The organism is Janibacter sp. CoH_79_TC_3, from assembly GCF_058197955.1.
Window position 1 is genome coordinate 115344 of record NZ_JBXWIV010000004.1, and the last position, 115343, is coordinate 230686.

103 protein-coding genes, 2 tRNA genes and 1 riboswitch (1 of these 106 only partly in view) are annotated in these 115343 nt (G+C 42.9%); of the genes, 48 read left to right on the top strand and 57 right to left on the bottom strand.

All coding sequences use genetic code 11. From position 1 onward, the window contains the following. The 3 genes from AC2FA3_RS05655 to AC2FA3_RS05665 form a co-directional block, all read right to left on the bottom strand. A protein-coding gene (locus AC2FA3_RS05655; protein ID WP_490508708.1) for an FGGY-family carbohydrate kinase crosses the window boundary here: on the bottom strand, positions 1 to 913 show its 5' portion. 656 nt of this gene lie to the left of the window's left edge; 913 of the gene's 1569 nt are visible here — the first part of the coding sequence; the start codon lies at positions 911 to 913; the stop codon falls past the left edge of the window. A gap of 163 nt (positions 914 to 1076) precedes the next feature. Further along, positions 1077 to 2732 (bottom strand): glycerol-3-phosphate dehydrogenase/oxidase, encoded by a 1656-nt coding sequence (locus AC2FA3_RS05660; protein WP_490508709.1) that lies wholly within the window; start codon positions 2730 to 2732, stop codon positions 1077 to 1079. An 80-nt stretch (positions 2733 to 2812) separates the two neighbouring features. Next, positions 2813 to 4561, bottom strand: coding sequence for an FAD-binding oxidoreductase (locus tag AC2FA3_RS05665; RefSeq protein ID WP_490508710.1), 1749 nt, complete (start codon positions 4559 to 4561; stop codon positions 2813 to 2815). A 632-nt stretch (positions 4562 to 5193) separates the two neighbouring features. On the opposite strand from AC2FA3_RS05665, the gene guaA reads away from it, so the two are divergent. Next, positions 5194 to 6807, top strand: coding sequence for a glutamine-hydrolyzing GMP synthase (gene guaA / locus AC2FA3_RS05670; RefSeq protein WP_490508711.1), 1614 nt, complete (start codon positions 5194 to 5196; stop codon positions 6805 to 6807). 150 nt (positions 6808 to 6957) lie between these two features. After that, positions 6958 to 8004 (top strand): RES family NAD+ phosphorylase, encoded by a 1047-nt coding sequence (locus tag AC2FA3_RS05675; protein WP_490508712.1) that lies wholly within the window; start codon positions 6958 to 6960, stop codon positions 8002 to 8004. Positions 8005 to 8234: 230 nt separating this feature from the next. Here AC2FA3_RS05675 and AC2FA3_RS05680 read toward each other — a convergent pair whose 3' ends face one another. From AC2FA3_RS05680 to AC2FA3_RS05705, 6 genes are all read right to left on the bottom strand, one after another. Then, entirely contained in the window at positions 8235 to 9239 is a 1005-nt protein-coding gene (locus AC2FA3_RS05680; protein WP_490508713.1) for a YhdH/YhfP family quinone oxidoreductase, read from the bottom strand. Between the two features lie 66 nt (positions 9240 to 9305). Continuing rightward, complete coding sequence (locus AC2FA3_RS05685) at positions 9306 to 10283, bottom strand: zinc-binding dehydrogenase (protein WP_490508714.1); 978 nt, start codon at positions 10281 to 10283, stop codon at positions 9306 to 9308. Between the two features lie 148 nt (positions 10284 to 10431). Beyond that, complete coding sequence (locus tag AC2FA3_RS05690; RefSeq protein ID WP_490508715.1) at positions 10432 to 11043, bottom strand: GDYXXLXY domain-containing protein; 612 nt, start codon at positions 11041 to 11043, stop codon at positions 10432 to 10434. Further along, entirely contained in the window at positions 11040 to 12227 is a 1188-nt protein-coding gene (locus tag AC2FA3_RS05695) for a DUF4401 domain-containing protein (protein ID WP_490508716.1), read from the bottom strand. The genes AC2FA3_RS05690 and AC2FA3_RS05695 overlap by 4 nt, the downstream gene beginning before the upstream one ends. Beyond that, the gene (locus AC2FA3_RS05700; RefSeq protein WP_490508717.1) at positions 12220 to 13320 is read right to left on the bottom strand and encodes a DUF2157 domain-containing protein; all 1101 of its coding nucleotides are present in this window, start codon (positions 13318 to 13320) and stop codon (positions 12220 to 12222) included. The genes AC2FA3_RS05695 and AC2FA3_RS05700 overlap by 8 nt, the downstream gene beginning before the upstream one ends. Before the next feature lie 119 nt (positions 13321 to 13439). Beyond that, positions 13440 to 13781 carry a DUF2798 domain-containing protein gene (locus AC2FA3_RS05705; RefSeq protein ID WP_490508718.1) on the bottom strand — a complete coding sequence of 114 codons (342 nt, stop codon included), beginning with the start codon at positions 13779 to 13781 and terminating at the stop codon, positions 13440 to 13442. A 206-nt stretch (positions 13782 to 13987) separates the two neighbouring features. On the opposite strand from AC2FA3_RS05705, the gene AC2FA3_RS05710 reads away from it, so the two are divergent. Then, positions 13988 to 14749, top strand: a complete 762-nt coding sequence (locus AC2FA3_RS05710) for an aspartate/glutamate racemase family protein (protein ID WP_490508719.1) — start codon at positions 13988 to 13990, stop codon at positions 14747 to 14749. Between the two features lie 24 nt (positions 14750 to 14773). Here the strand turns inward: AC2FA3_RS05710 and AC2FA3_RS05715 are convergent, their stop codons facing one another. Beyond that, entirely contained in the window at positions 14774 to 16354 is a 1581-nt protein-coding gene (locus AC2FA3_RS05715) for an MATE family efflux transporter (protein ID WP_490508720.1), read from the bottom strand. A gap of 339 nt (positions 16355 to 16693) precedes the next feature. On the opposite strand from AC2FA3_RS05715, the gene nadR reads away from it, so the two are divergent. Both nadR and AC2FA3_RS05725 read left to right on the top strand, forming a co-directional pair. Continuing rightward, positions 16694 to 17782 (top strand): multifunctional transcriptional regulator/nicotinamide-nucleotide adenylyltransferase/ribosylnicotinamide kinase NadR, encoded by a 1089-nt coding sequence (gene nadR / locus AC2FA3_RS05720; protein ID WP_490508721.1) that lies wholly within the window; start codon positions 16694 to 16696, stop codon positions 17780 to 17782. A gap of 99 nt (positions 17783 to 17881) precedes the next feature. Next, positions 17882 to 18835 (top strand): alpha/beta hydrolase, encoded by a 954-nt coding sequence (locus AC2FA3_RS05725; protein ID WP_490508722.1) that lies wholly within the window; start codon positions 17882 to 17884, stop codon positions 18833 to 18835. Between the two features lie 99 nt (positions 18836 to 18934). Here the strand turns inward: AC2FA3_RS05725 and AC2FA3_RS05730 are convergent, their stop codons facing one another. Beyond that, on the bottom strand, positions 18935 to 19978 hold the full coding sequence (locus AC2FA3_RS05730; RefSeq protein WP_490508723.1) for an NAD(P)H-dependent flavin oxidoreductase: 1044 nt from the start codon (positions 19976 to 19978) through the stop codon (positions 18935 to 18937). A gap of 202 nt (positions 19979 to 20180) precedes the next feature. Between AC2FA3_RS05730 and AC2FA3_RS05735 the strand changes: the two genes are divergently transcribed. After that, positions 20181 to 20936, top strand: coding sequence for an HNH endonuclease (locus tag AC2FA3_RS05735; RefSeq protein ID WP_490508724.1), 756 nt, complete (start codon positions 20181 to 20183; stop codon positions 20934 to 20936). A gap of 130 nt (positions 20937 to 21066) precedes the next feature. Here the strand turns inward: AC2FA3_RS05735 and AC2FA3_RS05740 are convergent, their stop codons facing one another. From AC2FA3_RS05740 to AC2FA3_RS05755, 4 genes are all read right to left on the bottom strand, one after another. Then, on the bottom strand, positions 21067 to 21444 hold the full coding sequence (locus AC2FA3_RS05740) for a DsrE family protein (RefSeq protein WP_490508725.1): 378 nt from the start codon (positions 21442 to 21444) through the stop codon (positions 21067 to 21069). Between the two features lie 210 nt (positions 21445 to 21654). Then, positions 21655 to 22197, bottom strand: coding sequence for an acyl-CoA thioesterase (locus tag AC2FA3_RS05745; RefSeq protein ID WP_490508726.1), 543 nt, complete (start codon positions 22195 to 22197; stop codon positions 21655 to 21657). Between the two features lie 75 nt (positions 22198 to 22272). Beyond that, entirely contained in the window at positions 22273 to 23319 is a 1047-nt protein-coding gene (locus tag AC2FA3_RS05750; protein WP_490508727.1) for a YheT family hydrolase, read from the bottom strand. A gap of 205 nt (positions 23320 to 23524) precedes the next feature. Beyond that, entirely contained in the window at positions 23525 to 24121 is a 597-nt protein-coding gene (locus AC2FA3_RS05755; protein ID WP_490508728.1) for a YigZ family protein, read from the bottom strand. Positions 24122 to 24318: 197 nt separating this feature from the next. Between AC2FA3_RS05755 and AC2FA3_RS05760 the strand changes: the two genes are divergently transcribed. Both AC2FA3_RS05760 and AC2FA3_RS05765 read left to right on the top strand, forming a co-directional pair. Continuing rightward, on the top strand, positions 24319 to 25023 hold the full coding sequence (locus tag AC2FA3_RS05760) for a pseudouridine synthase (RefSeq protein WP_201611482.1): 705 nt from the start codon (positions 24319 to 24321) through the stop codon (positions 25021 to 25023). 369 nt (positions 25024 to 25392) lie between these two features. Beyond that, positions 25393 to 26475 (top strand): disulfide isomerase DsbC N-terminal domain-containing protein, encoded by a 1083-nt coding sequence (locus tag AC2FA3_RS05765; RefSeq protein ID WP_490508729.1) that lies wholly within the window; start codon positions 25393 to 25395, stop codon positions 26473 to 26475. Between the two features lie 148 nt (positions 26476 to 26623). Here the strand turns inward: AC2FA3_RS05765 and AC2FA3_RS05770 are convergent, their stop codons facing one another. Then, positions 26624 to 27277 (bottom strand): DUF2939 domain-containing protein, encoded by a 654-nt coding sequence (locus AC2FA3_RS05770; protein WP_490508730.1) that lies wholly within the window; start codon positions 27275 to 27277, stop codon positions 26624 to 26626. Between the two features lie 428 nt (positions 27278 to 27705). Here AC2FA3_RS05770 and dnaJ point away from each other — a divergent pair, with 428 nt between their 5' ends. The 3 genes from dnaJ to AC2FA3_RS05785 all read left to right on the top strand — a co-directional run bounded on the left by dnaJ (position 27706) and on the right by AC2FA3_RS05785 (position 30920). After that, positions 27706 to 28836 (top strand): molecular chaperone DnaJ, encoded by a 1131-nt coding sequence (gene dnaJ, locus AC2FA3_RS05775; protein ID WP_490508731.1) that lies wholly within the window; start codon positions 27706 to 27708, stop codon positions 28834 to 28836. A gap of 184 nt (positions 28837 to 29020) precedes the next feature. After that, complete coding sequence (gene dapB / locus AC2FA3_RS05780) at positions 29021 to 29851, top strand: 4-hydroxy-tetrahydrodipicolinate reductase (RefSeq protein WP_490508732.1); 831 nt, start codon at positions 29021 to 29023, stop codon at positions 29849 to 29851. Between the two features lie 133 nt (positions 29852 to 29984). Next, positions 29985 to 30920: a hypothetical protein gene (locus tag AC2FA3_RS05785; RefSeq protein WP_490508733.1), complete on the top strand. Its 936-nt coding sequence runs from the start codon at positions 29985 to 29987 to the stop codon at positions 30918 to 30920. Positions 30921 to 31029: 109 nt separating this feature from the next. Here the strand turns inward: AC2FA3_RS05785 and AC2FA3_RS05790 are convergent, their stop codons facing one another. The 10 genes from AC2FA3_RS05790 to AC2FA3_RS05835 form a co-directional block, all read right to left on the bottom strand. Continuing rightward, positions 31030 to 32211 carry a type III PLP-dependent enzyme gene (locus AC2FA3_RS05790; protein WP_490508734.1) on the bottom strand — a complete coding sequence of 394 codons (1182 nt, stop codon included), beginning with the start codon at positions 32209 to 32211 and terminating at the stop codon, positions 31030 to 31032. Positions 32212 to 32444: 233 nt separating this feature from the next. Then, entirely contained in the window at positions 32445 to 32999 is a 555-nt protein-coding gene (def, locus tag AC2FA3_RS05795) for a peptide deformylase (protein WP_490508735.1), read from the bottom strand. 231 nt (positions 33000 to 33230) lie between these two features. After that, positions 33231 to 33485 carry a GlsB/YeaQ/YmgE family stress response membrane protein gene (locus AC2FA3_RS05800; protein WP_490508736.1) on the bottom strand — a complete coding sequence of 85 codons (255 nt, stop codon included), beginning with the start codon at positions 33483 to 33485 and terminating at the stop codon, positions 33231 to 33233. A gap of 449 nt (positions 33486 to 33934) precedes the next feature. Next, positions 33935 to 35434: a UDP-N-acetylmuramate:L-alanyl-gamma-D-glutamyl-meso-diaminopimelate ligase gene (gene mpl / locus AC2FA3_RS05805; RefSeq protein WP_490508737.1), complete on the bottom strand. Its 1500-nt coding sequence runs from the start codon at positions 35432 to 35434 to the stop codon at positions 33935 to 33937. 224 nt (positions 35435 to 35658) lie between these two features. Further along, positions 35659 to 36279 (bottom strand): copper resistance protein NlpE, encoded by a 621-nt coding sequence (locus AC2FA3_RS05810; RefSeq protein WP_490508738.1) that lies wholly within the window; start codon positions 36277 to 36279, stop codon positions 35659 to 35661. A gap of 485 nt (positions 36280 to 36764) precedes the next feature. Beyond that, positions 36765 to 37277 carry a disulfide bond formation protein B gene (locus tag AC2FA3_RS05815; RefSeq protein ID WP_490508739.1) on the bottom strand — a complete coding sequence of 171 codons (513 nt, stop codon included), beginning with the start codon at positions 37275 to 37277 and terminating at the stop codon, positions 36765 to 36767. Between the two features lie 70 nt (positions 37278 to 37347). After that, the gene (gene gshA / locus AC2FA3_RS05820; protein WP_490508740.1) at positions 37348 to 38922 is read right to left on the bottom strand and encodes a glutamate--cysteine ligase; all 1575 of its coding nucleotides are present in this window, start codon (positions 38920 to 38922) and stop codon (positions 37348 to 37350) included. A gap of 293 nt (positions 38923 to 39215) precedes the next feature. Beyond that, positions 39216 to 39572 carry a roadblock/LC7 domain-containing protein gene (locus AC2FA3_RS05825; RefSeq protein ID WP_201545135.1) on the bottom strand — a complete coding sequence of 119 codons (357 nt, stop codon included), beginning with the start codon at positions 39570 to 39572 and terminating at the stop codon, positions 39216 to 39218. A gap of 372 nt (positions 39573 to 39944) precedes the next feature. After that, on the bottom strand, positions 39945 to 40325 hold the full coding sequence (erpA, locus tag AC2FA3_RS05830) for an iron-sulfur cluster insertion protein ErpA (protein ID WP_490508742.1): 381 nt from the start codon (positions 40323 to 40325) through the stop codon (positions 39945 to 39947). Positions 40326 to 40383: 58 nt separating this feature from the next. Continuing rightward, the gene (locus AC2FA3_RS05835; protein ID WP_490508743.1) at positions 40384 to 40566 is read right to left on the bottom strand and encodes a hypothetical protein; all 183 of its coding nucleotides are present in this window, start codon (positions 40564 to 40566) and stop codon (positions 40384 to 40386) included. A 300-nt stretch (positions 40567 to 40866) separates the two neighbouring features. Here AC2FA3_RS05835 and AC2FA3_RS05840 point away from each other — a divergent pair, with 300 nt between their 5' ends. Next, the gene (locus AC2FA3_RS05840; protein WP_490508745.1) at positions 40867 to 42873 is read left to right on the top strand and encodes an ATP-binding cassette domain-containing protein; all 2007 of its coding nucleotides are present in this window, start codon (positions 40867 to 40869) and stop codon (positions 42871 to 42873) included. Between the two features lie 103 nt (positions 42874 to 42976). Here the strand turns inward: AC2FA3_RS05840 and AC2FA3_RS05845 are convergent, their stop codons facing one another. Beyond that, a complete protein-coding gene (locus AC2FA3_RS05845; RefSeq protein ID WP_490508746.1) occupies positions 42977 to 43339 on the bottom strand; it encodes a septal ring lytic transglycosylase RlpA family protein in 363 nt (120 codons plus the stop codon). Between the two features lie 458 nt (positions 43340 to 43797). Here AC2FA3_RS05845 and AC2FA3_RS05850 point away from each other — a divergent pair, with 458 nt between their 5' ends. Both AC2FA3_RS05850 and AC2FA3_RS05855 read left to right on the top strand, forming a co-directional pair. Continuing rightward, entirely contained in the window at positions 43798 to 44784 is a 987-nt protein-coding gene (locus AC2FA3_RS05850; protein ID WP_490508747.1) for a DnaJ C-terminal domain-containing protein, read from the top strand. A 112-nt stretch (positions 44785 to 44896) separates the two neighbouring features. Continuing rightward, entirely contained in the window at positions 44897 to 45223 is a 327-nt protein-coding gene (locus tag AC2FA3_RS05855) for a chaperone modulator CbpM (protein ID WP_490508748.1), read from the top strand. A gap of 200 nt (positions 45224 to 45423) precedes the next feature. Here AC2FA3_RS05855 and sstT read toward each other — a convergent pair whose 3' ends face one another. The 4 genes from sstT to AC2FA3_RS05875 all read right to left on the bottom strand — a co-directional run bounded on the left by sstT (position 45424) and on the right by AC2FA3_RS05875 (position 49912). Then, positions 45424 to 46626: a serine/threonine transporter SstT gene (gene sstT / locus AC2FA3_RS05860; RefSeq protein WP_490508749.1), complete on the bottom strand. Its 1203-nt coding sequence runs from the start codon at positions 46624 to 46626 to the stop codon at positions 45424 to 45426. A gap of 194 nt (positions 46627 to 46820) precedes the next feature. Next, positions 46821 to 47315, bottom strand: coding sequence for a DNA polymerase III subunit chi (locus tag AC2FA3_RS05865; protein ID WP_490508750.1), 495 nt, complete (start codon positions 47313 to 47315; stop codon positions 46821 to 46823). A gap of 64 nt (positions 47316 to 47379) precedes the next feature. Then, positions 47380 to 49044: a leucyl aminopeptidase gene (locus AC2FA3_RS05870; RefSeq protein WP_490508751.1), complete on the bottom strand. Its 1665-nt coding sequence runs from the start codon at positions 49042 to 49044 to the stop codon at positions 47380 to 47382. Positions 49045 to 49282: 238 nt separating this feature from the next. Next, positions 49283 to 49912 (bottom strand): cysteine hydrolase family protein, encoded by a 630-nt coding sequence (locus AC2FA3_RS05875; protein WP_490508752.1) that lies wholly within the window; start codon positions 49910 to 49912, stop codon positions 49283 to 49285. 436 nt (positions 49913 to 50348) lie between these two features. Here AC2FA3_RS05875 and AC2FA3_RS05880 point away from each other — a divergent pair, with 436 nt between their 5' ends. After that, positions 50349 to 51653 carry an LPS export ABC transporter permease LptF gene (locus tag AC2FA3_RS05880; RefSeq protein ID WP_490508753.1) on the top strand — a complete coding sequence of 435 codons (1305 nt, stop codon included), beginning with the start codon at positions 50349 to 50351 and terminating at the stop codon, positions 51651 to 51653. Next, the gene (gene lptG / locus AC2FA3_RS05885) at positions 51653 to 52873 is read left to right on the top strand and encodes an LPS export ABC transporter permease LptG (RefSeq protein WP_490508754.1); all 1221 of its coding nucleotides are present in this window, start codon (positions 51653 to 51655) and stop codon (positions 52871 to 52873) included. Before AC2FA3_RS05880 ends, lptG begins: the two co-directional genes overlap by 1 nt. A gap of 114 nt (positions 52874 to 52987) precedes the next feature. Here the strand turns inward: lptG and AC2FA3_RS05890 are convergent, their stop codons facing one another. Further along, entirely contained in the window at positions 52988 to 53596 is a 609-nt protein-coding gene (locus AC2FA3_RS05890) for a class I SAM-dependent methyltransferase (protein ID WP_490508755.1), read from the bottom strand. 435 nt (positions 53597 to 54031) lie between these two features. On the opposite strand from AC2FA3_RS05890, the gene AC2FA3_RS05895 reads away from it, so the two are divergent. Beyond that, entirely contained in the window at positions 54032 to 54589 is a 558-nt protein-coding gene (locus tag AC2FA3_RS05895) for a hypothetical protein (RefSeq protein ID WP_490508756.1), read from the top strand. Positions 54590 to 54940: 351 nt separating this feature from the next. On the opposite strand, the gene AC2FA3_RS05900 is transcribed toward AC2FA3_RS05895, so the two are convergent. The 8 genes from AC2FA3_RS05900 to recN form a co-directional block, all read right to left on the bottom strand. Then, positions 54941 to 55279 carry a DUF3817 domain-containing protein gene (locus tag AC2FA3_RS05900; protein WP_490508757.1) on the bottom strand — a complete coding sequence of 113 codons (339 nt, stop codon included), beginning with the start codon at positions 55277 to 55279 and terminating at the stop codon, positions 54941 to 54943. 44 nt (positions 55280 to 55323) lie between these two features. After that, the gene (xerD, locus tag AC2FA3_RS05905) at positions 55324 to 56262 is read right to left on the bottom strand and encodes a site-specific tyrosine recombinase XerD (RefSeq protein ID WP_490508758.1); all 939 of its coding nucleotides are present in this window, start codon (positions 56260 to 56262) and stop codon (positions 55324 to 55326) included. 24 nt (positions 56263 to 56286) lie between these two features. Then, positions 56287 to 57495 carry a methyltransferase gene (locus AC2FA3_RS05910; RefSeq protein ID WP_490508759.1) on the bottom strand — a complete coding sequence of 403 codons (1209 nt, stop codon included), beginning with the start codon at positions 57493 to 57495 and terminating at the stop codon, positions 56287 to 56289. 167 nt (positions 57496 to 57662) lie between these two features. After that, positions 57663 to 57989, bottom strand: coding sequence for a sulfurtransferase TusA (gene tusA / locus AC2FA3_RS05915; RefSeq protein WP_490508760.1), 327 nt, complete (start codon positions 57987 to 57989; stop codon positions 57663 to 57665). Between the two features lie 92 nt (positions 57990 to 58081). Further along, positions 58082 to 58561 (bottom strand): hypothetical protein, encoded by a 480-nt coding sequence (locus AC2FA3_RS05920; protein WP_490508761.1) that lies wholly within the window; start codon positions 58559 to 58561, stop codon positions 58082 to 58084. A 74-nt stretch (positions 58562 to 58635) separates the two neighbouring features. Further along, the gene (ruvX, locus tag AC2FA3_RS05925; RefSeq protein ID WP_490508762.1) at positions 58636 to 59148 is read right to left on the bottom strand and encodes a Holliday junction resolvase RuvX; all 513 of its coding nucleotides are present in this window, start codon (positions 59146 to 59148) and stop codon (positions 58636 to 58638) included. A 72-nt stretch (positions 59149 to 59220) separates the two neighbouring features. Further along, entirely contained in the window at positions 59221 to 59784 is a 564-nt protein-coding gene (locus tag AC2FA3_RS05930; RefSeq protein WP_490508763.1) for a YqgE/AlgH family protein, read from the bottom strand. Positions 59785 to 59902: 118 nt separating this feature from the next. Next, positions 59903 to 61582: a DNA repair protein RecN gene (gene recN, locus AC2FA3_RS05935; protein WP_490508765.1), complete on the bottom strand. Its 1680-nt coding sequence runs from the start codon at positions 61580 to 61582 to the stop codon at positions 59903 to 59905. A gap of 455 nt (positions 61583 to 62037) precedes the next feature. Here recN and ppnP point away from each other — a divergent pair, with 455 nt between their 5' ends. After that, positions 62038 to 62373 (top strand): pyrimidine/purine nucleoside phosphorylase, encoded by a 336-nt coding sequence (gene ppnP, locus AC2FA3_RS05940; protein ID WP_068407914.1) that lies wholly within the window; start codon positions 62038 to 62040, stop codon positions 62371 to 62373. Between the two features lie 217 nt (positions 62374 to 62590). Next, on the top strand, positions 62591 to 63361 hold the full coding sequence (rlmB, locus tag AC2FA3_RS05945) for a 23S rRNA (guanosine(2251)-2'-O)-methyltransferase RlmB (protein ID WP_490508766.1): 771 nt from the start codon (positions 62591 to 62593) through the stop codon (positions 63359 to 63361). Here rlmB and coaE read toward each other — a convergent pair. The 4 genes from coaE to pilB form a co-directional block, all read right to left on the bottom strand. After that, the gene (gene coaE, locus AC2FA3_RS05950) at positions 63324 to 64013 is read right to left on the bottom strand and encodes a dephospho-CoA kinase (RefSeq protein ID WP_490508767.1); all 690 of its coding nucleotides are present in this window, start codon (positions 64011 to 64013) and stop codon (positions 63324 to 63326) included. The two genes, rlmB and coaE, sit on opposite strands and share 38 nt — an antisense overlap. Before the next feature lie 117 nt (positions 64014 to 64130). Further along, positions 64131 to 65030, bottom strand: a complete 900-nt coding sequence (locus AC2FA3_RS05955) for a prepilin peptidase (RefSeq protein WP_490508768.1) — start codon at positions 65028 to 65030, stop codon at positions 64131 to 64133. Positions 65031 to 65055: 25 nt separating this feature from the next. Further along, positions 65056 to 66279: a type II secretion system F family protein gene (locus AC2FA3_RS05960; protein WP_490508770.1), complete on the bottom strand. Its 1224-nt coding sequence runs from the start codon at positions 66277 to 66279 to the stop codon at positions 65056 to 65058. Positions 66280 to 66489: 210 nt separating this feature from the next. Next, complete coding sequence (pilB, locus tag AC2FA3_RS05965; RefSeq protein WP_490508771.1) at positions 66490 to 68196, bottom strand: type IV-A pilus assembly ATPase PilB; 1707 nt, start codon at positions 68194 to 68196, stop codon at positions 66490 to 66492. A gap of 442 nt (positions 68197 to 68638) precedes the next feature. On the opposite strand from pilB, the gene tpiA reads away from it, so the two are divergent. The 14 genes from tpiA (at position 68639) to pnp (ending at position 82680) form a co-directional block, all read left to right on the top strand. Next, complete coding sequence (gene tpiA, locus AC2FA3_RS05970) at positions 68639 to 69439, top strand: triose-phosphate isomerase (RefSeq protein WP_490508772.1); 801 nt, start codon at positions 68639 to 68641, stop codon at positions 69437 to 69439. A 266-nt stretch (positions 69440 to 69705) separates the two neighbouring features. Next, positions 69706 to 70014: a preprotein translocase subunit SecG gene (gene secG / locus AC2FA3_RS05975; RefSeq protein ID WP_025652589.1), complete on the top strand. Its 309-nt coding sequence runs from the start codon at positions 69706 to 69708 to the stop codon at positions 70012 to 70014. Positions 70015 to 70257: 243 nt separating this feature from the next. Beyond that, positions 70258 to 70342, top strand: a tRNA-Leu gene (locus AC2FA3_RS05980). Between the two features lie 134 nt (positions 70343 to 70476). Beyond that, positions 70477 to 70553 (top strand) — tRNA-Met (locus AC2FA3_RS05985). A 507-nt stretch (positions 70554 to 71060) separates the two neighbouring features. Next, positions 71061 to 71561 (top strand): ribosome maturation factor RimP, encoded by a 501-nt coding sequence (gene rimP, locus AC2FA3_RS05990; protein ID WP_490508773.1) that lies wholly within the window; start codon positions 71061 to 71063, stop codon positions 71559 to 71561. 174 nt (positions 71562 to 71735) lie between these two features. Further along, positions 71736 to 73220 carry a transcription termination factor NusA gene (nusA, locus tag AC2FA3_RS05995; protein ID WP_201611336.1) on the top strand — a complete coding sequence of 495 codons (1485 nt, stop codon included), beginning with the start codon at positions 71736 to 71738 and terminating at the stop codon, positions 73218 to 73220. 164 nt (positions 73221 to 73384) lie between these two features. Next, positions 73385 to 76111: a translation initiation factor IF-2 gene (infB, locus tag AC2FA3_RS06000; protein ID WP_490508774.1), complete on the top strand. Its 2727-nt coding sequence runs from the start codon at positions 73385 to 73387 to the stop codon at positions 76109 to 76111. A 152-nt stretch (positions 76112 to 76263) separates the two neighbouring features. Next, positions 76264 to 76668: a ribosome-binding factor A gene (locus AC2FA3_RS06005; protein WP_422305586.1), complete on the top strand. Its 405-nt coding sequence runs from the start codon at positions 76264 to 76266 to the stop codon at positions 76666 to 76668. Between the two features lie 8 nt (positions 76669 to 76676). Beyond that, positions 76677 to 77765, top strand: coding sequence for a tRNA pseudouridine(55) synthase TruB (truB, locus tag AC2FA3_RS06010; RefSeq protein WP_490508775.1), 1089 nt, complete (start codon positions 76677 to 76679; stop codon positions 77763 to 77765). A 367-nt stretch (positions 77766 to 78132) separates the two neighbouring features. After that, positions 78133 to 78663: a type 1 glutamine amidotransferase domain-containing protein gene (locus tag AC2FA3_RS06015; RefSeq protein ID WP_490508777.1), complete on the top strand. Its 531-nt coding sequence runs from the start codon at positions 78133 to 78135 to the stop codon at positions 78661 to 78663. Positions 78664 to 78741: 78 nt separating this feature from the next. Further along, complete coding sequence (locus AC2FA3_RS06020) at positions 78742 to 78903, top strand: hypothetical protein (RefSeq protein ID WP_490508778.1); 162 nt, start codon at positions 78742 to 78744, stop codon at positions 78901 to 78903. Between the two features lie 95 nt (positions 78904 to 78998). Continuing rightward, positions 78999 to 79172: a hypothetical protein gene (locus AC2FA3_RS06025; RefSeq protein ID WP_490508779.1), complete on the top strand. Its 174-nt coding sequence runs from the start codon at positions 78999 to 79001 to the stop codon at positions 79170 to 79172. 381 nt (positions 79173 to 79553) lie between these two features. Then, the gene (gene rpsO, locus AC2FA3_RS06030; RefSeq protein ID WP_045443035.1) at positions 79554 to 79820 is read left to right on the top strand and encodes a 30S ribosomal protein S15; all 267 of its coding nucleotides are present in this window, start codon (positions 79554 to 79556) and stop codon (positions 79818 to 79820) included. Positions 79821 to 80577: 757 nt separating this feature from the next. Then, complete coding sequence (pnp, locus tag AC2FA3_RS06035) at positions 80578 to 82680, top strand: polyribonucleotide nucleotidyltransferase (RefSeq protein ID WP_490508780.1); 2103 nt, start codon at positions 80578 to 80580, stop codon at positions 82678 to 82680. Positions 82681 to 82801: 121 nt separating this feature from the next. On the opposite strand, the gene AC2FA3_RS06040 is transcribed toward pnp, so the two are convergent. From AC2FA3_RS06040 to AC2FA3_RS06055, 4 genes are all read right to left on the bottom strand, one after another. Beyond that, complete coding sequence (locus AC2FA3_RS06040) at positions 82802 to 83380, bottom strand: hypothetical protein (RefSeq protein WP_490508782.1); 579 nt, start codon at positions 83378 to 83380, stop codon at positions 82802 to 82804. 26 nt (positions 83381 to 83406) lie between these two features. After that, a complete protein-coding gene (locus AC2FA3_RS06045) occupies positions 83407 to 83937 on the bottom strand; it encodes a hypothetical protein (protein WP_490508783.1) in 531 nt (176 codons plus the stop codon). Positions 83938 to 84070: 133 nt separating this feature from the next. Continuing rightward, positions 84071 to 84328 carry a YheV family putative zinc ribbon protein gene (locus AC2FA3_RS06050; RefSeq protein WP_490508784.1) on the bottom strand — a complete coding sequence of 86 codons (258 nt, stop codon included), beginning with the start codon at positions 84326 to 84328 and terminating at the stop codon, positions 84071 to 84073. Next, positions 84329 to 86524 (bottom strand): M3 family metallopeptidase, encoded by a 2196-nt coding sequence (locus AC2FA3_RS06055; RefSeq protein WP_490508785.1) that lies wholly within the window; start codon positions 86522 to 86524, stop codon positions 84329 to 84331. A 491-nt stretch (positions 86525 to 87015) separates the two neighbouring features. On the opposite strand from AC2FA3_RS06055, the gene AC2FA3_RS06060 reads away from it, so the two are divergent. The 3 genes from AC2FA3_RS06060 to AC2FA3_RS06070 all read left to right on the top strand — a co-directional run bounded on the left by AC2FA3_RS06060 (position 87016) and on the right by AC2FA3_RS06070 (position 90147). Beyond that, positions 87016 to 88128 (top strand): AOC03_06830 family ribosome hibernation factor, encoded by a 1113-nt coding sequence (locus AC2FA3_RS06060; protein WP_490508786.1) that lies wholly within the window; start codon positions 87016 to 87018, stop codon positions 88126 to 88128. A gap of 198 nt (positions 88129 to 88326) precedes the next feature. Further along, positions 88327 to 89085, top strand: coding sequence for an endonuclease/exonuclease/phosphatase family protein (locus AC2FA3_RS06065; RefSeq protein WP_200663048.1), 759 nt, complete (start codon positions 88327 to 88329; stop codon positions 89083 to 89085). 66 nt (positions 89086 to 89151) lie between these two features. Continuing rightward, on the top strand, positions 89152 to 90147 hold the full coding sequence (locus tag AC2FA3_RS06070) for an NADP-dependent oxidoreductase (protein WP_490508787.1): 996 nt from the start codon (positions 89152 to 89154) through the stop codon (positions 90145 to 90147). A gap of 28 nt (positions 90148 to 90175) precedes the next feature. Here AC2FA3_RS06070 and AC2FA3_RS06075 read toward each other — a convergent pair whose 3' ends face one another. The 3 genes from AC2FA3_RS06075 to AC2FA3_RS06085 form a co-directional block, all read right to left on the bottom strand. Then, a complete protein-coding gene (locus AC2FA3_RS06075; protein WP_490508788.1) occupies positions 90176 to 90793 on the bottom strand; it encodes an alpha-ketoglutarate-dependent dioxygenase AlkB family protein in 618 nt (205 codons plus the stop codon). Between the two features lie 24 nt (positions 90794 to 90817). Next, the gene (locus tag AC2FA3_RS06080; protein ID WP_490508790.1) at positions 90818 to 91708 is read right to left on the bottom strand and encodes an alpha/beta fold hydrolase; all 891 of its coding nucleotides are present in this window, start codon (positions 91706 to 91708) and stop codon (positions 90818 to 90820) included. Positions 91709 to 91789: 81 nt separating this feature from the next. Beyond that, entirely contained in the window at positions 91790 to 93727 is a 1938-nt protein-coding gene (locus AC2FA3_RS06085; RefSeq protein WP_490508791.1) for an ABC transporter ATP-binding protein, read from the bottom strand. A gap of 430 nt (positions 93728 to 94157) precedes the next feature. Between AC2FA3_RS06085 and AC2FA3_RS06090 the strand changes: the two genes are divergently transcribed. Continuing rightward, positions 94158 to 95006 carry a hypothetical protein gene (locus AC2FA3_RS06090; RefSeq protein ID WP_490508792.1) on the top strand — a complete coding sequence of 283 codons (849 nt, stop codon included), beginning with the start codon at positions 94158 to 94160 and terminating at the stop codon, positions 95004 to 95006. A 161-nt stretch (positions 95007 to 95167) separates the two neighbouring features. Beyond that, complete coding sequence (locus tag AC2FA3_RS06095) at positions 95168 to 96058, top strand: fructose bisphosphate aldolase (protein ID WP_490508793.1); 891 nt, start codon at positions 95168 to 95170, stop codon at positions 96056 to 96058. Positions 96059 to 96171: 113 nt separating this feature from the next. Here the strand turns inward: AC2FA3_RS06095 and thiC are convergent, their stop codons facing one another. The 3 genes from thiC to argH form a co-directional block, all read right to left on the bottom strand. Further along, entirely contained in the window at positions 96172 to 98223 is a 2052-nt protein-coding gene (gene thiC, locus AC2FA3_RS06100) for a phosphomethylpyrimidine synthase ThiC (protein ID WP_490508794.1), read from the bottom strand. Positions 98224 to 98489: 266 nt separating this feature from the next. Then, positions 98490 to 98614: riboswitch (TPP riboswitch) on the bottom strand. A gap of 134 nt (positions 98615 to 98748) precedes the next feature. Further along, the gene (locus AC2FA3_RS06105; protein ID WP_149490360.1) at positions 98749 to 99039 is read right to left on the bottom strand and encodes an oxidative damage protection protein; all 291 of its coding nucleotides are present in this window, start codon (positions 99037 to 99039) and stop codon (positions 98749 to 98751) included. Between the two features lie 243 nt (positions 99040 to 99282). Continuing rightward, positions 99283 to 100824 (bottom strand): argininosuccinate lyase, encoded by a 1542-nt coding sequence (gene argH / locus AC2FA3_RS06110; protein WP_490508796.1) that lies wholly within the window; start codon positions 100822 to 100824, stop codon positions 99283 to 99285. Positions 100825 to 100874: 50 nt separating this feature from the next. Between argH and AC2FA3_RS06115 the strand changes: the two genes are divergently transcribed. From AC2FA3_RS06115 to AC2FA3_RS06140, 6 genes are all read left to right on the top strand, one after another. Further along, positions 100875 to 101921 carry a sensor histidine kinase gene (locus AC2FA3_RS06115; protein ID WP_490508797.1) on the top strand — a complete coding sequence of 349 codons (1047 nt, stop codon included), beginning with the start codon at positions 100875 to 100877 and terminating at the stop codon, positions 101919 to 101921. Positions 101922 to 102185: 264 nt separating this feature from the next. Next, positions 102186 to 102923: a LytR/AlgR family response regulator transcription factor gene (locus AC2FA3_RS06120; RefSeq protein WP_490508798.1), complete on the top strand. Its 738-nt coding sequence runs from the start codon at positions 102186 to 102188 to the stop codon at positions 102921 to 102923. A gap of 258 nt (positions 102924 to 103181) precedes the next feature. Continuing rightward, on the top strand, positions 103182 to 104219 hold the full coding sequence (hemC, locus tag AC2FA3_RS06125) for a hydroxymethylbilane synthase (protein ID WP_490508799.1): 1038 nt from the start codon (positions 103182 to 103184) through the stop codon (positions 104217 to 104219). A gap of 114 nt (positions 104220 to 104333) precedes the next feature. Next, on the top strand, positions 104334 to 105317 hold the full coding sequence (locus AC2FA3_RS06130; RefSeq protein WP_490508801.1) for a uroporphyrinogen-III synthase: 984 nt from the start codon (positions 104334 to 104336) through the stop codon (positions 105315 to 105317). Between the two features lie 76 nt (positions 105318 to 105393). Beyond that, positions 105394 to 106341 carry a hypothetical protein gene (locus tag AC2FA3_RS06135; protein ID WP_490508802.1) on the top strand — a complete coding sequence of 316 codons (948 nt, stop codon included), beginning with the start codon at positions 105394 to 105396 and terminating at the stop codon, positions 106339 to 106341. A gap of 47 nt (positions 106342 to 106388) precedes the next feature. Then, complete coding sequence (locus AC2FA3_RS06140; RefSeq protein ID WP_490508803.1) at positions 106389 to 106880, top strand: acyl-CoA thioesterase; 492 nt, start codon at positions 106389 to 106391, stop codon at positions 106878 to 106880. A gap of 156 nt (positions 106881 to 107036) precedes the next feature. On the opposite strand, the gene ribBA is transcribed toward AC2FA3_RS06140, so the two are convergent. Together ribBA and AC2FA3_RS06150 are read right to left on the bottom strand one after the other, a co-directional pair. Next, positions 107037 to 108149, bottom strand: coding sequence for a bifunctional 3,4-dihydroxy-2-butanone-4-phosphate synthase/GTP cyclohydrolase II (gene ribBA, locus AC2FA3_RS06145; RefSeq protein WP_490508804.1), 1113 nt, complete (start codon positions 108147 to 108149; stop codon positions 107037 to 107039). A gap of 284 nt (positions 108150 to 108433) precedes the next feature. Further along, positions 108434 to 109723 (bottom strand): replication-associated recombination protein A, encoded by a 1290-nt coding sequence (locus AC2FA3_RS06150; RefSeq protein ID WP_490508805.1) that lies wholly within the window; start codon positions 109721 to 109723, stop codon positions 108434 to 108436. Positions 109724 to 109988: 265 nt separating this feature from the next. Here AC2FA3_RS06150 and AC2FA3_RS06155 point away from each other — a divergent pair, with 265 nt between their 5' ends. Together AC2FA3_RS06155 and AC2FA3_RS06160 are read left to right on the top strand one after the other, a co-directional pair. Beyond that, entirely contained in the window at positions 109989 to 110549 is a 561-nt protein-coding gene (locus tag AC2FA3_RS06155) for a hypothetical protein (protein WP_490508806.1), read from the top strand. Between the two features lie 191 nt (positions 110550 to 110740). Further along, positions 110741 to 111715 carry a hypothetical protein gene (locus AC2FA3_RS06160; protein WP_490508808.1) on the top strand — a complete coding sequence of 325 codons (975 nt, stop codon included), beginning with the start codon at positions 110741 to 110743 and terminating at the stop codon, positions 111713 to 111715. Between the two features lie 122 nt (positions 111716 to 111837). Here AC2FA3_RS06160 and gltA read toward each other — a convergent pair whose 3' ends face one another. Further along, the gene (gltA, locus tag AC2FA3_RS06165; RefSeq protein WP_490508809.1) at positions 111838 to 113118 is read right to left on the bottom strand and encodes a citrate synthase; all 1281 of its coding nucleotides are present in this window, start codon (positions 113116 to 113118) and stop codon (positions 111838 to 111840) included. A gap of 1077 nt (positions 113119 to 114195) precedes the next feature. On the opposite strand from gltA, the gene sdhC reads away from it, so the two are divergent. Continuing rightward, positions 114196 to 114573: a succinate dehydrogenase, cytochrome b556 subunit gene (gene sdhC / locus AC2FA3_RS06170; RefSeq protein WP_490508811.1), complete on the top strand. Its 378-nt coding sequence runs from the start codon at positions 114196 to 114198 to the stop codon at positions 114571 to 114573. Continuing rightward, positions 114573 to 114977: a succinate dehydrogenase, hydrophobic membrane anchor protein gene (gene sdhD / locus AC2FA3_RS06175; protein ID WP_201545232.1), complete on the top strand. Its 405-nt coding sequence runs from the start codon at positions 114573 to 114575 to the stop codon at positions 114975 to 114977. The genes sdhC and sdhD overlap by 1 nt, the downstream gene beginning before the upstream one ends. The last annotated feature ends 366 nt before the right edge of the window (positions 114978 to 115343 follow it).

Genomic DNA, 115343 nt, shown 5'->3' on the forward strand with positions numbered 1-115343 from the left:
TATATTCGTGATTATAGTAGTTCGGCGCAGCAGCGGTGTAGGCGGGCATATGTTTAAGTATCTCGACATAATTGCTCGAGGTCGTATTGATCGTCGCAGTAGTGCCAAAACTTAAACAGGCAGTATCTGCTGCGAGGCCTGCTGAACCCAAAGCTTCGCAAGCTTTATCACTAGCGGCAGCAATCATCGGTGTACCTTCTAATATCCCCGTTGCTTTAGCCGCTTTGGCAATAATATGACCAAGTGGCTGACCTGGCGGAACAATCTTAGGCATTTGCTCAGGTCGGCAGCTAAATAAGCGCCATTTTAAATCTTTCGGTTTCATCCACGTTTGCGCTTTATAGTCATAAGGCAAATAGCCAACCGAATGGCCTGTCGAATCGGCGAGTTCGCCGGTGAGTTGGTATGTGAGATAGGCGGAGAGATTGACATAATGCGCCGTCTTTGCCCAAACCTCAGGCTCGTTTTGCGCGAGCCAATTACAGCGGGCTTTTTGCTGCGCTTCTTGTACCAGCTCACCCATGCCGATGATTTTGGTTAGCGGATTTAAGAAGCCTATGTCATTGGTTTCGCCGCGACGCAAATCCATCCAGACGATAGCTGGGCGTAGCGGTTGTTTATCCTTGTCCAAACATATCATGGTATAGCGCTGGGTGGCGAGACTGACGCCGGCAATTTGCTCGGGCGTAATATCGCAGTTTTGCCACAATTGCTGACAGGCTTCGCTTAATTTTTGCCAATAATAATCGGCATGTTGCTCTGCAAAATTTGGCTGCGTTGAAAAATACGGCTCGATAATGACGCGGGCTTTGGCAATCTCGCTACCGAATTGATCGAAGATAAGCGCTCTGACACTTTGGGTGCCATTGTCGATAGCTAAGAAATAAATAGGGGCATCAAGGTTATGGGTCATAGTAGTCCTTTACTATGTAGAAATAGATATATAGCTCAATAAAAATACGATGATTATAGTGTGCTACTGAGGTAAGTTTTCCGCAGCCTCTGTCTGCGTAGGCACAGCAAGCAAGGAAAACTTATACCAGTAGCATTTACTATTAATACAATATAAAAAAGCGCTAAGCCGCAGGCAGATGATAATAGCGTTGCCATAATTGGGTATAGCGTTCAACTTCTTGCTGCCATTTTTGCTGATCCCAGCCAAGCTCCTGCTGACATATTTGCTTCAGTCTTGCACTAATCAGCGGGGTCATCGCGCCATGTGGCAGTATCAAGCCTAAGCGCGTACGGCGTAATAATAAATCGTCCAAATGGATAACCTGTTCATAATGGGCGGCAAAGCGAATCTCCGCCCAAATGGTATTGCTATCGGTCACATAAGCCAAGTCATTATCATGTGCTAACTCTAATAAGGCATCAAGCTGTAGACCGTAAAACCCTAGCAAGCGTTGTTGCAATAGTGGTGTTAGGGTTGAAAACTTGGGATTGGTTGGCGGTTGATTACTAAAGACTTGGCTGCTATATGAGACATTATTTTGAGTAGCCGACTCATCAAGTTCGAGCACCTTTTGACAAACCTTTAATACATCAAGGGCGATTAGGCGAAAGGTAGTCAGCTTGCCACCGCTGACGGTGACCAAATTATTATCCAACCAGATGCTATGGTCGCGTTTTTCTTTACTCGGGCTGACGCGCTCACCATCACCGCCATCAGAAATCAGTGGACGCACGCCTGCCCATGAGCTGATGACATCCTTTCGGCTAATGTCTACATTATCAAAGAGATTATTGGTCGCCGCCAATAGGTAATCCACCTCTTCATTAGTGATACCGACTTCGTTATCGTCTAATGGCGGATGATCCAAATCGGTTGTTCCAAGGACAGTACGGTTTTCCCACGGAAAGACAAAGACGGCTCTTTTATCGACAGGATGCAAAAAGGTATAGGCTTGCTTGATTGGTAGGCGCTCTTGACTGACCACCAGATGGCTGCCACGCGACGGGCGAATTTGCTTATGAAAGCTTTTTTCTGTTTGTTTGCTTGCTTGCATACGTAAGGTATCAGCCCAAGCCCCCGTGGCACTAACCACCACTTTGGCATGAATATCGTAAGTATGATTGCTATCTTCAGCAGAAGTATCTAATAGAGTAGCGCCAACCACCAAGCCTTGCTCATTAGTAATTAATGACTCAGCTTTAAGGTAATTAATCGCCTGTGCACCATCATGGATGGCTTCATCAAGTACCCGCATCACAAGGCGTGAGTCATCGGTCACTGCATCACTAAACTGACTGGCACCTAAAAACTTATCTTGTTTGATATGCGGATTAAGCTGTAAAAAAGCGTCTTTTTTAAAGTATTTAGAGTAGCGCTTGCCCGCGAGCCCATCGTAGACACGTAGCAAGGTATTGAATATCCATGGCGGTGGAAACTTGCCTTTATAATGCGGCATAACATAATGCATCTCGTTGACGAGACCACTTGCTTCTCTGAGCATCCGCTCGCGCTCACGCACGCTCAGCAAAGTGGTTTTATAATCACCTGAGGCAATGTAGCGCAGCCCGCCATGTACCATTTTGCTAGAGCGGCTGGACGTGCCCCAAGCAAAGTCTTTTTGCTCAATCAGTAACACCGCTAAACCGCGCCTTGCTGCTTCACGAGCAATCCCAGCGCCAGTAATCCCGCCACCAATGATGAGCATATCCCATGGCTCAGCGCGAGATAGTGGCGCTAATGCTTGCGTGCGTTGCTGATGTTGATTGGCTTGGTTCATAAACGACTCATCTCAAATGACACTCAGGTTAATCAGTGACTCAATGTGTTTAAGCCACCCAGTCAGGCGACCGCTGCCTTTTACTCTTTAATTAAAACACCCGGATTCATGCGCTGCTCAGGGTCCAAGCTTTTGAGCATATCATGGGTTACTTGAATACCGAGCTTACCTTTTTCGGCAGCAAGGTACGGGGCATGATCGCGACCAACACCATGCTGATGCGATATCGTCGCTGTACCATTGGCCAGACTTAAACTGGCGGCATGTTTGATTTTCTGCCAGCGGCTTAAGGTGCTGGCATGATCTTTAGCCGCTCTAAAGAAGTAAGTGGTATAGAGGCTAGCACCTTGCTTATAGACGTGAGAGATATGGGTAAAGGCCATTACTTCTTCGCCTTCATCTGCCAAGGAAGTCCGAACGGCTTCTTGCATCTGCTGCATCTGCTCGTCGATATGATTCCAGTTGGTTGCGGTCTCAAAGGTATCGACCATGATGCCTTTTTCCCACAAAGTGCCGCGCAAATAAGGGAATTTAAAGCGTCCATGTGCCCACACACTACCCATGATATCGGTTATTTTACCAGTGACACTATTCTGCTGCTTTAATAGCTTATTAAACTGCGTCAGCGCCAGTTTATTCTGCGCTTTATCCCCTGATACGCCATAAGTGAGCATGACTTTTTCTGAGCTGAGTCCGCGCGCTTTTAGATAAGTGCTGATGGCCATAAACTGGCTCGGCGTCGTACCCAAATGTAGATGCGCGTCAGTCTCGACAGCATTACTCAAGCGCAGCATAGATAAGCGAATATTTTTTTGCACGGCTTGTCTTAGCACTTCTTTACCCGCTTCCCAGTTGGGTAAAAAGGCGACTTTAAACAGCTCTTCTTCTGGTTGCGACTGCACACGCATTTTCACTTCGGTAAAAATACCAGCGCGACCTTCAGTGCCCATCATCATCTCGCGCAGATCAGGCCCTGCCGCTGACGCTGGAATATCAGCAATATTGAGTACCCCTTGCGGCGTCACCAACGTACCGCCAGCAAACATCTGCTCGATACGCCCGTAGCCTAAAGACTGCTGACCACTAGAGCGCGCTGCAATCCAGCCACCAAGTGTCGATAGCTCCCAAGACTGTGGATAATGTCCCAAACGATAGCCGTGTGCGTCCAGTTGTGCTTCGACTGCTGGCCCTTGTGTGCCTGCGCCAAAAGTAGCAATTTGGCTTTCGTTATCTAAATCAATAAGTTGATCCATCTTGCTCATGGCAATGGTCAATACGGGGCGTGAACCTTTTTGTGGATTGATATGGCCCGCTACTGAAGTGCCGCCGCCAAAAGGAATGACGATAAGGTCGTGCTCGCTCGCTAGCTTTAATAAGGTTTCGACATCAGTGGTCGATTCAGGAAAAGCGACGCCATCAGGAAAGACCTCAAAGTCGCCACCATGCATGGCTATCCAGTCTGGAAAGCTTTGACCACGGGCGTGTCTGAGTCTGACTTCGTTATCGATAGATACCGTATCCAGCTTAGTCAGGGCAGCAGGCAAGCGCGATTTTGGTACGGTTTTGAGTACCTGCGCCAAACTGACAGAGTTTAGTTTTTTGGTTTTACCGATGTGTGATTTGATCAGTTTTGCGCCATGTGGCGAAACTTTTTTATTAATATTGATATTGCCCCAACCATTCCAGCGCGTCTGCTCAATAGGAGTGTTGGCGGATGTATTAGCAGGTGTATTGGTGGGGTCGTTATCTTTTGAAGCCGTATCTAAAGAAATATTATCAGTATTAGTAGAGATAGCTTTTTTACGGAAAAGAGATGTGATGTTGCTCATAGGGACATACCTGTCAATTTTATATATAGTCAAACTCTATATAAATTGGACACAGGTTCAGGCGCGCAGTCTACTATCCTGTAGTAATATTACTCGTCTTCCATGTGTCCAAATTATCTTGAACCGACTATCACTGTTATTTAAGTTTGGATTTAGATCTGGTCTAAATAATTAGGACTAATTTAATTAAACACTGCTTAACGACAGATCGTTAGCTTGGGTAAACCATGCACACTCTACAGCGTTAAAGCCAAGTGCTGATAATCTGAGCATAGCACAATATAAACAAAAATTTCATATAGACTCGTCATTTGTATAATAAAAATTCATGACTTTTTGTTTGGTGGTTAATTATCAATGCTCTTTCAGGAATACTATTCTTATCACTGCGTAGTCATGCGTTAAAAAAAGTCTTGTGAAGCTGTTAAATATATTGTTGAGCTTGCTGCTTAAGTTATACGCTTATTTTCCTAATATTCAAATAACCCTAAATATCCGCTAATAACTATCAATAATTACCTATAAATACTAATAACTCGCAAAAATCATAGATAATTAACCATCTAATAGCCATTAATGCGCGCAAACTTGTTAAAATAGGGCACTAATTTTTTCTTGATGGACATCGATTTATGACCACTGCCGCTGCCACTCCTGCAATACCTACTATGCCTATAATAAAAGCAGACCGTATCTTAATCCTTGATTTTGGCTCACAATACAGCCAGCTTATCGCCCGCCGTGTACGCGATTCAGGCGTATTCTGTGAGATGTTCCCGTTTGATATCGATACTCAGCGTATCACCGATTTTGGTGCAAAAGGCATCATCTTATCTGGTGGTCCTGAGAGCGTCCATGCGGAAAACAGCCCACGCATTAACGATGCTGTATTCGACTTAGGCGTACCTGTACTTGGTATCTGCTACGGTATGCAAGCGATGGCAGATCGCTTCGGTGGTAAAGTTCACGCCAGTGATATCCATGAGTTTGGCGCCGCAACCATCAATATCGATGGCAAATCAACGCTGACTGATGGTATCGAAGACGCCGCAGCTAAGCTAAATGTATGGATGAGTCATGGCGATAAAGTGGTCGATGCGCCACAAGGTTTTGACATTGTGGCCAGTACACCAAGCTGTCCGATTGCTATCATGGCAGACGATTCGCGCCACTATTATGGTCTCCAGTTCCATCCTGAAGTCACACATACCGCGCAAGGTTCTGCGTTGCTTGGTCGTTTTGTCCATGATATCTGTGGCTGTGCTGGTAGCTGGACGCCTGATAACATCATTGATATGCGTATCAAACAGCTGAAAAAGCAAATTGGTGATAAGCAAGTATTGCTCGGTTTATCTGGCGGTGTTGACAGCTCAGTCGTCGCGGCATTGTTGCATAAAGCCATTGGCGATCAATTAACCTGTGTGTTTGTTGATACTGGCTTGCTCCGTCTGCATGAGGGCGACCAAGTGATGCAAATTTTCGCAGAAAACATGGGTGTAAAGGTCATCCGTGTCGATGCTGAAGAATTATTCTTAACCGCATTGGCTGGCGAGTCTGACCCTGAAGCCAAGCGCAAAATCATCGGTAAAACCTTTATCGATGTATTCGCTAATAGTGCTCGTGAAGTCAGTGAGCAAAGCGATGGCAAAGTGATTGAGTTCTTGGCACAAGGAACAATTTATCCTGACGTTATCGAATCAGCCAAGTCGCATCAAGGTAAAGCCCATGTGATTAAGAGCCATCATAATGTCGGCGGTTTGCCGGATGATTTGGCGTTTGAATTGGTTGAGCCGTTACGTGATTTGTTTAAAGATGAAGTGCGTAAATTGGGTATTACCCTTGGTCTACCGGCGAAGATGATTAGCCGTCATCCGTTCCCAGGACCGGGTTTGGGCGTGCGTATCTTGGGCGAAGTGACCAAAGAATTTGCTGATATTCTGCGTTCTGCTGATGCCATCTTTATGGAAGAGTTAGAGAAATCAGGCTGGTATGAGAAGACCGCGCAAGCATTTGCGGTATTCCAACCGATTAAGTCGGTCGGCGTGGTCGGTGATGGTCGCCGTTATGCGTGGGTGATTGCGTTACGTGCCGTTGAAACCGTCGACTTTATGACCGCGCGTTTTGCCCATCTGCCGTATGACTTGATTGAGACGGTATCGAATCGCATCATGAATGAAATCGCTGAGGTATCACGCGTGACTTATGATGTATCGAGCAAGCCGCCGGCTACTATTGAGTGGGAATAGGTTTTTACCTTATTTAGTCTTTAGCTGAAATAAAAAAACACTCAACTTGGTTGGGTGTTTTTTTTGGTTAATTGGTCTGATTAATTTAAATTTCTCGAAGTACATTTAAGGTAGAATCTACAAATAACAATTAATTTTTTGGATATAAAAGTGAACGAATCTTACATTTTATGTTCGAGCTGTTTTTCTAATCACGGCTTACGGATTTCAGCACAGAAGCTTGGCATAAAACACGAATCTAAATGTAATCACTGTGACCAAAGCGATGGCTACAAGCTAACAAAAAGTCTTTTAAAAGATATAGCTCACCAGTTTTTTGTTATGGGAAGTAGTATAAAGTCTGATTATGGATGTGCGCCTCGTATCCAATTTAATGAATATCAGGAAACAGATATTCTTTGTACTTATGACGTTGACAAAGATATAAAGCTTTTTGAAAAAAATCTTGGAATAGGTTTTTTCCATTATGGGCCTAGATTATGGATGCTTGGTCAAATCACACATTTAGAAGATATCCAAGATATCAATAAGAGAATGAATGTAATACATAAAATAATTAATGAATTCCCTACTTTTGAGCTTAATAGATCAAAGAAAATCTATAGGTTGAGAGTTAACCCAAGCAAACCAAATGATATAGAACAGTATGATAGCTCGCCTTATCCGGGTGAAGGTAGGCTGGACTCAAAAGACTTTAAAGTGTTTTATGCTTCACAGGATTTAGAGGTTTGTATTCATGAGTGCAGGGTAAGTGTAACTGATGAGCTATACGTCGCCACAATTAGTCCGTCTGTAAACTTGAAAATGTTAGATTTAAGTGTAGAAATTCCGGAAAATACTACTGAGTTTGAGAGTTTGAATATTACTATTATGATGCTGTCTTATGCTAGTAAACATTCCTATGAAATTTTAAGAATGCTAAGTTTGGAAGCTTATAAAAAAGGTTTTGATGGCATAATATTTCCATCTTTTTTTACGCAGGCTAGGTTAGGAAGACTTCCGTTCCCTTCTGTATATCAGAGTTTAGATAATAAGATAGATGAGTTTAAGAAGATTGAAATCTCAGGTAAAATTCCGAACATTGCGATTTTTGGAAAACCTATAGAGGATAAGAAAGTTGAAGTTTTAAGTATAAATAAATTAATTCTAAATAGAGTAGTATATGATTATTTTTTTGGTCCAGCAGATGTGAGTTAGCTTGTTGGTTTTTGATACATTATTATTTTGACTAATTTGTAATCGCAAACTGATTATTTAACAAATAACGACAGTGTTATCTACACTGCCGTTAAGCTTAATTTTCAATAGCTTATAACAGACTAAGGCTTCAACAACACCTTACCTTTCTTCTCAGCCTGCATTTTCACATCAACCGCTTTTAAGATATCTGCTAAATAAAAATCCTTTTAAAGCAAATTGATTAAAGGTTAACCCCGCACATTCACGACATAACGCCCAACCGTTTTACTCGCCATAAAGCGGTCTAAGTATTCAGGCGTTTGCTCTAGGGTGATTTCTTCGGCATAACTCTCTAGATTAGGCAGTTTCATATCGGTTGAAACGCGCTCCCAGATAGCTTCTTTATCAGCCAGTGGTATATATACCGAATCGATACCCAATAAAGAAACTGCTCTGGTGATAAAAGGCATGACCGACATCGAAAATTCAGCGCCGCCAGCTAAGCCACAACTGGTCACTGCGCCGCCAGCTTTGGTTTGTTTAAGCAAGTTTGCTAAATAATCGCCGCCGATGGTGTCAATGGCGTTTGCCCACAGCTCACGACCGACTGGTTTATTGCCGATTTCATTGATGGTATCGCGGTGACGAACTTCGCTTGCGCCAAGCTCTTTTAGATAGTCGCTTTGCTCAGGTTTACCTGAGAAGGCAATCACTTCATAGCCCAGCTGCTTTAAGATAGCAATGCTGATACTACCGACGCCGCCCGTTGCACCCGTGACCGCGACTGGTCCATCGCTTGGTTTTGCACCAATTTTTTCTAACTTTTGCACACTTAATGCTGCGGTGAGACCGCCCGTACCATATATCATCGCTTCTTTTAGTGTTAAAGAAGCTGGACATTCGACCGCCCAATTGGCAGGGATAGATATTATCTGACTTAAGCCGCCATCGGTATCCATGCCCAAGTCATAGCCAAAGACTACGACTTCTTGGCCTGCTGTAAACGTGCCAGATTTGTCGCTGACCACAACGCCTGCTGCATCAATACCGGGGGTATGTGGATATTGTTTGGTGATTCTTTTATTGCCTGATGCCGACATAGCATCTTTGAAGTTTAACGATGAATAATGCACTTTGATTAATAGGTCGTTCTCAGGTAAGTCACTGACGTGACGCTGTTGAATGCTTTTTTTAAATTCACCGTTGCTGGTTTCTTCAACGACCAAGGCTTTAAAGGTTTTATTATTAGACATTATGTTAATCCTTTTTCATTGCTTTTTTGATAGCTCTTTTATATGACTGAGTTTAAAACGAATAGTTTAAGGCTTTAACAGTACCTTACCTTTTTTGCCTGACTGTAATTTGCCATCGACTGCTTTCACGATATCAGCCAAATCAAACACCGCCTCTACAGGCAGTTTTAATTGTCCATCAACTGCTCTATCAATCAGCTCATTCACCAAACGCTGCTTATTCTTCACACTCATCTCTTGGCTAAGCTTGCTGCCCCAAAAGCCTTTCATAATGGCTTGCTTGAAAATCATATGGGTCGGATTAATGACCATAGGCTTACCTGACATCGCCCCAAACGCGGCGAATGTGCCACCATGACCCAGTAGCGATAATAAATCACCACTATTTTCACCGCCGACAGAGTCGACCGCCGCGCTGATGCTATCATCACCGATGATTTGACGGACTTGCTCTTTCCAGTCTTTATCTGAGCTGTTGATATTATTTTTAATACCGAGAGCGGCTAATTCTTTTATCGCATCTGCACTGCGTACGAGGTTAATGGTTTTTACACCGCGTGCTGCCGCTAACATCGCAAGCGATTTACCGACCGCACCATTGGCGGCATTATGAATAATCCATTGACCGCTTTCCACTTCTAAAAACTCCAGCAGCATCAAGGCACTTAGCGGCATGGCAATCAGCTGCGCAGCCATTTCATCTTCTAAGCTATCAGGAATAGGAAAAACCATATCAGCGGCGGCGACAAAGTATTCTGCCCACGTTGCTTGTACACTGGCAGCCGCTACGCGTTGCCCGACTTTTAGGTCTTTGACCTCACTACCAACCGCATCGATAACACCTAATGCTTCGCTACCGCCAATAGCCGGCATCTCAGGCTTAAAGCCATACTGACCGCGAATGGTAAGTAGGTCATGATTATGAATAGAGGCGAGAATGGTTTTGACGCGCACCTCATTGGCTTTCGGCTCAGGAATAGGGCGGTCGCCTAGGCTTAGCACTTCAGTTGGTTTGCCAAAATGCTCATAAGTTGCACTACGCATAATAAATCCTTTTTTTAATTGTTAAGTTTGTTTCAAATATTTTTTGACGAGCTAATGAATTTACAGCCATCAACAGTAGCAAACCCAGCTAACTTATCGCAATATCACTTTGGTTAATGAAAGTCATTATCTAGCGATCTTTTATTACTTAAGGAGAGGAATCAGCAGCTGACTCAGCTTTACCTTTAATAATCTGAAAATTACTATCTACCATCTTGGTTAATAACGGTTCACCTTTATCGTTGACCCGAAATAGCCCATATTGTGCTGCCTCAAAGGCCTCGCCATGACCTTCTTGGAAGAAAAATGCATTGGTCGCAAGCTGCATTGTGCCATTACGGATACGGTAATGAATAGCCATCTCATTAATGGCTAAATTTTCAGGCTGATTATTAGCAGATAAGCGTACAAACTGGCCGACGTTATGTTTGTCTAAAGCGACAATGACAAAGCCTTCTTCGTTGCTAGGATAGCTACCGGGGTCTTTGTTTAAGGCGGCAAATACGTCACGCTCTAGCGCATAGCTAAGCGTCATATAATCGCCCTGCATAAAGCCGCGCGGATCAACGGGTGCCAGTGCTAATAAGACGGTATCACCAGTCGCAAGATGGGCTTCGTATTTGATGATATTCATCGTCATCACCACCAATACGAGCGCCAATCCAAGGAGGGCAATAACAATCGTGACGGCCGGTTTTTGTAGCCAATGCGTCTTTGATGCTTCCTTAATTAAGCGTTTGGTCAAAATTTTATTGTTCATGACAGCCGCTCCTGATTGTCGTTAGCATTCGGTTTTATATTCGCAAAATAGCCTTTGATAAGCAGCCAGCGCAGCAGTAATAGCGCGATACCGATGACAAGCATGGAAGCGGATTTGACTAGGAGAGTAGTATCGAGCTGATAGTAATACCAAAAGATATAACCAACTAAAGCGATAACGCCCAGTCCTAAGAGCACGCGTTGGCTATTGGCAGTCGCGATAATGATAATTAGGCTGGTGGCCAATAAGCCTGAGACATAAATGGAGATAACGCCAAGTATTATAATCGCGGCGCTAATCAGCAGTCCTGCTGCTGATAGTAATTTGATGTGATAGCGTTTAAGAATCAGATAAGCGGCATAAAGACTGGCAAGCGTTAATAGCCCTTGGGCTAGGTAGTAGTTATAGCTAAAGGCTTCGCCGTAGTTATCAAGACTATCAAGACTATCAAGGTTATCAAAGCTATTGCCATATTCAGCAGCGATAAAATAGACGGAAATATTGAGCAAGACATAGGCGCTTGCATAGCCAATAGCACTGCTAATGTCAAAGAAGCTGGCGCGCCATTTGGTCGGGATAAATGCCGCTAGCGTATAGCGTTGTAAATGAGTAACGCTCGTTATCAATGCCAACAATCCTAAGCTTGCTTCGGATAAATGATAGTAATTTAACAGGTAAAATAGGCAGCTTAACGCTAACGTCGCGCTCAATAAACGATAGATAAAATTGGGTATTACAATAGTCATCAACAGTTGCACAAGGAGCAATAGCATTATATTGAGTGGCTCTTCAATCTCACTCGCCAGTAGGGCAAAAGCAATATAACCTTGACCTGCTAGCGTAATCGCAAAAGCTAAGCCATTCCAAAAAGGGCTATGGCGACTGCGCGCGTTATAAAATAAGAATCCGCCAATGACGCTGAATAGTGCGCCAATGATAATAACCGCCAGCGTACTATCAAGCAAACCGGTGTTATCTAACATTAAAGTCAAAAACCCGATAAAAAATAGGCTGGCCAATATACCACTCATACCAAAAAGTAAGCTGATAAACCAAGGGCTGCGCGCTGCAGATTCGGCATTATTTAAAAGCTTATCACTGACATTTTGCGTGTCGATGAGTCCCTGCTGTTGTAAGAGCAAAAGGTTATTATGTTGCTCATTATAGTTGTTATCATTATTCATCACTGTTCCCCTTAATGATAGAAGGAGCAATGTCATCGTTGTTGATACGGCCAACTTTGCGTAGCCACATGACTGCCGCCGAGCTCATGCCAATAAGCAACAAGGCTAATACTAAAAATCCAGCGGCGTCAAAATCATCTAACAGCCATTTACCGACCCAAAACATCACCACAATAATCATCGAAAACGATAGATAAGTCAGCATCAGCAAGTCAGTACGGCGTTGACGAAACTGCCAAAACATAAAGCCGCACCAACTTAACCACACTATGACAGAGATAAGCGTTGCCCAGATATTACCACTATCAAAGACCGTGACAATCGCTAGATAGGTTATAAAAAACGTAGTTAATAAACCGACGACATAAGTGCTCCAGTGCAAGCTAGATTTGGTTTGAGAGCTGTTGATTTGAGCGGTGGGTTTTTTAGGGATAATACGATGAAACAGATGGGGAGTAGAGAAAGGGGTTTTACTATCGAAGCTCATAAGCCAACTATAAAAGGCAATAAAATTAAATAGTGCAAGGATGGCTACTTGAGAGACGTTTTGCAGGCTATAGTTAATAAATTGTAGATTTGCGATATCTAAATAAAGTGCCAAACAGGCATTAACTAACCCCAACCACAGCAGCCATAGCGCAGGGAAACGCGCAATCATGACCCAAGGCGTAATCAGTATTGCCCAACCAAAGAAAAGCTGCCACGTATCAGCACCCGTTTGATAGACCTGTCCAAATAGCGCCAATAAGCTACCGGTAATGATGCTAGCAATGAGCAATAACAGCTGGCGGATAAGGGCAAATCGTTGCCGAAAAGAGAGTGCCACATAAAGCGCAATGCTAATAACCAGCGCGCCTTCAACCAAGGCAAATTTGCCTATTTTGCCCATATTTTGCCAGTTATAGGCGATAAAAAACACAAGGGATAATACCAGTGCCACCGCGCCAATAATCAGCAGCACTTTATCAAAAAAGTCTAGCCAAGTACGTTTGCTAGGATAGACTTCTAAGTGTATTGCTGCTGCCTCGGCATTTTTAAGCGGGAGGATATTTTGCTGTAGTAACTGCTCGATAGTACGCCGCGCGTGGCTCATAGTCGCCTCTGATTAAAAACAGTTTGTAGCCTATCTTAGCTGTTTTTACGCCGGCATAATGTACTAAAGTTTATAAGTTACTAGCTTTTATAACTTACTAACCTTTATAAAAGCTTTAATTAATAAAACTCGATACGGCTTAGCAGGTGCTCTTGAATTAAATAGGCGCAAATATAAGCGCTCGGCCAAGCAACCATAAAGGCATACTTCCACGAGTTAAACAGGGTAATAAAGAAGCCTTCGACAAACCCTACGTTAATCAGTAGCAGGGCCGTCGAGATAATCGTCGACATCATCAGCGCCATTAAAAAGGTGAAAATCAACCGATAGTATTTGCGCCGCGTGCGTATTCTGACGGTCGGGAATTTTGCCATAATGTTCTGTTGTCCTGCTTGATGAGAGCCACGTTTAACGGGTGTTATAAACGTGATTTTGCGATGAGAGAGGATGATATAAAGCATTGCTCATGCTTAGCGGCGATTATGATAACGCGTGATGACGGCGAGGTAAAATGGTTATTATCAATCATAAAGTTCGCCTTATTATATTGTTATCATTCAGTTTTAATGCTTCGCTGCCTTTCAGGCTTATTAAGTGAACTCTAATGCTATTTAAAATAGCTGTATTTAAAATAACCTTCTTTAAAATAACTGTATAAGGATAAGAAATGTCTGCTAATCAAAATAATGCAGCGCAACAATCAGCCAAACAATCCCCGTCCAAAACCTTATCTAAACAAAGAACACTTGGCATCATCGGTGGCATGAGTTGGGAGAGTACCGAAAGCTATTATCGACTGATAAATGAAGGCATCAAGGCTAAGTTGGGCAATTTGCATTCAGCAGATTTACTGATTCATAGCGTGGACTTTGCGCCGATTGAGGTTCTGCAAGCTAAAGGCGCGTGGGATGAGATGGGCGCAATATTAGCCAATAGCGGCAAACGTCTACAAGCGGCTGGCGCGAAAGGTTTACTTATCGCGACTAATACCATGCATAAAGTTGTCGATGATATCCAAGCCGCGACTAACCTGCCGATTATCCATATTGCCGATGTCACCGCCAAGGCGATTAAACAGCAAGGTTTCACTAAGGTTGCGCTACTTGGGACTCAGTTCACCATGACAGAGGACTTTTATAAGCAGCGCTTGATTGATGCGGGCTTGCAAGTGTTGATACCAGAAAATGACGCACGGGCAGAGGTACATCGCATTATTTATGAGGAGCTATGTCAAGGTCAGCTACTTGCTAGCTCACGCCAGTATTATCGGCAAGTGATTCAAGATTTAGCGAATAAAGGTGCAGAGGGTGTCATCTTAGGCTGCACCGAAATTGGACTGCTTATTCAGCAAGCAGACAGTCCCATTCCCGTATTTGATACCACCGCTATTCATGCCGCTGCAGCGGTGGATTTTTTATTAAGCCATTGAGATTAAACCAATTGAATTTACTATCTATAAACCACGCGATGAGCGTTTATGCTTTCTTATCATACGATGTTTCTGTAGTCGTCTTTGCAGACGTCGACGCAACCTTGTAATACGGCGTAAAGGGGATAGTTTCCACACCGTGGTTGGTAAAATATCACGAAACGAGGCACTGGTGCCGGTATGGGCGCGAAACTCCTCCGACCTTTGCGCCGCTTCTTCTGCAGGCATGTTTTTACCTTTGCGCCAGCCACCGTACAGATATAATCCCGCCCCCATCAGAGCAGTTGCTACCATGCCTGCTGGAAACGAAAGCCAAAGCGCATCGGTTCCAAGGAACGGATAAAGCCCGAAAGCAAAGCCAAGACGCACAGGATACATCGAAATCACCATGACGATGAGTGGCCAAATCACATAGCCATTAGCACGCATGGTGCCAAACAGCACTTGCGCTATACCAAAAAAGATAAAGCCCCATGTCGCCATCAACTGAATATGCCGCCCAATCGGCACTGCTGCGCTGTCACTACCAAGGAAAAGCCCTAAAATAGTGTAATCAAAAATGCTCAAAACCCCGATTATAGCGCCTGTTAATATCACATTAAAAATAAGCCCCCAGCGGGTAATTCCTGCAACCCTATGCCATTGATTGGCACCGATATTCTGTGCGACCATCGCACTGGCCGCAGCACTTAGCGCCATTGCCGGCATCTGCACGTAGGTCCAAAGCTGCTGAGTCGCGCTATAAGCGGCCGTTGTCTGTACCCCTTCACGGTTAATCAGCGACAGCATCGTCAATGCTGCTGAAGAGATAACAATCATCTGCAAGCCCATCGGCAATCCCTTTGAAAACATCGACTTTAGGATGTCTCTATCTGCACGTAGAAAACGCAGCTCTGGCAATTTAAGTGTCAGCACAGAACCACGCAGATACATGGTGACGACCATACCAATTAGCGCTAGCGTGTTGGCGACGGCGGTTGCAAACGCCGAGCCAAATATACCCCATTCAGGAAAGGGGCCTAGTCCTAAAATCAGTACCGGCGTCAAAATCAGGTCGATAATCACCGATATAATGATAAACCAAAGCGGCGTCGTAGAATCACCCGTCCCGCGTAGTGCCATCATTATCAGCGTAAAGGTTAATGTGACGGGCATCGCCACAAAAATCATCCGCAGATAGGTCAGCGCTAGATCTACCGCACTTGGCGGCGTTCCGAGCAGCTCAAGTAGCAGTGGAGCAAATATCCACCCAATTGCCGATACCAATATACTGATCGGAATAATGCTACCCAGCGCTGTTCCCATGGTTTTTTTGACTATAGTATCGTTACGGCTACCCATAGCCTGACCAATCAAAATAGTCGCCGCCATACCAAAACCGAAAACGAATGAGATCAGGATAAACATCAAGATATTGCCGTTTGCCGTCGCGGCCAGCGCTTCTTCGCCTAAAAATCGGCCTACCCAGACGGCATTAATCGAGCCGTTCAACGACTGCAGGGCCGATGAGCCAAGGGTTGGCAGGGCAAACAGCAGCATGGTTTTGGCAATCGACCCTTGGGTGAGGTCACGGCTTTTATCAGTGGAGGTAGTTATTTTACTCAATGTTTATCCTTTTGCGCCATCCAATTTGGCTGTATTTAATGACATAAAAACCCTTATTATAAATGACCTTGCTTATAGCATCTTGGTTAGACTGGTAACATTTTTTTATATAATGTATTAGGACGTGTCCTCAATTCAATCGACAGACATCTAAATGGGCTAAAAATGGCTAAATCTTGCTAAACTTCGTCAAATAGCTCGATAATATCCCGATATTAACTGCACTATTTTCCTTGTTTAGCTGCAATTTATCTCATTTTTGTCACTATTTTTAAAATGAGGACATGCCCTAATAGGCAATAGTAGTACTAAAATTAATCGATGATAAAAAATGACAACATGAAAAAAGAAACGATAGGCATGTTTGGCGGCAAATTCTTAATAGTGCATAAAGGGCATGTGCATGCGATGCGAAAGGCGGCGGCTATGGTCGATAAGCTTTACGTGATAGTGACTTATAACGTGATGTTTGAGCATGAGGTTTATTTTCATAAAAGTGAAATCGCCCCGATAGCGGTGGAGCAAAGACTGCGCTGGTGGCATGAAATTATCAAAGAGCTGGATAATGTGCACGTCTATGCAATAGAAGAAACTAATATCAATAAAAATGCTGATACTCATATCGATGCTGATACTAATGATTATGCTCATACTCATGCTAACGTTGAGCCTGACTGGGAAAGCTGTGCCGATAGCATTAAAACCTTGATAGGCAAACCCATCGATTTTATTTTTAGTTCTGAACTAAGCTATAGTGATTACTTCGATGATTTATATCCTAAAGCAAAGCATATTATCATCGACGCCGACCGTCAGCTTTATCTCATATCCGCAAGCCAGCTACGTCATGACGGCGCGATTCAGCACTGGGATATGTTGCCCGGCGCGGTACAACCTTATTTTGCCAAAGGTGTTGTTATCGTTGGTACGGAAAGTACGTGCAAGACCACATTAGCGAAAGATTTAGCCTATCATTATGATACTTGCTATGTCGAAGAAGCAGGGCGCAAGTTTTATGAGGAAATTAACGCTGAAATCGTCTTGCTTGAGGATTTTGCACAGATTGCTTATGAGCATAAATATCATGAGAGGCAAGCTAGAAAAGCGGCAAACAAGATATATTTCGTTGATACAGAAGCGATTACGACCCAGTTTTTTTCGATGGCTTATCTTGATGTAAGACAAAGCGTACTTGATGAAATCGCCAAACTGCAAGCTTATGACTTGTGGCTGTTTTTGGAGGCGGATATTGAGTGGGTCGCTGATGGGTTAAGGTCTTTTGGTGATACGCAAGTTCGCGATCAAAACAATCAATTACTAAAATCTTTATTAAATGAGTTTGGGGTGCGCTATCACATTATCAGCGGCAACTATGATGAAAGGTATAAAGCATCGCTTAAATATGTTGATAAATTATTGACCCAGTAACCTAGTTATTAATATTCTTATGCTAAGATTGCGATTTTAAGCGTCTTTAACTTCTAACCTTTTCTACCTATACTCACCAACTATCACAAGGATGTTTCGATGCTCTTAAAACGCCTAGCTCTTGCCGCGCTTTTTAGTCTTTCTATGGTCGGTTGTACCACCGCGCCCAATGCGTTAGCGGTCAATACCACGCAAAAGATTATTCAGTATGAGCGTAACAAGTCTGATTTAGAAATCAAATCGTTAACACTAGCTTCAGGCGATAAGATGGTCTATGCAGAAAACGGCAATGTCGCGGGCGAGCCGTTATTACTTATTCATGGCTTTGGCGGTAATAAGGATAACTTTACCCGTATCGCGCGTCAGTTAGAAGGCTATCATCTGATCATTCCTGATTTGCTTGGTTTTGGTGAGTCTAGCAAACCGCTGACTGCGGATTATCGCTCGGAGGCGCAAGCGACGCGCTTGCATGAATTGCTGCAAGCTAAGGGGTTAGCGAATGGTATTCATGTCGGCGGCAATTCGATGGGCGGCGCTATCAGTGTGGCTTATGCGGCGAAGTATCCCAAAGACGTCAAAAGTTTATGGCTCGTCGATAGCGCAGGTTTTTGGTCGGCTGGCATTCCTAAGTCGTTAGAAGGCGCAACGTTAGAGAACAATCCGCTGTTGATTAAGAGCAATGAAGACTTCTATAAGATGTATGACTTCGTTATGTATAAGCCGCCTTATCTGCCAAAATCAGTTAAAGCGGTGTTTGCCCAAGAGCGTATCGCCAATAAAGAGCTGGACGCCAAAATCTTGGAACAAATCGTCACCGATAATGTCGAAGAGCGCGCCAAAATCATCGCACAATATAAAATTCCGACGTTAGTGGTATGGGGTGATAAAGATCAGATCATCAAACCTGAAACGGTCAATCTTATAAAACAAATCATCCCGCAAGCACAAGTGATTATGATGGAAGATGTCGGTCATGTACCGATGGTTGAAGCGCTGGATGAAACGGCAGATAATTATAAGGCGTTTAGAAGTATATTAGAGGCGCAGCGCTAGAGATTGGTTGAAAGTCATTATTTTAAAATCAAAAAAGAAACACTAGATACGTTGGTGTTTCTTTTTTTTGGCTACAAGATATTAACGACGTCGATCAAACTATAAATCTTTGACCAGTCGCTCGAGCAATTCAAGCGTACTTTCTTGTCTGACTAAAGCTACCCCTTGTCCTGCCCATAAAGACTGATGTTCTGCATCTAGGTTGTTTTTTGCATGGGCGCGCAAGTTTTTGGTCATGGCATTTAATTGTGGGTAGGACGGTAGTTCATGTGCGTTTTCAAACTGGTCAAAGTCACGCAGATAATCGTTTAACAAACCGCGTGCTTGCTTACCTGAAAACAGCCGCGTCAAACGTGTCTCGCTACTACGCTTACCCAGACCGGCATCAAGTAACGCCTGTTTATAAGTGTCATTAATACCGCATGTATCAGTGGTCAAAAAAGCCGTACCTATTTGCGCAAGCTCGGCACCGGCGGTTTGAACAGCTTTAATCGCTTGTCCCGTCATAATGCCGCCCGCTGCAATCAAAGGAACATCGGTGCACGCTCGCGTTTGACTAATCAGCGTCAATAAACCTAGTGGATCGTTCGCGCTTTGCGGCAACCAACCACCGCGATGGCCGCCAGCTTCTGATCCCTGAATGCATACAGCATCGACGCCAATCTCCGCCCATGCTTTCGCTTCCAATGGATGATTGGCAGTGCCGATGACGCGCGTACCCAAATCCTTTAAACCCTGCACCTGCTCGGCACTGATAATGCCAAAGGTAAAACTGGCGATAGGAACCGGGTTGTCATAAAGTACTTGTAGCTGCTCTGCAAAGCTTAGCGCGGGACGTTCAGGTAGCGCTATGTCTATATTATTTTTCTCATAATACTCGTTTAACCAAGCAGGAATTGCGCTATCTAATGTATCCGAATCGTGCTCGGATAACACCATTAGATTGATCATAAAGGGGCGGTTGGTGAGTGATTTAAGGGTATTAATGTGCTCATTTAAAACCTTTGGCGCCGTCGTACCTCCTCCCAATGAACCCAATCCACCAAAGTTACTCACCGTCGCTGCCAGCTCAGGCGTGGTCGCCCCTGCCATTGGCGCTTGAACGATAGGGTAGGTTAAATCAAAGGTCTTAAGTAAGGTCATGACTGGCGTCCTTTTTGTTTTATTAGGAGATTTGCATGACTTACTTTAACAAAGCTAGACGACGTACGTGTGAGATAATGTGTATTTAGTTGCTGAATAGAAGCGTGGGCTTTGGCTTTGGATGTGTAGTTAAGTAAATAGCAACAATCTAATTTAACTTAAAGTTATAATATGTTCACTGAACAATGACTGGGTCAGCAAAATGAGTGGGCTACAAAAATATAGTTTTCATGGTATTTACGATCTAATTAATCTTGTTGAAGAACATATAAACCTAGAGACGGAGTTCTGGAACTATAACGAAGATTACTTTATAGAGCACTCAGCTAAATTTAGTAAAGATACGTTATTGCATCAGTACATTGTAATTACAGCATTCAATTTTTATGGACGTGATTTCAGAAAAAATGGATATTATTATGACGATGAAAATCTATTAGATTGGTATGAGAAGTTTGACACTTATAATATTAATATTTCAAAAATAGTGGAAGATGAGAATAGAGAGGATTCAGGGGCATATGAATGGTTTTTAGAGAATGAAGAGAAATTTTGTGATTTATTCTCTGAAATGTCTGAAGAGGCTTTTTATGTTTTATTTAATAATAGGAAGCTTCTTTTGAATTTCAATAAGATAGTTTCTAATCATATCTATGAAAAGAACTTAATTTACCCTAGTGAATACATGACTGAGAAAGGAACTATCAAGAGATGTCATATACCAGTATGGGTGAAAAAGGCTGTCTTTCACAGAGATAAGGGCAGATGTGTATTTTGTAATACGGATTTAACAAACTTAATTAACAGCTATAAAAAAAGTAATTTTGATCATATTGTCCCTTTAGATATGTATGGCGTTAATGATCCTTGTAATATTCAGCTAACTTGTGAAACCTGTAATAAGTCTAAAAGCAATATAGAGATTACCACTTCACAAAGATATTTTTCATGGTGGTAAAGAGATTATTAAAAGTAACAAAGATGCTTAGATAAGCTTTATCTGTTAGCTTGCTTTTGAAAAAATTAGAAGGAAGCCCTGGAGTAAGGCTCCCTTTTAGTAATAAAGCTATCTTGTTTAACTGCTATTACTAATTCAACTGCAATGACCCTTTCGCATTCATTAGCAGCTCAACCACATCATCACCACTGATGACAGTGAAGCGCTTATCAATCGCTGATTCTTCGACGCCATTGTGTTTCATACACGCGCCGCAGACCAATACCTGACCACCTTTTTCGATAAAGGCTTCCAGTAATTCGCCCGCAGGTTCAAATGGCGCGCCAATATTGACGTCATCCAATGCGTTTGGTAATGCCAAATGTACCGCATCTACCATCAAAATCACGGATGCAGAGTGACCTTTCTTCAGGGCAATTCCTGCCATAGTAAAAGCTAAGGTGATTTTGCTTGGGTTTGAGTCGCTATTATCAAATAGTGTTCCGACGTAATCCGTATTATTAACCATTTTATTTTCCTTATTAGACTGTTTTTAATTAGCTTGTTTCTAATGAGACTTTTTTCTAACTAGATATTATTCAGTTGAGTATAGAACTCACTACTATCCTAACATTTAATATATTTATTTATATAATGTATTGTTAGTAAATAGTAGCTATAAGGTTACTTGGATGTGAAGCGCTGCTTATGACTTACGAAAACCGTTGAGTTATTGGCCTTAAGCTTGCGGTGGCCACGGACGGTCGGCATCACTGATAATCCATTCTGCCACATAGCCGCTCGGTGGTAGCTGCCAATCGGCCTGATCTAACGCCGCTAAGACACGCGAGGTTTCGATAACTTTACCGCCTTCGGTAACGCCGGTGCGTAGTAGGGCAGACGAGCAAGGCTTGCCTTTAACCCACATAGACTGTTCGATATATATCCAGCGCTCATCGAAGCCGACGATTTTGGTCTTCATGGTGACTTTTTCAAAAGCACGAATGCGTTTGCGATATTGGATGGTACTACCAGCGACCACCAAACCCCAACGCTGCTTGAGCAGTTGTCTGCCAAGTCCGCTCCGTACCGCAAAATCGGTACGTCCCATATCATAAAGCGTCAGCACGCGACCATTATTCATCTCCAAGAAATTATCAATGTCCGTCAAACGACAGCGAAAGGTAATCTCACTGGTATCTTTAAACGTTAAGGTATTGCCCTTTTTTACTTGTAGCGCGGCGTGGGCGATGGTGCTGGCATAACGGATAAATGGATACATGGCGCAATCTCAAAGGAGTAAGGTTTAAGGTTCGAATAATATAATTAGGGTTTAGCAGATTAGCAAATCTCATTATCAATCGCTAGACACGACGCCAATAGACTCGAAATAAGCACTAACCGTTTCGGGTAACCAATTGATATCAAATCTTGATTTTTTATAAAGATGAGGAGATTTGTCTTTATCAGCGTTATAACGAATAAAGCCCACGTGTCCGCCATGCTCAGTGTTTAAAATAGTGACGCTGTCAGAGACATCGTTTGGCGTAGCGGTAAAACCAAGGAAAGGATCGTCTTTGGCGCTAATTAATAATAAAGGTTTGGTCACTTTTATCAAATAGGGCAATGCTGATGAGGAGTGATAATAATGATTGTTAGAGCGATAGCCATGACGAGGGGCGGTAAAGATATCATCAAAGTCGCTGATACGATTGACCGCTTTGATAGAGTCGATCTCATCCTTGGTAATGTCATTCGCCAACGCTTTTTTGATAATGGGATTAAGCAGATACGGCGTATAAATACGATGACTCAAAAAGCTATGCATACTAAGCGCCGCGGACGACATATCGACAGGCGCAGAAATCACCGCCGCGCCATCACAGAGCGCTTTATCGCCATATTCACCCATATATTTCGCCAGTGCATTGCCGCCTAAGGACACGCCTACCGCATAAATATGCGCGTAATTTTCACGCAAATTCTCTAGCATATGATGCAACTCGCCAGTGTCACCAGCGTTATAAAACACGCGACCACTCGCAGGAATACCGCCGCAGCTGCGAAAGTGCGCCACCACAAAGTGCCAGCCTTGCGCATGCATCTGATACGCCAAAGCACGGGCGTAATGGCTGTCGCTACTGCCTTCCATACCGTGAAATAGCACGATTAATGGCGTTTGCTCAAGCTCGCCATTATCTGCTGCTTTTATAGACTGGGCGTCATAAAAGTCATAAGCAATATCACTTTCATCCAAGGAGTCTTTTTCGACCACGCGGCGATAAGTTGGCGTTTTTGGGGCAAAAAATTTCGGTAAGATACTTTGTAGGTGCGGGTTGCTTAGCCAAAAGGGCGGTTTAAAAGAGGTAGGTGAAAAGTTTTTATGTGCTTTCGATGTTGGCATAAAGGTTTCTTATTTAATGGTTATATGGATTATCGTTAAAATCGTCTTTAACAATCAATGCCTTATCATACCGACGGACGTGGTTAAAACCAATGCTTTTCAGTGAACGTATGGTTACTCAAATCAATGCTAATAAAAACCATGTTATTCAAAACAATGCTACTAAAAATCATGTTAGAAATAGATAATTAAAAATACTTATTTCTTACGACTTGTCTAAGACGCGCCCATCCATCGCCAGCCGTTCTTTTAAACGATCTATATCTGCTTCAGCAAGCGTCACGGTCAATGTCACTTGTTTACTATAATTCACGTCATCGATACGACCATGTAAACTTTCGACCACGTAGCGACATTGCGCTTCAGTGGCAAACTCAGCGAGTATTTGCACTTGCGCCATTGGTACATAGGGTAGCAGAACCATTTCATCGACTGCCGCCTGCGCTGAGCCTGCATAGGCGCGAGTGAGACCGCCCGCACCGAGTTTGATACCGCCAAAATAACGCACCACGATGATAATGACGTTACCGATGGATTTATGCTGTAAGACATTTAATATCGGTCGTCCTGCCGTGCCATTCGGTTCGCCATCGTCGTCAAAGCCAGCACTGGTGGTGTTATTGGGATCACCAATGATATACGCCCAACAGTGATGGCGCGCATCGGCATATTGTTGACGTAATTGTTCCACGTGAAACATTGCTTGCTCACGCGAGGTCACCGGATAAGCATAGGCAATAAACTCAGATTTTTTAATTTCTAAGCGTGCGGTGACAGCATGTTTTAGCGTTTGATAGCTCATATTTCATCAGGTCTAGGTTGGATATGGTAAACTTACTTAACTTTCACTGTTGTCCGTATTTGGCGCAGTGTTCATTTAATTTTTTATTATAGTACCACTTCTTATCAGTGAAGATAGCGCACAAGCTCAGTATGAGTGCTTGTGTCGTTAGACGCTAAGGTAGAGTAGGTATCATAAAACGGATGGTAGTAAATAGTATGCGTCTAGATAAATTTCTGAGTAAAGCCACTGAGCTGTCGCGCAAAGAATCAAAAAAGATTCTGCACGCCGGTGAAGTGACGCTAAATGATACTGTGGTCAAGGACCCAGGGCTGCACGTCGATATCGTCAACGATGAAGTAATGTGGGCAGGCGAGCCGTTGTCAGTTGCTGCGGGTAATCGTTATATTCTGCTGCATAAGCCTGAAGGCTTTGAATGTACTTTAAAAGTCAAAGAACATCCTATCGTTACTGAGCTGATTGCCGTACCAGAGCTTGGTAGTTTACGTATTGCAGGTCGCCTCGATGTCGATACCACGGGTGCGTTGCTTATCAGTGATGATGGCAAATGGTTGCACCGTGTGACCAGCCCTAAACATGAGCATGCCAAGATTTATGAGCTGACCTTAGCTGAGGCGATGGATAGCGACGCGCAAGCCAATGCCGTTAAAGAAGTGGCTGAAGGTATCTTGTTAGAAGGCGAGCACGAAGAAACCAAGCCCGCCATTCTTGAATTCATCGATGAAACCCATGCGCGTTTAACCTTAGAGCAGGGTAAATACCATCAAGTAAAGCGCATGATGGGCTACTTTGGCAATCGAGTGACTGAGCTGCACCGTGCCAGTATTGGTCATATTACTTTAGACGGTTTGGATAAAGGCGACAGTCGTTTCCTAACACCAGAAGAAGTGGCTAAGTTCTAAACTTAAGCTGTGCTAAATCCTAAGATGAGCCACTAAAATATTTTCCAAAATGAGCAGCCACTGCAAAGTGTGCTGCTTTTTTCTGCCTACTTTTTATCTTTATTATCTCTGCCAACTGTCTGTGTTGCCTATCTCTTAAAGCTCGGTAGCAGTTTTGCAAAATTAAGCCTTTAATACTTTGCAAAAACTGCCCTTGTGCTAAAGTCAGCCTATCTTTTTTTAATCTATATTTTTACATAATATAGTTATCTTTATTAATTGTGGTTACCTTTAAATTCTTACCGTAAATAGTTGCTGTTTTTTAAAAATAGCATTTAACAGTAATGGTTTTAATGGTAATGGCTATTAAAAACCAATAGGACTGTCTTTGTGAAATTCCCTATATTAAAATTTGCCAGTTTAATTAGTGCCATATTATTGACCTCCACTGCTTGTGCGCAGCCAAGTACTACTGACGCTATCAAAAAAAACAGCAGTCAAGCACCGCAAACTATTGAAACTATTCAAAACACCCAAGCTACTGGCAGCATCAGCAAAGCGGTCGATAGTCAATTACGTCAACTGCTGAGCCAAGCCGGTATCAAAACCCAAATCACCTCTATCGTAGTATCTAAACTGCCCAATATGTATCAGGTTAATTTGGCAGGACAGCCGCCGCTGCATATTACCGAAGATGGCAAATATGTCATCCAAGGCGAGCTACAAAAGAATCCAAGCAAACGCGTAGTAACCAAGACGCCTGTGCGTAGTAGCAGTGCACAAGTTGGCAAATCCGTTAGCGCCAGTGTCAAATCTGACATCCTAGCTAATATGAGTGCGCTAAAAAACATGAGTGCTAAAACACCGTTTTTCTATACTGCGGTGCCGGGTGTCATTTGGGGTGCAATGCTGGAAGGCGTGCCTTTTTTATTGTCAGATGATGGGCAATATATTACCGACGGCGAGATATCAGTGATTGAAAACGGTCAGTTTATCGGGCTTGATGGCAACTTTGAACGCCTTAAAAACCAATCGGTATTTGCAACTTTGGATAAAAGCCAGCTGATTAATTACCCCGCAACTGGCACTGAAAAAGCAATTATTTATGTCGCCACCGATGTTAATTGCCCTTATTGCCGCCGCTTACATCAACAACTGCCCATGCTCAATGCAAAGGGCGTGACGGTCAAAACCATTGGCTATCCGATCTATGAAGAGTCGCCTGAGCAAATGCGCGCTATCTGGTGTCAGGGCAATGAAGACAGCCGTCGCAAGGCATTAGATAAAGCCATGCTACAAGGTAAAATGACGCCTGAGCCAGCAAGTTGTAAGGTAAACCATATAACGCCCAATCGCGAAAAAGCGGCAGGACTTGCGGTGATGGCAACGCCGGCTATTTACCGTGAAGATGGTGTGCTTTTTCAAGCAAGCTTTGAGAGCCCTGAGTTTTTAGAGTTCTTGGGCGTGGAGTAAGTTGTTAAGTATGCTATAGCATGGAATACAATCAATAAAAAACCACCATAAAAAAACCACCGCATGAACATATTCATGCGGTGGTTTTTATTACGCTTAACGATTGATTCTAGCTAATTTATTGTGGCAACGTTTATTATGGCAACGTCTATTGCGGCAAAATGATATCGACGATTCTCCAATTTATCAAACCATCTCGCTGCATTTTGATCGTGAGCGGGTAGCCTTTAACCTGACCGCTAATGTTAAAGCAATTAATACCGCAATAGCTTAGTTTTGGCTTATCGCTATCTGTTCCTTGCGCCGCTTGTTGTTCAAGTTCTGCCGCTTGTTTATCCATAATTTGCTGCATTTGATTTTTAACCACGGCATTGATATCGCCGCGCTGAATAATTAGGCTTTGAATCAAGTTCTTTAAATCGACTTGATTACTGGCGATTGCCCATGCAGCGGCAAGCTCTTTGGTCGCGGTGTTGGCTTGACCTTGGGTATTAATCAGTTTTTCGATATTTTGCGGCGTAATCGCACCATCGACTGCTTGGATGATAAAACCGTTGGCCGCTTCGGTTAATGGCGCGCCGCCAAGTTCGGCAACCAATGGGTATTTGGTCATGGTCACTGCAAACTGGCTGGTCAGCTGATTTTGGATACTGGGGCGCACTTGCTCATAATCAATCGCCGCTGCGATAGTCGCACCATCTTTGTCGTCGTAGGCATTTTTAAGCTGATAGGCGCTGTAGTAAGGCGAGCCGCCATAGATTGCGATGGCAATCACTATCAATAAAACAATCAGCTTTTTCATAAAAATTGCTACCTTATTGCAAACCTAGTGGCTAAAAATCTCAAAAATAGGATTTAAAACCCTATCAATATGGCGCTAAATACTAGCATGGTCAGCATTTATAAAGGTATAAAAACCTTTATTGAATTCTTAATAAAACCTTTTTTAAGTGCTTAAACGTCATATGTGAGAATTTTGACCGCCAAGCGCTTGATAAATCATATTGCCATCTCCATAAATAGCGCAAACTTTTAATAATTGATTTGGCTAAGCAGCATCCCGCCGTACTCGCTTGTAAGATTCATAAATCATCCTTTTTGCCTGCGCCTATTTCGCTGTGTTTCATGTGAAACCTTTTAATGCGAATATAAGTAGCAGTATAAGTAGGATGATTGACTCGGGTTGATGAATCGACCGACCGGTGGACTGTGAAGACGATAGGAGAGCCCATGAGTAAGCGCGATTTTTATGAGATATTAGGTGTCAGTAAGACTGTAGACACCAAAGAAATCAAGCGAGCTTACCGCAAGCTTGCTATGAAATACCATCCGGACCGTAACTCTGATGACCCTGATGCCGAAGAGAAGTTCAAAGAAGCGTCGATGGCTTATGAGGTATTGAGTAACGAAGAAAAACGCTCAGCTTATGACCGTATGGGTCATGCTGCCTTTGAGAACGGCATGGGCGGCGGCGGTTTCGGCGGCGGTGGTGGTAATTTCCAAGATATATTTGGCGATATTTTCGGCAACTTTGGCGATATATTTGGTCAGTCGCGTGGCGGCGGTGGACGTTCGCGCCGTGGCTCAGATTTGCGTTATGTGATTGAGCTGACCCTAGAAGAAGCGGTGCGCGGCTGTAAAAAAGAAATCAGCTTTACCGCTCCTGCGCCTTGCGATACCTGTGATGGTAAAGGCGCAAAAAATGCTTCTGATATCGTGACTTGTCAGATGTGCCATGGTCAGGGTCAAGTGCGTATGCAGCAAGGCTTTTTTGCCGTGCAGCAAGCGTGTCCACAGTGTGGCGGCTCTGGTAAACAGATTAAAAATCCTTGTCCTGATTGTCATGGTAATGGCGTCAAAGACAAATCGCGCACGCTTGAAGTATCTATTCCAGCAGGCGTCGATGATGGTGACCGCGTACGCCTCGCAGGTGAAGGTGAAGCGGGCGGTACCGGTGTACAAAACGGCGATTTGTATGTCGAAGTACGCGTAAAACCGCACGATGTCTTTACCCGTCAAGGTGCCGATCTCTACATGGATGTACCAGTGAGCATTACTGATGCGGCGCTCGGTAAAGAAGTTGAAATCCCAACCTTGGATGGCAAAGTCAAAATCAAGGTTGCCGAAGGTACGCAAAGTGGTAAGTTGCTGCGTGTACGCGGTAAAGGGGTGACACCAGTACGCACGACCATGAAAGGTGATTTAATTTGCCGTGTGGTCATCGAGACGCCAGTGAACCTGACGCGCGAGCAAAAAGACTTGTTACGTCAATTCCAAGATACACTTGATGGTGATAGCAAGCATCAGCAGTCACCTCATAAAAAGTCATTCTTTAAGAAGATTGGCGATTTATTTGACTAAGACTGCTTATGATTGACTGATTTTATCGAGATAAGTATATTAACTAGCCCAAAAGTTTCATGTGAAACCTTTGGGCTTTTTATCGGCTGTATAAAAAGCCACGTATGCAGCGATATTTGCTAAACTTATGATAAATATTATGCAAAAACTCTCTTATTAAAAATAAAATATTTAGGATAAAGATATGAGTCAGCAAGAAAATAAAAAAACCATTAACGTTGGTGTTATCGGTGCTGGTGGGCGTATGGGGCGCATGCTTATCGAAGCCGTACAGGACAACCCGCAAACAACGCTGAACGCCGCGATTGAACGTCAAGGTTCAAGCCTTATTGGTGCCGATGCTGGCGAAGTTGCAGCGATTGGTCGTTTAGATGTGCAGATTGTCGATGATTTAAAAGCAGTGATTAATGACATCGATGTGCTGATTGATTTTAGCTTACCTGATGCCACTGAACAAAATATGCAAATCTGCGCAGCAAATAATGTTGCGATGGTTATCGGTACAACAGGCTTTAATGAGCAGCAAGAGCAAGTGTTAAAAGAAGCAAGTAAGCAAATCGCTATCGTCTATGCGGGTAATTATTCAACAGGCGTTAATCTGTCATTAAAATTACTAGCGATGGCAGCAAAAGCCTTTGGCACTGAAGCTGATGTAGAAGTCATCGAAGCCCATCATAAGCATAAAATCGATGCCCCATCGGGTACGGCTTATATGATGGCAGAAGCCGTCGCAGAAGCGCGCGGACAGAACCTAAAAGACGTTGCTGTTTATGGCCGCGAAGGGCAAACTGGCGAGCGTGAAGTCGGCAGCATTGGTATTCATGCGATACGTGGTGGTGAAATCATCGGTGATCATACGGTGATGTTTATTGCAGATGGTGAAGTGGTTGAAATTACTCACCGTGCGCGTGCACGCATGACTTTCGCAGCTGGTGCGGTACGTGCAGCAACTTGGGTTATTAAGCAAGAAGTTGGACAATATAATATGCAGGATGTTTTAGGCTTAAATGACTAAGGCTTAAGGAAATAAGTTTTAAATAATTAGGTTTTAAACGAGCAATATTTAAATTTTTAAGGTTTTTTGCTTATGGTTTGGTAGCTGCTGATTATGGCTTTTGATAGCGTTTACCTATTGCTAGAGGTCGATTATGAATAAGTTTAGCGAAAATCTGATAGCGAGTTTTGGTCGCACGGTGGCTATACTTAATACTATTAAAAATATAAAAACTGCCAGAAGCATAAGTTATGCGCGTCCGATAGCATTTGCACTAAGTTTGACCGTAGTGCCAATAGCCGTAAAAGCCGCTGCTTATCAAACCTATGTGATTCATACTTATGGTGGTGAGAGCTTATTACCAGAGGTTCGTCAGCAGTTAAGCGCCAGTCGCGACGGCGGCACAGTATCGGTTTATCAAGATAAGCTCGTGTTGCATACCACTGCCGCTAATTATCGAAAAGTACAACAATTACTTAGCCAAATTGACGGTCAACCTCAGGCGTTGACCGTTGCTGTGCGTGTCGGTAATAGTAGTCAATCCCAAGGTAATAGCCAGCAAGGTCAGGTTATTATTAGCAATCGCGGTATTCAAGGTGCAGGGATGATTAACCAGCGTAATAGCCAGCAGCAAGGTAATAATCTATATCAAGTGCAAACCCTGTCTGGTAGCGCGGCAAGTATTAGCACCGGCACGCTTTATTCACTAAGCCAAACCTATATTGCTAATAGTTATCCGACCTATAATCGGCCGTCTGGACAAATTATTATTCAGCAGCAAGTATTATTACCAACGACGCAAGGCATTGCTGTAACGCCAAAGTTATTGCCAAACGGGCAGGTCGAAGTACGACTAACCCAAGTAGAAGAGCAGCTCGTGCGCGCTAATCCTTCTTATAATCGCTACGGCTATACTAATAACAGTAGCGTGCAAGAGCAAAGATTGAATAGCACCATTGTCGTACCACGCGGACAGTGGGTCAATATTGGACAAATTTCACAAAACAATCAAACCCAGAGCTCAGGTTATGGCAGTAATCAAACGGTCAATAGTAGCAATAGTGTGCCTATTTCATTATTGGTACAGTAGCTAGCATCTATTAACGCCACCTCACTGAATATATTAAAATAGACATAAAAAAACGCGCCACTGCTTATCACAGTACCGCGCTTTTTTATTTATATTGATTGTTCAAAAATTAATCAATATAAATCACTTCTAACGGCGGAAAACCATTGAACTCAATGGACGAATACGAGTTGGTATAAGCGCCCGTGGTGAGCCAAAAGATTTTATCGCCAATTTCTAACTCTTCTGGCAACTGATAACCGGCTTCTTCATACATGATATCGGTTGAGTCACAAGTTGGCCCTGCCAATACGACCGTACCTTCGCTTGTCGACGTTTCCATTTTAGGCGTATAGACAGGATATTTGATGGCTTCACCCAAGGTCTCGATTAGGCCTTGGAATAAGCCCACATCGGTATATACCCAGCGCGTTAAATCTGTATCTGATTTACGCGAAATAAGTACCACATCGCTGACCAATACACCGGAGCCACCAACCAATGAACGACCTGGCTCAAGAATAATCTCCGGCATTTCATCTTCATTATAGTCATCGGTCAGATAACGGTTAATCTCTTCCGCATAAACTTTGACCGGATTGACTTCGCTGATATAGTTCGCCGGAAAGCCGCCACCCAAATTAATCATTTGCAGCTTAATATCTTCTTCGTTCTTCATCCAGTCAAACATGTATTTGACCTTGGCGAGCGCGTCATCCCAAGCAGCTACGTCTTTTTGCTGGCTACCGACGTGGAACGAGATACCATAAGGTACTAAGCCCAATTCGCGCGCTTGAATCAACAAGTCAATCGCCATATTTGGATGGCAACCAAATTTGCGTGATAGCGGCCATTCGGCGGTTTCAGAGCCTTGTACTAAAATACGCACAAATATTCTTGAACCAGGGGCGTATTTGGCGATATTTTTTAAATCAGCTTCTGAGTCGGTGGCATATAAATCGATGCCTTTTTCAAAGGCATATTTGACATGCTGCGCTTTTTTAATAGTATTGCCATAAGAAATACGCGATGGCTCAACGCCGCAATCAAGCACACGATCTAGCTCATAGATTGAGGCACAGTCAAAGTTTGAACCAAGCTCAGCAAGCAAGTTAATCACTTCAACCGCTGGGCTTGCCTTCATTGCATAATGAATTTTTGCCTTCGGGAAAAAACCGACCATTTCTTCATATTTAGTTTTAATACGGCTCAGGTCGACGACCAAAAATGGGGTTTCGCGACCTTCGGCAGCTTTGGTGAATTTCTGCCAGCCGGCAGGGTCAAAATATTGGTCAATTTTGATCATGGTCATGGTAGGAAACCTTTAATGAAGACACTAGATGTCAGAGAGTGAAAATGTTGGAGAGTATAAAGCCAATACCATCGTCGTTATAAAACCATCATCATAATTATTGCTGCTTATATCGTACTTATTGCCGCGGCTAAAGTTAAGCGGCAAGCATACATTCTTAACGAACGATATTTCTTACTAATAATTAAATGATGAAAAATACGGCTTAAAAAATAAATGAATGAATGAATCAGTTAAGAGTTGGTAGTTTGCGGCTGTTTATCGTGTATCTCTTCGCCTTGTTTCTCACGTATTTTAAGGACTTTACGTACTTTATCACGTGCACGCGTTTGCTTGAGACGCGATAAATAATCGACGAAAATGACGCCGTTTAAATGATCCATTTCATGTTGGATACAAACAGCAAGTAAACCTTCTACCTCTTCATCAATCTTGTTGCCATTATCGTCCAAGGCTTCGATACGCACTTTATTTGGACGCTCAACCTTATCATAGACTTCAGGTACCGATAAACAACCCTCTTCGTACGGCTGCTTTTCTTCTACCAACGGCGTGACCTTAGGATTAATAAAAACCCTTGGGCTATCTTTATCTTCCGATAAATCCATGACGATAAGCTGGATATGGCGATCAACTTGGCTCGCTGCTAACCCAATACCTTGGGCATCATACATGGTCTCAATCATATCGGCGATTAAGGTTTTGATTTCAGCCGTGACTTCCTTGACAGGCTTAGCAATCGTGCGTAAGCGCGGGTCGGGATAGCTTAAAATAGGGAGTAACGCCATAAGGCTCACCTCAATGATAAAGATAAAGTAGGTCTGATATTATAAGATAAATGGGGACAAAAGTAATGCTTATCAATACATGAGGTTCTTTATCCTTATTTAATAACATAAGCAAAACCTATGATTAATAATTAAGACAGAAAAATGGTATCAATAAAAAAAGCCTTGCATTGAGCAAGACCTTTTTATATTTCTTTAATTAGATTAAACGCTATGAGTGGTATGCATTAATTACATACGGCGTTTACTCATAATCATCTCATAGATAAATAGTAAGATAATCGCACCGATTACTGAGAATATTAGACCAGTAAAGCCGCCATCAGCATTGATACCGATTAAGCCTGCGACAAAACCACCTAGCATCGCACCAACGATACCCAAAACGATGGTCATAATCCAACCCATAGGGTCGTTACCCGGCTTAATAGCACGAGCCAATAAACCTGCGACCAAACCTACGATAATCATCCAAATAAAGCTCATTGTTATTCTCCTAATAGGGTTTAATTTATGCTGTTACTTATAATATGTTACTTATTTTGATGGATTCATTGTAATCATTCCTTACTAAAAAAAGTAAGGACGAAATGTTATCTGTGTACGGGCTGTGTGAGGAAAAAGCCATATTTGCTATCAAGCAGAGGAGATAGGTAAACGGTAGGTTACAAAGGTAGTAAAGTCGCTAACGCCATGGCTAATTGAGAAGATAAAATTTGAAAATTTAAGAAAAGTAATTTAGCGCATAAAAATAACGGCTGATTTGGATATGCGTTTGACTGTTAGCTTGACTGTTAGCTTGGCTGTAGGTTTGACTGTTAGCTTGGCTATAAATTTGACTGAGAAAAAACGCCCATAAAAAAGCGTGGTTCGTTTAACGGAACCACGCTTTTAAGATAGAAATACTTCAATGTTTTTAGTTTTTTAGCAGCATTTTATTGGTTACGCAGCGCAGTTAATAGACGCTGATGAATCCCTTCAAAGCCGCCATTCGACATAATGACAATAGCATCGCCAGATTTGGCATAGGTAATAATATGTTCAATAATCGCCTCGGTACTAGAGAGTACCTGCTGACTTGCGATATTCGGGTTTTTAGCCTTGGCATTATCGATGACGTCCTTTAGACCCCATTCAAGTCCTGTTGGCTCATACCATAAAGTATGGTCGGCAAGGGCAGCGGACTCAGCCAAGCTGTCTTGATGAATACCCATTTTCATGGTGTTGCTGCGCGGCTCAATAATCGCCCAAATGCGTCTGTTCGCCAGTTTCTTCTTGGCACCATCTAAGGTGGTGGCAATGGCGGTCGGATGATGAGCAAAATCATCAAATACCAAGATGTCATTTACATCGCCAATCAGCTCCATACGGCGTTTAATACCAGCAAAGGCTGATAAGGCAGCGCAGGCGGTTTTGACATCTACACCAACGTCATAAGCGGCGGCGATAGCAACCAAGGCATTATTGACGTTATGAATGCCGCTCATTGACCAATCGACGACGCCTGTTGCTTCTTTATCAGCAGTATCCGCGACAAAACTGACGTTAAATTGACCGCCATCAGCACTGATAAGCTCAGCCTGCCAGTCGCTATTATTTTTTAACGTTTTGTCTTCTATGTGGGTATTATCTGTCAACGAATCTAGAACAGCAGTTCGCCAAATCGGTGTCCAAACGCCTTTTGCCAAGGTATCTTCTAAACTAATGGTCGCCGCTGGCATGATGATTTTACCGGTGCTTGGAATCATGCGTACCATATGATGAAACTGGGTTTGGATAGCGTTTAGGTCAGCGAAGATATCGGCATGGTCAAATTCAAGGTTATTTAAAATTGCAGTACGTGGACGGTAATGAACGAACTTTGAGCGCTTATCAAAAAACGCCGAATCGTATTCATCAGCCTCAATAACGAAGTAACCCGCTTTTTCTACATCGCCATCAACGGTTTTTTCAGCACCCAAGTAGCTGCTATGGGCAAAGACTTGCTGTAAGTGCGCATCAGTGGTATCGACCAATGGCACACCGCCAATCAAAAACCCTGTATCAATACCGGCATAATGTAGTATCCAAGCAAGCATGGTTGTCGTGGTGGTTTTACCATGCGTACCAGCCACAGCGATGACATGGCGAGATTGCAGCACTTGTTCAGATAAAAATTGTGGCCCCGAAGTATAGCGTAGACCGCTATCTAGCATATACTCGATGACATCCATACCGCGTTTCATCGCATTACCGACCACCACCAAATCAGGCGTCGGCTGCAAATGTTCTACCAAATAACCTTCGGCAATCGTCACGCCCGCATTTTCAAGTTGGGTCGACATCGGTGGATAGACATTGGCGTCCGAGCCTGTAACCGTATGCCCAAGCGCGCGCGCGAGTAACGCCAGCGAGCCCATAAAAGTACCACAAATACCAAGAATATGAATATGCATAGACGTTCCATACAAGCTTGAAAAAGGGAATTGAGCTTGAATGTCAGGCAACACATATTAGTGCAGCAGACAGTTCGGTAGACAGCTCAATAGACAAGGGCTTATTGTAAAGTAAACACCATAAGATGACCAATAAAAAACGCCCAGTAAGTAGGCGTTATGTAGAAACTCGATTTAGATGATTGGTTTGGCTTATTTGCGCAAAAACCTGTTTACTTGTCTGCTTAGCGACGCGACAGAGTATAGTCATCATTAGGATTTTTATCGGCATCCATCATAATCAAATGATTGTCTCTAATTTGATAGGTTTCGATATTTTTCTTCTCGTAGACAATGGTAATTTTATTGTCATCTTGGCGATAAACCCCAGATTCTAGCAAAGGTGGATTGGATGGCTCTGCATCATTAAAAACACTGGTTTTTAGCACCGAGCCATCAGCGAATAAATTTAAAGTAATATCGATATTGTCGCAAGAGGCGCATGGCACAATACCGCCATAATCCCCCATCAACGTTGCTTGCAAAGTACTATCGCTATTCACTGTAGAAATCATCGGTGAGCTGCGCGTATTGTCTTTTGCATTGGCCGCTGCAATAAGTGACTGACCTTCTTTGCCATTTGCCTCATTGACTACATCGCTACTATCATTCTCTTGAGCAGCATCACTTTGCCCATCAATCTGCTCTAGACTATTTATCGGTGCAGTTTGCGTTGTTTTATTATTAGAAGAGGATGCGCTGTCACAGCTCATCAGCAATAGACAAAGTGGTACTGCTAACAATGGGCGCGTACAGCGTCTGATAGCGGTAACCGCAAAACAGCAAGTAGGCGAGAAATTCATCATAGTATTACCAAAAACAGTTTTTTAAATAGTGTATCTAAACCTTGCCAGTAGGAAAACTGACTGAGGCATTGGTAAAATAAAAATAGTCAAAGACTAAATAGGACAAGCTTAACGGCAATAAGTAAAACGCGCGACCCTGACTTCGTTAAATTATGTGATAACTGTAAATGAGCTAATCAATCACATCGTATATAAGCATTAAAAACACTGTCTATATGCGATTAATGGGCTATGGAATCTATCGTTATTCCAATAGGGTAGATAAATCTTATAGAGATATCAAAGCGTAAAAGTGACTAAGGAGGTTTGTGGGTAGTGATGATAGGGTGAAAATATCAAATAAATAGCTTTTATAGGCTATAAAACTAAAATAACCGTCAGTGCAATTAAGCATGACGGTTATAAGTGCTGGTTAATAATGACGCGCAATTAAAGAAGTTAGGAAATGATTAACAGCCGTTAGAAAAATTGTTTATAAAGATAATCTAGCGAGCAGGGCGCATGATACGCCATAAAATCAGCAAATGCACCACTATCAGAATGCTAAATAAAATCAAAGATTGTTCAGGGATACTCAAACCCATAAATCTCCACGCAACAGATGCGCATTCGCCAGAACCAGCGAATACCTCTTTTAAGACTTGCTGCATCGGCAAGGTATCAAGCCAATAATCTAAGCCGGGACCACATGATGGCACTTGGTCAGCAGGCAAATGTTGTAGCCATACATGACGACCTGCGACTACAGCCGCCCAACCGATACCTGCTAAGCTCCCAAGCCATAATAGCAAACGCACCACCATTGATTTTGGATTAAACAGCGCTGCGATTAAAGCAAAGCCGCCCATAATCATCAGACCAATACGCTGAAAAATACACAGCGGGCAAGGCGAAAATCCCATATAACGCTGTAAGAAAAATAGCGCAAAACTCATGCCTATCACGGTCATTATTACTAAAAACACTTGCAGATTACGGTAAGTGGTCAGCTGTCGCATGGGGCGAATACTCTTATAAAGTGCTTATTGATAAAGGTTAAAATTGATAAATAGTGAAATTAATAAACAATTAGCGGTATTGATGTAAAAAATCCATAAAGTCTTCGGTTTCAGCTGCTTCAAGCTCAGCTTGCTGCAAGATAGATTTTTCGGCAAGTACTTCATATTTGGCTTGGGTATTCGGGCTCAAAGTCTGCTGTAGTATCGACTCACGATGCTGCTGTGCTAAAGTAAAGCCAAGCTGCCATAAGCTGCCTAAACGCTTACTATCTGAGTTAACTTGCGCCGAGATAGTCGACTCAGAATGTCCCGCTTTACCTTGCATCAAGGCAACCGCCGTCCGATATTCATTGCCACCATAGTGTGCATCAAGTAGCTCTGCCAGTGGCTGCATACGGCTTAGGTGGGTGAGCATCCAGCTTTCAAGGGTTTGCTCGTCACCATTATTAATAATTTGCAAGTTCTCACGGCGACCTTCGTTGACCACGCGCTCCAAATTAACAGCCAACGCTTCTTCTTCTGCTGGCATTAGCTCTGGCGAATCACTAAGCAAACAATACAATGCCATCACTTCTAAAAAGCAGGCGCTAGATAAGCGAATGCCAATATCGCTATACGGGTCGAGGTCGATAGCGCGAAACTCAACGTAAGCAATACCGCGACGCTCAAGCGCCTCGGTTGGACTCTCGCCACTTTCAGCAATTTGTTTTGGACGGATAGGGCTATAGTACTCGTTTTCTATTTGTAGAATATGATCATTGATTTGAATCGGATTGCCTTCTGCATCGTTTAAGCCCAGCTTTTGAAAACTTTCGTGCGGGGTTTGAATCGCACGGCGTAGCCCTTTGACATACTCGGGTAGATTGTTATAACGGATATCAAGGTGTTCTTGCACGCTATTGGTATAGCCAAGCTTACCCATGCGTAGGCTGGTTGCAGTCGGTTTATAGTAGGTTGAGTCATTAAGCAGCTCAAGGTCGTGCTCGATACCTGACACAAAGCATGGGCAGACACTGGGACTGGCACCTAATAAATACAGCAACAAACTGGTCAGACGTTTAAAGTTACGAATAAGAGCCAAGTACTTGTCGTTTTTAAATTCTGTTAGGGTCAAATCTTGTGCGCTTGGTGTTTGCGCTTGCCATGCACTAAATAAGTCATCACCAAAGGACAGGTTATAATGTAAACCTGCAATGGTCTGCATCCGGCGACCATAACGGATACCGAGTCCACTGCGATATAAGGTTTTTAGCTTACCGGTATTAGAGCTGCCATAATCTGCTAGCGGAATATCTTCATCATTGGAGGATAGCATGCACGGCATTGATAATGGCCACATCAGCTCGCCTTCAGGCATACCTTGGTAAACCAATAAATGCAGCTGACGCAGCATGGTCAACGTTTCTTTCGGTGAAGTCTTGGGATCAGTGATAAGTTCAAGCAAGCTTTCTGAATAGTCAGTGGTAATAAACGGGTGCGTTAGCTTAGAGCCAAGCTTGGCTGGATGCGGGGTTTGTGCCAAAAACCCGTCAGGTTTAACACGTAGGCCTTCTTTTTCGATACCACGCAGCATGCCGCTTAAATGCTTGCTATCAAACCAGTTTGGAATTTCAAAATCGACAAAGCTGCTCGCAAAATTACTCATAATAGTCATCTGTTGTTATTAGTTATGGTCAGTCGCAACACGATTGCTGTACGACTGCAAAAAGGGGTGAGATATTCACGTCAGTTTAGCCCAAAGCTACCCTAAAAACCACGCACAATTACAAATACAGTAAGCTTCGGTTGTGGTTAAACTACGGTTGTTTCTTGGATAAAAGATAAAATAAAATTTTGCAATCAGCGCATCTTAAGTAAAAAAAGCACCTACTTATCAAGTAGATGCTTTAAATTCATTATTTCATGTAAATGAGTCAATGCTTTAAATAAAAAACAGGCTTATGAAAATTCTAATTCAGTCTCGAAACCTTTTAGAATATGACGTGCCATGGCAAGGTTTGATTTTTGACGGTCAAGTACAAGGTATAAAAATAAGTTGTCATTACGTACCAATGGGCGTAACAAATGATACTGCTTACTCAAGGTAATAAGAATGTCTTCGATGTTCTCATTTAAACCTAACGCTTCTGCTACTTTGCGCTTAGAGCGCAGCACTTCAGTGTTACCAGCGGCAGCCAGTTCAAGATCGATGCCAGAGCCAAGAGTGGCCATTGCTAGACCAGATTCGCTGTCTACTAACGCTGCTGCGATAAAGCCGTCAATGTCGTTTAATGCATCAAGTGATAACTTAGCCATGAGGGTGTGCCTTAATTATTTGGGATAGGAGTGGGATTGTTTTGCCGTCATTAGCCTTTGATAGCAAAATCCTTTAATAAAAAATCTTCTAACAAAAATCTTTTAATAAAAGGCTCGCAAGCAGTGGCTTTGCAAAAAATCTTTTAAGGATTAGCTAAAATATGGGATTGATTAGTTTAGCTACTCAAAAGAAGGCGCTATTTAAGCATATCCCCATAAAAAAACAATCGTAAACCGATTAAAGCCACTTTTTACCCGATTATCGGTTAAAAACGACCTTTTCAGTTTACGATTGTGTACTTAACTTTATCCCAACAGCACTATGTTGCTCGACTAGGTTGCTTCTAAAATGACGTAACTCTCTCGACCTGCTTAAAGAGAAAACGATGAACCGCAGCCGCAAGTAGTGGTGGCATTTGGGTTGGTGACGATAAAGCGCGCGCCCTCTAAGCCTTCGGTATAGTCAACCGTAGAACCTTGCAGATACTGATAGCTTAGCGAATCGACGACTAAGGTCACATCCTCATTATCAAAATTGGCATCGTCTTCATTGAGCTCATTGGCAAAGTTAAAGCCATAAGAGAAGCCTGAACAGCCGCCACCCGTCACGTAGACACGCAGCATCAAGTTGCTGTCACCTTCTTCTTCACGCAGGCGACGTACTTTTTTCGCCGCACTGTCAGTTAAGTTCAGCGCGGTTGGGTCAACGGGCTGACTTGAGCTTGGGTTAAATTGGTTGGCTGATTCGTTCATATCTACCTCAGTTGCTAAAATCAAATGATTTGTTTTTTATTTCTGCGAGGTCGTCTATTTATACTGGATAGGGCGACTGATGAGTAGCGGCTAATAAAGCATAGGCTACGGTAAAATATTTATATTTGGTCAAGGCATCTAGATGCTGATGTTGAGCGCTCATTTTTGCATTGCGACGTTTTTGCATTGTGGCATAGCGATTTGATGAATGGCAATGCTGCCGACGCTTAAATTTAGGCACTTAACTGCATGATGTCAATAGTGTTTTACTAGTATATCATAATTGGGGTATTGATTGATTTGTCAAGGGTGACAGCAGCGTTTGCAACGAGATAGCAGTTTTAAATAACAAATTTTTAAATCGTTCACGCTCCAGCATGATAACGAGCGGTTTTGAGCAGTATAAAGGTTTGAATTTAAAATAGTTATTTAATCGTTTGCCTATGCGGCAAGCGTTTGAAATAATAGCCGCCTGTAAACATGCCAGACGTGTGTTTTTATTGCCTTAAGTTTTATATTATTGTTGAGATGAAGAAATTATATGATCGAATTTAAAGACGTTGGTGTTCGCCGTGATGGTCGTGAGTTGTTTGCAGGGGCAAGCTTCCAGCTACATCCGGGCCATAAAGTTGGCTTGACGGGCAATAACGGCACCGGTAAATCAACCTTGTTTGCCTTATTACTGACGCGCATGGGCACCGGCGATACCGAAGTGACGCTTGATAAGGGCGAAATCAGTATTCCTGATAGCTGGCATGTGGCGCATATGGCGCAAGAAGTTGGCGCGACCACACAGACCGCTATTGACTATGTGCTAAGTGGTGATGAGCAGTGGTACGAGATTAATGCGGCGTTAAATGATTTAAGCAGTGTCAGTGACGATCAGATTGGCGTATTACATCAGCAGTTTGATGAGATTGATGGTTATCGTACGCCGACCAAAGCGGCACAAATTATGGCGGGTCTTGGTTTTAATACCAGCCAGCATGAACTTCCAGTGGAAGGGTTTTCAGGTGGTTGGCGTATGCGCTTAAACCTTGCTAAGACCTTGATGAGCCGTGCAGACTTGATGCTACTTGATGAGCCAACCAACCATTTGGATTTGGATGCCATTCTTTGGCTTGAGACGTGGATTAATGCCTTTACCGGTTTGGTCATCGTTATCTCGCATGATCAAACGTTTTTGGACAATACCGTCGGTCATATCTTGCACGTTGAGCAGCAAAAAATCACCCTTTATACCGGTAACTATCAGCAGTTTATTCGTACCCGTCATGAACGTATGGCGCAGCAGCAGCAAGCATTTGAGAAGCAAGAAGCGACCAAAGCGCATTTAGACGACTTTATTCGTCGCTTCCGTGCCAAAGCCAGTAAAGCAAAGCAAGCGCAGAGCCGTATCAAGCAGCTTGAGCGCATGGCAGAGTTGTCACCGATGATGGCGGACAACCCGTTCTCTTTCCGCTTCTATGAGCCAGCGAATATGAGCTCGCCATTGATTGAGCTGACCGATGCAGATATTGGCTATAGCGACACGCCGCTCCTTTATAATGCCAATGTGCAAGTGACTCCTGATACGCGTATCGGACTACTTGGGATGAATGGCGCTGGTAAATCGACATTGATTAAAGCCTTGGTCGGTGAGCTTGGTGTATTAAAGGGTAGCTATAACGTTTCAGATACTTTAAAGCTTGGCTACTTTAACCAGCATCAAATGGATATCCTTGATCCTAAGGCAACCCCGATAGAGATGTTACGCCGCTTAGCAGGCAAAACGTCTGATGCGATGTTACGCTCGTTTTTAGGTAGCTTTGATTTCCGTGGTGACCGTATAGATACCATAAGCGAGCTATTCTCCGGTGGCGAGCGTGCGCGCTTAACGCTAGCGTTGATTGTTTGGCAACGTCCGAACGTGCTGGTACTCGATGAGCCAACCAACCATTTGGACTTACAAATGCGTCAGGCTTTGACCATCGCTTTGCAAGGATTTGAAGGGGCAGTGGTACTGGTATCGCATGACCGCGAGCTGATTGCCAACGTCTGTGATGAGCTGTTTTTGGTTCATGACGGTATAATCGAAGAATTCGATGGCGACATCAGCGACTATGGTAAATGGCTGGCTGAAAAACGTAAGCAAGAAAATACGCCCGATAAAAGCAATAGTAAGAAAAAGAGCAAAAAGGAAAGCAAGAAGTTTGTTTCACGTGAAACTAATGATAGTCAGGCCAATCAGCAAGTGGGCAATAACGAGTCTCAACCTGCGCTTAGTAAAGATGCGCAGCGCAAATTAGCCGCTGAACAACGTAAATTAACTGCGCCTATTCGCCGCAATATTGAGAATACAGAAAAAGCGTTGGCTGATATTGACAAGAAGTTATCGACTCTTGAGACAAAGCTTGCAGATACTGAGCTTTATGAAGAAAGCCGTAAAGCTGATTTAATGAAATTACTGAATGAGCAAACGGCGCTACAGCAGCAGCATAGCGATAATGAAGAAAAGTTATTGCTGGCGATGACGACCTTAGAAGAAATGGAAGCCAGTGTAGGCTAGCACTACAAGACGCTTATCTCTTAGTTTTAATAAAAACTAAGAGATAAAATCTAGTCATAAAAAAGGGAAGGCTTAAGCCTTCCCTTTTTAGTATTTTATGTGCTTATTGCATACGATATTTACCATCACCATAAGAGAGTATCTTCATGGTAGTCGTACAAAGTTCGCAGTTTATTTGACCAGCAGCAGCTTTTGATAAATCCAGAATACGACCTTTAATAAAGGGTCCTCTATCTGTGATTTTTACAATCACGCTCTGCATTGTCTTTTTGTTGGTTACTTCTACTTTGGTCCCAAATGGTAACGTTTTATGCGCAGCGGTCAGAGAATTCATATTGAATATGCTGCCACTTGCGGTACGTTTGCCATGGAACTTACTACCATAGTAACTGGTATTGCCGGCAAAAACGGTGGTACTGAGCAGCAGCGATAAAGTGATGACTAAAGACTTGATAAAATAAGACATTTAAAACCTGTATGCTATTGATGAGATAGACAGATATTCTTGCCTATGTTATCCATACTCCCTGTGAGTACAAATAATGAAAGTATCTTACAAGAAGGAGCTTGTTATATTATTACAGGCGTGTAAAAGAACTCTTAAGGTCAAAGCGTGCTATTTTTTCTAAAATTTTTAGATTTATCTATCTTAGACAACGATGCTATCTATTTAATTTTATTCATAAAATCCCCATGATGTCCTATATACATAGCCTTTACACTTATACGATGAGTGATGGGTTTAATAGTGGGCGACAGTACTGGTAATATTTATCTAACGGTACGAGCTTTTATTATTGTTATCATGATTACTAGATGATAATGGCAATCTGTTATGTCGCCGTTAAATAAACTTCCCCATCATCTCGTTTACATTGGCATAGCATTTCTTATCAACGTGCTTTTATATTGAGGAAAAATAACATGGCAGAAAAAAATTATTACGACATTTTAGGGGTCAAAAAAGACGCCACAGATGCTGACATTAAAAAGAAATATCGTAAGCTTGTGCGTCAATATCATCCTGACGTCAGTGACGCTCCCGACGCGGATAATAAAATTGCAGAAATCAACAACGCTTATGAAACTATTAGAGACAAAGACAAGCGGGCGGAATACGATGCCATGCTCAACAATCCCTTTGCCGGTCAAGCTGGTGCGGGTGGATTCGGCGGGCAATCAGCGGGCGGACAAGGTGGCTACCGCTGGGAAGATATTAAAGGTCAGTTTGGCGAAGGCGAAGCTTATGGCGATGGCGGTTTTCGCTTCGATGATATTTTTTCCGCCTTTGGTCGCGGGGCAGGTGGACAATCAGCTAGTCAGTCACAGTATGGCGGTTTTGGCGCGCAAGATAGTAAGGGTCAAGACCAGCATGCAGAAATTACGGTTGATTTGGCGTCGGTATATGACGGTGACGATTACAGCATTAAATTAAATGTACCTACGCGTCAAGCCAACGGTAGTGTCGATTACGACAATAAAACGCTGAAAATTAAGATTCCAAAAGGCATCACCGATGGCAAACAAATTCGTCTAGCGGGACAAGGTGCAGCGGGTATTGGCGGTGGTAAAAATGGCGATTTATTTTTAAAGGTGAAGATTCGTCACCCCGATAATATTCGTATTGAAGGCGCTGATGTCTATCAAACCGTTAATATAGCGCCGTGGGAAGCAGCGCTCGGTGAAAAAATCAACGTCAGTACCCCAGCAGGGACGCTTGGCGTGACGATTCCTAAAAACAGTAAATCTGGCAATAATCTGCGTTTAAAAGGTAAGGGCATTCCTGCTAAACAAGCAGGAGATTTATATTTAACCTTAAATATCGTTAACCCTGATATCAGCAGCGAGGCCGCTACCAAAGCTTATGAGCAGCTTAAAGAAGCTTTTGCTGACACCAGTATCAGCCGTTAAACAAGTCGATTAACAAATAGCAAAATGACGTGAAAAAGTAATGACTACAAACCCTGCAATAGAGATAAAGACCATACGATAACGATAAAATAAAAAGCAAACGAGGATAATCATGATGAAACACTCGCCTGAATTTACCGATATTATCTTGAGCTTAGATGAGCTCGTATCTGCCTGTGGTCAAGAACGCCAATGGGTCATCGAATTGATTGAAGAAAATATCATCGAATATGATGTGCCAGAGCGCCAACAATTCACCGGTTATCAATTGACCACTGTGCGCCGTGCCTCACGCCTGAGCCGCGACTTTGAAGCTAGCGTGCCGGCGATTGGTCTGATACTGGAGTTATTAGATGAGGTTGAGCAGCTACGTCAATTTAAGCGCCAGCTCGACATGCAAACACCAGTGATCGAAGTCGATGTCGATCATTTAAAGTAACTGTTTAAAACACTCGTTTGAAGCAAATGTTTAAAGCCGTTATTTAAAACCATTATTTGAAGCCACTATTTAATGCAACTATTTAAAATGACTGTTTAAATTAATGAATCACCTACTATTTAGCACAAAAAAAGGGTCTCTAGTATGAGACCCTTTATTATTTATAGAAAATACTTGAAAACAAGCTGCTTAGTTAAAAATTAACGCGCATATTTTGGATCAGCGGCCGCGGTAAACAAGACGTCTGTAGAAGAGTTTAGTGCGGTCTCTGCCGAGTCTTGTATCACACCGATGATAAAGCCAATCGCCACTACTTGCATGGCAATGTCGTTTGGAATACTAAATAGGCTCGCTGCCAATGGAATCAATAGTAATGAGCCTCCAGCGACACCAGAAGCGCCGCAAGCACTAATCGTTGCTACCAAACTTAGTAGTAACGCTGACGCAAAGGTTACTTCGATACCAAGCGTATGCGCTGCCGCAAGTGTTAAGACGTTAATCGTAATTGCCGCGCCAGCCATATTAATGGTTGCGCCCAGTGGAATGGTGACCGAATAAGTGTCTTCGTGTAGACCTAATTTACGCGCAAGGTTCATATTAACCGGTATATTCGCAGCTGATGAACGGGTAAAAAATGCCGTAATACCTGACTCACGTAAGCAGGTGAATACCAAGGGAAAAGGGTTTTTGCCGGTCTTCACTAAGACAATCATTGGATTGACGACCAAAGCGATAAATATCATACAACCAACCAGTACCATTAAGATGCGCGCATAACCTGCTAGCGCGGCAAAGCCTGTCTCAGCGACCGTATTGGCAACCAAGCCTAAAATACCAAACGGCGCTAGAGCGATTACCCATTTGACCACTTGCGAGATGGCATCAGAAAAATCACCGACTACCGTACGCGCGGTATCGCTGGCTTGACGCAAGGCGAAACCTATAATGATTGCCCAAGCCAAAATACCAATATAATTGGCTTCGGCGATAGCATTGACCGGATTGGCGACCAAATTCATCAGCAAGTTGGTCAATACTTCTTTAAGGTTCGCTGGCGGTACTTGCTCAATGGTGGCGTTGACCAATATCAGATCTGTTGGGAATAAAAAGCTGGCGCCAACTGCCGTTAGGGCGGCTAAAAAAGTGCCGAACATATACATAATCAGTACGGGTTTGACATACACCTCATTGCCACTGCGATGTTGGCTAATGGCTGCCATGACCAAGATAAATACCAGTATCGGCGCGACCGCTTTTAGCGCCCCGACAAATAGCGTCCCTAATAATCCTAACGCAATGCCAACATTTGGTGCCAGCCAGCCAATCAAAACACCTAATATTAAACCGATAATAATGAGCGGCACCAACCCTATACGCTGGTACATCGCAATCAATGAACGCATCTATACACCCTCGACTTAGTCAATAAATATGAGATTTTTTATGAAACCTAAAAGCAATCGAAGGATGGTAGCATTTTTTTAAGAGAAACGCCTATCTTTAACCCATAGCTGCCTAGGCATATAGGGCTAAGAAAAAGTGCGGTATGAGAAAAGTAGAAACGCTTTTTTAGACAAAAATAAAGAGGTTTTATAGCTTAAACCTTGAAGTGTGTCAGCTCATAGCCTAATTGTTGATAAGCTTTATATTTATGCCGCCCTTCTTGCATACTGTTAGGGTCGGGTTTTATGAGCTCAAGTACGCGGCTAGGCTGAGCATTATTGGTCGCCGCCATAAAAGTATTAACGGGATGGATGGTGGTATTTAGGACAATACCTTTAAAATCCGCTGGCATATAGCTGCCCAGTAAAACGGGTGCTAATATTTCATTGTTAACAGGTGCGTCAACAGTCTCATTAACATCATCAGTGTCAGCAATAGTAGCGTCCAGAAGTCGCTGATGCGGTATAAAGCTGACGGCATCTTGTGACCACAATGCCTCATCAAGCGTCGATAGCAACTCATCCTCTTTTTCGATAAGAATCAATAACGACTGAGTGCTTCTATTGAGCGCCGTTTGGGTGAGCTGACAAATAAAGCCCAAGAAATCTTGGGCTTTACTCTCACTTAAAACATAAAAGCTGATGTTCATAAATTCATTTTCATAAATTGTTCTGCATAAATTGGTTTTTCAGCAATAGATTATCTATAACTGATTAAGCCATGTTTGCGCTGTTTTTGAGGTATTGCATAAACAGTGGGACAGGACGACCGGTTGCCGCTTTGTCTTGACCAGAATTCCATGCGGTACCAGCAATATCTAAATGCGCCCATGCTTGACCTTCTTCGACGAAGCGCGATAAGAAGCAAGCAGCAGTCACAGCACCAGCGCCTTTACCACCGATGTTTTGCATATCAGCGATAGGCGAGTCAAGCTGGGCTTGATACTCATCATCCATTGGCATGTGCCATATTAAATCGCCCGATAAGTGACTGGCGTTTTCTAAGTCAAACAAGACATCTTCATCATTACTAAATACCGCTGAGCGTACGTGACCTAAGGCAACCACACAAGCGCCGGTCAACGTTGCTACATCAATAATCGCTTTTGGATTATAACGCTGTACGTAGCATAAAGTATCAGCTAATACCAAACGACCTTCCGCATCAGTATTTAAGATTTCCACTGATTTGCCGTTCATGGCTTTCACGATATCACCGGGGCGCGTAGCATCACCTGATGGCATATTTTCTGCACAAGCAAGGGCGCCAACGATGTTAATCGGTAGACGCGCTTCACACAAAGCTTTAATCGTACCTAGTACAGACGCTGAACCGCCCATATCAAATTTCATCTCATCCATCGCCGCACCGGGCTTGATTGAAATACCGCCTGAATCAAAGGTCACGCCTTTACCGACTAAGACGATCGGCGCGTCATCATTGGCAGCTTGTACATCGTTATCGCTATTTTGTTCAGCGTTTTTAGCGGCTTTTTTGCTAGCAGCTTTGGTTGGTAATTTATCTGCCAAGGCTTTTAGACCGCCTGCGACTTTGGCGCTGTTAGTCATGCCTTTATTAGCATTGGCGCTAAAGTTCGATTTTCCGCGATACTCCATGAGTACCAGCTTGCCTTCTTTAGCAGAACCTTGCGCAACCGCTAAGAAGCAACCCATACCCAGCGCTGACATCTCGTCTTCACCCAATACGGTAACTTTTAATAGATCGGGATAGGTTTTGGCCAATTCTTGTGCTTGTTCAGCCATATAAGCGGGGAAGCAAATGTTACCGGGCTCATTGGCGACGTCACGGGTCAAGCTTTGACCGGCAAAGACCGCTTCGGCAAATGCTAAAGAAGCTTGCAGAGATTTATCAGCCAGTAAATAGATATCAGTTAAAACTGGTGTGGTTTGCTCAGATTTGTACTTATCAAAACGGTAGCTCGCTGCTAGTAAATTCAAAGCAAACTGACCAAAATGATTTTCTTCTAATGCATCACCTAACGCTACAGTAATAGAGTCAACGCGTTTTTGCGTGCTTTGATAAATGGTATTGGCGATTTTTTGTAATACGCTATGACCAAGTTTATCAAGATTACCCACACCGACCAATAACAGCTGTACTGGATTTTCTTTCGTAGTTTTCTTATCACCAGCAAGCGCATAGTCAGCTACTGTTTCACAGGCTTTACCATTAAAATGTGATACTTCAATCAACTGCTCAATGCGGCTTTGATAATCACTTAATTCTGCTTCGGCTAAGATATTTTTCTTATCATCGATGAGCACCACAAGGCAGGCGGCATCTTTACTCTTGGCTTCTTTTTTCAGAATTTTTTGCGTATGCGTCTTTGGCAAGGTTTGGGTTAATTTAATATTCATATAGTTATCCTTATTAGAGTTATGAAATTAGCATGATAAAAATGGCAGGTTTTATTTAAATTGTTTATACCTGTTAAAGCAGTTGTACTGTTTAATAAAATGTTTGGGCTAATTAGCCATCGCAATAGTGTAGCATATTGCGAGGCGAGTGCGCAGTGAGCAAGGCTTGGGTAATATATTTGCACAATTTTGCGATAATTGTTTAAGTAATTGTTTTATGTCTTTATAGAGTAGTCAGTTACTCGCCAACCAATTCAGCTGTCGTCACTAAAGCCGCAAATCTATCTTGTAATGCTGCCATCGCAGTCTCGTGCATCACGTCTGCACTTATGGCTTCTTTTTTATCATTAGGCAAGGCACGCGTGGCACAGGCATCATGGCAGACAAAACTATCAAAGCCCAAATCAAATGCCGCTCTGACGCTTGAGCTGACACACATATGACTCATAAACCCAGCAAAAATAATTTGCTGCTTTTGCGTGCCTGCTATTAGCGTTTGCAGCTTAGTATCATAAAAAGCATTAGGATGTTTTTTGACAATGACCGTTTCGCCATCTTTTGGTTGTAATTCAGCGACAATTTCAACATTCGACGATAAAGGATTAAAAACCTTATCATTATTTGCGCCGTGATGGGCGATATGGAAAATAGGAATGTCTTGGGTGCGGGCTTTATCTAGTAGTAGACGCGCATTTTTAATAGCGTTAGCACCGGCTTGCCCCAATTGCATCGCACCATCGACGTATTCGTTTTGATAGTCAATAAAGACGATAGCGCAATTTGACCAATCAAGTGCAGCAAATTGCCCACCAGCGAGTTCAAGTAAGGTCGATGGAGTAGTGGCTGGAGTAGAAGTTAGTGTATTCATCAATCGTATTCTCCGTTATTTCATATGAGCGTTAAATGATATAAGCATAAATTTTGCAGCTCACTCAGTCTAGCAACGAAATCTAAAGATAGGCGAGCAAGGATACCAACGACAAACAAAGCTTTCTAAATGACATAAAGCAAAAATATAATGTAAATACTTAATAGAGTTGTTCTTATATTAAGACAAGCTTATAACTTGTATACGCTGTACGCTTTCTTAGTTTTAGCTGTTATTAACCAAACAATCTAGTGATATAGCAAGATGAATGCAATGTTTTCCAACACATTTCACAGCCATTTTTAAGCAAAATATGCTAGGATTAGCGGTTATCTTTATCGCTACTATTTATAGCGTAGCGCCAATAAAACTGCGCTAAATCGTGCGCATACCAACCTTTTTCTAAAGAGTGCCTATTGTGATATTACGCCGCTATATGACTCAACAAGTTGCCTCAACGACCGCCTTGGTATTGGGGTTTTTAGTGGTGATGATGCTCGGCGGGCGCTTAATCCGTTACTTTGGTATTGCCGCAGAAGGCAATCTGGACATCGGCTTATTATTTACCATTATTGGTTATAACCTGCCTTACTTTTTAGAGCTTATCCTGCCACTGGCATTTTTTATCGCTCTCATGTTGGTATTTGGGCGTTTATACGTTGACCAAGAAATGGCGGTGATTAATGCCAGCGGCGTGTCGCGCGGTAAGCTTGGCCGTTTGATGACACCGTTGATATTGGCATTGTTTGTTGGGGAGGCGGCTTTATCTATCGTTGGTAAACCGTGGGGCGTACGCTCATCGGAAAGCGTCTGGCAGCAGCAGGCATTGACCAGTGCTTTTGATTTGATTCGTCCCAATCAGTTTATTAGTAGTGGCAATTATCACTTGTATGTTGGCAGCTTAAGCGATGATAAAAAGCAGTTGCAAGATGTGATATTGATACAATCTGAGCCTAAAGCCAAAGGCAGTGCGGCAAAAAATGCGGCCGTTGATGTTAATAATAATATAGACCCAGAAACTGCTGAGCAACTCAATATCCCAGAGCTGCCAAACGCGCTCACAAGCAACAAAGTTATAAGCAAAGACCATATCAGTAAAGATACCATTACCTTGGCCAAACGCGCTGAGCAAGTAGATACTGGCAGTAGCGGTGTCACCCAATTGGATTTATTCCAAGGTCGCCGTTATGAAGTCGGCGCGGGCAGTCTAAAGTATAATCAAGTGGGCTTTGATCGCTACCGTATCACCTTGACCGAATCTTCCAAAGAAGTCATCACCGAAGCCAATATCGAAACCCAAGCAATTGGTCCATTATGGCAAGCCGCCATGGGCAATGCAGCAGTGAATAGTGAAAATGCACTTCGAGCGGCGCAAGGGGAGCTTGGCTATCGTCTGGCTTTACCTTGGTTGATGATTATCGCGCCGATGCTCGCCGTGCCACTGGCGCAAGTACGTCCGCGTCAAGGTCGCTGGTTGCGCCTGTTCCCGTCGATTTTATTATTTGTCAGCTGTGCGCTGGGCATTATTTCGCTTAAAAACGCTGTGAGTAAAGGCAGTGTGAGCGTTTGGGCGTATGCATGGTTAATATTAGGATTTATAGTATTGGCGCTTTATATGAACTGGGGCAGCCGCATGCAGCATCGTTTGCGCTTTCGCAAACCAGATGAGCTGTTAACCGTTAGCGAGCATCAAGGCAATATTGACCACAAAAGCAATGGCTCACAAGGAGGACAATCCTAATGAGCGCTTTATTCTCTAAATCATCGAATTCGCCAAACGCTAAACTTAAACTTGCGCCAAAACCAACCAATCTAAAAGTGCTGAGCCGTTACGTTAAACTAAACGCTTTACTTGCTATCATCGGCGCGGTCATAGGTTTGTGGGCATTGCAGTTGGTGTTCTCTTATTTGTCTGAGCTGGATTCGCTAGATGATAACTATACGATGGGCGAGGCGATTAAATATATCTTTTACCGCTCGCCGTACTTCTTAGAGCAGTTTATCCCAACGGGCGCATTACTTGGCGCGGTGGTCGGTTTGGGTTTATTGGCCAATAAAAGCGAGCTGGTTGTCATGCGCGCCGCTGGCGTCAGTGTTTATCGTATCGTAGGTTGGGTATTGCAGCCTGCTATGATTTTTGTGCTGTTGGCATTGGTGATTAATCAGTTTGTATTGCCGCATTCGAATCAATTGGCGCAAGAGATTAACGACGAAGATAACAGCTCGCTTGTCACCTCGGTACGCGGTTATTGGACGGTACAACCACGCTTTGAGAGTGCAAAAGACGGTAGTGCCAAGCCAGATGGCAGCGATATTTTGTATATCGATTATGCCGATGTGCAAGGAAATATTGGCGAGGTCAAACGCTGGCATTTGGACAATAATGGCAACTTGCAAACCGCCATTCATGCTGAGGGTGGCAAATATATCGGCCGCGAACCGATAGATACCGATAGCAGCAAGCCAAGCGAGCAATACCGCTACGAGTGGCAGCTGAACAATATGACCAAGCTGATGATTAGTCAGGGCTTTGAGAGTAGCCAAGCTATCGCACCGTCAGATACCTTGAGTTTACCTTTTGCGCCTGAGTCAGTGTATTTACTCACTCGTAAAGCCGAAGATTTGTCATTGACCCAGTTATACGAGCATCGTCAATTTATGCGCCAACAAGGCACGCGCTCGTTAAGTCATGAGTTGGCATTTTGGCAAAAGCTGCTCTCACCGCTATCGATTCTATCGCTGGTGATTGTTGCTTGCTCATTCGTTTTTGGCTCATTGCGTACCCATAGCTTAGGTTTACGTATCGTCGTGGCATTGCTATTTGGCTTGCTGTTTAGTTACGTGCAAGACTTGGTTGGCTTTGTTTCGCTCGCGACTGGATTTTCGCCATTATTAATGGTGATATTACCCATTATCGCCAGCACGATATTGGGTGGATATTTACTGAAACGGCAAATGTAGTTTTAAAAATGTAATTGTAAAATATAGTTCTAAAAATTTAGCCATAAAAAATCCCGCTAACACATCATCGTATTAGCGGGATTTTTGTTCGTGCAGCTTTTAAGTTGCTTAAGATTAGTCTTTGGTCGCCATGGTAATGGTATAGGTTTTACCTTGTTTGATCTTTTCGCTATTGCCAAACACTTCGGTAAATGAGCGTTTCATAAACTGGCGTAAACCATTAATTGTGACCACATAAAAACGCCCACCTTTACGCATGCGCGCATAGGCATCAAGGAAGTATAAATAATGCTGCTCTTTGCCTACTTTAGCGGGCAAGTTCGACATTACCAGACTAAAATCTTTCGTTTTATCTACATGATTAAAGCCATTTGATAAATGCACATCGACATTTTTCAGACCATTTTTCTCGCAATTCAGACGTGCATATTCTACCGCCATAAAGTCTTTATCAATCAAGGTATGCAGACCATTCGGACATTCACTCGCCGCCGTCATGCCGAGCACGCCATAGCCACAGCCCAAATCTATTGAATCATCATCCGCTTGAAAATCCACATAATCAAGCAGCATCAAGCTACCATCATCGAGCTTTTGTGGCGAAAAAATACCCCACGTGGTCGCAAAATCAAACGGCTTGCCCAGTACATCTTGGCGAAAGTTAATATCTTCGCGCCAGTGTTTTGCTTTTTCTAAAAGTTCAGCAGGAGGTCTATGGCTCATGGGATTCTCGAATTATTTAATAAATAGAAGGTTAATACATTATGGCAGGTATTGTAACGAGAAAAGGGCAGGTTTGCAGCTATGGATTGATGAAATAATATTTTGGGAAGCTCTATTGCAGCAATTGTAATGGGAGCCAAGCCTTTGCAACCTAGCAGTCATGACAGGATAACCGCTCCAGTCAGGGCTAAACCGCACCGCACGGCGACTACTATAAGATAGCAAAATTTAAGGATAAATTAGGTGTATAGGAGTGAAGTTTTAATCGTAGGCTGGGTTTTTAACCCAGAAGATTATAGCAATTAACTTGAAGTTCATATCTAGAGTGAAATTTTGTATGTAATATAGTACGAAGTTATTTTTCTAGGTTACCTACTAACTCGCTATGTTGAAAACCTAATCTACTTTTTATATAAAGTTAAATGGAAGTAAAAAATGAATAAAATATTATGTTTTGTTTTAGCAACCACTTGTTCTTTTCCTGCGCTTGCAGGACAACTTGATTCCTTTATAAATTCAGTCGCAATACCTGAAAATGTTGAATACAATGTAAATGGTTGGGAAAATATAGATGACATCGAAGGCGTTGACTGGAGCTGGCCTTACTATGAAGTCGGTAAGCACGATTACATCATGATTGGTACAGGTCAATTGGGTAACAACCGCAATCCTAATATTGGTGTAATGGATATTAGAGTTGAAGGTACTAGAACCTTTTTTAATTCAGTATATATAGTAATAAGCAATGGCGGGTTTCCTACTTCAAAAAGTAGTTTGAATAGACTTTTTGGTCAAGGTATCGTTGAAGAAGTCCGGTCAAAGTGTAATGAAAGTTTTGGTTCTACGGGTTCTAATGCAACCTATAGCTTCAAGCGAAAAGGATATAACCCTGTATTTATTAGATATGGTTATTCTGAAGGAAGCGCAATGTTTGCTACTGATATTAAGCTTTCTAACTTACTTTATAATTTAACTGATGACTGCTATAACTGACTTTAAATTAGCCACCGTAGGTTAGATGGAGCTGGCGACACCCAACATTATGAGTCCAAAAATAGACAGTTTATAGACTGGGCTTTTAATGCAGCAAACGAGCGAGTTAAGCTGATAAGCTAAGATTGTGTTTAGTTGATTAAATAAATCTAATTTTATTAGAAAGTTCTCTATTTCATAGATAGAGCGGGGCTAAAAGTCCAGCCTACGCGTGCTTGACCATACTTTCTTCGAGAGTTTTAAAACCCTAACCACGCGGATGACGCTCTGTATGCAATTTCTACAGTCTTGCCGTCGTCAATCATTATCCTCAAAAGTCTAACTGCGACCGACCCCCAAAAACTTCTAATCCTATCCTCTCAAACTCTTTTTCAATAAATAATCAAAGATAAACGGACCAAAGGGCAAAAACGAGCCAAGCACACCTGCAGGCATTGCCCACAGCGGCATTTTTATTTTGCTCGTTGCAATCAGCAGCAGCAAGATATAGGCGATAAACAGTGCCCCATGCGCCATACCGACATATTTCACTACTTCAGGAATACCCAGCATGTATTTTAGCGGCATGGCGATACCAAGCAATAATAAAAAAGACGTGCCTTCTAAATAACCCATGATGGTAAGGTTTTTGAGTGCAGAATTTTGCCCTTTTGTTAGGCTGGGCAGAGTGGATGGCTGAGCTTGCAACACTTTTTATTCCTCTTACAATCATCAATAAATCTTTAGTTCCAGCTTTAACCGCGCGGATGATGGTCCGCATGCAATTTCTGCAATCTCGCCGTCGCCACGTGGGTATAAATCTGCGTGGTAGACAGGTCACTATGCCCAAGTAATAACTGCACGCTACGTAAGTCTGCGCCATGATTTAATAAATGGGTGGCGAAAGCATGACGTAAGGTATGTGGCGATAGCTCTTTATCAATACTGGCGACTTTGGCGTATTTCTTTAATAGATACCAAAAGTTCTGCCGCGTCATATAGCCACCTTGCGCGGTTAAAAAGACCGCTTGGCAATTGCCAGATTTGAGATGCGCAATCAAATCGCCACGAGCATGCGTTAAATAATCTTCTAGCGCATCGCTTGCATATTCACCTAATGGCACCAGTCGGGTTTTATTGCCTTTACCAGTTATTTGTAGCCAGCCAGAATTTAGATTGACCTGTTCTAGTGACAGATTAATTAGCTCGCTAACACGTAGACCACAAGCATAGAGTACTTCTAACATGGCTTTATCACGCAGACCGAGCGCCGTGCTGCTATCAGGTGCGGCAAGTAGGTTATCGATATCCGCCTCGCTTAAGTCTTTTGGGAGTGGACGGCCCAACTTGGGGCTTTTGATACGCTCGCAAGGATTGTCTTCGCGCAGGTTGCTGGCAATCATCCATAGATAAAACTGGCGCAAGCTTGAGAGCATTCGCGCTTGGGTGCGTGGCGTTTTGCCTTCTTGGGTAATAGTTGAAAGACAGTGCAGCACTTCGTCAGGCTGCCATTTCGTCAGGGCAATAGGATTGGTCAGCTCGCAAGAGCGCAGGTCGCGCACGTAAGCATTACGCGTACGCGTTGCAAGACCGCGTGCCAGCATGGCTTGACGAAACTCAGTCATATAAGCTGGTTCGTCATCAACCGCCAGCGCTTTAGGTTGGCGCTGCTGTACGGCACGGTCGCGGCTCATAAGACGGGACTCGGTGATTGAATGTTAAACACGTTCTAAGCACCATAACGAAGTGATTTCCGCACTGCGCGCGGCAAATAGGGGATCGGTATCATCTTGACTGCGACCATGCTTAGGTTTTGTATCGAGGCGATATTTCACTTTTAAACCGCTATCTGCAAACCAGCCCAGTAATTCATCACGGGTACGCAGCTGCAAATGCTCAGCCAAATCCGACAAAATCAACCACACCTCTCCTTGCTCAGCTAAGTGCTGGTTTGCGCCCTGCAACAACCCACGCAGCATGGCGCTATTAGCATCATAGACAGCGTATTCGAGTGGTGAGCTTGGTTTAGCGGGCAACCAAGGTGGATTACAGACAATTAAATTGGCGAGTGGCGCATCAGTCGGATATAAATCCGCTTGCTGTAACTGTACGCTAGTTAATGCTAAACGTGTAAAGTTCTCCTTGGCACAGGCTAAAGCACGTGGATTTAAGTCTGTGGCAATTACTTGTTTCACACCGCGCTGCGCCAAGATTATAGCCAGCAACCCAGTGCCCGTACCGATATCATAGGCAACATCATGAAATTTTGGCAACGGTGCATCGAGCAATAGCTGCACATATTCATGACGGGTTGGTGCAAAAACACCATAATACGGGAAAATCGATACACCTAAATTTTCAATTGGTACGCCTTTTTCGCGCCACTGCGCTGCGCCTAATGCGCCTTGCAGGTCACGAAACGACAGCACGCACGATTCATCCAACTGACCAAAAGCTGCCATACAAGGAGCGCTCACATCAGGGGCGCGACGTAGCTGGCTGGTATAATTCGTATCAAGCTCTAGTAGCAAACGGCTTAATATGCGCGAACGCTGCGCTTGCATTTGGCGCTGCTGATGAAATAGGTTGGGTATGGCTAGGGATTCAGTTGTGGATGCAGAAGATTTAGCAGACTTATTAGCCGCTTTCTTCATTTTGCGCTGTTCAGCGCGCTCATTAGTGCGATCGATACGCCGACCAAGCGCTTGTAGCAATTGCCGTGCATTATGAAAGTCACCGCGCCATAGTAGTGATGTCCCTTCGCAAGCCAAGCGGTAAGCTTCATCTGCGGTCGTTTTATCATCGACCAACACAATACGCGTAGGTGGCACATGATTGCTTTCTGATAACCAAAGTGCTTGATGTAAGGTTTCGTTTCCGTCTTTGTTTTCGAGCCACTGCACATACTGCTTTTGGATTGCTAACACGTTATCTACCTTTAATTTGTGAATGATATGTTTCGTACAAAGCAAAGATATCTTGATGCTATTAGTGCTATTAGTGCTATTAGTGCTATTAGTTCTATTACTTTATTAATGTACTGACGTTCTTAGTGCTCTTAGGTTACTAATGCTCTAGGGTCAATTAAATGCATTTAAGCATTCTTTTTCTTGACCAAATACCGATAAAGCGTGGCATTGATAGGCGCGTCATTATCGCTAGCAATTGTGATTTCATCGGGATCGACATTTAAAGGTACATTTTCAGCAAGCGTTTCTTGCTGTACAAGCTCATGCCCCAAATGACGGCAAAAATTAGGAATATCGCGAGTAGTCGCAGGGTCAGTGGCGAGTATCTCAATCACCGCACCAGCTTCGGCTTTACGTATGGTTCGATGTAACATCATCACTGGCTCAGGGCAAATCAGCCCTTGGGTATCTAAATGATGTTGAATAGTAGTATCAGATATTGAAGGTGTCATAGTCGTTTTTTTAAATCGATAAAGTATGGTGAAAGTTTTTTACTATTCATTCGTTGCCGTACCATGTTTGCCGTACCATGTGTTCAGCTGCTTTATGCTTCTTTAACAACATCAGCTTCTTTGTCGGCTCCCAAAAAGTTAAAAAAGCGCTTAAAGCTAACTTTGAATAAAAATGCCACGCCAAGCCAACAAGATAACCCCAACCAGGCGGTATCGGCAAATAATAGCCCACCAAGCAATATGAGGGTTGATACGCCAATACTCATGGCAATCATCGATGGCTGATTTAAGCGATAACGGTAAATCACCAATGCATCATAGATAGTAATAGGAATGGTGAGCGCCACTAAAGCATAGGGCAAGTTATAGAAGAGTTGATAAAGCAGTTGATTGTCATGAAAGGCTTTGATACTGGCAATGGTGCCAAAGACCATAAAGGCGAGAATAGCGGCATAAATAAGATAAATCGCTATTTGGTTGACTCGCTGAGCGCCTTTGATACGCGCAATCGCGAGCGGCGCAAAGCCACGCTGAGAGCTATTTTGCAAGGATTGGTCTGAAACAGTGGTCATATTAATCAGTCATTTATTCGTTTAGATGATGCAGCAAAGAGGCACGGTATGTTAGCAATGGATTTACTGCACTATTAATCCGCTTTAATGGCGTCGATGGCGATACTGCTACTGGGATCAGCAAAGTAAGTCGACATCAAGATACAGGCGGAGATATCATCAATCGGGTCGCGCTCGTTTTTAATCCAGCCATTTTCCCACGCAATTTCCCGTGCTGCCACTGAGGTCAGGCGCTCATCGCAGAGGCTCACTACCACTGGTAGATGTTGTTCCATAATCCTATGAGCTAAGCGACGGGCAAATTTATGCGCCCGCTTGGACAGCATTGAGCTGCTACCATCCATATTGAGTGGCAATCCGACCACCACTTTTGCCACGCCCCAAACCTTGATAATGCCGAGCAGATTATCCCAATCAGGCTGACCATTATTCATCGCCAAAATATCAAAAGCACGCGCAGTCTCAGTAATGCTATTACCTAATGCCATGCCCATTTTTTTGACGCCATAATCGAGCGCCAAAATAAGATGCGGCTTAATCGCTGGTTCGACAGCTGTCGTATCTGTTATAAGCGTGCTATCTACCATAATCAGGGGTATTTCCTATTTGTGTCTTCATTAAGCAAATGCTGCTAAGTATATAGCACTCAATATATAACGCTAGGCATGACCAATATCGCTACTTAAATAGTCAAAATTAACGCCAATCTTATCGGCAGCGATTTGCCACCGTTCTTCAAATGGCGTATCAAACAATAGATTAAGATCAGCAGGACAGACGAGCCAGTCGCCGTTATTAAGTTCTTGATCGAGCTGTTTTTTACCCCAACTGGCATGACCTAAGCACAGCTGATAATGACCAACGCCTTGACCGGCAGCGATACGCTTAAGAATATCTTGACTGGTAGTGATACAAACGTTTTCTGATATCGCAAAGGAAGATGCCCATTCCGGCTGACCGGTATGCAGGACAAAGCCAATTTCTGGATACATAGGACCACCTGCTAACGCCACATCTTCCATCACTTGCGGATCAGTCACTTCAATATCTAAGTCTTCTAGCAGTTTGCCCACTCGCGACTGCTCCAATGGACGGTTGACCATCAGACCAAGTGCACCGTTTTTATCATGACGACAGATATAAATCAGCGCCTGCTCAAACCGTGGGTCTGACAGCTCTGGCGCGGCGATTAAGAAATGATGGGTCAAATTGGCTTTAGACATAGCAAAAAACGCAACCTAATATGAATGGTGAGACACCACTATATGGCGATACTGAGTAAAAAATCAACCAAAGCAAATGTTTAGTGGTGATTCGACGTTAATGCTGAATCATAAATCTTTATTTAACATCGCTCAATAAACTACGGGCATGGTCACGGGTGACGTCAGTAATAGTTACGCCGCCCGACATGCGTGCTAGCTCGTCGACTTGCGCGCTATCGGTTAAGATTAATAGCTCACTTTCGGTTTGCTCATCATGATGTTTTTGTACCAATATATGCTGATGGGCTTGCGCCGCGACTTGCGCTTGGTGGGTAATAGCCAATAACTGCTGCGTCTGCCCAAGCGCCCGTAATAACTCACCGACCACTTGCGCCGTGCCACCACTAATACCCACATCGACTTCATCAAATACCAGCATTGGCTTGGCAGCATTATTATCGGCATTGGTCGCTTGCAATACTTGCATCACCAGTGCCATCCGTGACAGCTCACCGCCCGAAGCAATCTTATGTAGTGGTTGCATGGGCATACCGACGTTGGCGCTAAATAACAAATCAATATCATAGCAACCTTGCGCACTATACTGGCTAGGTTCGGATTTTTTGGTAAAGACAAACTCGCAGCGCGCATTGGGCAGCGCAAGTGGCTGTAATTGCTTAATTAATTGTTTGCTGACAGTCGGCGCAGCTTTTGAGCGTTCTTTATTTAACTGAGTTGCAAGCGCAAGATAGTCCTGCCATGCTTGCTCAATTTGTGCCGCCATGGCATCGCTACTGGGCTCGTTTTCTAATTGTTCTAATTGTACTTCCCAACCTTTTGCCTCATCGATTAAATCATTCGCTGGTAAGCCGTGCTTACGTGACAAACGATGTCCGAGACTGATTAAGCTATCGAGTGTTTGTAGCCGTTCAGGGTCAGGTAGCTGCTGCTCAGCATAATCCGATAGTAACCCCGTCACTTCAGTGATTTGCTGCTGCGCTAAATGCAACTGTTCGGAAGCTTGCTCAAAAGTTTGACTGACGCCTAACTGATGATCACAGAGCTTGATTGCCTGTCCTAATAAGGTCATGACATCAGGCTCATCGGTGTCATTATCGAGCAGATGCAAACCATGACTGGCCTCTTGCATTAATGCTTCAATATTGGATAGCTCTTCATGCTCCGCTTCAACTTCTGCATAATCAACGGCGAGTAATGGCGCAATATCGGCAAGTTGACTTTGCAACAATTGCATACGGTCTTGGCGCTGGGCTTCACGGCTGGCGATATCATCAGCCCGGCGTTTGAGCTGCTGGTAGGTCTGATAACTGCTGGCCGTTTGTGTCGCAAGCGGTGTGATTTGCGCCATCTCGTCCAGCCATTGCACCACAAACTGCGGCTTAAGTAATGCTTGCTGGGCATGTTGAGTATGGATATTAACCAGTAAGGCACCGAGACTTTTTAGCTCAGCCAAACTGACTGGCGTGCCATTTAACCACGCTTTTGAGCGTCCTGTATTACTGAGTTGACGGCGAATAAGGACTTCGGGTTCTTCTAGAGGTCGGTCGTTTTTGGCAAACCATTCCGCAATGACGTCATTATTTTCCACATCAAACTGCGCATAAATATCGGCGTGCACAGCCCCATGTCTGACCATCGCACTGTCAGCGCGCTCGCCTGCACATAGCGATAGCGCATCCAATAATAATGACTTGCCAGCACCCGTCTCACCGGTGATGACATTGAAGCCTTCAGCCACGCTCAGCTCATGCTGAGCAATCAATGCAAACTGATGTAAAGTTAATGATACGAGCATCAATGCCTCTCATGGCAGACAATGAACTTCACCAATTATGCTGATAAGTCATGTCTAAAATATGTAAATAAGGGAATAAACGGCTTTGGTTAATGGTGCTAATGAAATAAAGGGAATTGGTAAATATTATGGTGGCAAAAGATAGTAAATACAAATTTTAAAGGTAATCAAAGTTGGGCGTTTATTTAACAATAAGCGCAACTTTCCTCGTCGCTGTAACAAACTTTATAGATATAATGTGGTAGCATAATCTCACATAATGATAAACTCTTACCACCAGATTTTCATACGATCTGTGCTACAGGGTTGGTCTTATAGATAATGAAATATAGCATTAGTCGTTAAAAAAGGTTGTTTAACTGTCATTTAGGCGGTGAATTAATCTCTGGTTTTTCAATTTGGTTTTTCAATTTGGTTTTTTAGTTTGGCAATAATTATTTGATAAGGAAGCCACTATGACAGCGGCGCAATTTACCAATGTAACAGTCAATGCTCAAGCCACGATATCCTATGATGGTCGTTGCTCAAGCCATACCATTATGTTTGAGGACGGTCGCCATAAAACGTTAGGGGTTATTTTGCCTTGCGATAATTTGGTCGAACACTATCACTTTAGCACCAATACCTCCGAACGTATCGAAATCATCAGCGGTGAGTGCGAGGTAAAAATAAATGGCGAAGAAGAGTTCAGCTACTACCGCGCAGGACAGTCATTCGTGGTCGAAGGCAATAGTGGCTTTAACCTACGCACGGAAGAAATCGTGCAGTATATCTGTCATTTAGAGGGTTAATGCTGTTTAAGATTGGTTGTATTAAAAGACCATTTCTGACACCTAAAGCTAAGCACTTAAAAAGAAATAAATCTTGCGATAAGGTTTGTTTCTTTTTTTTGGTGAGTTTTTTAATAATAAAATTTCGTTTAGTCGATGATTAGTTGCTACAATTATCGCTATATTTTTCTTCTTTATCGCCGCGCGCGATATCCACTTTATAATCAGTAGGCCTATTATGGCAAAACCCAGCTATTTCTATGGCATTCATGCGATTGATGCCTTACTCGAACACCGTCCTCTTGATGGACTCAGCTTGTTTGTCCAGCAAGGACGCGAGACTGACAGTAACGTGCAAGCGATTATGGCGCAAGCACGTGATAATGGCATTAGTATTCAACCGACGCAAAAAGACAAACTTACGCAACTGTGTGGCAGCCCGCAGCATCAAGGTGTAGTGCTTAATGCGCGCCCGTTAGGTTTCGCTGATGAAGGTTTGCTCGATATCCTTGCTAGCCGTGAGCAGTGTTTATTGTTGGTGCTTGATCAAATTACCGATGCGCATAACTTTGGCGCGTGTTTGCGCACAGCCGTAGCAATGGGCGTTGATGCCGTCATTTGTCCAAAACATCATGCGGCAAGTCTCACGCCAACTGTTGCTAAAGTATCGGTAGGGGCAGCAGAGATGATGCCTATCGTCAGTGTGACCAATTTGGCACGTACGCTAACCAAGATTAAAAACGCTGGTGTATTTGTCTTTGGTACTGCTTTAAACGCAGATGCTAAGCCAATACATGAGGCAGATTTGACCGGTAAAACTGCTATTATTATGGGCTCAGAGGGTGAGGGCATGCGTCGCCTGACTATGGAGAGCTGCGATGAGCTGGTTTATATTCCGATGTCAGGCAACGAGCATGGTAACTTACAAAGCTTAAATGTGAGTGTTGCTACCGGTATGGCGCTCTACGAGATTAATCGGCAGCGGACTTTAGCTGATGGGCAAGCGTAAGATAGTCTTGGTGTAAGGGCTCAAGCTGTACATATAGCGCCGCAAGATCGCTCTCGTTGAGCACCACATCATCCGCATGACGATTACGTTCTTCGCGGCTCAGCTGATTGACCATAATGGCTTTAATCTTTTGCACGCTTTGCTCATCACGCTGAGTCGCACGCGCAAGCTGGGTGTCCTCAGTGGCATCCATCACCAAAATACGCTGGCATAAATTAGCAAGACCAGCTTCCGCTGCCTCAATCAGCAGTGGCGCTGACAGCACCACATAAGGTGATGTACTGGCTGCTAGTTGTAGTTTTGCAGCTTCACGTATCGCCGGATGAGTGATTGCTTCAAGCTCAATTAGGGCTTCAGGATGAGTAAAGACATGAGTGCGCACGGCGGCACGGTCCATTTCACCATCGGCATTCAACACCCAATCGCCAAATTTTCTTTTAATTTTGCGTAAAGTGGCGCTACCTTTAGCGACCACTTCATGAGCAATCACATCCGCATCAATAATATCAATCCCTTTCTGAGCGAACCAATCGCTCGCAGCCGACTTGCCACTGCCGATACCACCGGTCAAACCGATGACCAATGTCTTACTTTTGGTTTGGCAAGGCTGTGGTTGAAAGGAATAAGATAAAGATGAGGCATAATTTGACATAATGATGACTTATTTAACTGATAAAATAGGGATGACCGTAATACAGCAATAACCTATTCTAGCAGGTTAAAGACTCTGTTTTTAGAAATTATAGGTCTACTTTCATAGGATAGATGGCTAAGTATACATCCCTAGATACCAATTGACGATGTCTGAGCCGTATAGTAAAGCAATGATACCGGCAATCGCGATATAAGGGCCAAAGGCAAAAGGACGACTTTCTCCTTGTTTTTTCATCAGAATAAGCCCAACGATTGAACCAAGCAGTGACGACAGTAAAATAATTAACGGCAACATCATAGGTCCAAGCCAAGCGCCTAAAACCGCCAATAATTTAAAGTCGCCTTGTCCCATACCATGTTTTTTAGTGATGAGATAAAAGACTTTGACCACCACCCACAAAGACAAAAATCCGAGTAATAGCCCCCAGATAGACTGAGTAGGCGATACAAACCAGCCTTGCGAGTTTACTGCCAAGCCTAATCCTGCTAAAGGAAAGGTTAAACGGTCAGGCAGTAGCTGGGTATCAAAGTCGATACCGGTTAATGCTACCAGTGTCCAGACCAAAATCAGGGCAGATAATCCAGCCGCGCTGACGCCAAACTGGTAAATAACTAAGATAGATAGTAGGGCTGTGACTAGCTCAATAATAGGATAACGCAGTCCTATAGGGGCTTTACAATCCGAGCAGCGCCCACGTAAAACTAGCCAACTTATTAAAGGGATATTCTCATACCACTTTATTTTATGGGCGCAGTGAGGACAGCGTGAGGCAGGTATGCTTAATGTAATAGGGGTATCGGTGGCGACAATGTTTGCCAGTGGCGTCGTATGTTCACGCGGCATGTCTGCTTGCTCGGTCATAAATTGGCTACATTCTTGTCGCCACGCCGCTACCATCATAAGCGGTATACGATGAATGACGACATTTAAAAAACTGCCGACACAAAGACCGAGTAGACCAAATACGACTAAGGCAAGAGTCATATTTTCTTGTAATAACTGAATAAATTGCATGAAGTCGTTGTCCTTGTAGTAGATTTTAGCCTACTACTGCGCCCATTTGGAAAATTGGTAAGTACATGGCTATCACTAAGCCGCCTACTAATACGCCTAGTACTGCCATAATTAATGGTTCCATTAAGCTGGTCAAACCATCAACGGCGTTATCGACTTCATTTTCGTAATAGACCGCTACTTTATCGAGCATTTCTTCTAAACTACCTGATTCTTCGCCGATACCAACCATTTGAATCGCCATACTTGGAAAGATATTAGTTGAACGTATAGAAAACTGCAATTGTTGACCGGTTGAGACATCGTTTTTGATTTGCTGAATGGCATTGTAAAATACCACGTTGTTTGCTGCACCAGCGGTAGAGTCTAAGGCATCAATAAGGGGGACACCTGCAGCAAAGGTGGTCGATAGCGTACGGGCGAAACGGGCGATAACGGCTTGATAAGCAATATTGCCAAATATCGGCGCTTTTAACACTGCACGGTCTAAGAAGTCACGAAATTTCTTAGAGCGCTTTTTGGCCTCTGAAAACCCAATAATAGTACCCCCGATGAGCACAATTAAAACAAACCACCATGCCTGCATCCACTCAGACATATTAACGACCATTTTAGTAAAGGCAGGTAACTCGGCACCAAAAGACTCAAATAAGTCTGAGAATACTGGAACTACTTTAATCAGTAGAATCATAGTAACGATAATTGCAACGACGACAACCGCAATAGGATATTTCATCGCCTTTTTAATTTTGGCTTTTAACAGCTCACTTTTTTCTTTATAGGTTGCAACACGCTCTAACATGGTCTCAAGCGCACCTGATTGCTCGCCAGAGTCAACCAGTGAACAAAACAGGTCATCAAAATAGCGCGGATGTTTACGCAGTGCTGAAGCAAAGGTACCACCCGCTTCAATATCGGCTTTTATTTGCAACACCAAATCTTTCATACTCGGGTTATCAAGTGAGTCGGCGACAATCTCAAAAGACTGGGTCAGTGGCACACCTGCTTTCATCATCGTTGCCAATTGACGGGCAAAAATAGCAATATCAATTGGTTTGATAGACTTTTTAAAGGTATAGAGCGGCTTTGGCTTTTTCTTTATACCTTTAACGGTGATACCTTGTTTGCGTAAAGTGGCTTTTGCCAGCTCCAAACTACGACTGGTCGTTTCGCCTTTGACTTTTTGTCCGCGTCGGTTTACCCCATCATAGACAAAGTCTAACAGCATGTCGGTTTTAGCTTTTGCCATTTTATTACCCTTAAAGTTCTGTCTAGTAGAGATGTTGCAAACCTATAAAAAGATAAGTGATAGGTCTTTTATAGCAGGCGTACTTCATTTTAGCTCGAAAAGCCAGTATATAACTGTTTTATATTTAAGTACATCTGTTAGATAATATTGCTGGTTTACAAAAGCAAAGCATTAGAGTCATAAACAATTTATTTTATATTCTCATATTAGTTATTCAGAGGTGACGCGCATCATTTCCTGAATACTGGTCACCCCTTGTAGTACCTTTAAAATACCTGAGCGCCGCAAGTCTCTAAAGCCATTTCTGAGTGCAGCATCCTTAATATCTATCGCGTTACCATTTTCCATGATAATACGAGAGATATCAGGGCTGACTTTCATGACTTCATAGATACCGACACGTCCTTTGTAGCCTTCGCGGCATTCATTACAGCCGACTGGTTCATAAATGATATTGTCTGGATTGTCTAAATCAGTATCGGTAAACCCCAATTCAAGTAGGCTTTGACGTGGAATATTGATTGGTTTTTTACAGTTTTTACATAAACGCCGTGCCAACCGCTGAGCAATCACCAAGTTTACTGACGTGGCAATATTAAACGAGGCAACACCCATATTACGTAAACGCGTTAAAGTTTCAGGTGCAGAGTTTGTATGCAGGGTCGACAGCACCATGTGTCCCGTTTGAGCCGCTTTAATGGCAATCTCAGCGGTTTCAAGGTCACGAATCTCACCAACCATAACGATATCAGGATCTTGACGTAAGAATGACTTAAGCGCATTGGCAAAGGTCAATCCCACCTTCGGATTGACGTTGACCTGATTGATACCTTCAAGGTTAATTTCGACTGGATCTTCGGCAGTGGAAATATTGGTCTCGCCGGTATTTAGTATATTAATACCCGTATAGAGAGAAACGGTTTTACCAGAGCCGGTAGGACCGGTAATGAGTAGCATGCCTTGCGGCTTATGTAAGGCTTCTAAAAACATCTCTTTTTGATCAGGCTCATAACCTAGCGCTTCAATGCCTAGCATGGCCGATGAAGGATCCAAGATACGCAAAACAAGCTTTTCGCCAAATAAAGTAGGTAGAGAGTTTACCCGGAAGTCGATAGCTTTATCCTTAGAGATTTTAAGCTTAATACGCCCATCTTGTGGAACACGGCGCTCGGATATATCCATTTGCGACATTACCTTTAAACGCGCTGCAATTTTTCCTGCAAGCTGTACCGGTGGGTTGGCCATTTTTTGCATGACGCCATCGACACGGAAACGCACGCGAAAGGTTTTCTCATAAGGTTCAAAATGTAAGTCTGATGCGCCCATACGAATGGCATCGACCAACATTTTATTGACAAACTTTACAACTGGCGCTTCATCGACACCGTCACTAAGCTTGGTTTCAGCTTCTTCTTTACCCTCATCGAAATCTACGTTTAGATCGTTATCAGAAAAGCTATCAAAACTTTGCATAGAGTCAGCGTAAAGGTTTTCAATACGCTTTTTTAGCTTATCTTCTTCAACGACGACGGTCTCAATAGATAAACGTGAGTTAAAGGCAATGGCGTCGATGGCATCAATACGGGTCGGGTCACTCAATGCCACAAATAAGCGCTGTCCGCGTTTAAACAGCGGTAAAGCATTAAACTTACGCACGATTTTTTCATCGACCAAGTCTTTTGGTATGACGTCTGAGCTGAGCGCATCAAGATCAAACAAAGGGTCACCAAAAGCTTGCGACAACATCTGCGCCACTTGATAAGCATTGGCAAGCTTGTGCTCAACCAAATAAGGCACTAACCCTACTTGCTGTTGTTGTGATTCCGTTTGCGCAGTTTTCATATGCGCTTCGCTCACAATACCTTCGCTAATTAACTGCTGTGCTAAGCCGCCGTATTTACTGGCTGTAATAGACATTAAAACCTCTCTTTACTTGATACCAAATGGGCTGTATTTTTTAAACTGAATTTTATCGAAACCGCATAAACATCTGTCTATATGATTGATAGCCAACGAGCGACCATAACTTATATACTTATGTCTAATTAGCTAGTGCAAATCGGTTGTATCTAGCTTGTTGAAATTATTTATAATCAATCATACAGATGATTGATTGTCTTGGTTTTAGTTTCTATGAATAGAATAATATAGGAATTTCTTAGAGTTAAAAGACTTTATATAGCGTATAAGACTGTTCATCTGCAAAAAATGTCGTTTTGACAAAAATACTATGCAAAATTAGTTCCAATTCTGAATGCATCATACTCTAGCAACGGACTATAGCACTTGGGAAATATTTGTTATACTTGCGCGCATATGAGCCATATTGGCAGCAATAGATAAGACAAGGTATATAAGTATGCAAGCTTGGGTAATTGGAAATTGGAAGCAGAATCCAGCAACGAGCCATGACGTCAATGCGCTACTAGACGACCTATTAACTGCCGTTAGCACCAAAGAGCAGTCTGATATCGCTGGTTGTCAATTGATGGTCGCACCAAGTTTTATTCATTTAACGGCTGTCAGTGAGCGTCTAAAGGGCAGTTCAATACTTAGCGCCGCCCAAGACATTGGTGCTCATAGTGCAAGCACAGGCGCTTATACCGGCGATTGCTCAGCGCAGCAAATTGCAGATGCTGGCGCAACATGGACGATATTGGGTCACTCTGAGCGCCGCCAATACCATCAAGAATCTCATGATTGCTTATTAAACAAAATGACTCATGCGCTTACGCAAAACCTAGGCGTGGTATTTTGTATTGGCGAAACCCAAGCGCAGTACGATGCGAAAAAAACGCTTGCAGTCATTGATGAGCAATTAGCCGTTATCAAAGACTTTCTTACCCATAAACCAGAGCTTATTGCAGGTTTATCAGAGCGTTTAATCGTCGCTTATGAGCCAGTTTGGGCGATTGGTACTGGCAAAGTACCAACCGTGGCAGAGGTGAGTGCGACGCATCAGCATATTAAGCAAACGCTTGCCAGCTTTAACGATGCATTAGAAAACATGACTGTTTTATATGGTGGTAGCGTCAATGTCGACAACGCCGACAGCTTTGCCGCCGATAGCATGATTGATGGCGCATTGGTTGGCGGCGCATCATTAAAAGCAGAAAGCTTTTTGGCCATTGCTCAGGCCTTTAGCCGCGCTACGGCTTAATAAAATCAAAAAAAACAGCCGTTTAATAAATATCAAATAGCTACTTTATTCAAAAAATGTCTTTAGCAGTTGGTAAAAGTGGCTTTAACAGTGCCCTTGCAATCGTGTACAATGCGCCTTATTTATATAATCGCTTTGTTTATATAACTGGTTTGGCGTTATTAACGGTATTAGATGTCAATCGTTAAACACCACTCATTTTTATTATTAATCCTTACGATTTATTTTTCGTTATCAGTCGTGATTACGCGGCAAAAGAGGCCACCATGTTTACGTTTATATTAGCCCTGCACATTATCGTGGCGATTGCCATGATTGGCTTGATTTTGATACAGCATGGTAAAGGGGCAGATGCTGGGGCTTCTTTTGGGGCGGGCTCATCGGGTACAGTATTTGGCGCCGCAGGGACTGCAAACTTTTTAACGCGTGCAACTGCGGTTTTAACGGTGATATTTTTTATCACCAGTATGACGCTTGCTGTCCATGCGCGTAAGCAGGCGGAAGACCAATTTCGTTTAGATGCGCCAGTATCAGCACCACAAACGCCGCGCCCTTTGACACAAAATCCTCAATAGCTATTTTCAGTAGTTATTTATCGTTCATAATTAATATTTTTAATAACGGTTAATAGCTCCCTATTAATAGATGACAAAGAAAAGCGCTTTGATTGAATGGCTTTTGTTACAGGCAGTACTTGCTATTTTAAGCGCTTAGTCTTACAATGCTTCTCTGTTTTTAGCAGTCTTTAACCTTCGATGCCTTCCTTAAGCATCCGTTATAATGGGTTGAAACTCAATAAACAGCGTAGTGAGAAAGATGCGATTGTGGTGGAATTGGTAGACACGCCATCTTGAGGGGGTGGTGGCGCAAGCTGTGGGGGTTCAAGTCCCCCCAATCGCACCAAGCTTTATCTGTACGATGTTTTACTTGAACGGTTTAAGATTGGAATTATCGTCGGCAATACTTAATTTAGGATTTATTTAAAATAAGTATTGACACTTCTATAAAACCTCCCTATAATACGCGTTCTAGATTGATGCGGGGTGGAGCAGTCTGGTAGCTCGTCGGGCTCATAACCCGAAGGTCGTTGGTTCAAATCCAGCCCCCGCTACCACTTTTTATACTGATGTTTTGTACACTAAATTTGTCAGTAACGATTAGCCCACCATTATGTTTGTGGGTTTTTTTGTATCTGATGGTCGGTGTTATCGCGATATCTATCCTACTTATGCTAAGCTCTATTTCTATAGAGTAAGATGCTACTCGTTACTAACCATCATCTGCCACGACCGGCGCGATGCTTGGTAAGCATACTATCCTTTATTCCTCACACTTTTATCGATAGTTCTGCTTTATAAATAATAAAAGCATTGTCTGGTTGAGCTTGATGTTTTTTATGCTCATCCTTATATAAAAGCACGAGTCTGAAACGTATAGCATATATAGTTACGTGTTAAGAATAGAATAAAGGTTATGTCTTAAGTAATATTCTTGTCTATTAAGACAATGATTAACGAAGCTTTAGTTTAATAAATTTTGAACCTATAAAGGTTCGATGTATAAAATTAAAAACACTTAACTCGGTACGCTCGAGAAGTGAATAGGAAAAGATAAATAGATTATGAAGCTTTCTACAAAAGTTACAGAACTGACCAATATTATTGCTCCTGCAGTAGCTGCTTGTGATGTGGCACTATGGGGTATAGAGTTTGCGCCACAGGGTAATCGCTCTTTGTTACGCATTTATATTGAGGCATTGCCAGAAGATCAAGCCCAAGATAAGCAAGTAACGATTGAGAACTGTGCCGCAGTGAATCATCAAGTAAGCGGTATTCTTGAGGTCCATGATCCGATTGCTGGCGAGTTTATTTTAGAAGTATCGTCACCGGGTTTTGACCGTGCGTTCTTCTCTGATGAGCAAATGCATGGTTATGTGGGTCAAACAGTTAGCTTGCGTTTGATACAAGCGATTGGTGAAGGCGATAAAAAACGCCGCAAAGCAACCGGTACTTTAGACAGTATCGATGCGACCACGTTAAAACTGACTGCTACCGATGGTGAGCAGTTTGAGATTGCGTTAAGTAATATTGATAAAGCCAACCTAATTTATGAAGATGCTTAATTTTAAAGATGGTTTTAAGAAAATGTATATTTTCAAAACAGCTTTTCTTAGAATAGCTTTCTTATAAGTCGGTATTTTAATCTCCAAACAGCTTATGGCTGACGGTGAAAATATAACGTCAACACACTAACGATAAAGTTTAAGTCAATTATAAAACGATAGGACAGGTATAGCATGAGTCGTGAAATCTTAACGGTAGTAGAAACTGTCAGTAATGAAAAGGGCTTAAATCCTGAAGATATCTTTGAAGCAATCGAAGATGCTTTGGTGGTATCCACTAAGAAAAAAGTATATACCGATCAGCCGGAAGTAGAAGTGCGGGTGTCAATCGACCGCGCAACCGGCGATTACGATACTTATCGTTACTGGACAGTGGTTGCAGATGAAGACCATGAGATGCCTGCATGTCAGTTGGCGATTACCGATCTTGACCAAGATGAATGGTCAATTGGTGATATCAAAGAAGAGCAGATCGAATCGATTGAATTTGGTCGTATCGCTGCCACTCAAGCCAAACAAGTCATCATCCAAAAAATTCGTGAAGCGGAACGCAATTTAGTAGCAGATGCGTTTGAGCCACGTGTTGGCGAGATGATGTATGGCGAAGTCAAAAAACAGACTCGTGATGGTTTTATCATTGATTTAGGCGATAACGCTGAAGGCTATTTGTCACGTGACCAAATGTTGCCGCGTGAGCAATTACGCGCAAAATCGCGTATCAATGCCATTTTATATCATGTTAACCGTGAAAATCGCGGTGCGCAGTTATTGTTATCACGTACCCATCCAGAAATGCTCTCAGCACTAATGCAAAAAGAAGTGCCTGAGATTGCAGAACAAATTATCGAAATTCGCAACGTTGCTCGCTTGCCTGGTACGCGTGCTAAAATAGCGGTGAAGACCAACGATCATCGTATCGATCCAGTTGGCGCTTGTATCGGTATGCGCGGTACGCGTATCCAAGCGGTACAGCAAGAGCTTGATGGCGAGCGTATTGACGTGGTGGTGTGGTCAGATGATCCTGCCCAATTTATCATCAGCGCTTTAGAGCCAGCTGACGTTAGCAGTATTATTCTCGATGAAGACACTAAAACTGCGGATATTATCTTTAGCACTAATGATCAGTTGGCGCGCGCGATTGGCTCACAAGGTCAAAACGTACGCTTAGCCTCTGAGCTAACAGGCTATAAGCTAAACATGATGCTAGAAGAAGAATATCAGCAGCGTCAAGCAAACGAATCAAAAGCCTTTATTGAATTATTCTATGAGCGTTTAGAAGTCGATAAAGACTTAGCACAAGCGCTTGTCGATATCGGTTTTACCAGTATTGAAGAAGTCGCTTATGTACCTGTCGAAACTTTCTATGATATTGAAGGGTTAGACGACGAAGCGATTGACATGATTCAAGAGCGTGCGAAAGAAGTTGTCATCGCTGATGAATTGGTCAAACAACAGAACATGAAAGAGCCAAGTCAAGAGCTACAAGATCTTGAAGGAATGACGGTCAGTTGGGCTTATAAAATGGCACAAAAAGACATCATTACCGTAGATGACTTGGCAGAACAAGCCGTCTTCGATTTAGAAGATATCGAAGGTTTAGACTCTGAAACCGCAGGAAAACTCATCATGAAAGCTCGGGAATCTTGGTTCAATGAATAAGCGGTAACTGCATATCGCTGTCTTTTAGTGATATGCTATCGATAATAAGGGCTGGTACGACGTAACACAATCAAATGCAACACAAGCATCAGCCTTAACCCAATCATTTGTAGCCAACAACTGAATTGAACATATAGCAAATAATAGACAGTAGGTGATAATAAATGGCAGATAAGACCGTCAAAGAACTAGCAGACATGGTAGGCAAAACCGCAAGTGCTGTACAACAGCAACTGGTAGACGCTGGACTGCCTGCACGCGCAGAAGGTGACCTAGTCACCGAGCTTGAGCAGGAAAAGTTGGTGACGTATTTAAAGCAAAGTCATGGTCAGGAAGAAAAGCGTCGTATTAGTCTCAAATCTAAAACGACTAGCACTGCGCGCGTGACTGGCTCTTCAGGTAAATCTAAGAGCGTCAATGTGGAAGTGCGTAAAAAGAAAGTATTTGAGAAGCCTGATCCAGAGAAAATGGCTGAAGAGTTGGCTGCTCGAGAGCAAGCAATGATTGAGGCACAAGAGCGTGCTGCCAAAGATGCTGAAGAACGTGCGGCTACTAAGAAAAAATCTGAAGAGCGCCAAGCAGCTACTTTAGCGGCAATGCGTGCAAGCCTCGGCTCTAGCAAAAAGTCTAGTGACAAGAACGATGATATCTCAACGTCAGTGGTTGTAAAAAAAGGTGGTAAAGCGGCAGTAGAAGTTAAGCCAAAAGACCAACCAAAGAAAAAAGTTGCAGCGACGAAGCCAAAAGTTGAAACGGCGATTGAGCGTAAAGCTCGCGAAGCCCGTGAAAAAGAAGAAACCCGTCTACGCGAAATCGAAACTGAAACACGCCGCGCGCAAGCGGAAGAAGCACAAAAACGTACGCTTGAGCAAATGCGCAAAATGGCTGGTAAATATACCGATCAGCCTGCTACTGAGGTTCGTAAAGATGAACCATTGGCTGAAGGTTTGGTCGGTGATGCGCTAGAAGAGTCATTTGAAAAAGAACGTCGTGAAATCAAACGTGGTACCAGTAGTACTAGTGCCCGTGGTCGTGGTCGTCGTAAAAATCAAGATGAGCGTGAAATTAAAAACCGCAAAAACGGTTTACGTTCAACGCAAGCTTCACAGCATAAGTTTGAAAAGCCGCTTGATAAAATTATTTATGACGTCGAAATTAGCGAACATATTACTGTTTCTGATTTGGCACAGCGTATGGCGGTTAAAGCTCGTGAAGTGACCAAATTGCTCATGAAAATGGGTGAAATTGCACGCGAATCAGATACCATTGATCAAGCGACAGCCAGTCTTATCGTTGAAGAGATGGGTCATAACCCTGTACCGGTTAGTGATACGAAAGTTGAAGACGATCTGCAAGATGCGGTTGATGAGCGTAGCAGTAACGTGCAAACGCGTCCACCAGTCGTGACTATTATGGGTCACGTTGACCATGGTAAAACCTCATTACTCGATAAAATCCGTGCAACTAAGGTTGCCACTGGCGAAGCCGGCGGTATTACCCAGCATATCGGTGCGTATCACGTGAAAACTGATCGCGGCGTCATTACTTTCCTTGACACCCCAGGTCACGCAGCCTTTAGTGCCATGCGTTCACGTGGTGCACAAGCGACGGATATCGTCGTAATCGTTGTCGCCGCTGATGATGGCATGATGCCACAAACTGAAGAAGCGATTGATCATGCACGCGCTGCTGGTACACCTATCATTGTCGCTATCAATAAAATGGATAAGCCAAGCGCCGATCCTGATCGTGTCCTTAATGAGTTAACTGCTAAACAAGTAGTCTCAGAAGAGTGGGGCGGCGATACCCCAATGGCTCGTATCTCAGCCAAAACAGGCGACGGTATTGACGAGCTACTAGAACTTATTAGCCTACAAGCTGAACTGATGGAGCTAGAAGCGCCATTAGATGGTGCTGCTCAAGGCGTGGTTATTGAGTCAAGACTTGAAAAAGGTCGCGGTCCGGTTGTTAGTGTCCTAGTTAAAAAAGGTACCTTGAAACAAGGCGACTTAGTATTAGCAGGCGAGCATTACGGTAAAGTTCGTGCGATGACAGATGAACATGGCAAGCGCATTCAGTCAGCAGGTCCGTCTATCCCTGTAGAGATTTTAGGTTTACCTGAAACACCAGCTGCAGGTAGCGAATTCTTAGTCTTAACCGACGAGAAAAAAGCCCGTGAAGTTGCTGACTTTAGAAGCAATCGTGAGCGTGAGCGTCAACTAGAACGTCAGAACGCCATGCGTCTAGAGAGCATGTTCGATCAGATGGAACAAGGCGATGTATCATTCTTAAATATCGTCTTAAAAACCGATGTTCGCGGTTCGCTTGAAGCCCTACTTGCTGCACTAAATGAGCTATCTACTGATGAAGTTAAAGTGCGAGTCATTAGTTCAGGGGTTGGTCCAATCTCCGAATCTGATGTAACATTAGCAGAATCTAGCGAAGCGGTATTACTAGGCTTCAACGTCCGTGCAGATGCAACCGCACGCCGTAAAGCAGATACTGCTAATATGGATATTCGCTACTACAGCGTTATCTATGGCTTGATTGATGATGTCAAAGCTGCCATGAGTGGTATGCTGGCGCCTGAACATCGCGAGAAAATCTTGGGTGTTGCAGACGTTCGTGAAGTATTCCGCTCTAGTAAATTTGGCGCAGCAGCAGGTTGTATGGTTGTTGAAGGTACGATTTATCGTAACAAACCTATCCGCGTACTGCGTGATGACCAAGTTATCTTTACTGGTCAGTTGCAATCATTACGTCGTTATAAAGAAGACGTCAATGAAGTACGTACCGGTATGGAATGTGGTCTAGCGGTTCGTGGTTATGATGTCGAAGCTGGCGATAAAATCGAAGTCTTTGAAATCCAAGAGTTCGCACGTACTATCTAAAGTAGCTGCTTGATAATTCTTAATATTCAGCTGTACTTAGGCCTAACAGGTACACCCTGCTAGGCCTTTTTTAGCAAATAGAAGTCCTAAAATTTGTTAATCAAAAACTTATCAATCAATAAAAATAAGCCATATTAAAGTAAGGTAATAACATGAACCAACGTTTACAACGCTTAGCTGATCAGATTCAGCGTGAGCTCGCTGTCCTTATCCGTGATGCCGTTAATGATCCGCGTCTGACTGGTTTTGTGACTATCTCTAGTGTTAAAGTCAGCCCAGACCTAGGCTACGCTGATATTTATGTCACCATCATGGAGCCTGAACTCAACGATGCTATGACTATGTCAAATCACGAAGAAAGCATCAAAGTCCTTAATAAAGCTGCTGGTTTTTTGCGTACTGAGCTTAGCCATAGTCTAAAAACTCGCACTACGCCGCGCTTACGTTTCCATTATGATGAAGTCACTGCGCGTGGTAACTATATGATGGATTTGATTAGTAAAGCGGTCACTAAAACTGAGCAAAACGAGTCTGATGAGCAAGAAATCAACGAGTAAAAGCTATTATGTCGATCGTCTCTAAAAAAGCCTCTATGCAACCCTCTAAGAAGACTAAACAGATGACTGATAAGATAAAAGTCAATGGCGTGATTTTAGTCGATAAACCGCAAGGTATGACGTCACAACAAGTGGTGTCAAAGGTAAAATACCTGTTTAAATCTCCCAAGCATGACAGTAAAAAAGCTGGTCATACTGGAACGCTCGATCCTATGGCAACGGGTCTATTGCCTATTTGCTTGGGGGAAGCGACCAAGTTCAGTCATTATCAACTTGATGCCGATAAATCGTATCAAGCAACTATTTTTTTGGGCAGTCAGACTGATACTGGTGATGCTGATGGACAGATTGTTGCTGAGAAAGTTATTCCACAGTTCGATGTGGTAGGGCTAGAAAAAATTGCCCAGCAGTTTTTAGGGCCACAGCAGCAAATTCCACCGATGTATTCTGCTTTAAAAAAAGATGGCAAAAAACTATATGAGTATGCGCGTGCGGGTATTGAGATTGATCGCCCGGCAAGAGATATTGTTATTAAAGCAATTAATTTAACAGTAATCGACGCTAAGCAAATCCAGCTGACAGTGACTTGCTCTAAGGGTACATACGTACGCGTATTAGCAGAAGATATTGCCAAAATGCTTGGTACATTAGGACATTTAACTGCTTTACGACGTATACAAGTCGGTGACTTTCATATTGACGCGGCGATTAGCTTGGCGGATTTAGAAGCGATAGCTTTAGAAGATCGTCAGGCGCATTTATTACCCTTAGATGCTTGCATCAACCTTGAGGCTGAGCTTATATTAACGGCTGAGCAATGCGCCCGTGTACAAATGGGACAACGTTTAAATGTCATCGAGCAGCTAAACGACGATTTGCAATGGTATATTTCAGCTATCATCGAGCAACAGCCTAGTCACTATGAAAATAGCGTTATTCAACAAAATGGCGATGATAGTGAAGGTAATAATGAAGCTTTGTTGCCTTATGAAATACCCGTAGATATCCGTCTCATAAATGAGCAAAGGCAGTTTATTGGTCTAGGATCACTGAGTCTAAATGGTCGCTTGCAGCCGAAAAAGCTCATCCAGTTGTAATATTAATGCTTAAATAAGCTTTAGTAGCCATAACTGAAACTAAGTAAAACTTACTAAGAGTTTACACTAATCACATATCATCACATTTTATTGCAGGTTTCACCTATAGTGAGACCTGCTTTTTTTGTACCTTAGTTAAGTCAGCTACGGAAAGCAGACAAGGACATAAAAATAAAAGAAATAATAAAAATGGAAGTTAATTAACTATCAAGAAATATAACAATAAAAATAAGCTATCTACATAAAAATAAAAAGACATTAATTAATATAAATAAATTTTCTAACTTAAAAATAATAATAAAAAATATAGTCTAGAGCTATGAAATAATAAAATTAACGTATCAAAGTATAAAGTATAAGGATTACTATGAAAACCATTGCTTTCTTATTACATAATAATTTTGAACAAGCAGAGTATGAAGAGGTCGATAATCAACTAAAAGAAAAAGGTTATAAAACCCTTTTAATTACCACCAATAAAGACAAACAAGTCCAAGCGATGCAGCAAGACGTTAATGAAGGCGCTACCTTTATCGCTGATATATTCGCTAAAGATGCCGAAGTTGCTGATTATGATGCGCTGGTGCTGCCAGGTGGGACGGTAAATGCCGATACCATACGCGGTAATAAAGAAGCACATACTATTATTGATGCTATTAACGAAGCCGGTAAGCCTTTAGCGGTAATCTGTCATGCGCCTTGGGCATTGATTAATATGGGTATAGCTAAAGGTAAAACTTTGACCGCTTATCATACATTACAAACCGACTTAGAAAACGCTGGGGCAACCTTCGTAGATAAAAGTGTGCAAGTAGACGGTAATCTTATTACTTCGCGTAATCCAGATGATATTAAAGACTTTGTTGCTGCTATAGATAAAGCGCTCTCCGCGTCTTAATATTCATCATCGCAATATTTATTTAGACTTATTCATTTTAATTTCTATAAATAAACACAATCACAAAAGGAAAGTACTATGTCAAACCCTAACCCAAATAATACTAAGCTTGAGCAAGAACGTTCAGACTCTGCTACAGCAGCATTGAAAGGTCAAACTGAAGACAATCATACAGAAAATACCGAAGCTGCTGCTGACCGTATTGCTGATAATTTAAGAAATGCTAAAGAAGAAAAATAATTAGCTTTATTAACACTGTTGATTAAAAAACTCTTGATTAAGAACAATGCAATTAGCAAATAGATATAAAACAATAATTATAACTGGGAGTATTTATGACAGACTCAAAAGACAACATGGATGCACAAGAGAAGAGAATCAAAGAGCTAGCGGAAGATATTGATCCTAGCGAAGATATTAGTCCAGACAGTTTAGCGGAAGCAACTACCGCACCGCTTGATGATTATGCTCTTGGTGGGACTGCTACGCAAGATGACGTCAAAAAATGAAATACTTTAAACTAGTTATAATAATGCATAATATAAAGCGTTATTAATCTATAGTAATTGCCGCCTCATAATAAGCTATAAAACTATTATAAAAAACTGCTGCTAGTTCAGCAGTTTTTTGTTATAATCGCTGGCATATTTGAATATTGTTTTAGATAAAGCTTTATCTTAACTTTGGCAACAGTCTAAGTTAGATAATGTCTTATTTTGAGCGGTTTTGAATAAAGATTATCATTAATAAGTTTGTCGTACACTAGGTCAACTCTAGTAATGCAGGGTTGTCCTGAATGACGGTCAAATTATTTTATTTATTATTCTATCGTTCCTTGATGCTTAACTATTAAGTACATCTCGGAGCTTATAGCATTGCCGGAGAGATTTATGCTAACTAATACCGATCGCGAACAAATCATTGCCCAATACCAACGTGGCGAAAACGACACAGGTTCACCAGAAGTTCAAGTAGCTTTGTTAAGTGCGCGTATTAATGACTTACAAAACCATTTTAAAGCACACAAAGCCGACCATCATAGCCGTCGCGGTCTTATCCGTATGGTTAACACACGTCGTAAATTACTTGACTACCTAAAAGGTAAAGATCTTGGTCGCTATACCACCCTTATTAGCCAATTAGGTCTACGTCGTTAATTTGGCGACAATAGTACGAATGGTCGCTGAACTAAAATATGCCTTAATTTGGCGGGATTTTAAGTTTTTTGCTAAACCATTTGGAACTTGCTTGTTGAAATCGATAAAATAGATTTTCTCTAAAGACGGTGTGGAATAGTTTCACGCCGTTTTTTTATGCTTATTAATATCAATTATTACGTGTAGAGATTTCGGTCTGCTACTATCGGATATTTTAAGTATCAGTTATAAAGTTACACGGTCAATGAACGCTGACTTGCATTTAATTGGTCAATGTTTATAAATCACTGTAAAATAATGCCTTATGAGTCTCTGAGTCATACTGGCGCTCAAGCGAATATTGATATAGCTTAGCGTATGTGATGATTACCTATAGCGCATTGAGCTATACCATTTATTTATATGCATAGAGTTATACGCATGGACGCCACATGTAAATATCTTATTTAAGAAAGCTAATAAATAATATCGTATCGAATGTAACTTATTCTAAAGTGCTCACGCCTTTAACATTAAGAGTAGAAAACCAGATTTACACCAACGTACTTTATCTAGGTATACATAGGTAGAAGTGCGATGTTTATTTTAAAGAAATAGCGATATATCTGTTAAATAAGTAATAATATCAGCCCTAATCGACGCAGTTATTAACCGTATAATTGGCAATTAGTGGCTATATATAAAGAATTTTAAATGAAAAATATCAGTTTTTTATACTGCTGATATCAATTTCGTCAGTCAATATTAGGAAAATTATATGACAATGTTTAATACCATTAAGCGTGAATTCCAATACGGCGACCAGCAGGTCGTTATCGAAACGGGCCGTATCGCTCGTCAAGCAAACTCTATTTTAGTCCACATGGGCGGCGTGACTGTCCTAGTGGCAGCGGTAGTAAAGTCTGATGCTAAAGAAGGACAAAACTTCTTTCCATTGACCGTAAACTACCAAGAAAAAATGTATGCAGCCGGTAAAATTCCTGGTGCTTATGGCAAACGTGAAGGCCGTGCCAGCGAAGCTGAAACGCTAACCTCGCGTCTGATTGACCGTCCGATTCGTCCACTATTCCCTGAAGGCTATGTGAACGAGATTCAAATCACGGCAACGGTTGTTTCATCAGACAAGAGTCAGTCTGCAGATATCGCTGCGCTAATCGGTGCTTCAGCAGCACTCGCTATCTCTGATGCACCATTTAATGGCCCTGTGGCTGCTGCGCGTGTTGGCTTTATCAATGGTGAATACGTTCTTAACCCAACGCTTGAGCAGCTCAAAGAGAGCGACCTTGACTTAGTGGTTGCTGGTACTAAATCTGCCGTGTTGATGGTTGAGTCAGAAGCGAAAGAATTGTCTGAAGATCAAATGCTAGGTGCGGTTTTATACGGTCATCAGCAGCAGCAAATCGTTATTGATAACATTGCGTCAATGGCTGCAGAGATTGGTACTGTTAAGCAAGAATATGCGGCACCTGTTCGCGATCAAGCGTTAGAAACCAGCATGAAAGCGCAGTTTGGCGAGCAAGTGGCCGACGCTTATACCATCACGGATAAGCAAGAGCGTTATACCAAACTCGATGAAATTAAACAAGCTATTATCGATGCATTGGCAGGTGACACGGAAGCAGAAACTTACAACGATACAGTTTCTGAGCTAAAAGAAATTTACAATGACCTCAAATACCGCACCGTTCGTGACAATATCTTGTCAGGTAAGCCGCGTATTGATGGCCGTGATCTTGAAACCGTTCGTGCTCTAGATGTCCAAGTTGGCGTATTACCATTTACTCATGGTTCAGCCCTATTTACCCGCGGTGAAACGCAAGCATTAGTGACTACCACGCTTGGTAACACGCGTGACGTAAACATGATTGATTCATTGGCCGGTACGATTCGCGACCATTTCATGTTGCATTATAACTTCCCGCATTTCTCAGTCGGTGAAACAGGCCGTGAAGGTATTCCAAAACGTCGTGAAATCGGTCATGGTCGCCTAGCGCGCCGCGGTGTTGAAGCCATGCTTCCAGATAGCGACCGCTTCCCGTATGTGATTCGTGTGGTATCAGAAATCACTGAATCAAACGGTTCATCTTCTATGGCTTCAGTTTGCGGCGCAAGCTTGGCATTGATGGATGCTGGGGTACCATTAAAAGCACCGGTTGCTGGTATCGCGATGGGTCTGGTTAAAGAAGGCGAGCGCTTTGCAGTATTGTCTGACATCCTAGGTGATGAAGATCATCTTGGTGATATGGACTTTAAGGTAGCGGGTTCAAAAGACGGTATCACAGCACTACAGATGGATATCAAAATCGAAGGTATTACTGCAGATATCATGGAGCAAGCACTTAAGCAAGCCCATGCAGGTCGTATCCATATCTTAGATGCGATGAACAAAGTATTGCCTGCAAGCCGTACTGAAATCAACGCTCATGCTCCTAACTATGCCGTTATCGAAATCAACCCAGACAAAATCCGTGACGTCATCGGTAAAGGTGGCGCAACGATTCGTCAGCTAACGGAAGAAACTGGCGCAGTTATCGATATCGATGATGCAGGTACTATTCGTATCTTTGGTGAAAACAAAGCAGCAACCAAAGCGGCTATCAGCAAAATCGAAGCCATCACCGCAGAAGTTGAAATAGGTAAGACTTACGAAGGTACAGTTGCGCGTATCGTTGACTTCGGTGCCTTTATTAATGTATTGCCAAATACTGACGGCCTCGTCCATATCTCGCAAATCGCTGATGAGCGCGTAGAGAACGTATCTGACTATCTAAAAGAAGGTCAAATCGTTAAAGTATTAGTACAAGACGTTGATAACCGTGGTCGTATCAAACTGACCATGAAAGGTATTGAGCAAAGCTAATCCTCGATATTTGACGCAATTTGCCATAGTCAAAATCTAAAAAACCGCTTTGGTTGCTGATAGCTAGCAATCAAAGCGGTTTTTTTATGTGCTAAAAAGACTGTAGAAATTTAAAAATAATTTATATTTTAATTTCTTTAGGAAGGTGGATGTCAATACGCAGTTTGGGTAAATCTTGCAGATAATGGGTGAGGAGAGGCAAAATATCAGTGTGCCAATCTAGAGCAATTGATTTTGCTAATTCGGCGTTTTCAATATCATTATTTTGAGCAGAACGGTTCTGCGAATGACTAGAAATAAGCGGACGTGCTAATAGCGCAACCCTACGAATCCCTTGATAACGCACTAAAGGTATCAGCTGCTGTTGTAAATCGACTAGCGCTGCCGTGAGCCAACGAGCTCTGGTTGGATGATAGGCATGGTCTGATATCACAAGATTGGCAATATGGATTGGTTGATTGCCATTGCTACTGACGCCAAGTCCTGCCTGCTCGCGTGAGCGTTTGTGCATTAAACAGCTACCTACCAAGAGGTTACCATCACGGGAAGCCCGATAGTAGCGTTGGTAATTGTCTGGATATAGATTTTTGCTTCGCGTAAGGATAGGGTCTAAAAGAATACCCGCATTATTAACAGGCAGTATCAGCAGTTGGGCGCTGCTATTTAAAATAGGGGCATGGGTGAGTTGTAGATGTCCCATTTTCTTGCCCCTTTATAAAAGTGATATTATTTCGCGCTGGTTTTAGCGCCTTCTGCTGCTTCTAACTGAGCAATTTGTTCTTCAAGCAAGGCGATTTGCTCAGCTTTCATCTCTGTCAGCTGTTCATTCATCGTCAATTGCTCAGCCGCTAACTTCTCTTGTTCTGCTAAGCGTTTATGCTCATCTGCTAAGCGATCGATTTCTTCTTTCGCCAAACTATCTGTTTCTGGTAAAGATGCATTTAAGATAGCTTCGGGATCGGGCATTTGACTGTCTATGGTGGCAGAACCATCGGTATCTAAAATCGACGCATTAGTATTTAACGCATTATCATTACCTAATGGCGTAGTATCTGATTGCCCGGCGCTGTCTTGCTCAATAGTCGGTGGCGTACTTTCAACGGGTGCGATACTAGCGTTAGGCGAATTATTTTTCCAAACCAAGTAACCAATTAATAGTACTGCTAAGATAATGATTGGCCACCATTTTTGGCGTGCCTTAGTATGCTTTTTCTTCAGCGATTTAGCTGGTAAAGGGCGTATTTCTTTCTTATTCATACAATAATCGATTTATGTCAAAAATATAAGTAGGCATACTATAGCAAAATCAAAATAAAAAGCCTATCTAACTGGATATATATCATTAGATAGGCTAGTAGCTATTAAGACTTGACGATACAGGTTTTCTTATTTATGGCTTAAACTTGACCGTACCGCTGGTGCCTGTCGCCATCGCATCACGAGCGATCTGGTCTTCGGCATGGTTTTTGGCACTAATCACATCAGGATCGGGGCGATGCTCACTATGTCCGCACTGAGTACATTCGATGTATTCATCAGGTTCGGGTATGACGATATTTACTTGCATCACTGCATCCATCGCCTGACATTTAGGACAGCGAACGCCTGCTAAAAACTGCCGCTTTGGACGTGACGATTGATAGCGCATTTAGATAACCTCACGCGTCGTTTGAGCATTGGTTTGAGTAGTTGCGGTATCGTCATCTTTAGCATTATCAAAACCGCTATGGCGTAGTAAGGCATCGATGCTGGCGCTGCGACCACGGAAGTTTTCAAAGTTGGTCTTGGCAGGAAAACTACCACCCACTGACAAGATACTCTCACGGAAGGCTTTACCAGTGACAGGGTTAAAAATACCTTCTTCTTCAAACTTACTAAAGGCATCAGCAGAGAGCAGCTCCGCCCATTTATACGAGTAATAACCCGCCGCATAACCACCGGCAAAAATATGACTAAAGCCATTGGCAAAACGGTTGTAGTCAGGCGTCTGCATGATAGCAATATCATCGCGCACGGCATTTAAAGCCGCTAAAATACCATCATAATCAAGCGCTGGTATGTGTGCATGAATCAATAAGTCAAACAGTGCAAATTCGATTTGACGTAAGGTTTGCATACCGCTTTGAAAGTTTTTTACCGCCAGCAAGGCTGAAAGTTTGTCTTTCGGTAATGGCTCACCAGTCTCGACATGGTTACTAATCAGCGCAATACCTTCAGCATCCCACGCCCAGTTTTCCATAAATTGACTGGGCAATTCGACCGCATCCCACTCAACGCCATTAACACCAGCGACATCGCCAACTGTCACTTGGGTCAATAAATGATGTAGACCATGACCAAACTCGTGGAACAAGGTTAGTACTTCATCATGAGTTAATAGGCTTGGTTTGCCATCAAGGGCAGGGGTGAAGTTACCGACCATAAAGCAGACGGGTAGCTGTTCATGGTTTTTCTCGTCGTAAGTATAACGCGACTGAAAACCGCTCATCCACGCGCCGCCACGTTTACCGCTACGAGCAAACAAGTCAAAGTAAAATCCACCAAGCAAGTTATCATTCGCATCAAATAATTGATAAAAACTTACCTCGTCGTGCCAGCGTGATACAGATTCACTGTGCTCTTGTACCTTGATACCGTATAAACGCTCGACAATAGCAAATAAACCGTTAATTACTTTTGGCAGTGGGAAATACGGACGTATCTCTTCTTGCGATAAACTAAACTCGCTTTGTTTGACTTTCTCAGCGATATAAGCGCTGTCCCACGGCTGTAGGTCAGTAATACCATAATCCTGCGCGTATTTTTGCAGCTGTGCTAAATCTTGCTTAGCCGCTGGGGTCGCTTGCTGTGCCAAATCCCGTAAAAAGGTTTCTACCTCTACCACGCTATCTGCCATCTTGGTCGATAGTGAAACGTCTGCATAATGATCAAAACCTAATAGCTTGGCCTTTTGCGCGCGTAATTGTAGAATTTGACTCATGATATCGGCGTTATTCAGCGACTCGCCTTTGCTATTGGTGTGTTCATCAAACTCAGAAGCGCGGGTAACATAAGCACGGTAAAGCGTTTCGCGCAGATTGCGATCATTGGCATGGGTCATGACGGCAAGATAAACGGGGATATTTAAACTTGCCACATAATAAGGAGTTGGTAGCGCGTCGATATCTGCTTGGGTGAGTGTACCGCTGGCAAGCTCGCGGGCTTTATATTGTTCGCCTGCATCTGCCAGTAGTGCAAGTCCACTTTCGGTTAACCCTGCTAACTGTTCTTGCTTGAGCGGTAGGGCATATACTTGGGTGGCATCCAATATATGGTCTGAGAACGTCGCGGATAAGGTTGAGAGCTCACTCTGGATGGTAGCAAACTTTTCTTGTTCAGCTTTTTGTAGAGCCACGCCTGATAGCTCAAAGCTACGTAGCGCAAGCTCAATAGCACGCGCTCGTGCTGGCTCAAGGGCAGCAAAAAACGCCGTATCATTGACGATAGTTTGATAACGGCTAAATAACGGCTGATGCTGTCCAACCCGTGTGCCATAAGCAGACAGCTTAGGTAGCAGCTCATGATGTACGTGACGAATCTCATCATTGCTCATGACGCTATTGAGGTGCGACAAAATACCCCAACTGCGATCCAACGCCAGATTGATATGATCAAAAGTCATGATATCGCTCAAAGCTTGCTCAGCACTGAAATCATTAGCATTATTAACGCTATCAGTATTGGCACTCATGTTGTCTAAAAAGGCATTGGCAGTATCGATAGCACTGATAATTTGGTTTTGTAAGGTGTCTGGTGCGACATTGTCAAAATCAACAAGGCGTAAATTTGCAGAAATAGAAGTCATAAAAGTATCCAGTATTAATAAGAGAAGGGCTATTCATTACGAGGTTCGAGTTTTGTTATATAGTTTTTGTGATATAGGTTCAATTATATAGAGTATCTAAAAGATGGGTATCAATCGCTTGGAATACAACCCTTTACTGTATATCTCCTCTTAAAGTAAATAGATGTGTGGAATATAAAAAGTTGCGGTAGAGAGATTGCTATTAAGGTTGACTAAGCTTCACTTACAAAGCGTCATCATTTACTTGCAAATTAACCCTACAGAGAGTGGGGTTAAGTTGTTAGCATCATAGTAATGCAATGGCTATAACAAGCCTTTTTACTATTAAGCAGACTTTAATTATTAAGCTGTAAATATTAAATAGCTTATAAATATAGTTAAGTAACTTATAAATATAATTAATTAACCTGTAGATATATAAGCATGATGATAAGTATAAAAAATTTATTTTAACAAGCAAACCAATGATAATAAAACAAGGAGCAGTATCTATGAAAGCGACTCTTAAAAGCTTACGTGAAACCAAAGCCAATCCAGCCGTTAGTATTTTTGTCAAAACGCATCGTGAGCATCCTGATAATCAAAAAGATCCTATCGCCTTAAAAAACCAATTAAAAGTTGTTGAAGAACGCTTAAATAATGAATACGATAAGCGTACCGCGACCACTATTTTAGAAAACATCCAAAATAAAACCAATGAGCTTAATCATAACTATAACCTAGATACCTTGGCAATATTTGCCAGTACCGATGATGTGCAAATCGTTCGTATGCCTATTGATACTAAAGAAAGAGTAATCATCTCTGATAGATTTGCGACGCGTGATTTGGTTCGTGATATGGCGAGTGCCGTTCATTATTATACGGTTGTACTGACGCGTGATAGTGCACGTCTGATTGAAGCATCTAACGATCGTGTGGTGAGAGAATTTGATCAGCAGGCAGATGCGCAAAACAATATGGAAAACATTCCATTTCCTATTGAAAATAATGGTCTATATACGACTGGTGATGCAGGCTCTGATCGTTCAGCGAATAATGAAAGTAGCTATTTAAAAGAGTTCTTTAACCAAGTGGATAAAAGTGTGCAAGAGTTATGGGGCGAGCATAAAATGCCGCTAGTAGTCGTGGGTGATGCAAAAAATATCGGTTACTATAAAGATGTTTGTGACCGTCCAGAAAATATTATTGCCACCGTCTCAAACGCCACCAACTTAGAAGAAGGTAGCGCCCAGCATATTGTTGATAGTGTGCAAGAAGCCGTAGAAGGCTATCGCTCGTCGTTACATCAAGCCGCTATGGGCGAGATTGACAAAGCGCGCGGTGCAAATATGCTGCAGACAGATTTACAAGAAGTCTATCGCAGTGCTTTCCAAGGCGTTGGTGAAACCTTATATGTCCGTCGCGGTTATATGCAACCTGCCAAAATCGATGAAAAAGCGCAGACATTAAGTATGGCAGATGATGCGACAGCAGAAGGCATAACTGATGACGCCGTTGGCGAAATCATCGAACATGTCATTCATAATGGTGGTAAAGTTGTATTTATGCCGCAGGATCTTATGGGTGAAGATCAGCCAATTGCTCTAGTGACGCGCTATTAATCGGTTGCTGATATTTTAATGGATTAGCCAGCGTCACAATATAGGTATAATATAAGAGCATTGGTTCGTACGAATCAATGCTCTTTTTCATTGAATGTAGGCTTAATTTTATCTTATTATTTAACGATGACGATAAGTATTTAATAAAGTGCTACTCACTCTAATTCTATAAATAATGAGTTTATAACTGATAAATTTATGACTAATACCACCTCTTTTGTTTTAACCAGCTATAACATTCATAAAGGCATGTCGCCGATGAATCGCCAAGTCAAGATACAGGGTATCGCTCAAGCGCTTGATATCATTGGCTCAGACATACTTTGTCTACAAGAAGTGCAGGGTCAAAACCTCAAGCGCAATATGCAATATAACGAATATCCTGACCAATCGCAGCATGAATGGTTTGGTGAATATCTACAATTGCAAAATAGCTACGGTAAAAACTCAGAGTATGAAAACGGTCATCATGGCAATGCGGTGCTGAGTCGCTTTCCGCTAGATCCAAAGCATAACGTCAATATCACCGTTAATAAACTTGAGCAGCGCGGTGTCTTGCACTGTGAAGTGCAGCCCCTAGGTTGGGAGATGCCGGTAGTGGTGTTATGTGCTCATTTAAACCTCTTTGAGCGCGACCGCATCAAGCAATACGAAGCCATTTCCAATTATGTGCGTAATGAGATTGCGCCCGACCAGCCACTGATTTTGGCGGGTGATTTTAATGACTGGAAAAAAATGTCTTGTGACAGACTCGCATCGAGCTTAGGCATGACCGAAGCCTTTAAGCATTGCCATGGCAAATTACTGCCAACCTTCCCCGCAAAGCTACCTGTACTGAGTCTAGACCGTATCTATGTGCGCAATCTAAGGGTGAAAGATGCTTGGGTACATACCGGCAAGCCTTGGTCAACGCTATCAGATCATTTGCCACTTAGTGCAGAGTTGGCATTGCTATAACTTAAACTTAATAAATAAAAAATTAACAAAAGAATAGATATTAGAATAATACAAGGATGATAAATCATGTCTGATAAACAACTACCAACGACACAACACGCCGTACTAATACGCGAGTTTGGCGAACCTGAAGTCATGATATATCAAGACGGCGTGGCTATTCCTGAATTAACGGACAATCAAGTATTAGTAAAAATCGCTTATGCCGGCATAAATCCCGTCGATTATAAAACCCGTCAAGGTAAAGGTTGGGGCGCTGAAGCGATTCAAAAAGGTAAATTTAATAAAAATGAGCCTGCTATTCTAGGCTGTGATGTTGCTGGTATCGTCGTTAAAAGTAATAGTGATAAGTTTGCAGTCGGCGAGCAAGTTGCGGCACTGACCTTTGACGGTGGCGGTTATGCAGAGTATGTTGCGGTCGATGCTAATCTACTGGCAAAAATCCCTCAGTCGCTGACATTAGAGCAAGCAGGCGCACTACCTTGCATTGGACAAACGGCGCTGCAATTTGTCGAGTTTGCTGATATTAAAAACGGTGAGCATATTGTTATCAATGCGCCAGCCGGCGGCGTTGGGCATTTAGCCATTCAGCTATTGATGGATAAAGTGACGCAAGATAATGTAAAAGTAACCGTTATTTGCTCGCCAGAGAAATATGCCAAACTTGACGATTTAATAGATAAAAGTAAGCTGGCAGGTTGGATTGATTATACCAAAGATGATGCTTTTCCTGACTTACAAGCCGATGTGCTATTGGACTTGGTCGGTGATGATGCGGGTATACGCGCGCTGAGCGGTATAAAATCTGGCGGGCGCGTCAATGTCTTACCGACGATTTGGGTTGATAAACTGCAAGCAGCGGGTAGTGAGAAGAACTTAAAGGTGGCAGGTTATAAAGCGCAGCGTAGTGGGGAAGATATGGCACGGGTTTTACAGCTTGTTGCCGATGGCAAGTTGACTCTGAAAATTCAGCAGACCTATCCTTTGTCTGAAGTAGTGGCTGCGCATCGCCAGCTAGAAAAAGGCGATACCTTTGGTAAGATTGTGCTAAAAGCAAGCTAAGCTAGATTAAGCTAAGTTCTAAGCTTGCTTAATTTAATGCCATTTGTCTAAAGGTTAGGCTAATACGCCCTTCATCGACTGTTTTAGTTTTAGTGATGCTATGCTTCCAATATTTTTGCGTATCACCATGCATGACAATAAGCTGACCGGACTCAAGATAAAGCTCAACTTTATCTTGAGTTTTTTTATGCTTAAAAACAAATTTTCGTGTGGCACCAAGTGATAAGGAAGCGATAATAGGCTGATCGCCAAGCTCTTTTTCATCGTCCGCATGATAACCCATACCCTCATCGCCAGACGGATAATAATTGAGCAAGCACGAATTGAAATTAGCGTTAATTCCAAGCGTTGTTAATTGTTCCTCGACATGATGTTTCACATGAAACACGGTGTCTGTCCAAGGCATGGTTTGACGCGTATGCCCCGAGTACTGATAGTCAATATTGCTATTACCCATCCAAACGATTTGACGCGTTGTGACGTGCGTCTTGCCAAATGAGGTGACGATATCAGATTGCCAAGGCAGCGTCGTTAATAATGCATAATATAAGGCGCTCGGATAATAGATAACGATACCTAAATCATTTACTTTGCCATCGCAAGGCAATAAGTTATCAGTCGGCGCAGTCGCAAAAAGGTCAGTCATAACTCACATTCCACATCGCTCAGCTTATTTACTGTCTTTATAATGTTTATTGATAATCTGCGCACACAACTCAGGCGCTTCCATCGGTAATAGATGACCGTAGTCTGGCAAGGAGATAATACTGCCGTCAGGGACAAATTTTTGCCATTGTTTGCGTACTTTATCATTGATAAATAAAGTCGGTTTGCCCGTGATAAGGGTATAAGGACAGCTGAGTTTTTTCAGGGCGGCATCGATATGGGGCGCACCAAAATAGTTGGCAAGCTCTTGCTCGGGGGCGAACATCAAGCTATAACTACCATCATCGTTGGCAGACAAGCTTTGCTCAGCAAACACTCGTAAGTGCTCATCGCTGATACGCTTATAAGCCCGTTGCGCGCGTAAGCTCTTGTAGTAATCATCGACGCTTACCCAAGTAGCTTGTTTAGTCAGGGTGCTTTTAAATGGCTCACGGCTTAGCAGAAATTGACGTGGCATCAAGTTATAAAGTGTCGCTTGTCTTTTAGTAAAGGTGACAGGCTCAATAAGATATAGCTGTGAGAAGAGGTCAGGGCGTTTGGCCGCTGCCATGGCGGTGGCAGTTGCGCCTTGCGAATGCCCAATACCAACAATAGGGTTGTCTTGGGTTTTTTCTAAAAACTTAATAAGTATATCGGCATCTTGCTCGCGGGTCAGGCGCGGCGCTTGTGGTTTGTCATACCAGTAGCCACGTAGCGCCAATGCAGATAAGTCAAAGCCAATGGCCAGCGCATTTAATAATGGCGCATAAGTACCAACGGTGAAACTATTGCCGCCATAAAAATGGGCAGACTGGCGTTTAGGAGAGCCCGAATCTGCTGACGGATTGAGCTGCTGCAAGTCATAATAGCGCGCATGTTTGCCATCGATATTGATACGCTTGGTAAATGCTTCCATAAAAATAACACTTCCTTGTGATGGTTTCTTTTGAACCTTTATCATTAAATTCTAGCATTAACTTTTATCATTGAATTGTTATTAGCTATCTTCGCCCAAGAAGCCGCCACTTTGACGTTGCCATAAACGGGCATAAACGCCATTTAACGCCAATAAATCATCATGACTGCCTTGTTCAATGATATGACCTTTATCCATGACGACCAGTCTATCAAGCGCAGCAATGGTCGATAATCTATGGGCAATCGCAATCACGGTTTTGCCAGTCATGATGTCATTTAGGCTTTCGGTAATGGCAAATTCAATCTCAGAATCAAGCGCACTGGTCGCCTCATCCAATAACAAAATCGGGGCATTTTTGAGCATGACGCGTGAGATAGCGATGCGCTGACGTTGACCGCCAGAGAGCTTAACACCGCGCTCGCCGACTTGGGTATCAAGACCAGTATTGCCCTTATCATCATACAAGCTCTCGATAAAGTCCCATGCTTGGGCTTGCTTGGCAGCCGTAACGATTTCATCATCGGTTGCGTCAGGACGACCGTAGGCGATGTTTTCACGGACGGTACGATGTAATAAAGAGGTATCTTGGGTGACCATACCGATTTGCTGACGTAACGATTCTTGGGTCACTTCATCAATCGCTTGCCCATCGATAAATACTTTACCTTTATCAACATCAAAAAAGCGCAACAGTAGATTGACCAAGGTGGACTTACCGGCACCTGAGCGCCCAACCAGACCGATTTTTTCACCCGGTTTGATATCCAAGTAAAAATTATCTAGTAGCTTAGCGTATGAGGTTCGTGAAGCATAATCAATACCATCCTCAGCAACGTTATCAGGATGTTTGGCTAATTTATGCGTATTTAAACCTGTATCATCGTCTTCGCCTTCATAACTAAAATCAACACGATCAAAGACAATACGACCATCAGTGACTGTGAGTGCGGGCGCGTTTGGTTTATCAACGATGGTTTGCGGTGCCGATAAAGTGCGCATGCCGTCTTGGACGGTACCGATACTTTCAAACAAGCTGGCGGTTTGCCACATAATCCATTGCGTGAGACCGTTTAAACGCAGTGCCATCGCCGTCGCGGCGGCAATTGCCCCAACTCCAATTGCGCCTTGCTGCCATAAATAGAGGCTGATACCGGCTGTCGAGCTGACCAAAATCACACTAATTAAATGGGTCGAGACTTCTAAATAACTGACCCAGCGCATCTGTGCATGGACAGTACCCAAAAATTGTCCCATAGCGTTTTTGGCATAACCAAGCTCACGGCGCGAATGACTGAATAGCTTAACGGTCATGATATTGGCGTAAGCGTCGGTTATACGTCCCGTCATCAAAGCGCGGGCATCGGCTTGTACAATCGCCGTTTGTTTCAGTTTGGGGATAAAGTACCACATCGCCAGCCAAACTAAGACGAACCAAGCGATAAATGGGATTAATAATAAGCTGTCTAAATTAAATAAAATCACACCGGTGGTAATAAAGTAGACGGCGACATACATAAACATGTCGGTGACCGTCATCACGGTATCACGCACCGCCAATGCCGTTTGCATCACCTTAGCAGAAACGCGACCAGAGAATTCGTCTTGATAAAACTGCATTGATTGCCCAAGCATGCGCTGATGAAAACGCCAGCGCATTTGCATAGGAAAAACGCCTTGCAAGGTTTGAAAATGAATAAACGATGAAAAGGCAATCCAGAGTGGACTGACAATCATCACGGCTAGCATCAATAGCAGCATATCGCCTTTTTCTGTCCACAGATTTTGCGGGGTATAAACACTAAGCCAATCGACGATATTCCCAATCCACGCAAATAGCATGGCCTCGTAAATACCGATACCGGCAGACAAAATCATAAACAGCAATAGCCAACCGCGTAGACCTTTGGTACAGGCCCACAAGAACTTTAGCATGCCATCACTTGGGGATGGCAGCGGCATAGGCGTATCAGGAAAGGCGGGCAATCGAGTTTCGAAAAAACGAAATAGAGCATTCATAGGCAGTGATAAAGCATCAATAGCAGTACGCCAAGATAAGTACGATAACGTACTTTCTTGAATCTTTACTTTTGTGATTAGGATTGTTTGTTATTTTAACAAACTTCGCTTTAATGGCTGCATGCTAATTGTAAGCTGAAGAGTATCGCTTATACTCAACTCTAGCTTACTCACTGCATGGGTAGTTTCACCAATCCTTTATAACTTTATCAGTAATAAATAACCAAAATTAAATCACCTGTAAGATAAATAGATTGCCGCATAAGAAATATTTTGTTACATTCTATGATTTCATTGGATTTAGCAACGTTGACAGCAAAACCATTTAAGGCATAAGAAGTAACAGAGTATAAGATAAAGGCAATACTGATAGCAGTGTGAAATGCCAATAATAAACCCGCCATAGCGTAATTTAACAAGGATGACGTTAATGATGTATCTAATGATAGCAGTGCTATGTAGCGTCGCTGTTTCCGTACTTTTAAAAATATTGCGCCAAAAAAATATCGATATTCGCCAAACCATCGTGGCAGGGTATCCTGTGGCCTTTTTACTGACTTGGGTTTTATTAAAACCAGATGTTAGTAGCATTGGCGCACTCGGGGATGCATGGGGCATCATTATTGCGCTTGGAGTGTTATTGCCTGCGGTATTTATTATTCTTGGGCGCGCAATTGAATCGGTCGGTATGGTCGCAACCGATGCCGCCCAGCGCTTATCCTTAATTATTCCCATTGTGGCCGCTTTTTTGTTATTCGGTGAAGTACTGACGGGTACGCGCATACTTGGGCTAGCGTTAGGGTTTTTGGCACTTGCTGCCTTGGTCTATCGTCCGCAGCATGGGCTCATAAATACCCAAGCAAAGCAGACGCCGCTGTGGCTGTTTGGCGTTTGGCTAGGCTATGGCGTTATTGATATCTTATTTAAACAAGTTGCTAAGCAAGGCGCGGCCTTTCCTTTAACCTTGTTTGTGACGTTTGGGTTGGCAGGGTTACTGCTGCTCGTTTACTTACTCATCACGCGTGTCCGCTGGCAGGGTAATGCCTTTAGCGCAGGATTATTACTTGGCGCACTAAATATGGGCAATATTTATGCTTATGTGCGTGCCCATCAAGTATTGTCTGAATCACCCAGTATCGTCTTTACGGGTATGAACGTCGGTGTGATTGCAGTGGCAACGTTGATAGGCGTCGGCGTGTTTAAAGAGTCGCTTAATCGTATCAATATAGTCGGTTTATTATTGGCAGTTTGCTGTGTGGCGGTATTGTTTTTGGCTTAGCTTCACCGCTTTTAAGTTACCAAAAATTTAACTTATCAACAATAGGCACACGGCATGTCCTATGTTAAGGTTATTTATAGTCAAGCTCACGTCATCGGAGGGCTGATTGACTTATTATAATAATGTTTGATTTTTATTAATTAGGATAGGATATCTACTCAATGGAATACGAAAAACAACTACAGCGTATCAAAAATGGTTCAGGTTTCATCGCTGCCCTTGATCAAAGCGGTGGCAGCACGCCAAAAGCATTAGAGAATTACGGCGTTAGCGGCGATGCTTATGATAATGATGAAGCGATGTTTGACCTAGTACATGAGATGCGCGCGCGTATCATGACTTGTGAGGCTTTTGATAATGAGCGTGTGCTTGGGGCGATTTTATTTGAAGATACCATGGAGCGCGAGGTTAACGGCAAGCCGACGGCTAACTATCTATGGGAAGATAAAAATATCGTGCCGTTCTTAAAAGTAGATAAGGGTTTGGCTGAGCACATGAATGGTGTGCAAGTGATGCGCCCGATACCAAATTTAGACTTATTATTAGATAAAGCAAAAAACTATCCGATATTTGGCACCAAGATGCGCTCAGTGATTTATGAGCCAAGTGTCGATGGTATTAAGCTGGTGGTGCAGCAGCAGTTTGATGTGGCAAAGCAGATTATCTCCAAAGGTTTGATGCCTATTGTTGAACCTGAAGTGGATATCAATAGTAGCAAAAAACATGATTGCGAAATCATCCTTAAAACCAGTATTTTGTACAACCTTGAGCGTTTAAATGATGTTCATCAAGTGATGCTAAAACTGACCTTGCCAGATGAAGAAGGCTTCTATCAAGAACTTATCGATCATCCTAAAGTATTAAAAGTGGTTGCGCTATCGGGTGGTTATAGTCGTCATGATGCCTGCGAAAAGCTTAAACAAAACCCTGGTATGATTGCCAGTTTCTCACGTGCCTTTACTGAAGGCTTGAGTAAGCAACAGAGCGATGAAGAATTTGCTGCGATTATTAACGCTTCTATTGAAGAGATTTATGAGGCGTCGAAGATTTAACACAGTCTGTTAAACGTCATCTGTTATTGCCATAAGTTATTAGTTCATAAAAAAAGCGCTACTCATGAGTAGCGCTTTTTTGTGAGCTAAAGATTAAGGGTAATGCTGAGCGGTCAGACCTCTTTATATAACTGACGTCCTTCCCTACGATATTTTTCAGTCATCTCTGCCATACCTTTATGGATCTCATCGAGACTGGCCTCACCCACTTGACCGACAAGCTCAGTATCCACTTCTTTAATCAGATGACTTGTATGGGTTAAATCGCCCGTTTGCGGCGTGACTTGTTTATTAGCGGTATCTTTATCCAGTCCTGCTGCATATTCACGCACGTTTTGGGTGATTTTCATGGAGCAAAATTTTGGACCGCACATCGAGCAAAAGTGCGCCGATTTGTGCGCGTCTTTTGGCAAGGTTTCGTCATGATATTCACGCGCGGTATCAGGGTCGAGCGCCAGATTAAACTGATCATCCCAGCGGAATTCAAAACGGGCCTTGGATAAGGCATTATCACGCGCCTGCGCACCTGGATGACCCTTAGCAAGGTCAGCAGCGTGAGCGGCAATCTTATATGTGATGATACCGTCTTTGACATCCTTTTTATTGGGCAAACCTAAATGCTCTTTTGGCGTGACATAACAAAGCATGGCAGTGCCGAACCAGCCAATCATCGCCGCACCAATAGCACTAGTGATATGGTCATAACCAGGAGCAATGTCGGTAGTTAAAGGCCCTAAGGTATAAAAGGGGGCGTCAGCACATAGCTCAAGCTGCAAGTCCATGTTTTCTTTAATGCGGTTTATCGCCACATGTCCAGGACCTTCGATCATCACCTGTACATCATGCTTCCAAGCGACTTTGGTTAGCTCACCGAGTGTACGCAGCTCACCAAACTGCGCTTCGTCATTAGCGTCTTGTAAACAGCCGGGACGTAGACCATCACCTAGACTAAACGCCACATCATATTGCTTCATAATCTCGCAGATATCTTCAAAGTGGGTGTATAAAAAGCTTTCTTTATGATGAGCCAAACACCACTGCGCCATGATAGAACCACCACGCGAGACGATACCCGTTAAGCGTCCAGCGGTTAATGGTACATAACGTAATAGCACGCCGGCGTGAATAGTAAAGTAATCAACGCCTTGTTCCGCTTGTTCGATAAGGGTGTCGCGGAATATTTCCCACGTAAGATCTTCTGCGACACCGTCAACTTTTTCTAATGCTTGATAGATTGGCACCGTACCGATGGGCACTGGCGAGTTACGAATCAACCATTCACGGGTTTCATGGATATGATTACCCGTCGATAAATCCATAATGGTATCTGCGCCCCAGCGCGTTGCCCACGTCATTTTTGATACTTCTTCATCGATAGAAGAGCCAAGTGCTGAGTTACCGATATTGGCATTGATTTTCACTAAAAAATTGCGCCCGATAATCATCGGCTCGGATTCAGGATGATTGATGTTATTTGGAATAATTGCGCGTCCAGCAGCCACTTCATCACGCACAAATTCAGGAGTGATAATTTTCGGCGTATTGGCACCAAAGCTTTCGCCGTCATGTTGGCGCATATCGGTCAGCTCATGCTGCTTTTGCGTTTCACGAATAGCGATATACTCCATCTCAGGGGTAATAATACCGCGGCGCGCATAATACATTTGTGTGACATTTTTGCCTTCTTTAGCACGGCGCGGCTTATCAATATGCGCGAATCTTAAGTTAGCGGTACTGATGTCGCGGGCGCGAGCTTGTCCGTAAGAACTTGATAAACCACCTAACTGTTCAGTATCACTGCGCTCAGCTATCCAACCTTCGCGCAATTTAGGCAAACCTTTGGTCAAGTCAATGTCGACATTGGGATCGGTATAAACGCCTGAGGTGTCATAGACATAAAATGGGGGATTATGCTCGCCTTCATTAGCGCCAGCACCGCCAACAGGGGTGTCTGCTAAGCTAATCTCACGCATCGGCACTTGAATATCGGGTCTTGAACCTTCGATATAGACTTTTTTGGAGGCGGGGAGAATACGGTGTAAGTCGCGGGCGTCTTCTTCAAAACGCGCATCATTTGCCGTACGGTGGGCAGGCGTTTTTAGCGCGTCGGCTTTTTTATCAGAAGTTTTAGCAACCGGAGTCGATGTGATTGGTGTCATGTTCATAAGCTGTCCTAGCGTGTTGGTTTTTGAATAAAAGCAACACCGCCAGTAGCTGCGGGGCAAGACTATGCAAGACAGACAAATTCAATTATCAAATGCGTGCATTATTATCAAATTCAACTCTCATTGAAACTCAATCTAATGCCGTTCTTTAATAATTGGTAGGCGCAACTTCGTATTGATTGCCACACAGCAGCGTAAAAACGCTGTCAGACATAAGATATTAGCAATAATAAAAAGGCATTTCTGCGCGCCTTTTGTACAGGTATAACATAGGCTTAAGACTTCCCTGCGTCGGTACTAACCGCATCAGGTTCGGCGGGTGATCTCTCAGCGAATGTATTAAAAAGCTTATAAAGTAAGCTTGTCATACACCGCACCCCGAGTCTGTCAGTGTTGTAAATCAGTCTCATACTAACAAACTATAAGGGTGCTGCCTAGTTATTTGCCGTTTGTTAGTTGAGATGCAATCATGGTATTTTTTAAGTTAAAGACTGTCTTTTTAATCAATAAAAGCCATCATCTACATTATTTTTCTGGTGTCCAACCTTGCGCACGCTCATAGTCTTCGTTATCTAAAAACTTCTCACGTTGTTCGGTTAAGAATTTTTTGGCCTCAGGGTCTAGCATGCTTAGATGGTTTTCGTTAATCAGCATGGTCTGCTGCTCAAGCCACTCTTTCCATGCTTTGTCAGAGACGGTTTCTTGCAGTTCTTGACCTTTTTTATTGGGAAAAGGAGGGTGTGGCATTTTGGGCAATTCTTGCTTATATTTGCGGCAAAAGACGGTATTAGCTTGTGGGTTAAAAGTTTCGGTCATAAGGCAATCCTTATTAGTTAATGGTGTTAAATTATTAAGTGCAATATTGGTATCAACCTATGATAACGGTCTTCGAAGGTTTAGCCAAGGATAACAGGTGTAGAGAAGGTAACAGCCCATGTAGCTATTGATGTTCATAAAACCATATTTATAAAACTATCTACATAAAAATACCCGCGATAATGCGGGTATTTTTATGAATGGGCTAATGCTGAGATTAGACCTTGTATGGTGCTGCTAGCTTTACGCAAATACTTTTAATCGCGTACGACCATTAACGACCGCTTGTTTAACCTGATTTGGCGCAGTACCACCTAAATGGTCACGCGCTGCTAACGAGCCTTCTAGCGTTAGATACTCAAAGACATCATCACCAATCGCATCGCTAAATTGCTGCAATTGCGCTAAAGACAAGTCGCTTAGATCAACGCCTTCTTTAATACCTAAAGCGACGGCATTGCCAACGACTTCATGAGCATCACGGAATGCAACGCCATTGCGTACTAAGTAATCAGCCAAATCAGTCGCTGTTGCATAGCCTTTCATGGTAGCAGCGCGCATATTTTCTTTATTTGGCGTGATGTTCGGTAGCATATCAGCAAATGCTAATAGCGAACCCGTTAAGGTATCGACGCAATCAAATAGCGGCTCTTTGTCTTCTTGGTTGTCTTTATTATAAGCAAGCGGCTGACTTTTCATCAGGCTTAATAATGTCATCAATTGGCCAAAGACACGCGCCGCTTTACCGCGTACCAGTTCTGGTACATCAGGGTTTTTCTTTTGCGGCATAATAGATGAGCCAGTACAAAAACGATCTGGAATCTGCACAAAGTTAAATTGTGCAGACATCCACAGGATAATCTCTTCGCTCATGCGTGACATATGCATCATTAAAATAGAGGCCGCTGAGGTAAACTCAATGGCAAAATCTCGGTCTGATACGGCGTCTAAAGAGTTTTGGCAAATACCTTCAAAACCTAGCAATTTGGCAGTGATATTACGATCGATTGGGAAGGTCGTGCCAGCAAGGGCGGCACTACCAAGCGGCATCTGATTGATACGGCGACGGGCATCAACAAGACGCTCTGTATCGCGGTATAACATCTCAAACCATGCCATTACGTGATGACCAAAGCTCACGGGCTGCGCGGTTTGCAAATGGGTAAAACCTGGCATAATCGTGTCCGTATGCTGCTCAGCCAAATCGAGCAAGCCGCTCTGCAAACGTACCAATAGCGCGATGATGTTATCCGTTTCTTCACGCAACCACAGACGAATATCGGTTGCAACCTGATCGTTACGGCTACGGCCAGTATGCAGTTTTTTACCTACCGCGCCGACAATATCTGTCAGGCGTGATTCGACGTTCATGTGTACGTCCTCTAACGCAATAGACCAGTTAAACTCGCCCGCTTCAATCTCACGTAACACTTGCTGTAAGCCATCGATAATGGTCGCAACGTCGTCAGCGCTTAAGATACCACACTCTTTAAGCATGGTGGCGTGGGCAATCGAGCCTTGAATATCATGACGGGCAAAGCGCTGGTCAAAACCGACAGAAGCAGTAAAGGCGGCGACGAAGCTGTCCGTCGCTTCACTAAAGCGACCACCCCACATCTGCTGACCCTGACTACTTGTAGGGCTGTGCGCTGCAGCAGTATTTGTTAGAGAAGCTTCTGTGCTAGAATCAGAAACAGCTGGATTTTTATTTGAATCGGGATTACTAATATTTGAAGAGTTGGCGTTCATATCGGTACAAGACAAGTCAAGAGAATAAGAACTCAAGTATAGCAAATGATGAGGTTGCCTTACTAGCGGAGCGCTTAGAGTTTTTTATGCCCAAGCTCATGGAAATTATGAAGCCTTGGCAATGGCTGTTGGCAATCTTTTTTTGGTCGCTGTTTGTGGCTATAGTGGATCGCCATAGTGTGGCCAATGAATCCCAATTTATCATCAAATTTATCGCAAGATTTATCCAGACCAGTTTAACCTTACTACCTTCTTTTTATCTGATAGATTATCTGCGCCCTATCTTTAAGCGTTTAAGCGTATCAAGGGCCAGCATGTATGTGCTGCTCATCTTAACGAGTGCTACCGCAGTGACCATGATGTTAGTCCTGTTGATTATGATAAATTGTGGTTGGTTTGCTTATAGTATTCCCGTGTTTATCTCAACGGTTGTTTTTAATGTCGTCATTAGCGCGGGCTTTACGGTTGCCGCTTTACTGATTTTTTTACGGCGCTACCGTGAAATGAATGCGCTTAAACAATCGTTTGAGCAAAAACTGCGCGCCCAAAACGATGTATTAAAAGCCCGCCTGGCACCGCATTTCTTTTTTAATACCATCAATACGTTAATGTCACTGATCGAATCTGACCCTGCTCGTGCGGCTGATTTATTGCAGCACGTTTCAGCGTTATTCCGCGCCAGTTTTAATGGTGCGCGTGAGATTAGTTTTGAGGAAGAGATTGCTCTTTGCGAGCATTATTTGGCCATTGAGTCGATCCGTTTAGCAGATAAATTGATCATAAGCTGGCAGTTGCCTGACGAAGATGTGATGTATGACATGGTCATCACCGCGCTAACATTACAAAGCGTGATTGAAAAAATGCTGCTCAATGTGGTTGAGATGACCACCGAAACCATTTATATCGATATTAAAGTTACTTGGCTACAGCATCGCGTCGAAATTACGATTAGCGTGCAGCTGCCTAAAAAAACCTTAATGATTAATCACGACTTGCGTCAACACATGGATTTTTATATTCAAGCCGAACGCCTGCGTGCTTATTTTGGCGAAAGTGCCGATATCCAAAGTAGTATTACCAGTAAACAAATTCTTACTATTATTCATTACCCGCTACAAGATGTCAGTTTATAATTCTTTCTTTAAAAGCGCTTCCTTTGGTGGTTAATCGTCAACCGTTAATACTAACTGTTAACGTGGCATATTTATTGCACCGCTTAGTTGTGTTGGTCACAATAAACATTTAAACGCTCAAGATGGATTGGCGGCTTGCACAAGTTAGACACTTAGTTTATAACTTAAGTAGAGAGCCATTTTCGCTAAGTAATACGCTGTAAATACTGATATGTTATAAATATATTAAGAGATTTCTAAGTATGCACTTATAAAGGAGTTTGCATGCGGATTGTAGTTTGTGATGATGAGCCATTAGCCCGTGAACGTTTAGTTAGAATTGTCCAAGAATCAGGTCATGAGGTAGTTGCCCAAGCAAAGACAGGCATCGAGGCGATTATTGCCGTAAAATCTCAGCAGCCAGACATCATATTGCTCGATATTCGTATGCCCGAGATGGACGGGGTAGAGTGTGCCCAAGAGCTTGCAAAGCTGAAACATCCACCAGCTATTATATTTGTAACAGCTTATGACCATTATGCGATAGCGGCACTAAAAGCCAATGCCATCGGTTATCTGTTAAAGCCAGCCAATAAAGACGAGCTGCTAGAAGCGTTGCATAAAGCCACCAATCTCAATGCCGCGCAATTAAATGGGATTCGTAAACTTGAGAACCCGACCGCCCGTCCAGTGCGCGAAAATATAGTAGCCCGTACCCATCGCGGTGTTGAGCTAATTGAACTCAAAGACATTTATTATTTTACCGCGGATCAAAAGTACGTCAAAGTTCGCCATAGAGATGGCATTGTTCTTATCGATGATACTTTAAAAGAGCTTGAGCAAGAGTTTGAGGGCAGACTGTTTCGGGTGCATCGCAACGCCATTATTAATATCAAGTATTTAGACTTTTTAGAAACCTTAGATGCAGGACAGTTCCAGCTGCATTTTAAAGGGATTGATGAAACCCTAGCGGTAAGCCGTCGCCATTTACCGGCACTACGTGAAAAGATTCAAAGCATGTAACTTTCTATTTAGCTTTAAAAGCATTGAAATTTAAAGCCATTTAGCTTCGAAACTACGTGTCTATAAAGTATTAAGCAGCAAGCGCTGTAATCTGTTGAAATAATCATGCCATATCATCAAACCCTTATTTATGCTTAAATAGGGGTATTTTTTTGTATTCTTCTTTTTTATAAATCGTTTGTAGCGCCCGTCTTGGGTGCCGGATTTGTATTGTTATTAAGCACTGACATTCTAGTATCGAACTTATTGAGGCCTTTTATGAGCACCACGCAGCCACCTGCTTTGACTACCTTAAATATTGCCACCCGCCAAAGCCCATTGGCATTATGGCAAGCTGAGCATATTCGTGACCGCCTGTTGGCGCTGTATCCTGAGCTGACCATTAACCTGCTAAAGATTGTCACTAAAGGGGATAAGATTTTGGATACGCCCCTAGCTAAAATTGGCGGCAAGGGTTTGTTCGTTAAGGAGCTTGAACAAGCGTTGTATGAAAAGCAGGCAGATATTGCGGTGCATTCTTTAAAAGATGTGCCGATGGAGTTACCAGAAGGCTTGACGTTGGGCGTCTACTGTAAACGCGCCTCGCCAACCGATGCGTTTGTTTCTAACACTTATCATAGTATTGATGAATTGCCGCAAGGTGCGGTAGTCGGTACCGCAAGCTTACGTCGCCAATGCCAAATTAAAGCTTATCGTCCCGATTTACAGATCAAAACCCTGCGCGGCAACGTTGGTACGCGCTTAGGGAAGCTCGATGCGGGTGAGTACGATGCCATTATTTTGGCCACCAGTGGTTTGCAGCGGATTGAGCTTGATGAACGCATTCGTAGCGAGTTGGATATTGATATTTGCTTGCCAGCGGTTGGACAAGGCGCACTGGCGATTGAATGCCGTGAAGGTGATGATGAAGTTTTAAAATTATTAGCACCATTAAATGATGACAAAGCTCGTATTCGCCTTATCGCTGAGCGCGCATTGAACCGTCATTTACAAGGTGGCTGCCAAGTACCTATTGCGGCTTATGCGGTGTTACAAATGTCTGATGCAGACAAAGATAGCAGTAGCAAAAACAAAGGCCAAAATGGCAATAATGATGCAGGTGATACCTTGTGGCTACGCGGTCGCGTCGGTCAAGAAGATGGTAGCGAGGTACTAAAAGCTGATAAAAGCTTGACCTTAACGGGTAGCCAAGCTGAGAAAGAAGAGCAAGCCAACCAGCTAGGTATTGAAGTTGCTGAGATGCTACTAGCCATTGGTGCTGGTGAAATTTTATCGGCCATTTATAACCCTAAATAGCAGCTATATTTGATAATATTTAACTATTATTGCCATCTTAATCATAGCGTCGTTACTTATATCACTCTATGATTAAGCTTCCTTTCTTCCTAAGCTTTTTGTCACGGTATGTTTATGTCTTGGTCATCATCGAATTCTACTGATTCCAATCAATCTATTGATAAGCCATCATTGCTGCCGCAAGTCGTCATTAATACGCGCCCAGTTGAGCGTGCGGCACCGTTGACCCAGCATTTACAAGCGGCAGGAATGTCGGTGATTGATATGCCGATGTTGACACTAGAATCGCGCCCAACTACCGAGCAAGATATGCGATTGATGCATCAATGGTTTGTAGGTGATTATCAAGCACTCGTCATTGTTAGCCCGACTGCCGCCGCTTCAGGATTGGCTGTTTGGCAAGCGCTTGAAAATGAACACCAAGCTCAGAAATCTGAGAGAAATGTTAGTGAGCATAAAGAATCAGAGCTTAAAGATGCAAAAGCCCCGAGCCATCTGATTGCAGTTGGAGAAGCGACTGCGGCGGTATTAAATGACTGCAAATTAGATGTAGCAAGCTATCAAGTATTGCAGCCGTTAATTGCCAATAATGAAGGTATGTTAGCCATGCCTGAAATTGAAAGTCTCCAAGCAGGCGATAAACTCTTGGTATGGCGCGGGCTTGGTGGGCGGCGCTTATTGGTTGATACGCTACAGGCACGCGGCGTGCATATCGATAGCATCGCTTGGTATGAGCGCAAAATGCCCAGTGATGCTATGGCGCAGTATGAAGAGTGGCAAACTCAGTTCCTTGCGCAGCCGTCTTTGCAGCAAACATCATCAGTAGCACAGCCAAAGCCCATCGTGATTGTCAGTAGTGGCACGGCATTTGAGAACTGGGAAACCGTTGTTAAGGCAGTGGCAACCAAGGATTTAGAGTCAAATAAAGGCAAAATGGCGAGTTCACCATTAAAACTCACCGATTTTGCGTACGTTGTATTAGGCGAGCGCTTAGCCAATATGGTCGCGCGTCAGCAGTTAAGTTATTGGCGGATAGAGGATTTGGCGCCAACAACGATTCTTGCAGCAATTAATTCACCCATAGTGGATTCAATGTAAGCAAGAAAACCCATTTTTCTTACTCTATTTATTTTATATTTGCTTAAAAACTATCAATCACCAACGGTGCTGCCTTATGTCCATGAATTCCGAATCGTTATCTAAGGAGCCTTCTGCTATTCAGCAGCGCCGGCAAGCAAATATGTTTTTGGTGCGCTTGCAATGGGTGGTGATTTTATTGCTTATCGCTGCTTTACTGTGGTTTTTTATCAATCAACAGCGTTTCGAGCGCAATGTGAATGAACGTTTGCAAAGCAACGAACAAGTGGTCAGCCGTCTCAATGAGATGGACGATCGCATCTTTGCCATGAGTCAGCAAACCTTGCCAGCACCTCGCGCTGCCGCCAGTAGCCAAGCTCAAAACCAGCTGGATTTATTGCGTATTCAAATACAAGCGGCTGATAGATTATTGGCAGACAATAACGAGAGTGCAGCGATTGAGTTATTGCGCGGCCTACATTGGCAGCTATCCCAAAGCAGTAATGAGATTGCCCCCGCACTGACCGTGGTGATTAAACAAAGCTTGGTAAAGGATATTGAACGTTTGCAGGCAAGAAGCTCGCAGCCGAGTCCGTGGCAGCTACAAAGCCTAGCCATTCAAAATATCCAAGAGTTTTTACACAGTTATGAACGTCCAAATAATACGGTTGGTCAAACTAATAGCACCGATAACAATGTAAATTTAACGCGCAGACAGCTTGTGATTCATGAAGTGATTATGACGTTGAATTTAGCCAGTCAAGCCAGCAATATGCGTGAAAAAGAGCAGTTGGTCGGCTATTTGCGCCAAGCACGTAAGCAGCTACAAACCTTAGAACCACAGTCATCATTATCAGAACCATCTACCAATAATAAAAACTCTCAAGCAACGAACAGCACAACCGCTAATAAAGATAAGGCGCAAACCAAATCCTCTCCTAATGACATTACTGAGGTTATCGACTGGTTGGATCGATTGATTGCCAATGCGCCAAAACCAACGCCATTATTAACCACGCAAATTTTGGATAAGCCTAAGCGTTAGTGATAGTTTTTAAAATTCTATAAGATAAAAATAAGAGAAAGGTAGTGATGAATAGTTTTGACAACAATACAGCGTTAAGTAATGAAAGTTCAGGTAACGTTCGCCCTGACGAGTTGGCGCACTATCCAATTATTCATTATCAGCCAATTCATTGGGGTGAAATGGATGCTTTTAACCATCTAAATAATGTGGTTTTTTATCGTTATGCAGAGTCAGCACGAATAGCCTATTTGCAAGCACTCGGCATGTTTGATGGCAGCATGGTGACGGTCTTAGCGCAATCTAGCTGCCAATATTTACGCCCTGTGACGTATCCTGATACGTTATTATTAGGCGTACGTTGTCAGCGCTTGGGCAATACCAGCATCGTAATCGAATACAGCTATTATAGCTGCGCTCAAAAAGCGATAGTCGCGACTGCTGACGCCGTTATCGTCCGTTTGGAAAGTAATGGCAAGGATAAATTACCGTGGACCACCGAGGAGCGTGAGCGCTTATTGGCGTTAGAAGCCAGCGTTGGTCATACACCCAAACTTTAAAAAATAAGCTCGTTTAGTAAGTTATAAATGCTGGTAAAATAACGCCGATAAAAGAGTGCTAATCACTAAACCAGTAAAAATAAGAAAGGCACGCTAAGTTATTAGCGTGCCTTTCTTATTTATCATACTTTTTGCTGCTTGCTTTTGCGTTGGTCTTTATTTTTGCTTAGGTGCGTGCACAAAGTCAACGACGTTCAAATCAAAACCTGACAAGGCATAAAACTTCATCGGTGATGACAGTAAGCGCATATCACGAACCCCTAAATGGCGTAAAATCTGTGCGCCAACCCCAATACTGCGATAAGGCTGCTGAGCGATGGTTGAGATTGATTGATTTTCAGCGGCTCTATCAAGCGCATCTCCTAAATCAACCGGCTGATGGTTGCCAATCCAAACGAGCACGCCGCGTTCTGACTCTTGTATTTCTTCTAGCGCTGAACGTACACTCCAGCCGCTACGACCAGTTGCGTCATTTTTCGCCGCAAATAAGTCGCGTAATGGATGGAAACCATGTACCCGAACGGTACTAACGCCTTCGCTAACATCGCCCTTTACTAAAGCTAAATGAGTTTCGTCCGCACCAAACTCGCGGAAACGATGCAAGGTAAAGGTACCATATTCTGTCTCAAACGGATGTGACTCAATCTCTTCGACCGTTTGCTCATTGGCAATGCGGTAGTTGATTAGGTCCGCAATCGTGCCGATTTTGATGCCATGTTCTTTGGCAAATATCTCAAGATCATCACGGCGCGCCATCGTACCATCATCATTGATGATTTCAACGATCACCGCTGCTGGCTCCAAACCCGCTAGGCGAGCCAAATCACAACCAGCTTCGGTATGACCGGCACGATGCAGGACGCCACCATTTTGAGCCATAATCGGGAAAATATGCCCAGGCTGGACGATATTTTCTGGTTTTGCTGAAGAAGAAACGGCTGCTTGAATAGTACGCGCACGGTCAGCGGCAGAAATACCTGTCGTGACGCCTTCAGCGGCTTCAATAGAAACGGTAAAGTTGGTGCTGAATTTTGCTTCATTGCGGTCTGACATCAGTGGCAATGCTAGCTGCTGGCAACGTGCTTCTGATAAGGTCAAGCAAACCAAACCACGCGCATGGGTAATCATAAAGTTAATATCATCAGGGCGTACATGGGTCGCTGCCATAATGATATCGCCTTCGTTTTCGCGATCTTCGTCATCCATTAAGATGACCATTTTTCCAGCACGAATATCTTCGATAATCTCAGGAATTGTATTTAAACTCATAGGAAGTCTCAATATTTTATTATGTGTAGATAGGTTTAATTGGGGATATAAATGTTTATCTGCCCATTGTAGCAGTAGATTGCTTCAATCACTGCTGTGCTAAAGCAAAACCTGCCTTAGTTAGAGCCATATGCGATAAAAATGATCTACTCAATTGGCTTGTATATATTGTTATGAGGTCATTTTAACGCTTTTCACCCCAGCGTGCTGCCTCATCTTGACAATCTGTCAATTAATAGGTTAAAAATAGTGATAAGTATTATCAATGATGCAAACCTATAACCTTAATTGTTACTGGCTGCTTGGCTCTTTAGCCAGTCCATAAATTGCTTACTGTGTTGCTCGCGCTGATTGTCAGCAAATTCATAAAAACTTGTCCCGATTAAATTATCGGGCAAATAGCTTTGTGGGTAATAGTGGTTGGGGTAGTCATGAGGATATGCGTAGCCTTGACCATAGCCTTGATTACGCATCAATTTGGTCACGCCATTACGCAAATGCAGCGGTACAGGTGAAGCGTCTTTTTCTGCCAACGCCATCGCCGCATTAATGGCTTTGTACGTGCTATTACTTTTGGCGCTGGTCGCAAGATACACCACCACTTGCCCTAAGATAATACGCGCTTCTGGCATACCGATGGATTGCACACTACGCAAAGCGGCATCAGCAAGAAGTAGGGCGTTGGGGTTAGCATTACCGATATCTTCGCTGGCCAAAATCACCAAGCGCCGAGCGATAAAATCGGCAGGTTCACCACCAACCAACATCCGCGCCATCCAATAAAGTGCCGCATCTGGGTCTGAGCCGCGTACGGACTTTATCATGGCAGATATAATATCGTAATGCTGCTCGCCATCCTTATCGTAGCGTACTAAAGCTGTCTGGGCGACACGGGCGACCAATTCATCATCAATGACAAGCGGCGACTGCTTAGCATCCGCCGTCTGAATAGCAAGCTCTAATACATTGAGCGCTTTTCTAGCATCACCATGCGCCAATTGGCTAATAGTCTGTTGTGCCTGCAAATCAACCGTCAAATTTTTCAGAATGCTATCTTCTAAAAGTGCGCGCTGCAATACTGCACTGATTTGTTCAGGCGTCAACGGCTCTAGACGATAAACTTGGCAGCGGGATAATAGTGCGTTATTGACACTAAATGACGGATTTTCAGTTGTCGCACCAATTAAAGTAATATCACCTGACTCTACCGCGCCAAGTAGCGCGTCTTGCTGGGCTTTATTAAAACGGTGAATCTCATCGATAAAGACCACAGGCGACTCGAAGCTTAACGAATCTTTAGTATCTAACACCTCACGTAATTGCTTAACGCCTGTATTTAATGCTGATAGCGCATGAAAGGGTCGTTCAACGGCATCAGCCAATAGCATGGCGATGGTGGTTTTACCGATGCCCGCTTCGCCATGCAAAATAATCGACGGCAAATGTCCTTGCTCGACCAAGCGCCGTAACGGTGCACCCGCTGCTAACAGGTGCTCTTGACCAATAATAGCATCAAGGGTCGCAGGGCGCATACGCTGAGCAAGAGGGGTATCGGCATGAAAATTCGGTGGCATAAAGGTCTCTATTATCAATTAAATAGCTTTTAATTTTTATGGGGTAAAGTCTTTATCTTAAGCTTGATGTTAAAAAAGAATATATATTCTAGCTAGGCTAACGCAGATTTACGTTAATAGAAGTCAACTAAGTGTACAACTTATGTCTTAGCTACTTTATTTTTTAAGTTTTTATCCCTATTAAAGGATTAATAGTTCTATAAAGAATCGTACTTATAGAATAATATTCTAAACGCTCAATTTTTGTATATAAGGTAAGACAGTAATGAGGTTGCAGTCGACTTTTAAGCGTTTATTTAAGCGCTCTATAGCTGCTAGAGGCTCAAAGCAACAATCACGTTATCTGACTGATGGAGAGATAGCTTTGGCACGCTCAGTATTTGGTGACAGCCTCAAGCTTGATAGCGTGCAGCTTAAAACCGCATGGTGGGTTTTAAAATATTACGCTGTTAGCCCTAATGGCAATATTTATTTCCATCCGGCTGACTGGGTCACAGATTTTAGCCAATGTTCATTGGGTAAGCAAAGTTGGCTTATCCATGAATTAACCCACGTTTGGCAGTTGCAGCACGGTCTTAAAGTCGTACGCGGCGCTATCATAAATCGCCGTTATGATTATGTACTTGAAGCAGGTAAGTCTTTTTTTAGCTATGGCATCGAGCAGCAGGCGCGTATGGTGCAAGACTATTTTGTCCGTCGTCATCATAGTCATGACTGTCGCGATTTTGAAGCTTGCATTCCATTCTTGGCAGCACCAAATTTAAGCACGCCAACGCTCGATATTAATCATGATAGCCATGACAATGACAGGTTGTTTAAAGTTTAATCTTTCTATTATGCTTAAATATTTATATGATGGCTTAAGCAGTTTATGATTACAGACAGGAATTATCATAAAAAGCTCTAGAATTTATCACTCAATTGAGTCAATAACGCTTCTAAAAATACCATCAGTTATGGACAGTATCATCACGTTAGCTTTTACTCTTTCTGCTTTTAATAAGGATATGAATTCGGATGTTTAAACTCTTATCAGTAAAACCTGACATTGATGCTCATCATCGCTCTATAAATACAGCCATGATAAATGCAGCAATGATTCGCCCGTATAAAGCTCCTAGCTTGCTCGCGGCAGCACTGACTGGCGTATTGTTAGTGAGCGGTTGTCAGCAGCAAGCCGAAGAGCCAATACCCGATAGCAGTCAAACTAAAGAGAAAACCAGCGCTGAAGACAGTCAGCCTATGCGTAAAAGCGATTCTGCTGCTGCTCGTATAGAACAGTTTCAGCCTTTGTATCTTGCGCAAGCGCAAGGGCTACAGCAACGCTTGCAAGCGGAATATGAATCGCTACAAGCGGCAGATGCGTCAGACAGTAGCAATGACTTGTTGCCTGATAGTACAACTGCTGATCAAACAACGAATAATACAGGGTCTGAGCAAATAGCAAAATCAAACGCTACGGATTCAGCCGCAGCTACGGACAATAGCAATAGTGATTCTAACGCTAGCAGTAACTCTGATATTGATGCTACTTTAGAGACTGATATTAATACCAGTACAGAAGTGGGCGAGCGCGACTTAACGGTGCTTAAACGTATTAGTCTTGAGCCGCGTAAACTAGTGATGTTGACAGATAAGCAGATTATAGACAGTTATCAGCAAGCGATGGAAGCCCTTTATCAGCCTGTGACCACACCACTTAGCGCTGAAGATGTTGATACTCTAATCAATATCGCGACATTGGTACCACAGGTATTTGAACATGCAGAAATTGCCGGTAGACTGAGTGCAAAAAGCCCAGCGTTGGCACGTTTGATTATTCAGCATCAAGTTTGGGAGCAAATAGAAGCCCAGCAAGTCATTGATATGCAGCAGATGAAAATCAATCAGCAGCAAGAGTTTGAAAGGCTGATGGCGAAATTTAACGAAACCATTCAAGGTTATGACGAGCAAATTGCCAAATACGAACAGACGTTAAAAGAGTTTCAGTAAAAATTTAGAAGATTACCGCTGATTGCTGTATTGATCCTATCAAATGTTAACCATAAAAAATCCCGCTACGAGAGCGGGATTTTTATGTGTCTAATTTTTATACTGCTAAAATAAAAGACTGACTATTTACGGTCTTCAACTTTAACGAATTCGCGTTTTGTCTCACCAGTATATAACTGACGTGGGCGACCAATTTTGAACGGTGCGCTGTGCATCTCTAACCAATGGCTGATCCAACCAGAAGTACGCGCTAGTGAGAAGATAACGGTAAACATTGACGTTGGGATACCGATGGCTTTAAGGATAATGCCAGAATAGAAATCAACGTTTGGATACAAGTTACGCTCAACGAAGAACGGGTCTTCTAACGCAATTTTCTCAAGCGCCATCGCAAGCTCAAGCTTAGGATCATTGATACCCAATGCGCCTAGGACTTCGTCACAAGTTTCTTTCATTACTTGTGCGCGTGGGTCAAAGTTTTTGTAAACACGGTGACCAAAGCCCATTAGTTTCACTTCACGGCTTTTTACTTTTTCCATGAATGCTGGTACGTTTTCAACTGTACCAATTTCATCTAGCATCTCAAGCACAGCTTCGTTGGCGCCGCCATGTGATGGGCCCCAAAGGGCAGCGATACCCGCAGCGATACAAGCGTAAGGATTCGCGCCAGTAGAACCTGCTAGACGTACGGTAGACGTTGAGGCATTTTGCTCGTGGTCAGCATGCAGGGTGAAGATTTTGTCCATGGCGCGAGTGATGACGTCATTGGTTTTGTAGTCAACATCAGCAGGCGTTGCAAACATCATGTATAAGAAGTTTTCTGCGTAATTGAAATCATTACGTGGGTACATGAACGGTTCGCCCTGTGAGTATTTATAACTCATGGCTGCAAGCGTTGGCATTTTAGCGATTAGACGAATAGCAGTGATTTCACGATGCTCTTCGTTGCTTACATCAAGATTTTCATGATAGAACGCTGATAAAGCACCAACGACACCAACCATGATAGCCATTGGGTGCGCGTCACGGCGGAAGCCTTCAAAGAATTTACGTAACTGGTCATGAACGCCAGTATGCTTACGGACTTTTTCATAGAAATCCGCTTTTTGCTCAGCATTAGGCAAATCGCCATGAATAAGCGCATACGCCACTTCTAAATATTCAGCATTATTTGCTAACTCATCGATAGGATAGCCGCGATGCAACAGCTCGCCTTTGCCACCATCAATGAAGGTGATTTTTGACTCAACAGGCGCAGTTGCCATAAAACCTGGATCGTAGGTCCAGTAGCCCGCTTGTTGAAAAGCAGCAACTTCAATAACTGACGGCCCTAAGGTACCTTCAATAATAGGAAGTTGGTAATCCTTACCATCTACGGTTAATGTGGCTTGATTATCAGCCATAATCTAATCTCCATTGTTTTAACTTGTTAGAATAAAATTGTAGAGACGCATACCTTCGCGCCCTAAATGGTCAAAATCAATTTAACCCATTTAATATGCAGGCTATATTAGCAGTTATTACTGAGGTTTTGAAAAGACTTTTGGCAGTAATGGCTGTGATACGGGTGCTTTAGTCGTAGTTAGCGACTGTAAACTTTGTATCAAAATATGTCTGCTTGGTAATTTAGCTTTAAAATACTTACTTGTTGTTAACGTAATGCTTCTCATTAACATTATAATACTAAAGACTTTTTAGCAAGATACTCTGTTTTAATAACGAAAGATAAATACCATAAAACAGACAGCGCATGAGTAATCGACAAATTGCTTTGGGTTTATGCTTTATCCTGATTGGCTAATATTAATGAATTCATATTACCAATAGCTAGCTTTTTGTTAATTAATCTCTAATAACCACTATTTAGGGGATAAATTTGTAATTAGTGGCCAGTCATTTTATAATTGGAGGGATTTAACTGGCACTAGCTTTGCGCAAATTGATCGCTCATCCTAGTAAAGCCGTGGATAAGGCTTGGCTTTACTCATACTTTGTTACGATTGGACGTTCGGTTTATAGACCAAAAACCAGCTTATCGCTTGAATATTCTTGTTAACTGTTCTATTTTTAGATAGCCAACAATGAAGTTTACCTTAATAAAAAATGATAACATAGAGATGACACCCTGGCGTTATCTTTTTTTGTTGATGGCAAGCAGTAAAAATAGAATAGTTAATCGATTTATCCCATACTGTGTGCTGAGTATTAAAAGCACGTAGACAGCTTGTTATTGAAAGGGATTGTCATCTCAACGAGCGAGGTTTAGCCGTCTATAAATAGGCTTTAATTAATAGACCGAAGCGACCTTTCAAATTTAGCGCAAATTAAACGACGTCAGCTAGCCCTTCCTTACTTTATTCATCTCATGTGTTGCTCGCCGCTTTAGAATAGTTTTTTTATAAATAGTGTTTTTATAAATAGTATTGGTATAAAGCGTTGATAGCAGATACAGGAGTATAACCGCAAAAAGGATGCCCGCTGTGAAAAGCAACCGACCTATTGATCTGCCCTTAAGCCAAGTGATTAGCGTTAATCGCTCACCGATTGCGATAGCTTCAATCTTGCATCGTATCTCTGGCATTGTTTTATTTCTACTTATTCCTGTCATGCTATGGTTATTGCAGAATTCTTTGGCGTCGCCTGAGAGTTTTGAGACCGTGTTTGACAATGTTCTTGTTCGCTTTTTGGCCTGGATTTTTGTCGCCGCCATTGCCTATCACTTTGTGATGGGTATCAAGCATTTATTTGCTGATATGGGCATGAATGAGGAGCTAAAATCTGGCCGTGCCGCTTCTATGATTAGCTTTGTCATTGCAGCAATCTTAATTGTCGCGTCATTTGTATGGGTGATGTTCTAATGAAAAACGATTCAGGAATCAACAGCGCTACGGGTCTAACCGGCTCAGGTTCACGCGATTGGATTGTGCAGCGTATCAGTGCTGTCATTTTAGCCGTTTACAGTGTGGTATTACTGGGCTTCTTCTTAACCCATGGTAATGTAACCTTCGTTGATTGGTCACAATTTATGACCAGTTTACCGATGCGTTTGTTCAGCTTATTGGCCGTTTTGGCATTGGCTGGTCACGCTTGGGTTGGTATGTGGACGGTATTTACTGACTATATCACCACTGGCAAACTGGGCTCAAGCGCAGCAGGCCTACGTTTAGTACTACAGACATTAATGATTATCGCTATTTTAGTGTTTCTATTTTGGGGCATCATGATTTTTTGGGGTAACGGCTTCGGTGTCGTTGCTGTTTAATCGTTAAGCAGATATCTAATCATTAGATATCAACAAATAACAACGGATGAACCTGACAACGCTATTAACCCTTATATGGTTTATAGCTGTTAGATTATTATGATTCCGTAGTCGCCAAAATAGCCATAGCTAATCATAGCGTTGGGCGCACACTGAATAGAAGCATCAGTTATTGAGTAGCTCATAATAGTTAGATGAATGAGTTACTAGGTGAATGTAGTTAATCAGGTGAGATGACCCAATATAACGATAGATATGCAAATTAAGTGGTTGAAGGCTGTTTGTATTGTATTTTGATTATTGTCAGTAGCGTTAGCGCACAATAAGATGCAGAACAACCTTTTTATTTACTTCTAAGCATTAACA

Excerpts from the sequence above, each read along its gene's own strand:
- AC2FA3_RS06140 (WP_490508803.1), top strand. The coding sequence starts at position 106,389 with ATGAATAGTTTTGACAACAATACAGCGTTAAGTAATGAAAGTTCAGGT.
- AC2FA3_RS05855 (WP_490508748.1), top strand. The coding sequence starts at position 44,897 with ATGATGAAACACTCGCCTGAATTTACCGATATTATCTTGAGCTTAGAT.
- AC2FA3_RS06075 (WP_490508788.1), bottom strand. The coding sequence starts at position 90,793 with ATGACTGACCTTTTTGCGACTGCGCCGACTGATAACTTATTGCCTTGC.
- AC2FA3_RS05700 (WP_490508717.1), bottom strand. The coding sequence starts at position 13,320 with ATGAGCCACGCGCGGCGTACTATCGAGCAGTTACTACAGCAAAATATC.
- AC2FA3_RS05895 (WP_490508756.1), top strand. The coding sequence starts at position 54,032 with ATGAATAAAATATTATGTTTTGTTTTAGCAACCACTTGTTCTTTTCCT.
- thiC (WP_490508794.1), bottom strand. The coding sequence starts at position 98,223 with ATGAACATGACACCAATCACATCGACTCCGGTTGCTAAAACTTCTGAT.
- AC2FA3_RS06050 (WP_490508784.1), bottom strand. The coding sequence starts at position 84,328 with ATGCGCTATCAATCGTCACGTCCAAAGCGGCAGTTTTTAGCAGGCGTT.
- AC2FA3_RS06025 (WP_490508779.1), top strand. The coding sequence starts at position 78,999 with ATGACAGACTCAAAAGACAACATGGATGCACAAGAGAAGAGAATCAAA.
- AC2FA3_RS05955 (WP_490508768.1), bottom strand. The coding sequence starts at position 65,030 with ATGCAATTTATTCAGTTATTACAAGAAAATATGACTCTTGCCTTAGTC.
- AC2FA3_RS05770 (WP_490508730.1), bottom strand. The coding sequence starts at position 27,277 with ATGAAAAAGCTGATTGTTTTATTGATAGTGATTGCCATCGCAATCTAT.
- AC2FA3_RS05740 (WP_490508725.1), bottom strand. The coding sequence starts at position 21,444 with ATGGTTAATAATACGGATTACGTCGGAACACTATTTGATAATAGCGAC.
- AC2FA3_RS05690 (WP_490508715.1), bottom strand. The coding sequence starts at position 11,043 with ATGAACAATAAAATTTTGACCAAACGCTTAATTAAGGAAGCATCAAAG.
- AC2FA3_RS06130 (WP_490508801.1), top strand. The coding sequence starts at position 104,334 with ATGTCTTGGTCATCATCGAATTCTACTGATTCCAATCAATCTATTGAT.
- mpl (WP_490508737.1), bottom strand. The coding sequence starts at position 35,434 with ATGCATATTCATATTCTTGGTATTTGTGGTACTTTTATGGGCTCGCTG.
- AC2FA3_RS06160 (WP_490508808.1), top strand. The coding sequence starts at position 110,741 with ATGTTTAAACTCTTATCAGTAAAACCTGACATTGATGCTCATCATCGC.
- secG (WP_025652589.1), top strand. The coding sequence starts at position 69,706 with ATGTTTACGTTTATATTAGCCCTGCACATTATCGTGGCGATTGCCATG.
- rimP (WP_490508773.1), top strand. The coding sequence starts at position 71,061 with ATGAAGCTTTCTACAAAAGTTACAGAACTGACCAATATTATTGCTCCT.
- AC2FA3_RS05810 (WP_490508738.1), bottom strand. The coding sequence starts at position 36,279 with ATGATGAATTTCTCGCCTACTTGCTGTTTTGCGGTTACCGCTATCAGA.
- AC2FA3_RS05890 (WP_490508755.1), bottom strand. The coding sequence starts at position 53,596 with ATGAGCCATAGACCTCCTGCTGAACTTTTAGAAAAAGCAAAACACTGG.
- ruvX (WP_490508762.1), bottom strand. The coding sequence starts at position 59,148 with ATGGTAGATAGCACGCTTATAACAGATACGACAGCTGTCGAACCAGCG.
- AC2FA3_RS06155 (WP_490508806.1), top strand. The coding sequence starts at position 109,989 with ATGAGGTTGCAGTCGACTTTTAAGCGTTTATTTAAGCGCTCTATAGCT.
- gshA (WP_490508740.1), bottom strand. The coding sequence starts at position 38,922 with ATGAGTAATTTTGCGAGCAGCTTTGTCGATTTTGAAATTCCAAACTGG.
- AC2FA3_RS05685 (WP_490508714.1), bottom strand. The coding sequence starts at position 10,283 with ATGCGTAGTGCAACTTATGAGCATTTTGGCAAACCAACTGAAGTGCTA.
- infB (WP_490508774.1), top strand. The coding sequence starts at position 73,385 with ATGGCAGATAAGACCGTCAAAGAACTAGCAGACATGGTAGGCAAAACC.
- AC2FA3_RS05815 (WP_490508739.1), bottom strand. The coding sequence starts at position 37,277 with ATGCGACAGCTGACCACTTACCGTAATCTGCAAGTGTTTTTAGTAATA.
- AC2FA3_RS05755 (WP_490508728.1), bottom strand. The coding sequence starts at position 24,121 with ATGAGCTATCAAACGCTAAAACATGCTGTCACCGCACGCTTAGAAATT.
- AC2FA3_RS05865 (WP_490508750.1), bottom strand. The coding sequence starts at position 47,315 with ATGAACATCAGCTTTTATGTTTTAAGTGAGAGTAAAGCCCAAGATTTC.
- AC2FA3_RS05665 (WP_490508710.1), bottom strand. The coding sequence starts at position 4,561 with ATGAGCAACATCACATCTCTTTTCCGTAAAAAAGCTATCTCTACTAAT.
- ribBA (WP_490508804.1), bottom strand. The coding sequence starts at position 108,149 with ATGAGTTTAAATACAATTCCTGAGATTATCGAAGATATTCGTGCTGGA.
- AC2FA3_RS05870 (WP_490508751.1), bottom strand. The coding sequence starts at position 49,044 with ATGAATATTAAATTAACCCAAACCTTGCCAAAGACGCATACGCAAAAA.
- AC2FA3_RS05660 (WP_490508709.1), bottom strand. The coding sequence starts at position 2,732 with ATGAACCAAGCCAATCAACATCAGCAACGCACGCAAGCATTAGCGCCA.
- guaA (WP_490508711.1), top strand. The coding sequence starts at position 5,194 with ATGACCACTGCCGCTGCCACTCCTGCAATACCTACTATGCCTATAATA.
- tpiA (WP_490508772.1), top strand. The coding sequence starts at position 68,639 with ATGCAAGCTTGGGTAATTGGAAATTGGAAGCAGAATCCAGCAACGAGC.
- AC2FA3_RS06115 (WP_490508797.1), top strand. The coding sequence starts at position 100,875 with ATGCCCAAGCTCATGGAAATTATGAAGCCTTGGCAATGGCTGTTGGCA.
- rlmB (WP_490508766.1), top strand. The coding sequence starts at position 62,591 with ATGGCAAAACCCAGCTATTTCTATGGCATTCATGCGATTGATGCCTTA.
- AC2FA3_RS05880 (WP_490508753.1), top strand. The coding sequence starts at position 50,349 with ATGACTCAACAAGTTGCCTCAACGACCGCCTTGGTATTGGGGTTTTTA.
- AC2FA3_RS05825 (WP_201545135.1), bottom strand. The coding sequence starts at position 39,572 with ATGGCTAAGTTATCACTTGATGCATTAAACGACATTGACGGCTTTATC.
- AC2FA3_RS05680 (WP_490508713.1), bottom strand. The coding sequence starts at position 9,239 with ATGTCTAATAATAAAACCTTTAAAGCCTTGGTCGTTGAAGAAACCAGC.
- dapB (WP_490508732.1), top strand. The coding sequence starts at position 29,021 with ATGAGTCAGCAAGAAAATAAAAAAACCATTAACGTTGGTGTTATCGGT.
- AC2FA3_RS05705 (WP_490508718.1), bottom strand. The coding sequence starts at position 13,781 with ATGCTTTATATCATCCTCTCTCATCGCAAAATCACGTTTATAACACCC.
- lptG (WP_490508754.1), top strand. The coding sequence starts at position 51,653 with ATGAGCGCTTTATTCTCTAAATCATCGAATTCGCCAAACGCTAAACTT.
- pnp (WP_490508780.1), top strand. The coding sequence starts at position 80,578 with ATGACAATGTTTAATACCATTAAGCGTGAATTCCAATACGGCGACCAG.
- AC2FA3_RS05730 (WP_490508723.1), bottom strand. The coding sequence starts at position 19,978 with ATGACCTTACTTAAGACCTTTGATTTAACCTACCCTATCGTTCAAGCG.
- AC2FA3_RS05750 (WP_490508727.1), bottom strand. The coding sequence starts at position 23,319 with ATGCCAACATCGAAAGCACATAAAAACTTTTCACCTACCTCTTTTAAA.
- AC2FA3_RS06045 (WP_490508783.1), bottom strand. The coding sequence starts at position 83,937 with ATGAATAAGAAAGAAATACGCCCTTTACCAGCTAAATCGCTGAAGAAA.
- AC2FA3_RS06150 (WP_490508805.1), bottom strand. The coding sequence starts at position 109,723 with ATGCCACCGAATTTTCATGCCGATACCCCTCTTGCTCAGCGTATGCGC.
- AC2FA3_RS06105 (WP_149490360.1), bottom strand. The coding sequence starts at position 99,039 with ATGACCGAAACTTTTAACCCACAAGCTAATACCGTCTTTTGCCGCAAA.
- AC2FA3_RS05785 (WP_490508733.1), top strand. The coding sequence starts at position 29,985 with ATGAATAAGTTTAGCGAAAATCTGATAGCGAGTTTTGGTCGCACGGTG.
- AC2FA3_RS06095 (WP_490508793.1), top strand. The coding sequence starts at position 95,168 with ATGGAATACGAAAAACAACTACAGCGTATCAAAAATGGTTCAGGTTTC.
- pilB (WP_490508771.1), bottom strand. The coding sequence starts at position 68,196 with ATGTCTATTACAGCCAGTAAATACGGCGGCTTAGCACAGCAGTTAATT.
- sstT (WP_490508749.1), bottom strand. The coding sequence starts at position 46,626 with ATGCGTTCATTGATTGCGATGTACCAGCGTATAGGGTTGGTGCCGCTC.
- AC2FA3_RS05790 (WP_490508734.1), bottom strand. The coding sequence starts at position 32,211 with ATGACCATGATCAAAATTGACCAATATTTTGACCCTGCCGGCTGGCAG.
- nusA (WP_201611336.1), top strand. The coding sequence starts at position 71,736 with ATGAGTCGTGAAATCTTAACGGTAGTAGAAACTGTCAGTAATGAAAAG.
- AC2FA3_RS05960 (WP_490508770.1), bottom strand. The coding sequence starts at position 66,279 with ATGGCAAAAGCTAAAACCGACATGCTGTTAGACTTTGTCTATGATGGG.
- dnaJ (WP_490508731.1), top strand. The coding sequence starts at position 27,706 with ATGAGTAAGCGCGATTTTTATGAGATATTAGGTGTCAGTAAGACTGTA.
- def (WP_490508735.1), bottom strand. The coding sequence starts at position 32,999 with ATGGCGTTACTCCCTATTTTAAGCTATCCCGACCCGCGCTTACGCACG.
- sdhD (WP_201545232.1), top strand. The coding sequence starts at position 114,573 with ATGAAAAACGATTCAGGAATCAACAGCGCTACGGGTCTAACCGGCTCA.
- AC2FA3_RS05850 (WP_490508747.1), top strand. The coding sequence starts at position 43,798 with ATGGCAGAAAAAAATTATTACGACATTTTAGGGGTCAAAAAAGACGCC.
- AC2FA3_RS05745 (WP_490508726.1), bottom strand. The coding sequence starts at position 22,197 with ATGTATCCATTTATCCGTTATGCCAGCACCATCGCCCACGCCGCGCTA.
- AC2FA3_RS06080 (WP_490508790.1), bottom strand. The coding sequence starts at position 91,708 with ATGGAAGCATTTACCAAGCGTATCAATATCGATGGCAAACATGCGCGC.
- AC2FA3_RS05920 (WP_490508761.1), bottom strand. The coding sequence starts at position 58,561 with ATGACCACTGTTTCAGACCAATCCTTGCAAAATAGCTCTCAGCGTGGC.
- AC2FA3_RS06135 (WP_490508802.1), top strand. The coding sequence starts at position 105,394 with ATGTCCATGAATTCCGAATCGTTATCTAAGGAGCCTTCTGCTATTCAG.
- AC2FA3_RS06005 (WP_422305586.1), top strand. The coding sequence starts at position 76,264 with ATGAACCAACGTTTACAACGCTTAGCTGATCAGATTCAGCGTGAGCTC.
- AC2FA3_RS06090 (WP_490508792.1), top strand. The coding sequence starts at position 94,158 with ATGATGTATCTAATGATAGCAGTGCTATGTAGCGTCGCTGTTTCCGTA.
- AC2FA3_RS05695 (WP_490508716.1), bottom strand. The coding sequence starts at position 12,227 with ATGAATAATGATAACAACTATAATGAGCAACATAATAACCTTTTGCTC.
- AC2FA3_RS05735 (WP_490508724.1), top strand. The coding sequence starts at position 20,181 with ATGAGTGGGCTACAAAAATATAGTTTTCATGGTATTTACGATCTAATT.
- nadR (WP_490508721.1), top strand. The coding sequence starts at position 16,694 with ATGAAAAAAGAAACGATAGGCATGTTTGGCGGCAAATTCTTAATAGTG.
- AC2FA3_RS06015 (WP_490508777.1), top strand. The coding sequence starts at position 78,133 with ATGAAAACCATTGCTTTCTTATTACATAATAATTTTGAACAAGCAGAG.
- hemC (WP_490508799.1), top strand. The coding sequence starts at position 103,182 with ATGAGCACCACGCAGCCACCTGCTTTGACTACCTTAAATATTGCCACC.
- truB (WP_490508775.1), top strand. The coding sequence starts at position 76,677 with ATGTCGATCGTCTCTAAAAAAGCCTCTATGCAACCCTCTAAGAAGACT.
- coaE (WP_490508767.1), bottom strand. The coding sequence starts at position 64,013 with ATGTCAAATTATGCCTCATCTTTATCTTATTCCTTTCAACCACAGCCT.
- rpsO (WP_045443035.1), top strand. The coding sequence starts at position 79,554 with ATGCTAACTAATACCGATCGCGAACAAATCATTGCCCAATACCAACGT.
- AC2FA3_RS06065 (WP_200663048.1), top strand. The coding sequence starts at position 88,327 with ATGACTAATACCACCTCTTTTGTTTTAACCAGCTATAACATTCATAAA.
- AC2FA3_RS06070 (WP_490508787.1), top strand. The coding sequence starts at position 89,152 with ATGTCTGATAAACAACTACCAACGACACAACACGCCGTACTAATACGC.
- AC2FA3_RS06055 (WP_490508785.1), bottom strand. The coding sequence starts at position 86,524 with ATGACTTCTATTTCTGCAAATTTACGCCTTGTTGATTTTGACAATGTC.
- AC2FA3_RS06060 (WP_490508786.1), top strand. The coding sequence starts at position 87,016 with ATGAAAGCGACTCTTAAAAGCTTACGTGAAACCAAAGCCAATCCAGCC.
- AC2FA3_RS05760 (WP_201611482.1), top strand. The coding sequence starts at position 24,319 with ATGCGTCTAGATAAATTTCTGAGTAAAGCCACTGAGCTGTCGCGCAAA.
- tusA (WP_490508760.1), bottom strand. The coding sequence starts at position 57,989 with ATGACACCTTCAATATCTGATACTACTATTCAACATCATTTAGATACC.
- AC2FA3_RS05845 (WP_490508746.1), bottom strand. The coding sequence starts at position 43,339 with ATGTCTTATTTTATCAAGTCTTTAGTCATCACTTTATCGCTGCTGCTC.
- AC2FA3_RS05800 (WP_490508736.1), bottom strand. The coding sequence starts at position 33,485 with ATGAGCTTTATTTGGATGATTATCGTAGGTTTGGTCGCAGGTTTATTG.
- xerD (WP_490508758.1), bottom strand. The coding sequence starts at position 56,262 with ATGAGCCGCGACCGTGCCGTACAGCAGCGCCAACCTAAAGCGCTGGCG.
- recN (WP_490508765.1), bottom strand. The coding sequence starts at position 61,582 with ATGCTCGTATCATTAACTTTACATCAGTTTGCATTGATTGCTCAGCAT.
- AC2FA3_RS05725 (WP_490508722.1), top strand. The coding sequence starts at position 17,882 with ATGCTCTTAAAACGCCTAGCTCTTGCCGCGCTTTTTAGTCTTTCTATG.
- erpA (WP_490508742.1), bottom strand. The coding sequence starts at position 40,325 with ATGAACGAATCAGCCAACCAATTTAACCCAAGCTCAAGTCAGCCCGTT.
- AC2FA3_RS05875 (WP_490508752.1), bottom strand. The coding sequence starts at position 49,912 with ATGAATACACTAACTTCTACTCCAGCCACTACTCCATCGACCTTACTT.
- ppnP (WP_068407914.1), top strand. The coding sequence starts at position 62,038 with ATGACAGCGGCGCAATTTACCAATGTAACAGTCAATGCTCAAGCCACG.
- AC2FA3_RS05840 (WP_490508745.1), top strand. The coding sequence starts at position 40,867 with ATGATCGAATTTAAAGACGTTGGTGTTCGCCGTGATGGTCGTGAGTTG.
- AC2FA3_RS06120 (WP_490508798.1), top strand. The coding sequence starts at position 102,186 with ATGCGGATTGTAGTTTGTGATGATGAGCCATTAGCCCGTGAACGTTTA.
- AC2FA3_RS06085 (WP_490508791.1), bottom strand. The coding sequence starts at position 93,727 with ATGAATGCTCTATTTCGTTTTTTCGAAACTCGATTGCCCGCCTTTCCT.
- AC2FA3_RS06040 (WP_490508782.1), bottom strand. The coding sequence starts at position 83,380 with ATGGGACATCTACAACTCACCCATGCCCCTATTTTAAATAGCAGCGCC.
- gltA (WP_490508809.1), bottom strand. The coding sequence starts at position 113,118 with ATGGCTGATAATCAAGCCACATTAACCGTAGATGGTAAGGATTACCAA.
- AC2FA3_RS05930 (WP_490508763.1), bottom strand. The coding sequence starts at position 59,784 with ATGTCTAAAGCCAATTTGACCCATCATTTCTTAATCGCCGCGCCAGAG.
- AC2FA3_RS05710 (WP_490508719.1), top strand. The coding sequence starts at position 13,988 with ATGTCTGCTAATCAAAATAATGCAGCGCAACAATCAGCCAAACAATCC.
- AC2FA3_RS06020 (WP_490508778.1), top strand. The coding sequence starts at position 78,742 with ATGTCAAACCCTAACCCAAATAATACTAAGCTTGAGCAAGAACGTTCA.